The 114,687-nt window shown below is 57.0% G+C and carries 104 protein-coding genes, 3 tRNA genes, 1 pseudogene and 1 riboswitch; of the genes and pseudogenes, 61 read left to right on the forward strand and 47 right to left on the reverse strand.

Annotated elements, in window-relative coordinates; genetic code table 11:
• Nucleotides 1–176: 176 nt before the first annotated feature.
• On the forward strand, nt 177–2,336 hold the full coding sequence (aas, locus tag ACLGE8_RS16335; RefSeq protein WP_410999937.1) for a bifunctional acyl-ACP--phospholipid O-acyltransferase/long-chain-fatty-acid--ACP ligase: 2,160 nt from the start codon (nt 177–179) through the stop codon (nt 2,334–2,336).
• Entirely contained in the window at nt 2,329–3,522 is a 1,194-nt protein-coding gene (gene lplT / locus ACLGE8_RS16340; RefSeq protein ID WP_410999938.1) for a lysophospholipid transporter LplT, read from the forward strand. Before aas ends, lplT begins: the two co-directional genes overlap by 8 nt.
• Nucleotides 3,523–3,689: 167 nt before the next feature.
• Here lplT and ACLGE8_RS16345 read toward each other — a convergent pair whose 3' ends face one another.
• The 5 genes from ACLGE8_RS16345 to ACLGE8_RS16365 form a co-directional block, all read right to left on the reverse strand.
• Complete coding sequence (locus tag ACLGE8_RS16345) at nt 3,690–4,730, reverse strand: NADP(H)-dependent aldo-keto reductase (RefSeq protein ID WP_185667946.1); 1,041 nt, start codon at nt 4,728–4,730, stop codon at nt 3,690–3,692.
• Between the two features lie 126 nt (nt 4,731–4,856).
• On the reverse strand, nt 4,857–5,075 hold the full coding sequence (locus tag ACLGE8_RS16350) for a YgdI/YgdR family lipoprotein (RefSeq protein ID WP_035893968.1): 219 nt from the start codon (nt 5,073–5,075) through the stop codon (nt 4,857–4,859).
• A gap of 123 nt (nt 5,076–5,198) precedes the next feature.
• Nucleotides 5,199–5,912: a TerC family protein gene (locus ACLGE8_RS16355; protein ID WP_410999939.1), complete on the reverse strand. Its 714-nt coding sequence runs from the start codon at nt 5,910–5,912 to the stop codon at nt 5,199–5,201.
• Between the two features lie 192 nt (nt 5,913–6,104).
• On the reverse strand, nt 6,105–6,800 hold the full coding sequence (gene mutH, locus ACLGE8_RS16360) for a DNA mismatch repair endonuclease MutH (RefSeq protein ID WP_410999940.1): 696 nt from the start codon (nt 6,798–6,800) through the stop codon (nt 6,105–6,107).
• 95 nt (nt 6,801–6,895) lie between these two features.
• Complete coding sequence (locus ACLGE8_RS16365; RefSeq protein WP_411000038.1) at nt 6,896–7,042, reverse strand: hypothetical protein; 147 nt, start codon at nt 7,040–7,042, stop codon at nt 6,896–6,898.
• Nucleotides 7,043–7,483: 441 nt separating this feature from the next.
• On the opposite strand from ACLGE8_RS16365, the gene rppH reads away from it, so the two are divergent.
• The 12 genes from rppH to recD all read left to right on the forward strand — a co-directional run bounded on the left by rppH (nt 7,484) and on the right by recD (nt 25,943).
• Complete coding sequence (gene rppH / locus ACLGE8_RS16370; protein WP_035893962.1) at nt 7,484–8,014, forward strand: RNA pyrophosphohydrolase; 531 nt, start codon at nt 7,484–7,486, stop codon at nt 8,012–8,014.
• Nucleotides 8,015–8,026: 12 nt separating this feature from the next.
• Nucleotides 8,027–10,273, forward strand: a complete 2,247-nt coding sequence (ptsP, locus tag ACLGE8_RS16375; RefSeq protein ID WP_410999941.1) for a phosphoenolpyruvate--protein phosphotransferase — start codon at nt 8,027–8,029, stop codon at nt 10,271–10,273.
• Between the two features lie 278 nt (nt 10,274–10,551).
• Nucleotides 10,552–11,424, forward strand: a complete 873-nt coding sequence (lgt, locus tag ACLGE8_RS16380) for a prolipoprotein diacylglyceryl transferase (RefSeq protein WP_185667950.1) — start codon at nt 10,552–10,554, stop codon at nt 11,422–11,424.
• 6 nt (nt 11,425–11,430) lie between these two features.
• Nucleotides 11,431–12,225 carry a thymidylate synthase gene (thyA, locus tag ACLGE8_RS16385; RefSeq protein WP_123650647.1) on the forward strand — a complete coding sequence of 265 codons (795 nt, stop codon included), beginning with the start codon at nt 11,431–11,433 and terminating at the stop codon, nt 12,223–12,225.
• Between the two features lie 205 nt (nt 12,226–12,430).
• Nucleotides 12,431–12,895 carry a prepilin peptidase-dependent protein gene (locus ACLGE8_RS16390; protein ID WP_410999942.1) on the forward strand — a complete coding sequence of 155 codons (465 nt, stop codon included), beginning with the start codon at nt 12,431–12,433 and terminating at the stop codon, nt 12,893–12,895.
• Nucleotides 12,889–13,443: a prepilin peptidase-dependent protein gene (locus ACLGE8_RS16395; RefSeq protein WP_410999943.1), complete on the forward strand. Its 555-nt coding sequence runs from the start codon at nt 12,889–12,891 to the stop codon at nt 13,441–13,443. Before ACLGE8_RS16390 ends, ACLGE8_RS16395 begins: the two co-directional genes overlap by 7 nt.
• Nucleotides 13,440–13,844, forward strand: coding sequence for a DUF2509 family protein (locus ACLGE8_RS16400; RefSeq protein WP_410999944.1), 405 nt, complete (start codon nt 13,440–13,442; stop codon nt 13,842–13,844). The genes ACLGE8_RS16395 and ACLGE8_RS16400 overlap by 4 nt, the downstream gene beginning before the upstream one ends.
• Nucleotides 13,829–14,149, forward strand: a complete 321-nt coding sequence (locus ACLGE8_RS16405; RefSeq protein ID WP_410999945.1) for a prepilin-type N-terminal cleavage/methylation domain-containing protein — start codon at nt 13,829–13,831, stop codon at nt 14,147–14,149. The genes ACLGE8_RS16400 and ACLGE8_RS16405 overlap by 16 nt, the downstream gene beginning before the upstream one ends.
• A gap of 12 nt (nt 14,150–14,161) precedes the next feature.
• Complete coding sequence (recC, locus tag ACLGE8_RS16410; RefSeq protein WP_410999946.1) at nt 14,162–17,533, forward strand: exodeoxyribonuclease V subunit gamma; 3,372 nt, start codon at nt 14,162–14,164, stop codon at nt 17,531–17,533.
• A gap of 153 nt (nt 17,534–17,686) precedes the next feature.
• Complete coding sequence (gene ptrA / locus ACLGE8_RS16415) at nt 17,687–20,572, forward strand: pitrilysin (RefSeq protein WP_410999947.1); 2,886 nt, start codon at nt 17,687–17,689, stop codon at nt 20,570–20,572.
• Nucleotides 20,569–24,108, forward strand: coding sequence for an exodeoxyribonuclease V subunit beta (gene recB, locus ACLGE8_RS16420; RefSeq protein ID WP_410999948.1), 3,540 nt, complete (start codon nt 20,569–20,571; stop codon nt 24,106–24,108). Before ptrA ends, recB begins: the two co-directional genes overlap by 4 nt.
• The gene (gene recD / locus ACLGE8_RS16425; RefSeq protein WP_410999949.1) at nt 24,105–25,943 is read left to right on the forward strand and encodes an exodeoxyribonuclease V subunit alpha; all 1,839 of its coding nucleotides are present in this window, start codon (nt 24,105–24,107) and stop codon (nt 25,941–25,943) included. The genes recB and recD overlap by 4 nt, the downstream gene beginning before the upstream one ends.
• A 184-nt stretch (nt 25,944–26,127) precedes the next feature.
• On the opposite strand, the gene argA is transcribed toward recD, so the two are convergent.
• Nucleotides 26,128–27,459 carry an amino-acid N-acetyltransferase gene (gene argA, locus ACLGE8_RS16430; protein ID WP_410999950.1) on the reverse strand — a complete coding sequence of 444 codons (1,332 nt, stop codon included), beginning with the start codon at nt 27,457–27,459 and terminating at the stop codon, nt 26,128–26,130.
• A 229-nt stretch (nt 27,460–27,688) separates the two neighbouring features.
• On the opposite strand from argA, the gene amiC reads away from it, so the two are divergent.
• Both amiC and cobD read left to right on the forward strand, forming a co-directional pair.
• Complete coding sequence (gene amiC, locus ACLGE8_RS16435) at nt 27,689–28,939, forward strand: N-acetylmuramoyl-L-alanine amidase AmiC (protein WP_410999951.1); 1,251 nt, start codon at nt 27,689–27,691, stop codon at nt 28,937–28,939.
• 17 nt (nt 28,940–28,956) lie between these two features.
• Nucleotides 28,957–30,036: a threonine-phosphate decarboxylase CobD gene (gene cobD / locus ACLGE8_RS16440; RefSeq protein ID WP_410999952.1), complete on the forward strand. Its 1,080-nt coding sequence runs from the start codon at nt 28,957–28,959 to the stop codon at nt 30,034–30,036.
• A 15-nt stretch (nt 30,037–30,051) separates the two neighbouring features.
• Here cobD and ACLGE8_RS16445 read toward each other — a convergent pair whose 3' ends face one another.
• The 21 genes from ACLGE8_RS16445 to pduA form a co-directional block, all read right to left on the reverse strand.
• Nucleotides 30,052–30,918 (reverse strand): L-threonine kinase, encoded by an 867-nt coding sequence (locus ACLGE8_RS16445; protein WP_410999953.1) that lies wholly within the window; start codon nt 30,916–30,918, stop codon nt 30,052–30,054.
• Nucleotides 30,919–31,010: 92 nt separating this feature from the next.
• Nucleotides 31,011–32,225, reverse strand: a complete 1,215-nt coding sequence (locus ACLGE8_RS16450; protein ID WP_410999954.1) for an acetate/propionate family kinase — start codon at nt 32,223–32,225, stop codon at nt 31,011–31,013.
• A complete protein-coding gene (pduV, locus tag ACLGE8_RS16455) occupies nt 32,210–32,662 on the reverse strand; it encodes a propanediol utilization protein PduV (RefSeq protein WP_410999955.1) in 453 nt (150 codons plus the stop codon). The genes ACLGE8_RS16450 and pduV overlap by 16 nt, the downstream gene beginning before the upstream one ends.
• Before the next feature lie 4 nt (nt 32,663–32,666).
• A complete protein-coding gene (gene pduU / locus ACLGE8_RS16460) occupies nt 32,667–33,017 on the reverse strand; it encodes a propanediol utilization microcompartment protein PduU (RefSeq protein WP_000441103.1) in 351 nt (116 codons plus the stop codon).
• The gene (gene pduT, locus ACLGE8_RS16465) at nt 33,017–33,571 is read right to left on the reverse strand and encodes a propanediol utilization microcompartment protein PduT (RefSeq protein ID WP_410999956.1); all 555 of its coding nucleotides are present in this window, start codon (nt 33,569–33,571) and stop codon (nt 33,017–33,019) included. The genes pduU and pduT overlap by 1 nt, the downstream gene beginning before the upstream one ends.
• Before the next feature lie 2 nt (nt 33,572–33,573).
• A complete protein-coding gene (pduS, locus tag ACLGE8_RS16470; RefSeq protein ID WP_410999957.1) occupies nt 33,574–34,929 on the reverse strand; it encodes a cobalamin reductase PduS in 1,356 nt (451 codons plus the stop codon).
• Nucleotides 34,926–36,038 (reverse strand): 1-propanol dehydrogenase PduQ, encoded by a 1,113-nt coding sequence (pduQ, locus tag ACLGE8_RS16475; protein WP_410999958.1) that lies wholly within the window; start codon nt 36,036–36,038, stop codon nt 34,926–34,928. Before pduQ ends, pduS begins: the two co-directional genes overlap by 4 nt.
• An 11-nt stretch (nt 36,039–36,049) precedes the next feature.
• On the reverse strand, nt 36,050–37,444 hold the full coding sequence (pduP, locus tag ACLGE8_RS16480; protein ID WP_410999959.1) for a CoA-acylating propionaldehyde dehydrogenase PduP: 1,395 nt from the start codon (nt 37,442–37,444) through the stop codon (nt 36,050–36,052).
• On the reverse strand, nt 37,441–38,451 hold the full coding sequence (gene pduO / locus ACLGE8_RS16485; RefSeq protein ID WP_410999960.1) for a two-domain cob(I)yrinic acid a,c-diamide adenosyltransferase PduO: 1,011 nt from the start codon (nt 38,449–38,451) through the stop codon (nt 37,441–37,443). Before pduO ends, pduP begins: the two co-directional genes overlap by 4 nt.
• Before the next feature lie 9 nt (nt 38,452–38,460).
• On the reverse strand, nt 38,461–38,736 hold the full coding sequence (pduN, locus tag ACLGE8_RS16490; RefSeq protein ID WP_000549825.1) for a propanediol utilization microcompartment protein PduN: 276 nt from the start codon (nt 38,734–38,736) through the stop codon (nt 38,461–38,463).
• Between the two features lie 3 nt (nt 38,737–38,739).
• On the reverse strand, nt 38,740–39,231 hold the full coding sequence (gene pduM, locus ACLGE8_RS16495; protein WP_410999961.1) for a microcompartment protein PduM: 492 nt from the start codon (nt 39,229–39,231) through the stop codon (nt 38,740–38,742).
• Nucleotides 39,228–39,860: a phosphate propanoyltransferase gene (locus ACLGE8_RS16500; protein WP_410999962.1), complete on the reverse strand. Its 633-nt coding sequence runs from the start codon at nt 39,858–39,860 to the stop codon at nt 39,228–39,230. The genes pduM and ACLGE8_RS16500 overlap by 4 nt, the downstream gene beginning before the upstream one ends.
• A complete protein-coding gene (locus ACLGE8_RS16505) occupies nt 39,853–40,338 on the reverse strand; it encodes a BMC domain-containing protein (protein WP_410999963.1) in 486 nt (161 codons plus the stop codon). The genes ACLGE8_RS16500 and ACLGE8_RS16505 overlap by 8 nt, the downstream gene beginning before the upstream one ends.
• Nucleotides 40,339–40,341: 3 nt before the next feature.
• Nucleotides 40,342–40,617 (reverse strand): propanediol utilization microcompartment protein PduJ, encoded by a 276-nt coding sequence (pduJ, locus tag ACLGE8_RS16510; protein ID WP_001057755.1) that lies wholly within the window; start codon nt 40,615–40,617, stop codon nt 40,342–40,344.
• Nucleotides 40,618–40,635: 18 nt separating this feature from the next.
• A complete protein-coding gene (gene pduH, locus ACLGE8_RS16515) occupies nt 40,636–40,986 on the reverse strand; it encodes a propanediol dehydratase reactivase beta subunit PduH (RefSeq protein ID WP_410999964.1) in 351 nt (116 codons plus the stop codon).
• Complete coding sequence (pduG, locus tag ACLGE8_RS16520) at nt 40,976–42,808, reverse strand: propanediol dehydratase reactivase alpha subunit PduG (protein ID WP_410999965.1); 1,833 nt, start codon at nt 42,806–42,808, stop codon at nt 40,976–40,978. The genes pduH and pduG overlap by 11 nt, the downstream gene beginning before the upstream one ends.
• A 9-nt stretch (nt 42,809–42,817) precedes the next feature.
• On the reverse strand, nt 42,818–43,339 hold the full coding sequence (gene pduE, locus ACLGE8_RS16525) for a propanediol dehydratase small subunit PduE (RefSeq protein ID WP_410999966.1): 522 nt from the start codon (nt 43,337–43,339) through the stop codon (nt 42,818–42,820).
• A gap of 14 nt (nt 43,340–43,353) precedes the next feature.
• Complete coding sequence (gene pduD / locus ACLGE8_RS16530) at nt 43,354–44,028, reverse strand: propanediol dehydratase medium subunit PduD (RefSeq protein ID WP_410999967.1); 675 nt, start codon at nt 44,026–44,028, stop codon at nt 43,354–43,356.
• Between the two features lie 10 nt (nt 44,029–44,038).
• Nucleotides 44,039–45,703 (reverse strand): propanediol dehydratase large subunit PduC, encoded by a 1,665-nt coding sequence (gene pduC, locus ACLGE8_RS16535; RefSeq protein WP_410999969.1) that lies wholly within the window; start codon nt 45,701–45,703, stop codon nt 44,039–44,041.
• A gap of 18 nt (nt 45,704–45,721) precedes the next feature.
• Nucleotides 45,722–46,534: a propanediol utilization microcompartment protein PduB gene (gene pduB / locus ACLGE8_RS16540; protein WP_410999970.1), complete on the reverse strand. Its 813-nt coding sequence runs from the start codon at nt 46,532–46,534 to the stop codon at nt 45,722–45,724.
• Entirely contained in the window at nt 46,531–46,815 is a 285-nt protein-coding gene (gene pduA / locus ACLGE8_RS16545) for a propanediol utilization microcompartment protein PduA (protein WP_410999971.1), read from the reverse strand. Before pduA ends, pduB begins: the two co-directional genes overlap by 4 nt.
• A 524-nt stretch (nt 46,816–47,339) precedes the next feature.
• Between pduA and pduF the strand changes: the two genes are divergently transcribed.
• From pduF to cobT, 21 genes are all read left to right on the forward strand, one after another.
• Nucleotides 47,340–48,140, forward strand: coding sequence for a propanediol diffusion facilitator PduF (gene pduF, locus ACLGE8_RS16550; protein WP_410999972.1), 801 nt, complete (start codon nt 47,340–47,342; stop codon nt 48,138–48,140).
• Nucleotides 48,141–48,329: 189 nt separating this feature from the next.
• Entirely contained in the window at nt 48,330–49,241 is a 912-nt protein-coding gene (gene pocR / locus ACLGE8_RS16555) for a transcriptional regulator PocR (protein ID WP_410999973.1), read from the forward strand.
• Nucleotides 49,242–49,500: 259 nt separating this feature from the next.
• A riboswitch (cobalamin riboswitch) is annotated at nt 49,501–49,669 on the forward strand.
• A 95-nt stretch (nt 49,670–49,764) separates the two neighbouring features.
• Nucleotides 49,765–51,144, forward strand: coding sequence for a cobyrinate a,c-diamide synthase (locus tag ACLGE8_RS16560; RefSeq protein WP_410999974.1), 1,380 nt, complete (start codon nt 49,765–49,767; stop codon nt 51,142–51,144).
• On the forward strand, nt 51,141–52,100 hold the full coding sequence (gene cbiB / locus ACLGE8_RS16565; protein ID WP_410999975.1) for an adenosylcobinamide-phosphate synthase CbiB: 960 nt from the start codon (nt 51,141–51,143) through the stop codon (nt 52,098–52,100). Before ACLGE8_RS16560 ends, cbiB begins: the two co-directional genes overlap by 4 nt.
• Nucleotides 52,101–52,110: 10 nt before the next feature.
• Nucleotides 52,111–52,743 carry a cobalt-precorrin-8 methylmutase gene (locus ACLGE8_RS16570; RefSeq protein ID WP_410999976.1) on the forward strand — a complete coding sequence of 211 codons (633 nt, stop codon included), beginning with the start codon at nt 52,111–52,113 and terminating at the stop codon, nt 52,741–52,743.
• Nucleotides 52,740–53,879, forward strand: coding sequence for a cobalt-precorrin-5B (C(1))-methyltransferase CbiD (gene cbiD / locus ACLGE8_RS16575; protein WP_410999977.1), 1,140 nt, complete (start codon nt 52,740–52,742; stop codon nt 53,877–53,879). Before ACLGE8_RS16570 ends, cbiD begins: the two co-directional genes overlap by 4 nt.
• The gene (locus ACLGE8_RS16580; RefSeq protein ID WP_410999978.1) at nt 53,873–54,478 is read left to right on the forward strand and encodes a cobalt-precorrin-7 (C(5))-methyltransferase; all 606 of its coding nucleotides are present in this window, start codon (nt 53,873–53,875) and stop codon (nt 54,476–54,478) included. Before cbiD ends, ACLGE8_RS16580 begins: the two co-directional genes overlap by 7 nt.
• Nucleotides 54,468–55,037 carry a decarboxylating cobalt-precorrin-6B (C(15))-methyltransferase gene (locus ACLGE8_RS16585; protein WP_410999979.1) on the forward strand — a complete coding sequence of 190 codons (570 nt, stop codon included), beginning with the start codon at nt 54,468–54,470 and terminating at the stop codon, nt 55,035–55,037. The genes ACLGE8_RS16580 and ACLGE8_RS16585 overlap by 11 nt, the downstream gene beginning before the upstream one ends.
• Nucleotides 55,030–55,803, forward strand: a complete 774-nt coding sequence (locus ACLGE8_RS16590) for a cobalt-precorrin-4 methyltransferase (protein WP_410999980.1) — start codon at nt 55,030–55,032, stop codon at nt 55,801–55,803. The genes ACLGE8_RS16585 and ACLGE8_RS16590 overlap by 8 nt, the downstream gene beginning before the upstream one ends.
• Entirely contained in the window at nt 55,784–56,839 is a 1,056-nt protein-coding gene (gene cbiG, locus ACLGE8_RS16595; RefSeq protein WP_410999981.1) for a cobalt-precorrin 5A hydrolase, read from the forward strand. Before ACLGE8_RS16590 ends, cbiG begins: the two co-directional genes overlap by 20 nt.
• Nucleotides 56,839–57,564: a precorrin-3B C(17)-methyltransferase gene (locus tag ACLGE8_RS16600; protein ID WP_410999983.1), complete on the forward strand. Its 726-nt coding sequence runs from the start codon at nt 56,839–56,841 to the stop codon at nt 57,562–57,564. The genes cbiG and ACLGE8_RS16600 overlap by 1 nt, the downstream gene beginning before the upstream one ends.
• The gene (locus ACLGE8_RS16605) at nt 57,561–58,361 is read left to right on the forward strand and encodes a cobalt-precorrin-6A reductase (protein WP_410999984.1); all 801 of its coding nucleotides are present in this window, start codon (nt 57,561–57,563) and stop codon (nt 58,359–58,361) included. The genes ACLGE8_RS16600 and ACLGE8_RS16605 overlap by 4 nt, the downstream gene beginning before the upstream one ends.
• Nucleotides 58,358–59,137: a sirohydrochlorin cobaltochelatase gene (gene cbiK, locus ACLGE8_RS16610; RefSeq protein WP_395596152.1), complete on the forward strand. Its 780-nt coding sequence runs from the start codon at nt 58,358–58,360 to the stop codon at nt 59,135–59,137. Before ACLGE8_RS16605 ends, cbiK begins: the two co-directional genes overlap by 4 nt.
• Nucleotides 59,134–59,847, forward strand: a complete 714-nt coding sequence (locus ACLGE8_RS16615) for a cobalt-factor II C(20)-methyltransferase (protein WP_410999985.1) — start codon at nt 59,134–59,136, stop codon at nt 59,845–59,847. Before cbiK ends, ACLGE8_RS16615 begins: the two co-directional genes overlap by 4 nt.
• A complete protein-coding gene (cbiM, locus tag ACLGE8_RS16620; RefSeq protein WP_410999986.1) occupies nt 59,844–60,587 on the forward strand; it encodes a cobalt ECF transporter S component CbiM in 744 nt (247 codons plus the stop codon). Before ACLGE8_RS16615 ends, cbiM begins: the two co-directional genes overlap by 4 nt.
• Nucleotides 60,584–60,865 (forward strand): energy-coupling factor ABC transporter substrate-binding protein, encoded by a 282-nt coding sequence (locus tag ACLGE8_RS16625; protein ID WP_410999987.1) that lies wholly within the window; start codon nt 60,584–60,586, stop codon nt 60,863–60,865. Before cbiM ends, ACLGE8_RS16625 begins: the two co-directional genes overlap by 4 nt.
• Nucleotides 60,852–61,529: an energy-coupling factor ABC transporter transmembrane protein gene (locus ACLGE8_RS16630; protein ID WP_411000039.1), complete on the forward strand. Its 678-nt coding sequence runs from the start codon at nt 60,852–60,854 to the stop codon at nt 61,527–61,529. The genes ACLGE8_RS16625 and ACLGE8_RS16630 overlap by 14 nt, the downstream gene beginning before the upstream one ends.
• A gap of 8 nt (nt 61,530–61,537) precedes the next feature.
• Nucleotides 61,538–62,353 carry an energy-coupling factor ABC transporter ATP-binding protein gene (locus ACLGE8_RS16635; protein WP_410999988.1) on the forward strand — a complete coding sequence of 272 codons (816 nt, stop codon included), beginning with the start codon at nt 61,538–61,540 and terminating at the stop codon, nt 62,351–62,353.
• Nucleotides 62,350–63,873 (forward strand): cobyric acid synthase, encoded by a 1,524-nt coding sequence (locus ACLGE8_RS16640; RefSeq protein WP_410999989.1) that lies wholly within the window; start codon nt 62,350–62,352, stop codon nt 63,871–63,873. Before ACLGE8_RS16635 ends, ACLGE8_RS16640 begins: the two co-directional genes overlap by 4 nt.
• Nucleotides 63,867–64,412, forward strand: a complete 546-nt coding sequence (cobU, locus tag ACLGE8_RS16645; RefSeq protein WP_410999990.1) for a bifunctional adenosylcobinamide kinase/adenosylcobinamide-phosphate guanylyltransferase — start codon at nt 63,867–63,869, stop codon at nt 64,410–64,412. The genes ACLGE8_RS16640 and cobU overlap by 7 nt, the downstream gene beginning before the upstream one ends.
• A gap of 73 nt (nt 64,413–64,485) precedes the next feature.
• The gene (cobT, locus tag ACLGE8_RS16650) at nt 64,486–65,541 is read left to right on the forward strand and encodes a nicotinate-nucleotide--dimethylbenzimidazole phosphoribosyltransferase (RefSeq protein ID WP_410999991.1); all 1,056 of its coding nucleotides are present in this window, start codon (nt 64,486–64,488) and stop codon (nt 65,539–65,541) included.
• Between the two features lie 97 nt (nt 65,542–65,638).
• Here the strand turns inward: cobT and ACLGE8_RS16655 are convergent.
• From ACLGE8_RS16655 to ACLGE8_RS16665, 3 genes are all read right to left on the reverse strand, one after another.
• Nucleotides 65,639–65,715, reverse strand: a tRNA-Met gene (locus ACLGE8_RS16655).
• Nucleotides 65,716–65,759: 44 nt separating this feature from the next.
• A tRNA-Met gene (locus ACLGE8_RS16660) sits at nt 65,760–65,836 on the reverse strand.
• Nucleotides 65,837–65,884: 48 nt separating this feature from the next.
• Nucleotides 65,885–65,961: transfer RNA gene (locus ACLGE8_RS16665), tRNA-Met, on the reverse strand.
• A 207-nt stretch (nt 65,962–66,168) separates the two neighbouring features.
• On the opposite strand from ACLGE8_RS16665, the gene mltA reads away from it, so the two are divergent.
• The gene (mltA, locus tag ACLGE8_RS16670) at nt 66,169–67,266 is read left to right on the forward strand and encodes a murein transglycosylase A (protein WP_333496634.1); all 1,098 of its coding nucleotides are present in this window, start codon (nt 66,169–66,171) and stop codon (nt 67,264–67,266) included.
• 82 nt (nt 67,267–67,348) lie between these two features.
• Complete coding sequence (tcdA, locus tag ACLGE8_RS16675; protein ID WP_123650619.1) at nt 67,349–68,161, forward strand: tRNA cyclic N6-threonylcarbamoyladenosine(37) synthase TcdA; 813 nt, start codon at nt 67,349–67,351, stop codon at nt 68,159–68,161.
• Here the strand turns inward: tcdA and csdE are convergent.
• Together csdE and csdA are read right to left on the reverse strand one after the other, a co-directional pair.
• Nucleotides 68,146–68,595, reverse strand: a complete 450-nt coding sequence (csdE, locus tag ACLGE8_RS16680) for a cysteine desulfurase sulfur acceptor subunit CsdE (RefSeq protein WP_410999992.1) — start codon at nt 68,593–68,595, stop codon at nt 68,146–68,148. The two genes, tcdA and csdE, sit on opposite strands and share 16 nt — an antisense overlap.
• Nucleotides 68,595–69,800 carry a cysteine desulfurase CsdA gene (csdA, locus tag ACLGE8_RS16685; RefSeq protein WP_410999993.1) on the reverse strand — a complete coding sequence of 402 codons (1,206 nt, stop codon included), beginning with the start codon at nt 69,798–69,800 and terminating at the stop codon, nt 68,595–68,597. Before csdA ends, csdE begins: the two co-directional genes overlap by 1 nt.
• Before the next feature lie 198 nt (nt 69,801–69,998).
• On the opposite strand from csdA, the gene ACLGE8_RS16690 reads away from it, so the two are divergent.
• The 4 genes from ACLGE8_RS16690 (at nt 69,999) to rlmM (ending at nt 73,005) form a co-directional block, all read left to right on the forward strand.
• Complete coding sequence (locus tag ACLGE8_RS16690; RefSeq protein WP_395596162.1) at nt 69,999–70,226, forward strand: YgdI/YgdR family lipoprotein; 228 nt, start codon at nt 69,999–70,001, stop codon at nt 70,224–70,226.
• A gap of 353 nt (nt 70,227–70,579) precedes the next feature.
• Entirely contained in the window at nt 70,580–71,497 is a 918-nt protein-coding gene (gcvA, locus tag ACLGE8_RS16695; RefSeq protein ID WP_185667985.1) for a glycine cleavage system transcriptional regulator GcvA, read from the forward strand.
• Between the two features lie 19 nt (nt 71,498–71,516).
• Nucleotides 71,517–71,912 carry a DUF423 domain-containing protein gene (locus ACLGE8_RS16700; RefSeq protein WP_123650616.1) on the forward strand — a complete coding sequence of 132 codons (396 nt, stop codon included), beginning with the start codon at nt 71,517–71,519 and terminating at the stop codon, nt 71,910–71,912.
• Entirely contained in the window at nt 71,905–73,005 is a 1,101-nt protein-coding gene (gene rlmM, locus ACLGE8_RS16705) for a 23S rRNA (cytidine(2498)-2'-O)-methyltransferase RlmM (protein ID WP_333496639.1), read from the forward strand. Before ACLGE8_RS16700 ends, rlmM begins: the two co-directional genes overlap by 8 nt.
• Before the next feature lie 109 nt (nt 73,006–73,114).
• On the opposite strand, the gene fucR is transcribed toward rlmM, so the two are convergent.
• From fucR to fucP, 5 genes are all read right to left on the reverse strand, one after another.
• Nucleotides 73,115–73,834 (reverse strand): L-fucose operon activator, encoded by a 720-nt coding sequence (gene fucR / locus ACLGE8_RS16710; protein WP_410999994.1) that lies wholly within the window; start codon nt 73,832–73,834, stop codon nt 73,115–73,117.
• 57 nt (nt 73,835–73,891) lie between these two features.
• A complete protein-coding gene (gene fucU / locus ACLGE8_RS16715) occupies nt 73,892–74,314 on the reverse strand; it encodes an L-fucose mutarotase (RefSeq protein WP_410999995.1) in 423 nt (140 codons plus the stop codon).
• Between the two features lies 1 nt (nt 74,315).
• The gene (gene fucK / locus ACLGE8_RS16720; RefSeq protein ID WP_410999996.1) at nt 74,316–75,734 is read right to left on the reverse strand and encodes an L-fuculokinase; all 1,419 of its coding nucleotides are present in this window, start codon (nt 75,732–75,734) and stop codon (nt 74,316–74,318) included.
• Between the two features lie 100 nt (nt 75,735–75,834).
• Nucleotides 75,835–77,610: an L-fucose isomerase gene (gene fucI, locus ACLGE8_RS16725; protein WP_410999997.1), complete on the reverse strand. Its 1,776-nt coding sequence runs from the start codon at nt 77,608–77,610 to the stop codon at nt 75,835–75,837.
• A gap of 32 nt (nt 77,611–77,642) precedes the next feature.
• Complete coding sequence (fucP, locus tag ACLGE8_RS16730; RefSeq protein ID WP_410999998.1) at nt 77,643–78,953, reverse strand: L-fucose:H+ symporter permease; 1,311 nt, start codon at nt 78,951–78,953, stop codon at nt 77,643–77,645.
• Nucleotides 78,954–79,502: 549 nt separating this feature from the next.
• On the opposite strand from fucP, the gene fucA reads away from it, so the two are divergent.
• The 3 genes and pseudogenes from fucA to ACLGE8_RS16745 form a co-directional block, all read left to right on the forward strand.
• On the forward strand, nt 79,503–80,150 hold the full coding sequence (gene fucA, locus ACLGE8_RS16735; RefSeq protein WP_410999999.1) for an L-fuculose-phosphate aldolase: 648 nt from the start codon (nt 79,503–79,505) through the stop codon (nt 80,148–80,150).
• A gap of 27 nt (nt 80,151–80,177) precedes the next feature.
• Complete coding sequence (gene fucO, locus ACLGE8_RS16740) at nt 80,178–81,326, forward strand: lactaldehyde reductase (RefSeq protein WP_411000000.1); 1,149 nt, start codon at nt 80,178–80,180, stop codon at nt 81,324–81,326.
• Nucleotides 81,326–81,409 (forward strand): annotated as a pseudogene (locus ACLGE8_RS16745) (hypothetical protein); the annotation flags it as partial. The gene fucO and the pseudogene ACLGE8_RS16745, both read left to right, overlap by 1 nt.
• 7 nt (nt 81,410–81,416) lie before the next feature.
• On the opposite strand, the gene xni reads toward ACLGE8_RS16745, so the two are convergent.
• The 5 genes from xni to queF form a co-directional block, all read right to left on the reverse strand.
• Nucleotides 81,417–82,172, reverse strand: coding sequence for a flap endonuclease Xni (gene xni, locus ACLGE8_RS16750; protein ID WP_411000001.1), 756 nt, complete (start codon nt 82,170–82,172; stop codon nt 81,417–81,419).
• 122 nt (nt 82,173–82,294) lie between these two features.
• Nucleotides 82,295–83,662 (reverse strand): L-serine ammonia-lyase, encoded by a 1,368-nt coding sequence (locus ACLGE8_RS16755; RefSeq protein ID WP_220439944.1) that lies wholly within the window; start codon nt 83,660–83,662, stop codon nt 82,295–82,297.
• Nucleotides 83,663–83,714: 52 nt separating this feature from the next.
• Nucleotides 83,715–85,004 (reverse strand): HAAAP family serine/threonine permease, encoded by a 1,290-nt coding sequence (locus ACLGE8_RS16760; protein ID WP_185667989.1) that lies wholly within the window; start codon nt 85,002–85,004, stop codon nt 83,715–83,717.
• A gap of 501 nt (nt 85,005–85,505) precedes the next feature.
• A complete protein-coding gene (ppnN, locus tag ACLGE8_RS16765) occupies nt 85,506–86,870 on the reverse strand; it encodes a nucleotide 5'-monophosphate nucleosidase PpnN (protein ID WP_411000002.1) in 1,365 nt (454 codons plus the stop codon).
• A 115-nt stretch (nt 86,871–86,985) separates the two neighbouring features.
• A complete protein-coding gene (gene queF / locus ACLGE8_RS16770; RefSeq protein WP_411000003.1) occupies nt 86,986–87,831 on the reverse strand; it encodes an NADPH-dependent 7-cyano-7-deazaguanine reductase QueF in 846 nt (281 codons plus the stop codon).
• A 69-nt stretch (nt 87,832–87,900) separates the two neighbouring features.
• On the opposite strand from queF, the gene syd reads away from it, so the two are divergent.
• The 6 genes from syd to ACLGE8_RS16800 all read left to right on the forward strand — a co-directional run bounded on the left by syd (nt 87,901) and on the right by ACLGE8_RS16800 (nt 93,413).
• Nucleotides 87,901–88,446, forward strand: a complete 546-nt coding sequence (gene syd / locus ACLGE8_RS16775; protein ID WP_411000004.1) for a SecY-interacting protein — start codon at nt 87,901–87,903, stop codon at nt 88,444–88,446.
• Nucleotides 88,447–89,079: 633 nt separating this feature from the next.
• Nucleotides 89,080–89,409, forward strand: a complete 330-nt coding sequence (locus ACLGE8_RS16780; protein WP_411000005.1) for a YqcC family protein — start codon at nt 89,080–89,082, stop codon at nt 89,407–89,409.
• Entirely contained in the window at nt 89,409–90,191 is a 783-nt protein-coding gene (truC, locus tag ACLGE8_RS16785; protein ID WP_411000006.1) for a tRNA pseudouridine(65) synthase TruC, read from the forward strand. Before ACLGE8_RS16780 ends, truC begins: the two co-directional genes overlap by 1 nt.
• A 15-nt stretch (nt 90,192–90,206) precedes the next feature.
• Nucleotides 90,207–90,650 (forward strand): flavodoxin, encoded by a 444-nt coding sequence (locus ACLGE8_RS16790; RefSeq protein WP_411000007.1) that lies wholly within the window; start codon nt 90,207–90,209, stop codon nt 90,648–90,650.
• 220 nt (nt 90,651–90,870) lie between these two features.
• The gene (gudD, locus tag ACLGE8_RS16795; RefSeq protein ID WP_411000008.1) at nt 90,871–92,211 is read left to right on the forward strand and encodes a glucarate dehydratase; all 1,341 of its coding nucleotides are present in this window, start codon (nt 90,871–90,873) and stop codon (nt 92,209–92,211) included.
• A gap of 62 nt (nt 92,212–92,273) precedes the next feature.
• On the forward strand, nt 92,274–93,413 hold the full coding sequence (locus ACLGE8_RS16800) for a glycerate kinase (RefSeq protein ID WP_411000009.1): 1,140 nt from the start codon (nt 92,274–92,276) through the stop codon (nt 93,411–93,413).
• 119 nt (nt 93,414–93,532) lie between these two features.
• On the opposite strand, the gene barA is transcribed toward ACLGE8_RS16800, so the two are convergent.
• Entirely contained in the window at nt 93,533–96,286 is a 2,754-nt protein-coding gene (barA, locus tag ACLGE8_RS16805; protein ID WP_411000010.1) for a two-component sensor histidine kinase BarA, read from the reverse strand.
• 56 nt (nt 96,287–96,342) lie between these two features.
• On the opposite strand from barA, the gene rlmD reads away from it, so the two are divergent.
• The 5 genes from rlmD to eno all read left to right on the forward strand — a co-directional run bounded on the left by rlmD (nt 96,343) and on the right by eno (nt 104,069).
• Nucleotides 96,343–97,641, forward strand: a complete 1,299-nt coding sequence (gene rlmD, locus ACLGE8_RS16810; protein ID WP_411000011.1) for a 23S rRNA (uracil(1939)-C(5))-methyltransferase RlmD — start codon at nt 96,343–96,345, stop codon at nt 97,639–97,641.
• A gap of 50 nt (nt 97,642–97,691) precedes the next feature.
• Nucleotides 97,692–99,929, forward strand: a complete 2,238-nt coding sequence (relA, locus tag ACLGE8_RS16815; RefSeq protein WP_395596175.1) for a GTP diphosphokinase — start codon at nt 97,692–97,694, stop codon at nt 99,927–99,929.
• A 112-nt stretch (nt 99,930–100,041) separates the two neighbouring features.
• On the forward strand, nt 100,042–100,833 hold the full coding sequence (mazG, locus tag ACLGE8_RS16820; protein WP_411000012.1) for a nucleoside triphosphate pyrophosphohydrolase: 792 nt from the start codon (nt 100,042–100,044) through the stop codon (nt 100,831–100,833).
• A gap of 223 nt (nt 100,834–101,056) precedes the next feature.
• Nucleotides 101,057–102,691, forward strand: a complete 1,635-nt coding sequence (gene pyrG / locus ACLGE8_RS16825; RefSeq protein WP_035892851.1) for a glutamine hydrolyzing CTP synthase — start codon at nt 101,057–101,059, stop codon at nt 102,689–102,691.
• Between the two features lie 79 nt (nt 102,692–102,770).
• The gene (eno, locus tag ACLGE8_RS16830) at nt 102,771–104,069 is read left to right on the forward strand and encodes a phosphopyruvate hydratase (RefSeq protein ID WP_035892853.1); all 1,299 of its coding nucleotides are present in this window, start codon (nt 102,771–102,773) and stop codon (nt 104,067–104,069) included.
• Nucleotides 104,070–104,119: 50 nt separating this feature from the next.
• Here the strand turns inward: eno and ACLGE8_RS16835 are convergent, their stop codons facing one another.
• Nucleotides 104,120–105,229 (reverse strand): SDR family oxidoreductase, encoded by a 1,110-nt coding sequence (locus ACLGE8_RS16835; RefSeq protein WP_411000013.1) that lies wholly within the window; start codon nt 105,227–105,229, stop codon nt 104,120–104,122.
• A gap of 330 nt (nt 105,230–105,559) precedes the next feature.
• Complete coding sequence (locus ACLGE8_RS16840; protein ID WP_411000014.1) at nt 105,560–106,897, reverse strand: gluconate:H+ symporter; 1,338 nt, start codon at nt 106,895–106,897, stop codon at nt 105,560–105,562.
• Nucleotides 106,898–107,189: 292 nt separating this feature from the next.
• On the opposite strand from ACLGE8_RS16840, the gene queE reads away from it, so the two are divergent.
• Entirely contained in the window at nt 107,190–107,861 is a 672-nt protein-coding gene (queE, locus tag ACLGE8_RS16845) for a 7-carboxy-7-deazaguanine synthase QueE (protein WP_035892896.1), read from the forward strand.
• Between the two features lie 170 nt (nt 107,862–108,031).
• Here queE and agp read toward each other — a convergent pair whose 3' ends face one another.
• Together agp and queD are read right to left on the reverse strand one after the other, a co-directional pair.
• Nucleotides 108,032–109,273 carry a bifunctional glucose-1-phosphatase/inositol phosphatase gene (gene agp, locus ACLGE8_RS16850; protein ID WP_411000015.1) on the reverse strand — a complete coding sequence of 414 codons (1,242 nt, stop codon included), beginning with the start codon at nt 109,271–109,273 and terminating at the stop codon, nt 108,032–108,034.
• Between the two features lie 166 nt (nt 109,274–109,439).
• Nucleotides 109,440–109,805, reverse strand: a complete 366-nt coding sequence (queD, locus tag ACLGE8_RS16855; protein ID WP_163446301.1) for a 6-carboxytetrahydropterin synthase QueD — start codon at nt 109,803–109,805, stop codon at nt 109,440–109,442.
• Between the two features lie 305 nt (nt 109,806–110,110).
• On the opposite strand from queD, the gene cysJ reads away from it, so the two are divergent.
• The 3 genes from cysJ (at nt 110,111) to cysH (ending at nt 114,482) form a co-directional block, all read left to right on the forward strand.
• Nucleotides 110,111–111,913: an NADPH-dependent assimilatory sulfite reductase flavoprotein subunit gene (cysJ, locus tag ACLGE8_RS16860; RefSeq protein WP_411000016.1), complete on the forward strand. Its 1,803-nt coding sequence runs from the start codon at nt 110,111–110,113 to the stop codon at nt 111,911–111,913.
• The gene (gene cysI / locus ACLGE8_RS16865) at nt 111,913–113,625 is read left to right on the forward strand and encodes an assimilatory sulfite reductase (NADPH) hemoprotein subunit (protein ID WP_411000017.1); all 1,713 of its coding nucleotides are present in this window, start codon (nt 111,913–111,915) and stop codon (nt 113,623–113,625) included. The genes cysJ and cysI overlap by 1 nt, the downstream gene beginning before the upstream one ends.
• 122 nt (nt 113,626–113,747) lie before the next feature.
• Nucleotides 113,748–114,482 (forward strand): phosphoadenosine phosphosulfate reductase, encoded by a 735-nt coding sequence (cysH, locus tag ACLGE8_RS16870; protein WP_411000018.1) that lies wholly within the window; start codon nt 113,748–113,750, stop codon nt 114,480–114,482.
• Nucleotides 114,483–114,687 lie beyond the last annotated feature (205 nt).

Genomic DNA, 114,687 nt, shown 5'->3' on the forward strand with positions numbered 1-114,687 from the left:
ATGTCAGATCGTATGCGCCTGTTAGGGCGCGGCTGGTAAGAGAGCCTTATAGGCGCATCAGAAAAACCTCCGGCTATGCCGGAGGATATTTATTTTGCCTGTTTCCTTCCCGGACTGCTTTTCCTCAGTTTTCTCGTGTAACCTTCATGAACAAAACTATGGCAAAAGGAGTTGGTATGCTTCTCTGTTTTTTCCGACAGCTATTTAAGGTGCTTTTTCGGGTCAGGATGACGGGAAACACCGACGCGCTGAACCAGCCGAAGGTGCTGATTACCCCGAACCACGTCTCGTTCCTCGATGGCATATTATTGGCGCTGTTTCTCCCCGTTCGTCCGGTTTTTGCCGTCTATACCTCAATTTCGCAAAAATGGTTTATGCGTTGGCTGACGCCAATCATTGATTTCGTCCCGTTAGATCCGACCAAGCCAATGTCCATCAAGCACCTGGTGCGCCTGATTGAACAGGGTCGCCCGGTGGTGATATTCCCGGAAGGGCGTATTTCGGTATCCGGCTCGTTGATGAAGATTTACGACGGCGCGGCCTTTGTGGCGGCCAAGTCCGGGGCGACGATTATTCCGCTGCGCATTGAAGGCGCGGAGTTGACCTACTTCAGCCGCCTGAAAGGGCTGGTAAAGCAGCGCCTGTTCCCGCGCATTTCGCTGCATCTGCTGCCGCCAACCACGCTGCCGATGCCGGAAGCGCCACGCGCGCGCGACCGTCGCAAAATTGCCGGAGAAATGCTGCATCAGATTATGATGGAAGCGCGCATGGCGGTTCGCCCGCGTGAAACCCTGTATGAATCGTTACTGACCGCCATGCACCGCTATGGCGAGAAAAAACCGTGTGTGGAAGACATCAACTTCCAGCCGGATAGCTATCGCAAGCTGCTGACCAAAACGCTGTTTGTGGCGCGTATTCTGGAAAAATACAGCAAAAAAGGTGAAAAGATTGGCCTGATGCTGCCGAACGCGGGCATCAGCGCGGCGGTGATTTTTGGCGCTATTGCCCGTGGGCGTATCCCGGCAATGATGAACTACACTGCCGGTGTAAAAGGGTTGACCAGCGCCATTACTGCCGCACAGATCGGCACCATCTTTACCTCTCGAACCTTCCTTGATAAAGGCAAACTCTGGCATCTGACCGAGCAGCTCACCCAGGTGCGCTGGGTGTTCCTCGAAGATTTAAAAGGCGATGTGACCACGACGGACAAGCTGTGGATCTTCTCCCGCGTGCTGATGCCCCGCCTGGCGCAGGTTGCGCAGAAGCCGGAAGACCCGGCGATTATCCTCTTTACCTCCGGCTCGGAAGGCCATCCGAAAGGGGTGGTGCATAGCCATAAAAGTATCCTGGCGAACGTGGAGCAGATTAAAACCATCGCTGACTTCACCGCCAACGATCGCTTTATGTCGGCGCTGCCGCTGTTCCACTCCTTCGGCCTGACGGTGGGGCTATTCACACCGCTGTTGACCGGCGCAGAAGTGTTCCTTTACCCAAGCCCGCTGCACTATCGCGTGGTGCCGGAGTTGGTCTATGACCGCAACTGTACCGTGCTGTTTGGAACTTCCACTTTCTTAGCCAACTACGCGCGCTTCGCCAACCCGTACGATTTCTATCGTCTACGCTATGTCGTGGCGGGGGCGGAAAAGCTGCAACAAAGCACCAAAGAGCTGTGGCAGGACAAATTTGGCCTGCGCATTCTCGAAGGTTACGGTGTGACCGAATGCGCGCCGGTGGTCTCCATCAACGTACCGATGGCGGCGAAGCCGGGTACGGTGGGGCGCATTCTGCCGGGCATGGACGCACGGTTGCTGGAAGTGCCGGGCATTGAACAGGGCGGCCGCCTGCAGCTGAAGGGGCCGAATATCATGGCGGGCTATCTGCGCGTTGAGAATCCGGGCGTGCTTGAAGTGCCTACGGCTGAGAATCAGCACGGCGAGCTGGAAAACGGCTGGTATGACACCGGTGATATCGTGGCCTTTGATGCGCAGGGCTTTGTGCAAATTCAGGGCCGCGCGAAGCGTTTTGCCAAAATTGCCGGCGAAATGGTCTCGCTGGAAATCGTTGAGCAGTTAGCGCTGGGCGTGTCGCCTGAAAAAATGCATGCCACCGCGGTGAAAACCGACGCCAGCAAAGGCGAGGCGCTGGTGCTGTTTACCACCGATAATGAACTCACCCGCGACAAGCTGCTGCAGTATGCGCGGGCCCATGGCGTACCGGAGCTGGCGGTGCCGCGAGATATTCGCTGGCTGAAACAGCTGCCGCTGCTTGGCAGCGGTAAACCGGATTTCGTCACCCTTAAGAGCATGGTCGCAGAGACGGAACATCCGAATGAGTGAGTCAGTACACACTAACAATTCCCTGCTGTCGAAAGGTATGATGGCGGTGATTGTGGCCCAGTTCTTTTCGGCGTTCGGCGATAACGCGCTGCTGTTTGCCGTGCTGGCGTTGATGAAGCAGCAGTTTTACCCGGAGTGGAGCCAGCCGGTGCTGCAGATGGTGTTTGTGGGCGCTTACATCATCTTCGCCCCGTTTGTCGGCCAGGTGGCGGACAGCTTCGGCAAAGGTCGGGTGATGATGTTTGCCAACGGCCTGAAGTTGGTCGGTGCGGCGACAATTTGCGCGGGCCTGAACCCGTTTATCGGCTATACGCTGGTGGGCATTGGCGCGGCCTCATACTCCCCGGCGAAGTACGGCATTCTCGGTGAAATCACTACCGGCGATAAGCTGGTGAAAGCCAACGGTTTAATGGAGGCCTCGACCATCGCCGCCATTCTGATTGGCTCCGTCGCCGGTGGCGTAGTGGCCGACTGGAGCGTGGTAGGGGCGCTGGTACTTTGCGCGGTGGTGTACGGCATCGCGGTGGCGGCCAACTTCTTTATTCCGAAACTGCCTGCGGCGCGTCCGGGCCAGTCCTGGCGTTTTCGTCCAATGACCCACAGCTTCTTTAACGCCTGCAACGTGCTGTGGCACAACGGCGAAACGCGTTTTTCTCTGCTTGGCACCAGCATGTTCTGGGGCGCAGGGGTGACGCTGCGTTTTCTGCTGGTGCTGTGGGTGCCGGTGGCATTGGGAATTACCGATAACGCGACGCCAACCTATCTGAATGCGATGGTTGCTGTCGGGATTGTGGTGGGTGCGGGCGCGGCGGCAAAGCTGGTGACGCTTGAAACCGTGGCACGCTGTATGCCGGCCGGGGTGTTGATTGGCGTGGTTGTCGCCATTTTTGCCTTCCAGCATGCGCTGCTGCCGGCGTACGTACTGCTGTTTATCATCGGTATCTGCGGCGGTTTCTTTGTGGTGCCGCTCAATGCGCTACTGCAGGATCGCGGCAAACACACCGTGGGTTCGGGCAATGCGATAGCGGTACAAAACCTCGGTGAAAACAGCGCCATGCTGATTATGCTGGGGCTCTATTCGCTGGCGGTGGCGGTGAATATTCCGGTGGTCGGCGTGGGGATTGGTTTTGGCGTGTTGTTTGCGCTGGCGATTCTCGCGCTGTGGCTATGGGGTAAGCGCCGTTGATGTAACCCCGGCGGCGCTTCGCTTGGCCGGGCTACATTTGTTCCGGTAGCCGGGCGAGCGCAAGCGACCCCGGGACTGCTCATTGTGGGCCGGATAAGCGTAGCGCCATCCGGCACGATGCGGCACCTTGCCGGATGGCGGCGTAACCGCCTTATCCGGCCTACATCTTAAGGTGCCGGGTAGGTATAAACCTGATGCACCGCTTCAATCTCCGCCAACACTTCCGCGCTTAGCTCCAGATGCAGGCTTTCAACGTTAGTTTTCAGCTGCTCCATCGTCGTCGCGCCTAACAGCGTGCTGGCAACGAACGGCTGACGGCGAACGAACGCTAGCGCCATTTGTGCCGGGTCGAGGTTATGACGTTTGGCGATATCAACGTATGCCGCCACTGCCTTCTGCGTCTGCTCACCGCTGTAGCGGGTGAAGCGGCTGAACAACGTATTACGTGCGCCCGCAGGCTTCGCACCGTTCAGGTACTTACCGGTGAGCGTCCCGAAGGCCAGGCAGGAGTAGGCCAGCAGCTCAACGCCTTCAAACTGGCTCACTTCCGCCAGCGCCACTTCGTAGCTGCGGTTCACCAGGCTGTACGGGTTCTGGATGGTGACGATGCGCGGCAGATCGTGTTTATCCGCCAGATGCAGGTAGCGCATTACGCCAAACGCCGTTTCGTTGGATACGCCGATATAGCGAATCTTCCCGGCGCGCTGATATTCGGTAAGCGCTTCCAGCGTCTCCAGCAGCGACACGACCGGCGCGGAGTCGGCCCAGGTGTAACCCAGCTTACCGAAGCAGTTGGTCGGGCGCTGCGGCCAGTGCACCTGGTAGAGATCGAGATAATCGGTCTGCAGGCGCGTCAGCGAGTTGTGCAGCGCATCGCGAATGTTTTTGCGGTCCAGCGCCTGATTAGGGCGGATGCCGCTATCGTTGTTGCGCGAAGGGCCGCTCACCTTCGAGGCGATCACTAACTTTTCGCGGTTGCCATGTTTCGCCAGCCAGTTACCGACATAGGTCTCGGTCAGCCCTTGGGTTTCCGGGCGCGGAGGAACGGGGTACATCTCGGCGACATCGATAAGATTGATGCCCTGACTAACGGCATAATCAAGCTGTGCGTGGGCGTCGGCTTCGCTATTTTGTTCACCAAACGTCATAGTGCCAAGCCCGAGGGTGCTTATCTCAAGCGAGCTGTGGGGGATACGGTGGTACTGCATAAGCCGGCTTCCTTTTATCAACAGCGTCAGGAGAGAGTCCTGACAAAGGAATATAAAAATGGCAGAGGGGGAGAAAAAGGGAAAGCAGAAAATGAAAAAAGGCCAGCAGGCGGCTGACCTCTCTGATTATCGTTTGATAATTTGCGACACGTCGTCGCGGTTGATCTGCATTTTATTACCTTGCTGATCTTCATAGCTGATAAGCCCGGTGTCGTCATCGACTTCCGGTTTACCGTCAGTCAGGATCATCCGACCATCTTTGGTAGCCATCACGTAATCGCTGCTACAGCCGGAAACTGCAAAAGCTAAACCTACTGCGGAAATCAACACTGCCCATTTTGTCATCGTTATCCCCTTCATCGCCGCACTCTTAATAGTCTAGTAATAACCGACTCAAGGGACAGCATAAAGCAGGAAAATCTTAAAAAAACCGGACGCAGCCCTCAATTGAGGGCTGTTGATGAACGATTAAAGGGGATTTTTCTTGCTTCGCAGCAGATTGAGGCTCTCGACCGCCATAGAGAAGAACATCGCAAAGTAGATGTAGCCTTTTGGCACATGCACATCGAAGCTCTCGAGGATCAGCGTAAAGCCAACCAGAATCAGGAACGACAGCGCCAGCATCTTCACCGACGGATGGCGCTCGACGAACTCGCCAATCGAGCGCGCGGCAAACATCATCACGCACACGGCAATCACCACGGCGGCCATCATAATGAACAGATGGTCAGAGAGGCCCACGGCGGTGATGACAGAGTCGAGGCTGAAGATGATATCCAGCATCATAATCTGCACGATGGCGCCAAAAAACGAATGGACGTTCGTTTTCATGCTCTCTTCATCGCCTTCGATCGACTCGTGGATCTCCATACTGGCTTTCCAGATAAGGAACAGCCCGCCAACCAGTAAAATCAGATCGCGAATGGAAATGGCCTGGCCGAACAGCGTAAACAGCGGCTGGGTCAGCTTCACCACCCAGGCAATGGAGGCCAACAGCGCCAGACGCATCACCATCGCCCCCATCAACCCCAGACGGCGAGCATGCGCCCGCTGTGCGGTAGGGAGCTTAGCCACAACCAGAGAGAGGAAAATAATATTGTCGATGCCCAGGACGATTTCCAGAATCGTCAGCGTGCCGAGCGCAAGCCAGGCATTGGGATCGGTGATCCATGCAAATAACATTAGATAAGTCCTGCCAAATAGAACAAAAGCGTTAATCGATGTACGTTGATGTGCTTCCCCGCAACTGCCGCTGGCACCGGCTCATCCTATGAAACGAAAGCTATCGCTCAGAGAAGAAGTAAAGGCGTACCAGCGAGCATGCTGCGTGCAGCAGGGAGGAGTATAAGCCCGCAGCGCGGCAGGACAAAAAAATTAATCAGTGCGTAACATAAAGTGGCGTGCCAGCAGGGCGGCGGTGAAGTTCTTTTTGAGATAAAAACCGCGCGGCAGCGTCATTATCGGCTCTCCGTGCGCGCCTATCGCTTCGGTCAGCGCTTTACTGTTGGCGGCCTTCGGCCTGAGCTGGAGCACCTCGCCGTGACGAGCGGTAATGCGTTCTACCTGGCCGAGCACGATCAGATCCATCAACTCTTCCCAGTCCATCTGCAGCTGATGCTCTTCCTCGGCGCTTGGCGTCCATAGCAGCGGCGCGCCTACCCGACGTTCGGCCAGCGGAATAGCGCGATCGCCTTCGACCGGGATCCACAGCACGCGTTTTAGTTTATGGCGCACGTGGCTGTTCTCCCAGGTCACGCCTGAGTTGCCGGTCAGCGGCGCGACGCAGACGAAGGTGGTCTCCAGCGGACGGCCCTGCGTATCGATCGGAATGGTTTTCAGCTCCACCCCCAACGCGGCAAAATCCTGCTCGGGCTTGCTGCCGGCGCTTGCTCCCAGCCAGATCTCCAGCAGCACGCCAATCCAGCCTTTATCGCGCTTTAAATCTTTCGGCGCCACGATACCGGCCATCGCCGCCAGCTCTCCCAACGAATAACCCGCCAGACGCTGCGCCTGAGCAAGCAGCTCAGCCTGGGTTTTAGGCGATTCGGGAAGCGGTGCGAGGGTGGACATGATGAGACGCCTTTTGGTGAAAAAATGAACGACAGTTTTACCGGGTGTGGATAGAGTTTAACTTTTTCTGAGTAAATATACCAAGGTGATGATTATCATCGTTTTTTTACGTATAAATTAGGCAAAAAAATCAGGCGAAAAAAGGTTTTCCAAATCTGGTCACTGACAATGAACAGGATCTTACACCATGTTATCCACAGAAAAGTGGGATAACTGGGGAAAAGCCTGACTACTGTTTCAATTTACAGCCTTGACGTGCGACGAAAATCGAATTTTCGCACAAAAGATGCCTAAGATGTTTGCACAATCTGTGGATAAAACCAACGTTGTTCGATCTTTCATCAATCGAAGGATCGCCTATGTGATGATCGTCACGTTATGCGCTAATGCATCAGGATTAACTATAATAACATAATGAAAAATATCATTTTACTGAACGATAGTTGCATGCGATTATTCAGAGTACTCTGGGTTTTCCCTGGGTAATTCCTTACTTCTTCACAACTCTATCCACAGAAAAAGTGAATAAAATCGCTGACCAGCGCGGTTCTCTGTTTATAACTCTGATGATTACTGTGAGTTATTCAAATGTTATTCGTTGGTAGAGGCGTAATAGAGTGGTTTACCGTTTCCAGCGAGTGTGAAACAATCATTCACATTGAAGCTTATTTTGAGGTAGTCCGGTGATTGATGACGATGGCTACCGCCCGAACGTTGGTATTGTAATTTGCAATCGTCAGGGTCAGGTAATGTGGGCCCGACGCTATGGTCAGCACTCCTGGCAATTTCCCCAAGGGGGCATAAACCCTGGTGAGACAGCAGAACAGGCGATGTATCGGGAACTGTTCGAAGAAGTTGGATTAAGCCGTAAAGATGTGCGGATCCTCGCTTCGACCCGAAACTGGTTGCGTTACAAGTTGCCAAAACGTTTGGTGCGTTGGGACACTAAGCCGGTGTGTATCGGCCAGAAACAAAAGTGGTTTCTCTTGCAGTTGATCGGCAATGACGCGGATATCAATATGCAGACCAGCAGCACGCCGGAGTTCGACGGCTGGCGCTGGGTGAGTTACTGGTATCCGGTGCGTCAGGTCGTCTCGTTTAAACGCGACGTCTACCGCCGGGTAATGAAAGAGTTCGCCAGTGTAGTGATGGCGCTTGCGGAGAGCGCGCCAAAGCCGCAAAGCGCGCCTGCTTATCGACGTAAAAGAGGTTAAGCCACGCATATTATGCTCACTCGCTTGCGCGAAATTGTTGAGAAGGTCGCGAGTGCGCCTCGCCTGAACGAGGCGCTGGATATTCTGGTTACCGATGTCTGCCAGGCGATGGAGACGGAGGTATGCTCGGTCTATCTCGCCGACAACGATCGACGCTGCTTTTACCTGATGGCGACCCGCGGGCTGAAGAAGCCACGCGGTCGTACCATCACGCTCGCCTTTGATGAAGGCATCGTTGGCCTGGTTGGCCGACTGGCTGAACCCATAAACCTTGCCGACGCGCAAAAACACCCCAGCTACAAATACATCCCCTCAGTAAAAGAAGAGCGCTTCCGTGCCTTTCTTGGCGTGCCGATTATTCAGCGCCGCCAACTGCTGGGCGTGCTGGTGGTGCAGCAGCGCGAACTGCGTCAGTTCGACGAAAGCGAAGAGTCATTCCTGGTGACGCTCGCCACTCAGATGGCGGCGATCCTCTCCCAATCTCAGCTGACGGCGCTGTTTGGTCAGTACCGCCAGACGCGTATCCGTGCGCTGCCCGCCTCGCCGGGCGTGGCGATTGCCGAAGGCTGGATGGACGCCACCCTGCCATTGATGGAGCAGGTTTATGAAGCGTCATCGCTGGATACCGCGCTTGAGCGCGAGCGTTTAACCGCCGCGTTGGAAGAGGCGGCGAACGAGTTTCGTCGCTACAGCAAACGCTATGCCGCCGGGGCGCAAAAAGAGACGGCGGCGATTTTCGACCTCTATTCACACCTGCTCTCTGACGCCAGCCTGCGCCGCGAACTGTTCGCGGAAGTCGATAAAGGCTCGGTCGCCGAATGGGCGGTGAAAAAAATTATCGAGAAGTTCGCCGAACAGTTTGCCGCCCTGAGCGACGGCTATCTGAAAGAGCGAGCGGGCGATCTGCGTACGCTCGGGCAGCGTCTGCTGTTCCACCTTGATGACACCACGCAGGGCGCGAACGGCTGGCCCGCGCGGTTTGTGCTGGTGGCTGACGAACTCTCTGCCGCGACGCTTGCGGAAGTGCCGCAGGATCGTTTAGCGGGCGTGGTCGTTCGTGACGGTGCCGCCAACTCCCATGCGGCGATCATGGTGCGTGCGTTGGGCATTCCGACGGTGATGGGGGCAGACATTCAGCCTGCGATCCTTCATGGACGCACGCTGGTGGTGGATGGCTATCGCGGTGAACTGCTGGTCGATCCTGAACCGATCCTGGTGCAGGAATACCAGCGTCTTATCAGCGAAGAGAACGAACTTAGCCGCCTGGCGGAAGGGGACGTTGAACGCCCGGCAGAGCTGAAAAGCGGCGAGCGTGTGAAGGTGATGCTCAACGCTGGCCTCAGCCCTGAACATGAGCAGAAGCTGGGGCGTCGCATCGATGGCATTGGCCTCTATCGCACCGAAATTCCGTTTATGCTGCAAAGCGGCTTCCCGTCAGAAGAGGAACAGGTGGCGCAGTATCAGGGCATGCTGCAGATGTTCAACGACAAACCGGTGACGCTGCGTACGCTTGACGTTGGCGCGGATAAACAGCTGCCGTATATGCCGATCAGCGAAGAGAACCCATGCCTTGGCTGGCGCGGGATCCGCATCACGCTCGATCAGCCAGAGATCTTCCTGATCCAGGTGCGTGCGATGCTGCGCGCCAATGCGGCAACCGGCAATCTCAGCATTCTGCTGCCGATGATCACCAACCTTGAAGAGGTGGATGAAGCACGTCGCCTGATTGACCGCGCCGGTCGCGAAGTGGAAGAGATGATCGGCTATGCGATCCCAAAACCACGTATCGGGATCATGCTGGAAGTGCCGTCGATGATCTTTATGCTGCCGAATCTGGCAAATCGCGTCGATTTCATCTCGGTGGGCACCAACGACCTGACCCAGTACGTGCTCGCGGTTGACCGCAACAACACGCGCGTTGCCAGCATGTATGACAGCCTGCATCCCGGCATGATTCGGGTGCTGTCGATGATTGTCCAGGAAGCGGAGCGCTACGGCATTGATTTACGCCTGTGCGGCGAAATGGCGGGGGACCCAATGTGCGTCACTATTTTGGTGGGCCTCGGCTTCCGTCATCTGTCGATGAACGGCCGCTCGGTGGCGCGCGTGAAGTATCTGCTGCGCAATATCGATCTCGAAGATGCCGAAACCCTGGCACGTCGCAGCCTGGATGCGCAGATGGCGACTGAAGTGCGCCATCAGGTGGCAGCCTTTATGGAACGTCGTGGCCTGGGTGGCCTGATTCGCGGCGGCCTGTAGGCGCTGATAAGCGCAGCGCCATCAGGCAGTCCGGCGCACATTGCCGGATGGCGCTACTGTATGACCGGATACATTCTGCACCACCTCGTAGCCCGGCCGAGCGCAGCGACGCCGGGATCTCACAATGCTCCCCGTTTATACATATCTTTTACATCTTCTCCGCATCATCTCTCATCTCCCCTGTGCTATCATTCGCACCTTTGGAGCGCCTGAAGCTTCCGGCGCGCATCTCTACCGCTGTCCACTTCCGGCGGAATAACAAGCATTTGTGGTGACAGATGAATAGTGGTTATCTGCGTTTCCCGGACTTTGATCCGGTAATTTTCTCCATCGGACCGGTCTCCCTGCATTGGTACGGCATGATGTACCTTGTGGGCTTTATCTTTGCCATGTGGCTGGCGACGCGTCGTGCGAACCGCCCAAACAGCGGCTGGACCAAAAACGAAGTTGAAAACCTGCTGTATGCGGGCTTCCTCGGGGTATTCCTCGGCGGGCGCATCGGCTACGTGATGTTCTACAACTTCGACTCCTTCCTGCAGGACCCGCTCTATCTGTTCCGCGTCTGGGACGGTGGGATGTCCTTCCACGGCGGCCTGATTGGCGTGATCGTGGTGATGATTATCTTCGCCAAACGCACCAAGCGTACCTTCTTCCAGGTGTCTGACTTCATTGCGCCGCTGATTCCGTTTGGTCTGGGCTGCGGTCGTCTGGGGAACTTTATCAACGGCGAACTGTGGGGCCGCGTCGACCCGAGCTTCCACTACACCATGCTATTCCCGGGCTCCCGTGCGGAAGACCTGGCACTGCTGCCGTCTCACCCGGAATGGCAAACGCTGTTTGATACCTACGGCTCGCTGCCGCGCCATGCGTCCCAGCTGTATGAACTGGCGCTGGAAGGCGTGGTGCTGTTCCTGATCCTGAACTTCTTTATCCGTAAACCGCGCCCGGCGGGCTCGGTCTCCGGGCTGTTCCTGATTGGCTACGGTCTGTTCCGCATCATCTCTGAATTCTTCCGCCAGCCGGACGCGCAGTTCACCGGCGAGTGGGTGCAGTACATCAGCATGGGGCAGATTCTTTCGATTCCGATGGTGCTTGCGGGTATCATTATGATGGTCTGGGCGTTTCGCCGTCCGCAGCAACAGATCTCCTGAGGAAGCATGAAACAGTATCTTGAACTGATGCAGAAGGTGCTCGATGAGGGCACCCAGAAAAACGACCGTACCGGCACCGGCACCGTCTCCATTTTCGGCCACCAGATGCGCTTTAACCTGCAAGAAGGTTTCCCGCTGGTGACGACCAAGCGCTGCCATCTGCGCTCCATCATCCACGAACTGCTGTGGTTCCTGCAGGGCGACACCAACGTTGCCTACCTGCACGAAAACAACGTCAGCATCTGGGATGAATGGGCCGATGAGAACGGCAACCTGGGGCCGGTCTACGGCAAACAGTGGCGCGCCTGGCCAACGCCGGACGGCCGCCATATCGACCAGATCACCACCGTGATGAACCAGCTGAAAAACGATCCGGATTCACGCCGTATCATCGTTTCCGCGTGGAACGTCGGTGAACTGGACAAGATGGCGCTGGCGCCGTGCCATGCGTTTTTCCAGTTCTACGTGGCTGACGGCAAGCTATCTTGTCAGCTCTATCAGCGCTCCTGCGACGTGTTCCTCGGCCTGCCGTTCAACATCGCCAGCTATGCGCTGCTGGTGCATATGATGGCGCAGCAGTGCGACCTGGAAGTGGGGGACTTTGTCTGGACCGGCGGGGATACCCACCTGTACAGCAACCACATGGAACAGACCGCTCTGCAGCTGACCCGCGAACCGCGTGCGCTGCCGAAGCTGGTGATTAAACGTAAGCCGGAGTCTATTTTCGACTACCGCTTTGATGACTTTGAAATCGAAGGTTACGACCCGCACCCGGGTATCAAAGCACCGGTGGCGATTTAATCTCACGGTCATAAAAAACGGCACTTAGGTGCCGTTTTTTTATGCGTGGTTGACGGTATTTCTGGCGCCGTAAGCCCCCGTTTTGCGAAGCACTTTCCTCGTTTCCGCCCGCGTTGCTGTAAACCACTATTTTCCCCTGAAGACGACTCGTAAAAGCCAAATCCCTGACTCGTGCTCCCTTAACGCGCGCGCCATACTGCCCGTCATGAACAGAGAAAGAGAACGGGGCTATACCCTGATTGAAACCCTGGTGGCGTTGACGCTGGTGCTTATCCTCAGCGCAACCGGCCTGTACGGCTGGCACCGTTGGCAGCAGTCGCAGCGGCTGTGGCAAACCGCCAGCGAACTGCGCGGCTACCTGATGGCGATGCGCAGCGATGCCAACTGGCATAACCGCGATCGTATCTTCCGGTTACATCGGCACGAAAGCAGCTGGTGCGTGGTGGCCGATGAAGCCGTCCTGGCAGGCTGCCCAACGGGCAACCCCGCTATATTTCACCCAATGTGGGCAGGGGTGGATGTCAGCCATATCACGCCTAATCTGGCTTTTTTTGGCCTGCGTAATACCGCATGGGCGGGCAACGTGACGCTGGTTAGCGACGCGGGGCGCTGGACGGTGGTTATCTCAAACGGAGGACGAGTGCGGTTATGCGAAGGGGGGGCATGTTAATGCGCGGGTTTTCGCTACTGGAGGTACTGATTGCGATGGCGATTAGCAGCGTGTTACTGCTGGGCGCTTCTCGCTTCCAGCCCGCGCTGCAGCGGGGAATTTTCCTGCAAATGCGTCAGCAAACGCTGGAGGACGATCTCTGGCAGAGCGTTTATACGGTCGCAAAGCATCTTCAACGTGCGGGCTACTGCGGTGGCGATAGCTGCCAGGGCGAAGCGCTGACGATTGCGGAGGAAGGACAGTGCGTTATTGCCCGCTGGGATGGCAACAGCAACGGTATCTGGGAAACATCGCCGACCGAAAGTGCTGACAGCATTGGCTTTCGCCTGAAGTCCGGCGTGCTGGAGACGCTGCGCGGGGCGAAAGCCTGTAGCGGCAGCGGCTGGGATAAAATGACCGACCCGGCGACGGCGACCGTCACGGCTTTTCGGGTGTCGCGCCAGGCCATCAGCGGGTTTGCGCCGGAGTTGTTGATTAGCTTATCGGCCACGGCGACGAGCGGCGCGGCCGCCAGCGCGCAGTATGGGGTGACGGGGTATAACCTGTGAATCGCCAGCGTGGGGTTTCATCGCTAGCGATGGTGTTGATGCTGCTGGTTACCGGCAGCCTGATGCTGCAAGGGCTGAATCAGGCGCTGCGGCAGCAAACTGCGAACGTCAGTACAGAAAGTCGGGCGCTTCAGCACACCGCGGAGGTTCATACGGCGTTGCAGTGGGGGAAAGTCCAGAACTGGGCGGCAGAGGCCGGGGCGCAATGTCTGGTGCATGGCGGTATAACGCGGGTTTGTCTACGGCTCTTCGATGACGGCACGTTGCTTCTGGTGGCCAAAAATGAGGCGCTCATGCTCTGGCAGTCGGGACGCTGGGCGGCGGGAAGTCTCCGTTTTTCCGCACATGGCTGGAGCGATTTTTGCCCGTTAAAGGAGGTGGCGCGATGCCAGATACCCTGAAAATGCGAGGTTTTAGCCTGCCGGAAGTGGTGCTGGCAATGTGCCTGATGGTGAGCGTAGTGACGGCGCTGGGCGGCTATTATCGTGTATTGGCAACCAGCAGCCTTGAGCTTAATCAGTACCGCCAGATGTGGCGCTACGCCTGGGGGCAAACGCAGCAGCAGGCACTGGCGCTGCCTGTTGGCTGGGAGAGCCAGCGGGGACAGACATCGTCACAACGTTGTGTCAGCATCAATGCTACTATTACCACCCCCATGGGTAAGCAGGGGCGCATGTCCCGCCTGCATTGCCCGGTCAGTCAGTAGTCAGGAGCGAATATGTTAAGGGTCTACCACTCCAATCGTCTGGACGTGCTGGAAGCATTGATGGAGTTCATCGTTGAGCAGGACCGCCTGGCGGACCCTTTTGAGCCTGAAATGATCCTCGTGCAAAGTACCGGTATGGCGCAGTGGCTGCAAATGACGCTGTCCCAGCGCTTTGGCATTGCCGCGAATATCGACTTCCCGCTGCCCGCGAGCTTTATCTGGGACATGTTCACCCGCGTGCTGCCCGAAATCCCCGGCGAGAGCGCCTTCAACAAACAGAGCATGAGCTGGAAGCTGATGACCCTGCTGCCGGGCATGCTTGATGATGAAGCCTTTACGCCGCTGCGCCACTATCTGACTGACGACGCCGACAAGCGCAAGCTGTTCCAGCTGGCCTCCCGCGTCGCTGACCTCTATGACCAGTATCTGGTCTACCGCCCTCAATGGCTGACGGAGTGGGAAGCCGGAAGGTTAGTCGACGGCGTGGGCGAGGCGCAGGTGTGGCAAGCGCCGCTGTGGAAGGCGCTGGTGGAGCATACCGCCGCTCTGGGCCAACCGCTGTGGCATCGTGCCAACCTCTATCAGCGTTTTATCGACACCCTGGAAAAGAGCAGCGAGCCGCCCGCAGGCCTGCCGGCACGCGTCTTTATCTGCGGGATCTCCGCGCTGCCGCCGGTTTACCTACACGCGCTACAGGCGCTGGGCAAACACGTTGATATCTACGTGCTGTTCACCAACCCGTGCCGCTACTACTGGGGCGATATTAAAGACCCGGCATTCCTGGCGCGATTAATGGCGCGCCAGCGTCGACATTATCGTGAACAACGTGAGCTGCCGCTGTTCCAGGATGCTAGCCACGCGCCGGGGCTGTTTAACGACGACGGCGAGCAGGACGTTGGCAACCCGATGCTGGCCTCCTGGGGCAAGCTGGGGCGCGACTATATCTACCTGCTGGCGGGGCTTGAGCGCTATCAGGAGCTGGATGCATTTGTCGATATCGAACCCGACAACCTGCTGCACAACCTTCAGTACGACGTGCTGGAGCTGAAAAACTCCGCCATTGCCGGGCGCACTGCCGAAGAGTTTGCCCACAGCGGCAATAAGCGACCGCTGGCGCGAGACGACCGCAGCCTGACCGTCCACGTTTGCCATAGCCCGCAGCGCGAAGTTGAAGTGCTGCACGACCGCCTGCTGGCGATGCTGGAGGCCGACCCGACGCTGACGCCCCGCGACATCATCGTCATGGTGGCGGATATCGATAGCTACAGCCCGTTTATTCAGGCCGTGTTCGGCAGCGCCACCGGCGAACGCTATCTGCCGTACGCCATTTCGGACCGCCGCGCCCGTCAGGCTCACCCGGCGATGCAGGCGTTTATTACTCTGCTGTCGCTGCCCGACAGCCGCTTTACCAGCGAAGACGTGCTGGCACTGCTTGATGTGCCGGTACTGGCGGCGCGTTTCAACATTGATGAGGCGGGCCTGCTTCATCTGCGTCAGTGGGTGAACGAATCCGGCGTACGCTGGGGGATGGACGACGATAACGTCCGCGAAATGGACCTGCCAGCCACCGGGCAGCATACCTGGCGTTTTGGTCTCACGCGTATGCTGCTGGGCTACGCGATGGAGAGCGAGCAGGGCGAGTGGCAGGAGGTGCTGCCGTATGATGAGTCCAGCGGCCTGATTGCCGAACTGGTGGGGCACCTGGCTTCACTGCTGATGCAGCTTAACCGCTGGCGGCAGGTGCTCACGCAGGCGCGTTCGCTGGAGGAATGGCTGCCAGTGTGCCGTGAAATGCTGAACGACTTCTTCCTGCCGGATCAGGACACCGAAGCCGCTCTGGCGCTGATTGAGCAGCAGTGGCAGGCGATAATCGCCCAGGGCGTGCAGTCACAGTACGCCGGTGAGGTGCCTCTGACGCTGCTGCGTGACGAGCTGGCGCAGCGTCTCGATCAGGAACGCATCAGCCAGCGCTTCCTGGCGGGCCCAATCAATATTTGTACCCTTATGCCAATGCGCTCCATTCCGTTCAAAGTGGTTTGCCTGCTGGGGATGAACGACGGAATTTACCCACGCGCATTGGCCCCACTCGGCTTTGACCTGATGAGCCAGAAACCGGTACGCGGTGACCGAAGCCGTCGTGACGATGACCGCTATCTGTTCCTTGAAGCCATGATGTCAGCTGAAAAAGCGCTCTATATCAGCTATATCGGCCGCTCCATTCAGGATAATAGCGAACGCTACCCGTCAGTGCTGGTGCAGGAACTGATGGACTATATCGGCCAGAGCCATTGCCTGGAGGGCGACGAAGCGCTTAACTGCGACGAAAGCGAGCAGCGAGTGAAGCGCCACGTGATGCATCTGCACCCGCGTATGCCGTTTGATGCCGACAACTACAAAGCCGGCGAGCAGCAAAGCTATGCTGAGGAGTGGCTGGCGGCGGCAAGCCAGCAGGGCGAAGCGCATTCCGACTTTATCCAGCCGCTGGAACCACTCTCATTGACCACGCTGCCGCTCGAACAGCTTCAGCGCTTCTGGGCGCACCCGGTGCGCGCCTTTTTCCAGATGCGTCTGCAGGTCAATTTCCGTAATGAAGAGAGCGATATTCCCGATACCGAACCGTTCACCCTCGAAGGGCTGACGCGCTATCAGCTCAACCAGCAGTTGTTGAACTCTCTGATAGAGCAACAGGATGCCGGCCTGATGTACCGCCGCTATCGTGCCGCCGGTGAACTGCCCTACGGCCCTTTTGGCGAGATAGCCTGGGAGGCTCAGCATCAGGAGATGAGCGCGCTGGCGAGCCGGGTGATTGAGTATCGCCGCAGCGGGCAGAGCATGGAAATTGACCTCGACTGTGACGGGCTGAATATCACCGGTTGGCTGCCGCAGGTTCAGGAAAACGGCCTGTTGCGTTGGCGGCCTTCTCTGCTTAGCGTTTCACAGGGAATGCAACTTTGGCTGGAACACCTTGTCTACTGTGCTAGCGGCGGAACGGGTGAAAGCCGTCTGCTGCTGCGCAAAGACGGGGAGTGGTGCTTCCCGCCGCTGGCGGCTGAGGAGGCCAAAGTCTATCTGTCACAGTTGGTCGCTGGTTATCGTGAGGGGATGTGTCAGCCGTTGCTGTTCCTGCCGGAGAGCGGCGGTGCATGGATAAAAGCCTGTTACGATGCCGAAAATGATGCCATCTTAGAAGACGAAGAGTCGCTGCAGAAAGCGCGCAGCAAGTTTTTACAGGCTTACGAAGGCAACATGGTGGTGAGCGGCGAAGGGGCCGACGTCTGGTATCAGCGTTTATGGCGCACCCTGGAACCTGCGCAATATGAAGCGATTATCGCGCAGACGACCCCGTATCTGCTGCCCGTATTCCGTTTCAACCAGTCATCGTGATTGTATAAAAATTGCGCAAGCTAATTGGTTCATTTACTATGCGCACAAGTCACGGACTGATGAGTGGCAGCAGACGAAGCGGTAAGCTGAGGCTGAAACTGCCCACAAGAGCATGCTGATTTTTGAAGTATCTGTTAATGGTGAGGTCCGTGAATGCCCCGCAGTATCTGGTTGAGTATTGTTGTTTTCGTCACCGCCTTTTGGGCGACCGTTGGTCAGGCAGAAACCGGATGGCAACCGATTCAGGAAACCATCCGCAAAAGCGAAAAAGACACCCGTCAATATCAAGCGATTACGCTCGACAACAAGATGGTCGTGCTGCTGGTTTCCGATCCGCAGGCGGTGAAATCGCTGTCGGCGCTGGTGGTGCCCGTTGGCTCGCTGGAAGATCCTGACTCGCATCCGGGCCTTGCACACTTCCTCGAACACATGACGCTGATGGGCTCGAAAAACTACCCGCAGCCGGACAACCTCGCTGAATTCTTAAAAATGCACGGCGGCAGCCACAATGCCAGCACCGCGCCGTATCGCACCGCCTTCTATCTGGAAGTGGAAAATGATGCGCTGCAGGGGGCGGTAGACCGCCTGGCGGACGCTATTGCTGCGCCGCTGCTGGAAAAGAAATATGCCGACCGCGAGCGTAACGCCGTCAACGCTGAACTGACCATGGCGCGCACCCGCGACGGTATGCGCATGGCGCAGGTCAGCGCCGAAACCATCAACCCGGCTCACCCCGGCGCACGATTCTCTGGTGGTAACCTCGAGACGCTGAGCGACAAACCCGATAGCCCGGTGTATGAAGCGCTGCTGGCATTTCGCAACAAGTACTACTCCGCGAACCTGATGAAGGCGGTGATTTACAGCAACAAACCGCTGCCTGAACTGGCGCAGATTGCCGCGCAAACCTACGGCCGCGTGCCGAACAAATCTATCGAACGCCCGGAAATCACCGTCCCGGTGGTCACCGATGCGCAGAAAGGTATCATCATTCACTACGTGCCAGCGCTGCCGCGTAAAGTGCTACGCGTGGAATTCCGCATCGATAACAACTCTGCGCAGTTCCGCAGCAAAACCGACGAACTGATCACCTATCTTATCGGCAACCGTACGCCGGGCACTTTGTCTGACTGGCTGCAAAAGCAGGGGCTTGTTGAGGGCATTCGTGCAGACTCCGATCCGGTGGTGAATGGTAACAGCGGCGTGCTGGCGATTTCCGCCACCTTAACTGATAAAGGGCTGGCACACCGTGATGAAGTGGTCGCCGCTATCTTTAGCTATCTTGATACGCTGCGCCAGAAAGGCATCGACAAAAGTGATTTTGACGAGCTGGCACACGTGCTGAACCTCGACTTCCGCTACCCGTCCATCACCCGTGATATGGGCTACGTTGAATGGCTCGCCGACACCATGATCCGCGTGCCGGTCGCGCATACTCTGGACGCGGTGAACATTGCTGACCAGTACGACCCGCAGGCGGTAAAAGACCGTCTGGCGATGATGACGCCGCAAAACGCGCGCATCTGGTATATCAGCCCGAATGAACCGCACAACAAGACCGCCTACTTTGTTGATGCACCATATCAGGTGGATAAAATCAGCGCTGACACCTTCGCCAAATGGCAGAAGGCCGCCAGCGGCATTACGCTGAATCTGCCGCAGCTTAACCCGTATATTCCCGACGACTTCACGCTGATTAAAAGCGAGAAAAAGTACACTCATCCGGAGCTGATTGTTGATGAGCAAAATCTGCGTCTGGTTTATATGCCGAGCCGCTATTTTGCCAGCGAGCCGAAGGCCGACATCACGCTGATTCTGCGTAACCCGAAAGCGATGGACAGCGCCCGTAGCCAGGTGATGTTTGCGCTGAATGACTACCTGGCCGGTATTGCGCTTGACCAGCTGAGCAACCAGGCTGCCGTTGGCGGGATCAGTTTCTCAACCGGTGCTAACAACGGCTTGATGCTCAACGCCAACGGTTACACCCAGCGTCTGCCGCAGTTGTTTGATGCCCTGCTGCAGGGTTATTTCAGCTACACGCCAACCGAAGAGCAGCTGGAACAGGCCAAATCCTGGTACCTGCAGATGATGGACTCTGCCGATAAAGGCAAAGCCTACGAACAGGCGATTATGCCGGTGCAGATGGTGTCGCAGGTGCCTTATTTCCAGCGCGAAGACCGTAAGGCGCTGCTGCCATCGATTACGCTCAAAGAGGTGATGGACTACCGCGATAGGCTGAAAGCCGGGGCGCGTCCAGAATTTATGGTGATAGGCAACCTGAGCGTCGACCAGTCCAAAACCCTCGCGCGCAGCATTCAGACCCAGCTTGGCGCTAACGGCAGCGAATGGTGCCGCAACAAAGACGTACTGGTCGATAAACAGCAAAACGTTATCTTCGAGAAAGCCGGTGCCAGCACCGACTCGGCGCTGGCTGCGGTGTTTGTGCCGCCAAACGTCGATGAGTTCTCAAGCTCGGCGGCGAGCGCCATGCTGGCGCAAATCGTCCAGCCGTGGTTCTACACCCAACTGCGCACCGAAGAACAGTTAGGCTACGCCGTCTTTGCCTTCTCGATGAACGTCGGCCGCCAGTGGGGGATGGGTTTCCTGCTGCAAAGTAACGATAAGCAGCCGTCATTCCTGTGGGATCGCTTTAAAGCCTTCTTCCCGACTGCCGAACAGAAACTGCGCGCGATGAAGCCAGAAGAGTTTGCCCAAATCCAGCAGTCGGTGGTGGCAGACATGCTGCAGGCGCCGCAAACGCTGAGTGACGAAGCCTCCCAACTGAGCAAAGATTTCGATCGCGGTAATATGGCCTTTGATTCACGTGCTAAAGTAGTGGCCCAGATTAAGCTGTTAACGCCGCAAAAACTGGCCGACTTCTTCCACCAGACGGTGGTTGCCCCGCAGGGCATGACGGTGCTGTCGCAGGTCTCCGGTAGCCAGAATGGTAAAACCGACTACGCGCACCCTGAAGGCTGGAAAGTGTGGCAGAGCATTACTGAGTTGCAGCAAACCTTACCCTTACGACGAGAAGACGAATGACCGAAACCGCCGAGTCCCTTGATCCCCTGCGCTTACCCCTTATCGGCGAGCGCCTGATTGAAGCCTCAGCGGGCACCGGAAAAACCTTCACCATCGCCGCACTCTACCTGCGGCTTTTGCTGGGGCTGGGCGGCGAAGCCGCCTTTCCTCGGCCTGTTAACGTCGAAGAGCTGCTGGTGGTGACCTTCACCGAGGCCGCCACCGAAGAGCTGCGCGGGCGCATTCGTAGCAACATTCACGAACTGCGCGTCGCCTGCCTGCGTAACGCCACCGACAACCCGCTCTATGCCAGCCTGCTGGCGGAAATTGACGACCTCCAGCAGGCGGCTAACGTGCTGCTGCTGGCGGAGCGTCAGATGGACGATGCCGCCGTCTTTACCATTCACGGTTTCTGTCAGCGCATGCTGAGCCTTAACGCCTTTGAATCCGGCATGCTGTTTGAACAGCAACTGATTGAAGATGAATCTCAGCTGCGCTACCAGGCCTGCGCCGATTTTTGGCGACGCCACTGCTACCCGCTCGAACGCGAGATTGCACAGGTGATCGTTGAATCGTGGAAAGGGCCGCAGGACTTGCTCAAATCTATCGACCGCTACCTGCAGGGCGAAGCACCGGAGCTTAAAGTACCGCTCGGCGAGGCCGAAACGCTGGCGTCGCGTCACCAGCAGATCCTCACGCAGATTAACGAGATTAAACAACGTTGGCTGGAAAGCGTGGGCGAACTGGACTTGCTGCTGGAAAGTTCTGGGATCGACAGACGCAAATTCAACCGCGGCAATCAGGGTAAGTGGATCGAAAAGATAAGCCACTGGGCCCAGGAAGAGACTAAAAACTATCAGTTGCCTGATGCACTGGAGAAATTCAGCCAGCCATTTTTGGCCGACCGTACCAAAGCGGGCGGTGAAGTGCCTACCCATCCGCTGTTCAGCGCGATTGAACACCTGCTGGCCTCACCGCTGACGCTTAACGATCTGGTGATCGCCCAGGCGATGAAAGAGATCCGTGAAGCGGTCGCCCGCGAGAAACGTCGACGCGGCGAGCTGGGCTTTGACGATATGTTAAGCCGCCTTGATGAAGCGCTGGAGAGCGACAGCGGTGATGCGCTGGCCGCCGCTATTCGCCAGCGATTCCCGGTGGCGATGATCGATGAGTTCCAGGACACCGACCCACAGCAGTACCGCATCTTCCGCCGAATCTGGCGACAGCAGCCGGACACCGCGCTATTGCTTATCGGCGACCCGAAGCAGGCGATTTACGCCTTTCGCGGCGCGGATATCTTTACCTATATGCGCGCGCGCAGCGACGTGGCCGCCCATTACACCCTCGACACCAACTGGCGTTCCGCGCCGGGCATGGTGGAGAGCGTCAACCGCCTGTTTGGGCTGGTTGATAACCCCTTTATGTTCCGCGATATCCCGTTCCTGCCGGTAAAGTCTGCGCCTAAAAACGCCTCGCTGCGCTTTGAGGTTGACGGTGAAAACCAGCCAGCGATGAACCTGTGGCTGATGCCCGGCGAAGGCATCAGCGCGGGGGATTATCAGAACTTTATGGCTCAGCAGTGCGCGGCGCAAATTCGCGACTGGCTGACCGGCGGCCAGCAGGGGAGCGCGCTGCTGTGGCGAGGTGATAACGCTCGCCCGGTGCAGGCGTCGGATATCACCGTGCTGGTGCGTAACCGCCAGGAAGCGTCGCTTATCCGCGATGCCCTGAACGCGCTGGCGATCCCGTCGGTCTATCTCTCCAACCGCGACAGCGTGTTTGAAACCCCGGAAGCACAGGAGCTGCTGTGGGTGCTGCAGGCGGTGTTGACGCCTGAGCGCGAAAATACGCTGCGCAGCGCGCTGGCAACGGCGATGTTTGGCCTGAACGCGCAGGATATCGAACGGCTGAATCAGGACGAAAACGCCTGGGATGCGCTGGTGGAAGAGTTTAGCGACTACCGCCTTATCTGGCAGCGGCGCGGCGTGATGCCGATGATCCGCGCCCTGATGAGCGCGCGGTCAATGGCTGAAAACCTGCTGGCGACCCACGGCGGCGAGCGGCGCTTAACCGACATTTTGCACCTGAGCGAACTGCTTCAGGAAGCAGCTACCCAGCTTGAAAGCGAGCATGCGCTGGTGCGCTGGCTCAACCAGCAGGTTGCCGAGCCGGACACTAACGCTTCTAGTCAGCAGATGCGTCTGGAGAGCGATAAACACCTGGTACAGATAGTCACTATCCACAAGTCAAAAGGGCTGGAGTACCCGCTGGTCTGGCTGCCGTTTATCGCCCGTTTCCGCAAAGAGAAACAGGCGTTTTACCACGACCGTGAATCCTTCAAAGCGGTGCTGGATCTTAACGAAAGCGACGAGAGCCTGGAGCTGGCGGAGGCCGAACGCCTTGCAGAAGACTTGCGTCTGCTGTACGTCGCTTTAACGCGCGCCATCTGGCATTGCAGTCTGGGCATCGCCCCGCTGACGGCCCGGCGCAGCGATAAGCCGACCGAGACCGAATTACATCAAAGCGCGCCGGGAAGGCTGCTGCAAAAGGGCGAAGTGCTGGATGCTTCCGGCCTGCACGCCTGCCTGCAAGCGTTGTGCAACGAACATATCTCCCTGACGCTGGCGACGGCACCCAACGATACTCGCTGGCAGGCGATCCAACCCGAGATGCCGGAACTGGCGGCCCGTCAGGTATTACGGCGGGTGGTCGATGACTGGCGCGTTACCAGCTACTCCGGCTTGCAGCAGCGCGGTCACAGCGTGGCGCAGGATCTGCTGCCGCGTATCGACATTGATGCTTCCGGGGTTGCTGAAGAGCAAAGCGAACTGGCAATGACGCCGCACCATTTCCCGCGCGGCGCATCGCCGGGGACCTTCCTGCACAGCCTGTTCGAAGACCTCGATTTCACCCAGCCGGTGTCGCCGGAGTGGATGCGCGAAAAGCTACAAAATAATGGCTTTGATGAAGCGTGGGAGCCGGTACTGACCCGCTGGATAACCCAGGTGCTGGCCGCGCCGCTGGCGGATATCGGCATTGCGCTGAATCAGCTTAGCGACCGGCAAAAACAGGTGGAGATGGAGTTTTATCTACCGATTACCCAGACGCTGGACGCGCGGGCGCTGGACGCCGTGACCCGCCGCTATGACCCGCTGTCGGCAGGCTGCCCGGAGCTGGACTTCCGCCAGGTGCGCGGCATGCTCAAGGGCTTTATCGACCTTGTGTTCCGCCACGATGGCCGCTACTACCTGCTGGACTACAAGTCCAACTGGCTCGGGGAAAACGGCGAAGCCTATACCCAGGACGCGATGGCGAAGGCGATGCAGTCTCACCGCTATGACTTGCAGTACCAGCTCTACAGCCTGGCGCTGCACCGCTATTTGCGCCACCGCATGGCCGACTATGACTATGAGCGTCATTTCGGCGGCGTGATTTATCTGTTCCTGCGCGGCGTGGACGGCGAGGCGGGGCAGCAGGGAATATTTGCCACCCGGCCCGACCCGGCGCTGATAACGGCAATGGACGCGCTGTTTGCCGGAGAGGAGAGCAACGTATGACGCTCGAACAACGTTTACTGGAAGCCGCCGAGCAAAAGCTGCTACGCCCGCTCGACGTGCAGTTTGCGCTGATGGTGGCAAAAGAGGAGCACCCGGCAGTGATGATCGCCGCCGCGATGCTCAGCCGCGACGCCGGGGAAGGGCACGTCTGTTTGCCGCTCTCCCATCTCAGCCCCTCTATGCAGCCAAAAGGCCGCGCCCGCGAGCTCTGGCAGCAGCTGTTTGCCGAAGCGAACGTACCGCAGGAGTGGGAAAACCTATTACTGCGTTCTGACGCCGTCAGCGGTGGGGAACGTCCATCACCGCTGATCCTGAGCCGTGGCAGGCTTTATCTCAACCGCATGTGGCGCAACGAACTCACCGTGGCGAGCTTCTTTAGCGAAACCAACGCACCGTTTGCCGTCGATGAAACCCAGCTTGCCGCAACGCTCAACGCGCTGTTCCCGGTAAGCGATACGATCGACTGGCAGAAAGTGGCCGCCGCCGTGGCGCTGACTCGCCGTATTTCGGTGATCTCCGGCGGCCCCGGTACCGGAAAAACCACCACCGTTGCTAAATTGCTGGCGGCGCTGGTACAGATGGCGGGAACGGAGAAATGCCGTATTCGCCTCGCCGCGCCAACCGGTAAAGCGGCGGCACGCCTGACGGAATCACTGGGCGCGGCGCTGCGAAAACTCGATTTAAGCGACGCGCAAAAAGCGATGCTGCCAACCGATGCCAGCACGCTGCACCGTCTGTTGGGCGCGCAGCCCGGCAGCCAGAAGATGCGCTATCACGCGGGCAACCCGCTGCATCTGGACGTGCTGGTGGTGGATGAAGCCTCAATGATTGACCTGCCGATGATGGCGCGGCTGATTGACGCGCTGCCGCCGCACGGGCGGGTTATCTTCCTTGGCGACCGCGATCAGCTGGCATCGGTGGAGGCCGGAGCGGTACTCGGCGATATCTGTAGCTGGGTGAACGCCGGCTATACCGTAGAGCGCGCCGCGCAGCTTAGCCGCCTGGTCGGGGCCACGGTTCCCGCCGGTGATGGTCAGACAGCAGGGGCGTTACGTGACAGCCTTTGCCTGCTGCGAACCAGCTATCGCTTTGGCAGCGACTCCGGTATCGGTCAGCTTGCCAGCGCGGTGAACCGGGGCGATAAGAAAGAGATCGACGCCGTGTTTTCCCGCGGCTTTAGCGATATTGAACTGAAACCGCAGCACTCGACGGACGACTATGCCGCGATGCTCGAGGATGCGCGAGCGGGCTACGGCCATTATCTTCAGCTGTTACGTGATCGGGCCGACCCTGAGGTCGTGCTGACAGCGTTTGGCGAATACCAGTTGTTGTGCGCATTACGTGAAGGGCCATGGGGCGTGAGCGGGCTTAACCAACAGTTTGAACAGCTGCTGACGCGTCACCGGCAGATAGTGCCGCAGCGTCACTCCCGCTGGTATGAAGGCCGTCCGGTGATGATTGCGCGTAACGACAGCGCGCTGGGGCTGTTTAACGGCGATATTGGCGTGGCGCTGGATCGCGGTGATGGCATGCGCGTCTGGTTCCCGATGCCGGACGGTACCGTTAAATCGGTGCAGCCAAGCCGTCTGCCGGAGCACGATACCGCCTGGGCGATGACGGTGCATAAATCGCAGGGTTCCGAGTTCACCCACGCCGCACTGGTGCTGCCGACGCAGATTATCCCGGTGGTGAGCCGTGAGCTGGTGTATACGGCGATAACCCGCGCGAAAGCTCGGTTGTCGATGTACGCCGATAAAAACCTGCTTATCCAGGCCATCGCCACGCGCACCGAACGGCGCAGCGGGTTGTCGGCGATTTTTGCAGAGATGGAATAGGGTCTAAAATTTGCTCGAACTGCCCCCTCTCCCTTTTTAAGGGAGAGAGCTGGGGTGAGGGTTTAACGCCGAGCCCACAATCCCCTCACCCTAACCCTCTCCCCAGAGGGGCGAGGGGGCCGATCGGCGCGAAGTTAGGCTTTTGTAGGCCTGATAAGCGTAGCGCCATCAGGCATTTTCTCGCTTACACCAAATCCGTCATCAACACCTTCGACCGGCGTTGATAGTTATACAGCAGCTTCTTACTCTCCGGCAGCAGCTCCACGTCCACCGGCTTAAAGCCGCGTTCCTGGAACCAGTGAATACTGCGCGTCGTCAGCACGAACAGGTGGTTAAGCCCCATCTGCTTCGCCTGGGTGGCAATCCGCTGCAGCAATACTTCACCGCGTGAAGAGCTGCGGTAATCCGGATGCACCGCTACGCAGGCCATCTCGCCAATTTTCTCTTCCGGGAAAGGATAGAGTGCAGCGCAGGCAATGGTGGTGTTATCACGCTGAATAATCGTGAATTTATCGATCTCCATCTCCAGCTGTTCGCGGGAGCGGCGCACCAGAATGCCCTGCTGCTCGAGCGGCGCAATCAGGTCCAGAATCCCGCCGATATCGTTGATGGTGGCCCGGCGAATTTGCTCGGAGCTCTCCATTACAATTTGCGTACCGATACCGTCACGGGAGAACAGCTCCTGCAACAGCGTGCCGTCTTCCTGATAGCTAATCAGGTGGCTGCGGCGCACGCCGCTGCGGCAGGCTTTGACCGCGCCGCGCAGGAAACGGGCGGTGCCGGAAAGGTAGTCGCCCTCTTTCTCCAGCTCTTCAATACGCGCCTGAGCTTCGTTCGGGAACAGCTCAGAGATAATTTCGCCCGCTTCGTTAAACACCCCCTGAGAGGAGCAGAAGCCGATCATCTTCTCGGCCTTGAGTTTAATCGCCAGTTGGGTGGCAATCTCTTCCGACGTCAGGTTAAAGCTCTCGCCGGTGACTGAAACGGCCACCGGCCCCATCAGCACGATAGCGCCGCTGTCGAGCTGGCGATGAATTGCCTCTTCATCGATACGACGAATACGTCCGCTGTGGCAGTAGTCGATGCCGTCGTCGACGCCCAGCGGCTGAGCGATGATAAAGTTACCGCTGACCACGTTGATGTGCGCGCCCTGCAGCGGAGTGTTGTTCAGGCTCATCGACAGGCGAGCGGTAATATCCAGCTGCAGCAGACCTGCGGCCTGTTTCACCAGCTCAAGGGTTTTCGCATCCGTGACGCGAATATGTTTGTGATAGGTTGGCTCATGGTGATGCTCGGCCAGATTCGCGTCGATTTGCGGGCGCGCGCCATAGACCAGCACCAGACGAATGCCTAAACTGTGCAGCAGGCCAATATCGTTGACGATGCTGGAAAAGTTTTCATGCTCAATGGCTTCGCCGCCAAGCATGATGACAAACGTCTTCCCCCGGTGGGCGTTAATATAGGGGACGGTATGACGAAACCCCTCTACCAGTTCGGTTCTACGTTCCTTCACCACGGCACAACCCTCAATGCATGATTATTCGTAATTATTGTATTTTTATTCTGTTTTCGTCGGAAACGCAAGCCGGAATTTGCTTAAACATTGGAAAATCCTCGGCCAAATTTCGCTGATTCAACGAATGTTTACCCTTTTATAGATGACAGTTTATGCGGCTTTAGTTACAGTTTCCGGTCAATCGTATTATGCGAATTCTTTGTTTCTCTTTATTTGCCTGGGATGGAGCATGTCGGGAAGTCAGTCTTTGAGCCGTCGTCGCCTGCTACAAGGTGCCGGTGCCATGTGGTTGTTAAGCGTGAGTCAGGTCGGGTTAGCTGCCGTCAGTCAGGTGGTGGCGGTGCGCATATGGCCTGCATCCAGCTACACGCGCGTGACGGTGGAGTCCAACCGTGAGCTCAAGTATCGACAGTTTGCGTTGAGTAACCCTGACCGTCTGGTGGTCGACCTTGAAGGGGTAAACCTGAACTCGGTGCTGAAAGGCATGGGGGCGCAGATCCGCAGCGACGATCCGTTTATTAAATCCGCGCGCGTGGGGCAGTTTGATCCACAGACGGTGCGCATGGTGTTTGAGTTGAAGCAGGATGTGAAGCCGCAGCTGTTCGCGCTTGCGCCAGTGGCGAACTTTAAAGAACGCCTGGTAATGGATCTCTACCCAGCCAGCAGCACAGAACAGCAGGATCCGCTGCTGGCGCTGCTGGAGGACTACAACAAGGGCGACCTCGAAAAGCAGGTGCCGCCATCGCAAAGCGGCCCGCAGCCGGGCAAAGCCGGGCGCGACCGTCCGATTGTTATCATGCTTGACCCCGGCCACGGCGGGGAAGACTCCGGCGCGGTGGGGAAATATAAAACGCGAGAGAAGGACGTGGTGCTGCAAATTGCCCGTCGCCTGCGTGCGCTGATTGAAAAAGAAGGCAATATGAAAGCCTATATGACGCGCAACGAAGATATCTTTATTCCGTTGAAGGTGCGGGTGGCGAAAGCGCAGAAGCAGCGCGCCGACCTGTTCGTCTCCATTCACGCGGATGCGTTCACCAGCCGCCAGCCGAGCGGCTCATCGGTGTTTGCCCTGTCGACCAAAGGGGCCACCAGTACCGCGGCAAAATACCTTGCCCAAACCCAGAACGCCTCGGATTTAATCGGTGGCGTCAGCAAAAGCGGCGACCGCTACGTCGACCACACCATGTTCGATATGGTGCAGTCACTCACTATCGCCGACAGCCTGAAGTTTGGTAAAGCGGTGCTTAAAAAGCTGGGGCAGGTGAACGACCTGCATAAAAATCAGGTCGAGCAGGCGGGCTTCGCGGTACTAAAAGCGCCGGACATTCCATCGATTCTGGTGGAAACCGCGTTTATCAGTAACGTCGAAGAAGAGCGCAAATTGAAAACGGCAAAATTCCAGCAGGAAGTGGCAGAGTCGATTCTGGCAGGGATAAAAGCCTACTTCGCCGACGGCGCGACGCTGGCAAGGCGAGGGTAACGCAACAGGAAAGGTAAATGGCTCTACTGAAGAGCGCGCACGGCGGCAATATCCGCGAGGCCGCTGCGCTATTGGGTATCTCCGCGCAGCAGCTATTGGATTTTAGCGCCAATATTAACCCGCGGGGGATGCCGGAAAGCGTCAAACGCGCCATCATCGATAATATGGACTGCGCCGAACGCTATCCCGATGTTGAATACCAGCAGCTGCACCTTGCGCTGGCGGAACACCACCGGATCCCTGCCTCATGGGTCCTCGCCGGAAACGGTGAAACCGAAGCGATCTTTACGCTCGTTCAGGGCCTGAAGCCGCGCCAGGCGATGATCGTCACTCCCGGCTTTGCCGAGTATCGCCGGGCGCTGCAGTCAGTTGACTGCGAGGTTCGGGAGTTTCTGCTGCGTGAAGAGGATGGCTGGCAGCTCACCGGGGCCATTCTCGACGCTCTGACGCCGGATCTGGACTGCTTATTCCTCTGTACGCCGAACAACCCCACCGGCCTGCTACCCGACCGCCGCCTGTTGGAATTAATTGCCGAGCGCTGCAAGCTGCTGGAGATTTCTCTGGTTCTTGATGAAGCATTTATCGATTTTATTCCCGACGAGACGGGGTTTATTCCGCTGCTCAGTGAGAACCCTCACGTGTGGGTGCTGCGTTCGCTGACCAAGTTTTATGCCATTCCCGGCCTGCGCCTGGGGTATTTGGTGAACGGCGATGAGTGGGCGGTGGCGCGAATGCGCGAGCGCCAGATGCCGTGGTCGATAAACGCTTTTGCCGCGCTGGCGGGGGAGATCGTTCTGCAGGATAGCGCTTATCAGCAGAAAACCTGGCGGTGGCTGGAGGAAGAGGGGCAGCGCTTTTACCATCAACTGCGCCATATTCCCGGCCTGACGGTCTATCCCGGTCAGGCAAATTATCTGTTTCTGCGCTGCGATGTGCCGGGCCTTGAGCTGCAATACGCTATGCTGCAACAGCATATCCTGATCCGCAGCTGCGCCAACTATCCGGGGCTTGACGAACGCTACTTCCGCGTCGCCATTCGCAGCGAGCAGGAAAATACGCAGCTGTTAACGGCGTTCAGGCGGGTATTTACCGGGTAGACGCTCTGGGCGGCGCTAGCGCAGTTCTACGCCGCCCTGCACCATGCGCAGCAGGTGCTGCTCGGGCCAATATTCGGTAAGCCGCTTCTCTTCCAACCGCCGCTGCAAATAGTCAACATCATGACGCTGACGGTCGAGCATCAGGCCGACCACGCTGCCGCTGTGCGCCACGTTAATGCCGTATAAATCACACTCTTCTACCAGCGCCAGCAGCGTATCAAACCCCGGTTTGGGCAGCAGATGCTGGCTGGCGATAGCGCTGAGCGTCGCCGCTTCTCCCATCCGTCGCGGGTTATTCGTCTCACAGGCCTGCTGGATTTTCTCCCATGCCTGCTGCAGAGAGGCGGAATGGGCATGCAGCTTTTCAAGCCGGGGAAGGCGGTGGTAATCGGTGGTCAGCAGCGTGGCGGGGCTTTCGAGCAGCAGCAGGTCGAGCTGAGGCTGAGTATGGCAGGCTATTTGCGTGGCGGCGGTGTTGTGATCGAACAGCGTAAGCTGGCGAAAAAGGGTGCTGTCGGTGGGTTCCAGTGAAACGCAAAGCCGGGCGAGGGTGGCTTCATCCAGCGTCTGACCAAGATGATGCGCGGTTGCTACCGCCGTTGCGGCGATATCCGCCGTGCTGCTGGCCATGCCTTTGGCGACCGGAATGGTAGAGCAAATATCGATGCGAATCTCTTTGCTCAGCTCTGCCGGGTAGCGCCAGTGGCTCAGCAATTGGTCGACCATCGCGCGCGAAAGCGGGCGCTCATCGGTGCGAGGTGAACCGTAGTCCACCTCGACGGTGCTGTACCAGTCAACGGGGCATGAGACCAGCTTCTCGCTGCCGAGGATCCAGCCCTGGATGAGTTCCCCACAGGAGGCGGGGCATTGCGCAACAGCCACGTTTATTACCCTTTGCTCAGATTGCCAGGGCGCATAGTGTCATGCCGATCCCGCTATTTCCATGATTCACCGCAATTTGCCGGGCGGCGAACTTAGGCTGAAACGGTCAACGCCTGCACTTCAGGCAGCGCGAGACGCATAACGTCGCGGGCAATCATCAGCTCTTCGTTGGTATTAATAACCGCCACTTTGACCACCGCGTTCTCGCTCTGAATAAAGGTGGCGTTGTGCTGGTTTTTCTCTTCATCCACCGACAGCCCGAGAAAATTCAGGTTGTGGCAAATGGTGCTCCTGGCGCGGGCCGAGTTTTCGCCGATGCCGCCGGTAAAGACCAGCGCATCAAGGCCGCCCATCTGCATGATATAGCTGCCGATGGTGGCGCGAATGCGCTCGGCAAACAGGGTGAGCGCCAGAGCTGCGCGCTGATTACCGCCGTCAGCAGCCTGTTCGACATCGCGATAATCGTGCGAGACGCCGGAAACCCCAAGCAGGCCGGATTCATTATTCAGCAGCTGGTTGAGCTGCTCCGGGGTTTTACCTTCATGCAGCGCCAGCCACGGCAGAATCGACGGGTCGATATCGCCGCTGCGGGTACCCATCATCACGCCGGACTGCGGGGTAAAGCCCATCGAGGTATTCACCGAGCGCCCGCCTTTGATAGCGCAAACGCTGCTGCCGTTGCCGAGATGGCAGCACACTACGCGCAGGGCGCTCAGCGGCACGCCCAGCTTTTCCGCCAGCGTCGCGCTGACGTACTTGTGGCTGGTGCCGTGGAAGCCGTAGCGGCGAATGCCCAGCTCGCTGTAGTAGCGCCACGGCAGCGGATAGATAAACGCGCGCTCGTCCAGCGTCTGGTGGAAAGCGGTATCAAACACCGCCACCGACGGCGCATCGGGCAGCAGCTGACGGAACACTTTGATCCCTAAAGCATTCACCGGGTTATGCAGCGGGGCCAGTTCAGCCAGACGCTCGATTTCCGCTAAGGTTTCATCGGTGACCGGTGTCGAATCTTTAAAGCGCTCTCCGCCGTGCGCCACGCGGTGGCCGACGCCGTCGATATCCTGCAAACTGTTAATAATGCGATAGCCAAGGAGTTTTTCCAGCAGCAGAGTGACGGCCTCACGATGATCGGCGATCGGCACCAACTCCTGCCATTTCTGCGCCGGGGTTTTGAGGGTCACCTGGGCGTTCGCCATACCGATACGTTCAATCAGCCCCTGGCAGAGCGTCTCGCCCTGCGGCATTTCCAGCAGCTGGAATTTTAACGATGAGCTACCGGCGTTAATGGCCATTATTTTGTAAGACATAAAGATTCCTTCACATTCAAAAAGGCCAGCACGGCGTCGAGTCCCGAGTTATTCAACGCGCTGGTAATAAAAATCTGCTGTGCGCCAGCCTGCGTAAGCCATTCCGCGACCAGCGCAATACGCTGCGAATCGGCGAGATCGGCCTTGGTAACCAGGCCAATCGTCGGTCGGTTCATTGGGGCGGTAAAGCCTGGGGAAAAGGGCGACCATTGGGCGTCGGCATTGAGCACCAGCGCAATAACGTCGGCCTCGCAGGCGCTGGTCAGCAGGGCGCTATACAGGCAGCGGTTCTCCAGATATTCACCCGGTGTATCTATAGCCATCGGCGACCATTCAATGGCCTGGGTTTTCTTATAATGGAGCGCTTCGCCGCGCAGGCTTTGGGTCAGCGAGGTTTTTCCGCACTGGCTGGGGCCGATAAACATCAAACGCTTCATGACGTTACGTCCGGGTGATTGAACAGGTGGTGAATTGCATCATCTCGCCCAGCGTGCGCGTCACCTGCTTGAGGGCATATTCCACGGCGGAAACGTCGCCGGTCAGCACTACCGCGCCGGTAAAGCGGTCAAGAAAACCAATCTCCACCGCGCCGGATTTAGTGGCGATATCGCAGGCGATAATCGACGCCTCGCTGGGCGTAATGGTGAGGATGCCAATGGCGGAGACCGCGTCCTGCAGGCCCAGCTTCTTAAATAAATCCTTCCCGGGGTTGGCAATCAGGTGCGCGAGGGTGACCTGTTTCCCGGGAACATATTCCTGAATCATACGATCCGTTGTCGGTTGTCTTTCCATTATCCCTCCACCATCTGTCGCCACATGGCCTCATGCGGGCGCGGGATCACCGAACGGTAAACCAGCAGCCCTTTTTCGCCCGCGCTTTCGCTGGCAACCGTGACGGCGTTGTTGACGTCAGAAACGTCGCCCGCCACCACCATGTAGCATTTACCGCCGATGCCGAAGGCCATATGCACCCGCACCAGGGTGACGTTTGAGGCTTTCACCGCCCGGTCTGCGGCGCTGATGCAGGCCGCCACGCTCCAGGTTTCGACGATGCCTACCGCCTGACGCTTATCGACGCTGTTCAGGCCGCTGATGGCCGGGAGAATGCTGGGGTGAATATTCGCTAGCACCAGGCTGTCGACGAGCATCTCGCCCGCCAGCGACGTGCCGGTTTCAATGGCCTGCTGGAGCGCGCCGATATCGCCGCCCAGCATCAGTAAAAATTTCCCTGGGCAGATGGTCTTGCTGACCAGTAAATCGACATTGGCGCTTTTCAGCATGGCATCGCCGAGTTCCATCCCTTTGGCAATGCTGGTGAGTTCTAAAATTCCTATAGCCTGAGACATGGTTAACCTCTTACAACGGTGATGGCCTGCTCGCTGATGGCTGCAACAATGCCGTCAATGCTGGCGTGAATAGGGGCGCCGAGTGCGCCCGATGGCACATCGGCAACGCATTGCCCGCGCGTCACGCGCTCGCCGACGGCGACGTTTGGCACCGCGCCCGCGCCGATATGCTGGCGCAGCTGCAAAGTCACTTCTTCTACTGACGGTTCGTCTTCAACCAACGGAGCTTCCTGATACCAGGGGCTGAGCCCCAGTTTGGCGATCAGCCGCTTTACCGGCACCAGGCGATATCTCGCCATTTCGTCGGCAGGGTACAGCGGCCCTTCATAGCGCTGGTTTTGCGCCCGCAGCGCGCGTTTCAGCATGCGGTTGATGCGCATCGGCGAGATCCCGACCGGGCAAGCCACGCTTTCGCAGACGTTGCATTCCGAGCAGGTGAGGGCGCTAAGCAGCAGCTGCGGCGTGGCGGCCTGATGAAAGTTCACCGCCCGCACCAGCAGGTGTGGAGAGAGCTCGTGGCCGATCAGGTGCCGCGGGCAGAGATCGGTACACAGTCGGCACTGTTCGCAGACGGTGCGCGCCACGGAAAGCACCGTGCGCTCATCCTGCATTCTGCGCTGGATAAGCGGGTGGCTTTTCGGTAGCACCAGCAGGCCGCCGGTGGTTTTGGTCACCGGGTTATCAAGAGAGGTAATCAGGCCGCCCATCATCGGGCCGCCGTTAATAAAACCGGGGTCGTCGACCGTTGCGCCGCCCGCCAGCGCCAGCACTTCGCGCAGCGATATGCCGATAGGAACGGTGATGGTGAGCGACTTAGCGACCGCGCCGTTAACGGCCAGCGTACGGCGGGTGACTGGAAACTGCTGTTCGACTGCCCGGGCAATATTCAGCACCGTTTGTACGTTATTAACAACCACGCCGACGCTGGCAGGCAGCGCTGCGGGCGCGACCCGGCGGCCGGTTGCCAGCCAGATAGTCAGTACTTCATCGCCGGCAGGATAAACATCCGGCAGGATATGCAGGCGGATACCGGCTGGCAGCAGCGGGGTGAGCGCGTCGATAGCCCGGCGGTATTTTTCTTTCAGGGCAATCACCCCTTCGCGCGCGCCGGTTGCCGTCATCGCGTACTGCACGCCGCGCACCAGACGTGCGGCCTGCTGCCACATCAGCTGCTGATCAACCTTGAGCATCGGTTCGCACTCGGCGGCGTTCACCAGAAAAATCTCTACCTGCGCCTGTAGTTTGACGTGGGCAGGAAACCCTGCGCCCCCCGCGCCGACGACGCCCGCTGCGCGAACGCGCTCGCGGATTTCATCAGCGCTGTAGGGCATTTCAGTGGCGTTGGCGGCGGCACTCATCGCAGTTCCTCCAGCAGTTCACGAATCTCCTCGGCGCTGGCCGGGCGCGGGTTAGTGCGCAGCGTGACGTCCGCCAGCGCGGCCTGTACCATCGCCGGAATGCGCGAGGAAAAGTGGGATCGCTCCTCTTTTAGCGCAGCCGCCAGTGAAGGAAGCGCACAGCGCTGCTTGAGGCGTTCGATCTGCTGAATCAGGGCATTGATCGCCGAGACGTCATTGGCCTCTGCCGGGCAAAAACCGCAGGCTTTAGCCAGCCGCGCATAGCGTTTGGCGGCGCGGGGAACCGTGGCGTTAAAGCGGATAACCGTGGTTAACAGCAGCGCGTTGGCCAGCCCGTGCGGCAGATGAAACTGCCCGCCGAGCTGATGCGCGATAGCGTGGTTAAGCCCCAGCCCGGCCTGGCTGAAGGCCATGCCCGCGAGGGTTGAGGCGTTATGCATTTTTCCTCGCGTCGCCACGCAGTCGCCTTTTTCCACCGCCGTGGGCAGATACTGAAACACCAGCTTGGCGGCTTTTTCCGCCAGCGCGTCGGTAAAGTCGCTGGCGCGCGGTGAGACCCACGCTTCCAGCGCGTGGGTCAGCACGTCCATGCCGGTGTTGGCGGTAATCTGTGGCGGTACGCTGACCACCAGTTCCGGGTCAAGGATCGCCATATCCGGATACAGCGCATTGTTGAACAGCGGATACTTAATACCTTTATCCGGGTCGCTAATTACGCAGGCGCTGGTCACTTCTGACCCGGTGCCGCTGGTGGTTGGGATTGCCACGCAGGTTTCGATATTGATGCCACTTTGCTGGCTAAACCAGACGATCGCTTTCGCTGCATCCATTGCCGAGCCGCCGCCAAAACCAATCACCACCTGTGGCTGCAGAGCCTGCATTTGCGCAATGCCCTGCACCACGGTGTGGATGGTGGGGTCCGGCGTTATCTCGCTAAAGACGCTGATGCGGTTATCTGCGGGCAACGCGTTACGCAGAGTATCCAGCAGCGGCGAGCGCGCCAGAAAGCCATCGCAGATTATCCAGATGTGCTTATTGGTAAAGCGCTTGAGCACCGCCAGACTGCCCTGACCGCTGTACAACCGCGTTTGTAGTGAGAAAGTATTCATCGCGACCTCGGTTAGCGGATAGAAAAGCCGTTGGTCAGCACGCAGCGCCGGGAGCGGGCAAAAGTACGTGCTGACGTGGTCCCCTCACCGGTTGGCGTAGCGATAGTGAAGGTGGTAAAGCCTTCGCCGCCGACGCCGATCCCGGCATAAGAGGGGCCATTTTTGACGAATATCGAGGTTTGCAGGGTGCGGGCCGCGAGGTTCAGGCGCGACACGTTCTGCGAGTGCATAATGGCGGTGTGATGCAGCCCCTCTTCAACCTTCAGCGCCAGCGCCAGCGCGCTGTCGAAATCGCTGACTTTCACCACCGGCAGCATCGGCATCAGCTGTTCGCTGGTGACCCACGGATCGTCGGCGTTAACCAGCGCAATCAGCAGACGCGGCGCTTTCGCCGGAACGGCAATCCCGGCGGCTTCCAGCATGGCCGATGGGCTCTTACCGACCAGCTTTTTATTCGCCTGGCCTTCGGGCAGGCAGGCGGCGCGGAGTTTGTCGGTATCGGCAGGGCTTAGCAGTAGCGCCCCAAAGGTTTGCATTTGCTGCACCAGACGCTCGGCGACGCTCTCCACTACGATCAGGCTCTTCTCGGCAATGCAGGGCAGGTTGTAATCGAATGACGCGCCGTTAATGATATCTTCCGCCGCTTTCACCAGGTCTGCCGTTTCGTCAACGATGCAGGGCGGGTTGCCCGCGCCTGCGCCAATCACCTTCTTACCGCTCTTCATGCCCATGGCCACAATGCCTGGGCCGCCGGTAATGGCCAGCACCGCGATTCGCGGGTGGGCCATCATCTGCTGGGTTGCTTCGAAAGTCGGTTCAGCCACGGTCACCACCAGGTTGCGGATGCCGCAGCAGCGGAAGGCGATCTCTTCAATCAGGCTAATCAGCTTCAGAGAGACCTTTTTCGCGCCCGGATGCGGGCTAAAGTAGACGCTATTGCCCGCCGCCAGCATGCTGATGCTGTTATTGATGATGGTTTCCGTCGGGTTGGTGCTTGGCGCGACCGACCCGATAACGCCAAACGGCGAGTATTCAAAGAGCACCATGCCGCCGTCGCCGGTCAGCGCGGTGGTGGTCAGGTCTTCCACGCCCGGCGTGTTGTCCAGCGCGGCCTTGTTTTTGAGGAATTTATCTTCTTTGTTGCCCATTCCCGTTTCATTGGCGCTCTCTTCCGCCAGGGCCGCCAGCAGCGGCGTCAGCTCCTGGCGCATCGCGCTGATGATGGCACTGCGGGTTTTTAGCGGGCACTGCTGATAACGTAAGAACGCCTGGTGCGCGGCGTCGATGGCTTCGCTCACGGACTGGAAAATCCCTTTGCCCTGAGGCTGCCCCGACGTTTGCGCTGGCGTGGTTAATTGTTCAGTAAGAATGGTGCGGATCAGGGTTTCGAGTTCAGAAGTATTCATTGATGCATTCCCACGTTAATGGCCGCGATGGCGGTCTGTGCGATATCCATGTCCTGTTCAACGCTGCCGCCGCTGATGCCAAGACCTCCAATTAATAAGCCGTCGCGCCACAGGGCGTAACCGCCGCCAAAGGTGACCACTTTTCCCTGTAAATGTGTTTCCAGACCGTAAAGCGCCGCGCCAGGCTGAACGACAGCGCTCAGCTCATGGGTCGCCGTTTTCATGGCGACGGCGGTCCAGGCCTTTTTCGGCGCCAGTTCGCTGCTGACCAGCAGAGCGTCCGGCATCCGCCAGGTCACGGTTTCCGTGCCGTGCGCGTCAACGATGCTGACGACGACCGGAACCTGAAGCTGCTGTGCGCGTTCAACGGCGGCGCGGGTGAGCTGGTGCAGCTCATGGAATGAGAGGGTCACAGGCGTTGTCTCCTTACCGCGGGTTAGCTGACTGGCGGCCAGATAGCGCCTGCTAATCTCGCGGATAATGTCGCTCTGGTGCGCATCGCTATCTTCCGCGCGGGCCAGGGCGTACAGACAGTCCGATAAGCGGTTGATATAGCGCATCAATACCTGGCGGACGTTGACTTCGGTCGCCAGCTCAACCAGACGGCGTTCGGCGCGGCGCGCCAGCGTGCGGGCAAAATGCAGGCGGCTCGCGGCTTCGCAGCGCCCGGGTAAAATAAAGCTGTGCAGCGGCTCGACGCGGGCCATTGCCCGATCGATAGCGGCTTCCAGAGCGGAAATCTCTTCGCTGCTGATGTAGCGCTGTTTGGGCGACGGCTGTTCGCTGTCGCTCGCCAGTTCTGCGCTAAACCAGAATATTTGCTGCTGGATGGCTTCAAGTAAGGCGCGGTGGTTTTCATCCGCGGCGGCGCAGGCGCACAGGCTCAGCACGGCGTTTAGCTCATCCAGCGTGCCGTAGGCTTCAACCCGCGGGTGCGTTTTGCTCACCCGCTGGCCGGTAAACAGCGATGTGGTGCCAGCGTCACCCGTTCGGGTATAAATCGCCATATTTGCCCCTTAACGCGAAAGCGTATCGACAATGCCGACAACGGCGAGGTCGATGGCCTCGTTTGGCCCGGAAAAAACGTGTCTGGCGCTGGAGCCGCCGCTGAGCAGAACCAGTTCGCCGACGCCCGCGCCGACGGAATCCACGGCCACTTCATCGCCGGAGGTGGGCGAAGCAGGGAGTTCGCCATCGGCGCTGACCCGACGCACCAGCAGCAGCTTTTTCCCAATCAGAGAAGGTGATTTTTGCGTGGAGACAACCGCGCCCGTGACTCGTGCCAGATGCATGATTTACTCCTGCTTAATAAGTTGAATATTCCGCGCATTGGCGGCGTCACGCGCCAGGGCGGTGACGATGCATTTGCGGTGGACAACCACGCGCCCCCGGCCCAGCGGCGCGACATCGCGATAGCTCAGCACCGAACCGGCATGCAGTACCAGCGGCAGCCCGTGCTCATCGGTGAATATCAGCGGCAGACGCGCCAGTTTTTTTACCGGTATAACCGGCAGCAGCTGGCCGTGCAGGCTGAGCTGGACGCGGATGCCAAACGCCAGCGCGTCGTGAATTTTCCGGGCTGCGGCATCGTCAGTTTCCGCATCCGTAAGCTGAATCAGCAGCGGCAGGTCGACGAGCAGGATGCGCAGCGACGCGTGCTGACAGAACAGACCCGAACCGTCGGCATCGCGAAGCTGCGCAACGCTCAGCGTCGCCGTGCTGTGGGCGCGACGCTGCAGCCGGGAGACAATCTCCTCAACAATGCGCTGCAGAATTTCACCGTTCATCGCGGACCAACCAGACGGGCACAGGCCTGCGGGCTATCGGCGCCGGCAGCGTTGGCTTCATCGGTATCAATATGCATTTCGAGGCGCATATCCGGTGAAACGCGAATCGCCACGTTGTTGAAAATCAGCCCGCGCTCGTCGCCTTCAATGGCAACAGAGACCTTATCGCCGTGAGAAACCCGCAGGATCAGCGCATCGAGCGGCGACATATGAATATGCCGCTGCGCGACGATAACCCCGGAAGGTAATTCCAGTTCGCCAAAGGGGCTGACCAGGCGGATGCCCGGCGTCCCCTTCAGGCTGCCGGACATTCTCAACGGTGCCGCAATCCCCAGCGTTCTGGCATCGGTACGCGAGATTTCCACCTGGCTTACCGAGCGCAGCGGGCCGAGCAGGCGCACATTTTTGAGCTGCCCTTTCGGCCCCACCAGGGTGACGGTTTGCTCCGCGGCGTATTGTCCCGGCTGCAGCAGCGCTTTTTTCTCGCTGATGGGATTGTCGGGAAACAGCCGTTCATAATCCTGCGCGGACAGGTGGATATGACGGTTTGAGACGCCCAGCGGAATAGGCCGCTGGCGCATCTCATCAAGAACTTTACTGACCGTTGATTGCAGGCGTTCTTTATCCATTACGCTTCACCTCGCCGGGATGAATGCAAAGCGTACGAGGTTCGCCCTTCTGGCGCGGACATTTTGGATCCAGACACAGGTTGCAACTGACCAGTACCGATTCCTGCGGGACCTCTTCTGCTGGCGCTTCAGAAACGACATCAGCCATTTCTGACTCTTCAGGTTCAGGTGCGATGACGACGGGTGGGGGAGTTTCGGCAAGCAGGATCCCTTCTCCGGGCCGGGCGATAACCTTGTGGGCCACCAGGCCATTCCGCTGTTCGGCAAAATGCGCGCCGGTGGTGATAGCCGCCTGTACGGAGGCCACATCACCGGTAATTTTAATTACCATCCAGCCTGAACCATTGGTCTTTTCGAGGGCGAGCAGCGTGATAGAAGCGGATTTCGCCATGATATCGGCACAGGTAATTGCCAGTGCCAGACCACAAACTTCAAGTAATCCCAGTGATTGCTTCACGCGGTGCTCCTTGTTCGCCATCGGTTAGGCAGATTTTGGTAAAATGGCCTCAACATCGCTGTGCGGACGCGGGATAACGTGGCAGGATTTCACTTCACCCACGACGCTTGCCGCAGCGCTGCCTGCATCGACGGCTGCTTTAACCGCGCCGACATCGCCGCGAACCATGACGGTCACCAGGCCAGAACCAATTTTTTCGTAGCCCACCAGCTGAACGTTGGCGGATTTAACCATTGCATCGGCGGCTTCAATGGCGCCGACCAGCCCTTTTGTTTCAACCAGTCCCAGTGCGTTATTCATACTGTCGTTCTCCTGTGATTAAGCGTGGAGATCCCGAAAAGGGATCCCTTTGACCAGCCGCGCCGCGTTATTACCGGTGTTGCGTTGGGCTTGACTGTCCTGATGATGCAGCAGCGTAAAAAGCGGCGCCGATGCGGGTAAATTCTTGTAATGCACGACCAGCGTGTGCCGGTCGCAGGCAATGCCGACCAGCAGCGGCGAGCAGCGCGCCGCCTGCCAGGCGCTGTCTACAACATCGCCAACCGGGCGATGCTGAAGCAGAAAAGGGATGCCTTCCTCTTCGATACCCAGCAGCACTTCCTGCCAGAGGCTGGCGCAGTCGTCGATAACGGTAATGACGATAGCCGGGGCGCTGTGATTACTTTCCATAAGCAAACTCCTTGTGCCAGGAGAGGATCAGGCCGGTGGCGACTGCGTTTCTTGGGCCTTCGCTGCCGCGAATGTTTCCTCGCCCGGCAACCAGGCGGTAGTGCGCCAGCGCATCGGTGACCAGCTGCGGCACTTCGAAATCCAGCGACGAGCCGCCGACCAGCACCACGAACGGAATATCGCGAATGTTGCCGGTTGGGCTGACCTGACGCAGCGCGCGCAGGGCGTTGGTGACAAACACACGCTCTTTGGCGCTGCGGCGAATGGCGCGGACTTTTTCCAGCGCTAAGTCGCCGGGAAGCGGCACCAGTTCGTCCGGTTTCACCACGCAAACGCGGGCGAACACCGCGGGAGGCAGCGGCGTCGGGAAGAACTGGACGCTGCCGTCTTCGTGGCGCAGATGGAACAGGCTTTCGACCTTAGCCAGCGGGTATTTCTTGATCTCTTCCGCCAGATAGCGGTCTTCCAGCCCCAGCTCGCGGGCAATAATCATCGTCACCATGTCGCCTGCGCCGGCGAGGTGGGTGGCGATGATTTCGCCTTTTGGGTTGATGATGGAGGCATCGGTGGAGCCCGCGCCGAGGTCAAGGATCGCCAGCGGTCGGGTGGTGCCCGGCGTGGTCAGCGCGCCCAGAATGGCGGCTTCAGCCTCAGCGCCGCCGATCTGCACGTCGATATTGAGTTTCTGTTCGATTTCGCGGGCAATCATCGCCATCTGCAGGCGGTCTGATTTCACCATTGAGGCGATGCCGACGGCCTGCTCCAGCGAGAACTCGCCGGCCAGACCGCCGGTGACGCTTACCGGAACCGAGGTGTCAACGGCCAGCAGATCCTGAATGAAAATCTCGCTGCTCGGCTTGTTGGTCAGTTCGGCCATGGTCTGTCGCACGTGCTCCAGCATGCCGCCGATATTGGTCCCGGCCTCGCCGGTGACGTTGTCGAGCTTGCCGCAGCCGTCCACCGCTTTCATGATGGCTTCGGCTCCGGCGGCGATATCTACGCGCACGGTTCGGCCCTGCGCCAACAGCTCCAGGTTACCGGCGGGTATCGCGCGGGCTTTGACGTCGCCGGATGGCGTTTTAACCACCACGGCGGAACGGTTACCAATCAGCGCGCGCGCCATCGGGACGATGTTTTTCGTCTCGTCGGCGTTGAGGTTGAATACGGTGGCGATGCCGTAAGGGTTAGAGAGGGTTTCGATAACCTTTCCCGGCACGGCGACTTCAATCGCCGCCAGCATCCCCAGCGGAATGCGGTCGATGTACAGCACTTCGTCAACGATCGGCAGCGATTTCTCCAGCCGGTTGCTGACCAGCACGCCATCGTCGCGCTGCAAAATGACGCCGGTAATCTGATACCCGGCACGCATGGAGGCGTTGATAACGTTGGCGATGTCGGCAAAATCAAATGCCGATGACACCACCAGAATATAGGACGAGTCCGCCGGGCGGGTTAACAGCTCCTCCGGCGTAATCGTGATACCCACGCCGAGGCCTACTCCGCCCGGCGTTTTTGGGTTATGGCCGATCATGGTCGATTCAGTGATGATGGTTTCAGTAATGGTTTCCATCGCCACATCGCCAATCACCGGCGTGGCTTCGTTAATGCGGATAAGCGAAATATCGCTGACATTGATCCCCGCGCCCTTTGCGACGTGGGCGAGCGCTTCCTGAATACCGAACACGTTACGCAACGTGCCTTTGATCCCGGTGGTTTCCGCCAGCGCGCTGTGCGTAATCGTCAGCGCTCCGGCCTCATCTTGCCGCGCCAGCGCGACTTCCGTTGATGAGTTGCCAATATCAATGCCAGCTATATATCGCATACGAAATCCTTAATCGTCGCCTTTGAGTTTTTTACGCTCAACGTACAGCCCTGCCGCTTCACGAACGAACGCTGCGCAAATCTTTGCCTGATAACGGTTTTCGAGATCGTCGGCGATAGCGATCAGCTCTTCTTTCGTTGAACGATACGGACGAAGGGCGTTGTAGATTTCAAGAATGCGATCGTCCGGGACGGCGGTCAGTTCGGCGGCGCGTTCGAAGTTCATCGCCAGCCGGTCGCGGCCCGCATCTTTGGCGATAGATGCCTGTAAACGCAGGGTTTCCGGGGTAATACGCATATCCTGAGCGGTGACGTTATTGCTCAGCACGTTTTCCAGCGTAAAGTCGTCCAGCGTTTTGTTGGTGGCGGTTTTCACCCATTCCGGGTGCTTGTTCGCCAGCGGGTAGTCGCTGACCTTTGCGCTGCGGGACGTGCCGCCTGCCGCAGGAGCCGCCGCTGGCGCTTCGCCCTGCAGGTTGTTCATGCGGCTCAGTACGTCGCGGACCATCGATTCAATTGCGTCGGTATTCATGGAGTTATCCTTTATCAAAGCGCCACGCGCAGTTCCTGCGGGTTTTTGCCCGTCACAACGTACTTGGTCTCTTTAATGTGCAAAATGGCCGACTTTGCCTGGTATTTCGGGCGCGCCATCTGGTCATTGAGCGTAGGGACCGGCTGCGGCGATTCGCGTTTCGCATAGCGGGCGGCGTTTTTGCCAATCTGACGGTAGGTTTCCAGCGTCAGCAGCGGCGCCTGCGGGAACAGCTCGAGGTTAGAGAGCGGCGGTAGCCCCTGCTGGTGGATAACCGTCGTGCCTTTCGACTGGATGCCGATGGAGATGCCGGAGCCGCTCAGGCGGTTGCCTTCAACGGCGACGAACGCCACGTCGGAGGATTTAAAGCAGCGAATCACGCGCGCCTTAACGCCTTCTTCTTCAATACCAGCAATAACTTCGCGCAGAATGCTCTTATGCGGTAAGCCAACGATATTGACGGTCTGTGCCAGGCCAAATGCCGGGCCGACGGCGATAATCACTTCGTCCTGCTGAGTGCCCTGGCGCGCTTCGCCGACTTCCGTCAGGAAGCCGTCGCCAGCGGGCGCAGCGGTCTGTGGTGCTGTGGATACCGCTGGCGCATTAAACGAGACGGGTTTATCGCTGCCCTTCATATCGCGGAGCACGTCTTCAATTATCTGGCGCAGCAATTTTTCATTAATTTCCATTTCTCACCCCTTAATCAATCTCGTTGGGATCAAGAGCGCCTGGGATGTTTTTAATCTCTTCCCAGCGTTCTCCCTGCAGGCGATAACCCGTTGCCGGACCGGCATAGTCATTGACGTCATTAACCGCAGAGAGCACTTGTCCGTCGCCGACGATGATGGCGGAGGTGTGCAGATAGTCGCCGGTCAGCTTGGCTTTCTGGATGTTGAGCATGTCCTGGGCCACGTCGGTAAACCCGCCCTGCGCCAGCGCTTTCACCACTTCCAGACCGTTGCGGTTTTTATTGATGATTTCCTGGGCGAACTTGATGTCTTCGACGATGTTGCGCTCCGGCATATCTTTCGAACCGTGGGCGTAGGTCGCGGCTTCAACTTCTTCATCGGTAATCGGCGGCAGCCCCATCCCGGCAAATACGGCCTGCAGCGCGCGGGCGGCTTTGTTACGGATGGCGATAACGTCCTCTTCGCGAACCGGGCGCAGACCGCCGTCCACCTTCAGGTCGCGCTGGATAACGTTGTAGTCGTCAAAGTCTTCCGCATCTTCGTTGGAGCCAGCGAACATGTTGTCGTAGTTCGGCACCGCGGAATAACCGGAGGAGATAAAGTCGGTACCCGGCAGGAACTGCATCAGCAGGCGCGCGGTACGACGCATATCGGAGTGGGTGAAGGTCTGGTCGTTACTGGAGGCGCATTCCAGATCCAGCGACGAGCAGATCAGGTTTTCCGCCAGCACCGCGCGAATACCTGACGGCACGGCGGACGGTACGCCAATGCAGCTTACGGAGCCGTTTTGCAGACCCTGCACGCCAGCCGCTTTGGTGATGTAGATGCAGCGCGCTTCCAGATACAGCATGGATTTGCCTTCGGCGTAGCCCATCTGCACTTCGGAGCCGGAGCCGGAGGTGAAGCGCATTTTCAGGCCACGAGAGGCGTAGGACGAGGCCAGGAAGCCCTTCGACCATGGGGTATCGTCGCCGTCGGTGAAGACCGGTTCGGTACCATAAACGGAAATGGTTTCGGCGTAGCAGGTGTGGCCCAGCATGCCGAGCTTCAGCTCGGTGGCTTCTTCCAGCGAGCACTGCGTCAGTACGCCCGGACGACCTACCTGAGAGCCGACCAGCAGCGCGATGGCGTTGAACGGCGCATAGCGCGCTACCGCAACGGTGGTTTCCTGTTCGTCAAAGCCGCGCCATGCACCTTCGGCGGCGTCGGCGGCAATTTGCACCGGGTTATCTTTAACGTTGGTGACGTGCGCCTGCTGAGACGGGGTGCGGCGTGCGCGCATTTTCTGCATCGACATCATCATTTCGACGACGTTCATATGCGAAACCACTTCGACAATTTTCGCCGGCGTCATCGCGGTGGTCAGCGGGACAATGTCGCTGCGCTTGACGTTCGGATCGCACAGCATGTTGGCAAGCTTAACCGAATCCATCGCCATCACTTCTTCCGCGCGGTTCAGGTTGATGCCGTAGCGAGCGATAAAGTGGTCGATCAGGTCGAATTCGCTAACCGGTTTCCCGTCCAGCTCGGTCACCGCGCCGTTAACGATTTTAATCGACGGTTTCGGATCGTTCGGGCTTTCCATCGCGATAAAGCCTTCTTCGATCCACTCCTTAACGAAGCCGTCCTGATTCACAGGGCGTTTCGCCAGTGCTTCAAATCTTTTCGATCTCATGAATCAGCCTCGTGGGTATCAGATGTAGGACGGGCGATCGTTTTTCGGTTCAGCGCCGAGGGTCGCAAGGACGGTTTTGCCGATTTCGCGAGCCGAAGTCACTGCCTGACGGACGGCGCCAGAGTCGCCGGAAATCACCAGAATGGCTTCGTTACTGAAGCTGGTGCCGTGCGCCGGGGAGCTGTATGCCACGACGTCAACGTTGGCTGATTTCAGCGCGGTATCTGCCATCAGTACGCCGACGGAAGCCGGTGCGCCGACGATAACGCCGCAGGCGCGGCCAATCGGTGCGCCGAACGCTTTTTCCAGCGCGTAGCTGGCGCGAGCGGTGTACTGCAGTTCGATATGCCCGGCCTCGTTGGCGTAAACATCGCCGAAGGTACGGTCCAGCTCTTTCAGCGCGACTTCGATACCGCGCTTGACGTCCGAAACGTCATTGCCGCCTAAAATAATCAGCGAGCCGTGGCCCGCGCCGCCTTTGGTATCGCGCGGCAGCTCAATGCTGACCACTTCGGTGTTGGTGGCTTTCACCGCTTCGTCTGCTGCCATAATGTGCGGGCCTGCGCCGGTGCGGGCGCCGAGAATGCCGATGGAGCGATAGCGTTTCTCAAGCTTCATTGCATCCAGCAGGGCGGTATCGACGTTGGCGATAACCAGGCCAAGGGTGTCGCCAATGGCGGTCCCGACAAATTCCGTTAAACTGCAGCTTTTTTCTGCCATAGCCGTCTCTCGTATTGGGTGGTTTTCAGTAGGGATGGCCTGCTGTTCTGGCGCTGCCACACGGGCAATCACCTGCGCCATGATCTGTTCAACCAGCTCATTGCTGCTCATTGGCTAATTCCCTTCGGTAAGATTTTTTCTACATCGGAGTGAGGGCGTGGAATGACGTGTACGGCTTTCACTTCACCCACGTTGCGTGCGGCCGCGGCGCCTGCATCGGTAGCCGCTTTTACCGCGCCAACATCGCCGCGCACGATGACGGTGACCAGCCCGGAGCCAATCTTTTCATAGCCCACTAACATCACATTGGCCGATTTAACCATTGCATCAGCGGCCTCTATGGCTGCGGTTAAGCCTTTGGTTTCTACCATTCCTAGTGCTTCTTGTTGCATAAAGACCTCGCATGGAGTGTTCCGATAGTTGGGACTATAAGAAGATGCGAGGAAAAAGAATGGCTGACTTGGTTTTGATGGTGAAAAAATAGTGGTTTATTAATAGTACAAAGTTGTCATCTTTAAATTTAATGATTTGATTTTTATGGTTATTTTTATTTTGTGTGATATGAATATTTTGTTTTTAACATTACATATTTACAAATTTGCTCATGACGATATTAATTTTATCTGCTATGCGAAATTGATTGGTTTGTGATGTTTATTGGAAAACGGTGAGTTGGTTTTAGCAATATTTTGCCATGTCAGCGAAGCGAGATAATTGCAAAATCTGCGCGTGAGTCGTGCCATCATTGCTTAATTAATGGCAATAATTTGTTATCGATGCCCGAATTTTCCGGGAGCGTGGTCAGCAGGTTGCCAACAATTTGCCCAAGGGAGTTCATATAGTGATGACCGTTGTACTCCACTGCCAGCAGGATGTTGGCTGGTCAGGACACGAACTCTGCTAAGAAGGTGTCACAATGAACGATTCGTTAAAAGCGCAATGTACCGCCGAGTTTCTGGGCACCGGGCTGTTTTTGTTTTTCGGTATTGGTTGCCTGAGCGCGTTAAAAGTCGCGGGAGCAAGCCTTGGGCTGTGGGAAATTTGCATTATCTGGGGGCTGGGGATCTCGCTTGCCGTGTATCTGACTTCGGGGATATCTGGCGGGCATCTCAACCCGGCGGTGACCGTCGCGTTATGGCTATTTGCCTGTTTTCCCGGTCGAAAAGTGTTCCCTTATATTGTCTCACAGGTCGCAGGCGCCTTTGGCGGCGCGGTGCTGGCCTACGTGCTTTACAGCACGATGTTTACCGAGTTTGAAGCTACGCACCATATCGTGCGCGGCAGCGTAGAGAGCCTGCAGCTGGCGAGTATTTTCAGCACCTATCCGGCGGCATCGCTGAGCATTTGGCATGCGGCGCTGGTGGAAGTGGTGATTACCTCCATGCTGATGGGCATGATTATGGCGCTGACCGACGACGGTAACGGCGTGCCAAAAGGGCCGCTGGCGCCGCTGCTGATTGGCCTTCTGGTGGCGGTTATTGGCGCATCAACCGGGCCGCTGACCGGCTTTGCGATGAATCCGGCGCGTGATTTTGGGCCGAAGCTGTTTACATGGATGGCGGGCTGGGGGGATATCGCGATGACCGGTGGTAGGGATATTCCGTATTTTATCGTGCCGATTGTCGCACCGTTAATCGGGGCCTGCCTGGGGGCGGCTATCTATCGTTATCTGATTGGTAATAACTTACCGTGCAATACCTGCAAATTAGAGGATTAATGTATTTGCTGAAATAGCTGAAAATTTTCATGAACCGGTATCACGAACTGGCCAAAAACGTCTCCCACGGATGGGAGACTTTTGCTATCGTATTATTCTTTTATCGTGTTTGGTAAATGATGATGAAAGGAAGTGAATATTAAAAAAATGTTTTTGTTTATAACAAAAAATTAACTGAGAGGTTTTATCATGATTTCTGCGAGTACACTGAACTCAGAACTCATCAATAAAATCGCACAGGATTTTGCGCAGGCCACCAGTCTGGCGGTTGTGGTTGTCAATATTCATGGTGATGAAATATCTGAACTGTTTAATTTCACGTCTTTCTGTCAGTTGATGCGTCAGCATCCCCAGCACAGCACCCGCTGCCGGATGAGCGACCGCTGCGGCGGTCTGGAAGCCTCAAAAACCGATCAGCTCTGTATCTACCGCTGTCATGCCGGGTTAACCGATTTCTCCATCCCTCTGGTCATTGCCGGGCACCTCGTGGGTTTCGTGCTGTGCGGGCAGGTGCGCTTAAGCAACGATGTTGGACTGGTCGACATTCTCAACGTCGACGACCGCTGGCAGGCCGATCCTGAACTGGTAAAGGCGTTCCGCGACGTGCCGGAAATGGATTACTCCAGAGTGATTGCTTCTGCTGATTTACTGAGGCTTATCGTTGAAAACTGCCTTAAGAAACAGCTTAACTTTGTGGTAATTAAAGACAACCCGCAGCAGCCAGAGCCTGCGCGCGCCAGCCGGGTTGCCAGCCCTCACGACGGTAAAATGAAGAAAGCCCTGCGCTATATCGATGCCCATTTATCCGACGAGCTTCGCCTGGAAGATGTCGCCGCCCACATTTATCTCAGCCCCTACTATTTCAGCAAGTTGTTCAAAAAATATCAGGGAATCGGCTTTAACGCCTGGGTAAACCATCAGCGGATGGTGAGCGCCAAAGAGTTGCTTTGTCACAGCGACTGGAGTATCGCCAGCATTGCGCGGAATTTAGGCTTCTCGCAAACCAGCTATTTTTGCAAAGTTTTTCGTCAGACCTATCAGGTCACTCCGCAAGCTTATCGCCAGCAAATTAATGCCGGATCACAAACTGAGTCATTTTAAATAACAATATTTTGTTATTGCCGATTTTTGATATCCCCCCGTATCTGGCTCATTATAAAATGAAAAAATATCATTCAGAGCAATAAATTGTCATAGCGCAACAAAATAATAATGAGAGAGCGATAAGCTGCACCAGTTTTTATTTATTTGATGGGATAGAGTGACATCTGAAATTGCTCTGAAATTAGAAGTCAGAGACAACGGGAGCCATCCAGTTCCCGTTTGATGTTCCGGAAATAATGCGAGCGAGGATTCATCCCGCTCAAGAAAACCGCCAGGTGCCAGGGAAGGGGGTGTGAATCCCCCGCAGCCCCCGCTGCTGTGATGCTGACGACCCCATATTTGACCACTGATCCGAATAGCGGATTGGGAAGGATGGGAGAGGACGACGCTAAGCCAGAAGACCTGCCTGTCGGTTATTACCAACAACTTCGGTGGGAAGTGGGTTGCTTAGAAGCGTACAGTCGAAAGACTGGGTATGCTCGCAGCCCTACAACCCGGCACAGGATCACAGGATCGGGGTATGGCAGCCAGGCAGCACGCATTTATTCTCGCAGGTACCGGCAGCGGTTGTGGCAAAACTACCGTTACGCTTGGTCTGCTCAGCCTGTTAAAGCAGCGCGGCATGCGGGTTCAGCCCTGCAAAGTCGGCCCGGATTACCTCGATACCGGCTGGCATACCGCCATCAGCGGCGTCGTTTCCCGCAACCTCGACGGCTTTATGCTCCCCGAACCGGTGCTCAACGCGCTGTTTTGTGAACAGATGCAGCGGGCGGATATCGCGGTGATTGAAGGCGTGATGGGGCTTTATGACGGCTTCGGTACCGACCCGAATTATTGCAGCACCGCCGCGATGGCCAAACAGCTTGGCTGCCCGGTTATCCTGCTGGTGGATGGCAAAGCGGTTTCCACCTCCATCGCCGCCACGGTGATGGGATTCCAGCATTTCGACCCCAGCCTCAACATCGCCGGCGTTATCGTCAATCGCGTCAACAGTGAATCCCATTATCAACTACTCAAAAGCGCCATTGAACGCTACTGCGGGCTGCCGGTTCTCGGCTACGTGCCGCGAGTGGAAGGCGTTGCCCTGCCCGAACGGCATCTGGGGCTGGTGACCGCCCGCGAGTCGCTGGTGAACCAGCAGCCGTGGCGCGATTTTGCCAACACGCTGGCGCAAACCCTGGATATTGAACAGCTTCTCGCGCTCAGCCAGCTCACCGCCTTACCCTACGGGGAGTGGCCCTCGCTGCCGTCGCCTGACGAAGGGGCCGGTCTGACGCTGGCGCTAGCCGACGACGAAGCCTTCAATTTTTACTACCCGGATAACCTCACCCTGCTTGAACGCTGTGGGGTGAATATTGTGCGCTTCAGCCCGCTGCACGATAGCGTGCTGCCACCATGTCAGATGGTCTGGCTCGGCGGCGGCTATCCTGAAATTCACGCCGCTGCGCTGGCGGCCAATACGCCGATGCTGGCGCAGCTGCAGGAAGCGCACCGGCGCGGCGTGGCGATTTACGCCGAATGCGGCGGTCTGATGTATCTCGGTAGCACCCTGGAAGATGCCAATGGCGATATTCACGCCATGGTTAATCTCATTCCCGGCCACAGCAAAATGGGCAAACGGCTGACCCGCTTTGGTTACTGCGAGGCGCAGGCTATGCGGCAAACGCTGCTGGCGGCTCCCGGCGAAACCCTGCGCGGCCATGAGTTCCACTACTCTGATTTCACCCCGGAGACCCCGGCGGTGCTGGCCTGCCGCAAGGTGCGCGACGGCATTACGCTCCAGCAGTGGAGCGGCGGCTGGCAGGTGGGCAACACCTTCGCCAGCTACCTGCACCTGCATTTTGCCCAGCGTCCGACAATGCTCAGCCACTGGCTGGCGGCGGCAAGGAGCGCCCTATGACGCTGCTGGCCTGGGGCGTTGCCTGGCTCCTCGATTTTATTATCGGCGACCCGCAGAGCTGGCCACATCCGGTGCGCTGGATTGGCAATCTGATCGCCGCCGTGCAGCGCGGCGTGCGCCGATTTTGCCACGGTGATGTCGCTTTACGCGTCGGCGGCGGGGTGATGTGGATCGTCGTGGTTGGGTTGACGTGGGGCGTCTCCTGGGGCGTGCTGATGTTAGCGCAGAGCATTCATCCGTGGCTTGGTTGGGCGGTTGAGGTGTGGATGATTTTCACCGTGCTGGCAGGGCGCTGCCTGGCGCAGTCGGCGCGGGACGTTGAGCGTCCACTGCGCGCGGGCGATTTGGCGGAAAGCCGTATCAAGCTGTCGTGGATTGTCGGGCGCGACACGTCGCAGCTCGAGCCGCAGCAGATTAACCGCGCGGTGGTCGAGACGGTGGCGGAAAACACCGTCGACGGCATTATCGCGCCGCTCTTCTTCCTGCTGCTGGGCGGCGCGCCGCTGGCGATGGCCTACAAAGCGGTTAATACCCTGGATTCGATGGTCGGCTACAAGCATGAAAAATACCGCGCCATCGGCATGGTCAGCGCCCGCCTTGATGATGTAGCCAACTTTATCCCCGCCCGCCTGAGTTGGCTGCTTATCAGCCTCGCCGCTTTCTTCTGCCGCGAAGCGGGCGGCCGCGCGCTGCGCATTGGCTGGCGCGACCGTTACAACCACAGCAGCCCTAACTGTGGCTGGTCGGAGGCTACCGTCGCCGGAGCGCTCGGTATCCGGCTTGGCGGCCCAAACGATTATTTTGGCCAGCGCGTGGAGAAGCCGTGGATCGGCGATGCGGCGCGCGATATTTCCGTAGACGATATTTCCCGAACGATTCGACTGATGTGGGTATCTTCGACCCTGGCGCTGGTGCTGTTTATGGCAGCACGGTACTGGCTGGTCGGCGTAGCCTGAGGACAAATAAATGCATTATATCCAGCAACCGCAGGCCATTGAGGCGAAAAGCTTCGACATTATTGGCGACATTATTGCCGAGACGCGCCCCGACTATCGCTTTGCCAGCCCGTTGCACGAAGCCATTATCAAGCGGGTTATCCACACTACCGCCGATTTTGACTGGCTGGATATCCTGTGGTTTTCGCCCGACGCCCTTGAGCGTCTCAGCGCCGCGCTCAGCCAGCCCGGCATTCTGTATACCGACACCACCATGGCGCTCTCGGGAATTAATAAAACCCTGCTGGCGAAATTCGGCGGCGAGTGCCGCTGCTATATCAGCGATCCGCGCGTGGTCGCGGAGGCCAAAGCGCAGGGAATGACCCGCTCAATGGCGGCGGTGGATATCGCGGTGGCCGAAGAGGGCGAGAAGGTCTTTGTTTTCGGCAATGCGCCTACCGCGCTGTTTCGCCTGCTGGAACATGATGTCGCGGTGAACGGCGTGATTGGTGTGCCGGTTGGCTTCGTCGGCGCGGCGGAGTCGAAAGACGCCATGACGCACAGCGGCCTGCCGGGTATCGCCGCGCTGGGACGTAAAGGCGGCAGCAACGTCGCTGCCGCTATCGTCAACGCCATCCTGTACCACCTGCAGGGGGCGCGATGAGCGAGCAATCCTTTGATGACCCGGTGTGGCACAACGGCAAGGCGTTGCGTAAAGGCTACACCACTGGCTCCAGCGCCACGGCGGCGGCGAAAGTCGCCGCGCTGATGGTGATGCGCCAGCACCTCATCCATCAGGTGTCGATTGTCACTCCCTCGGGTGTGACGTTGAATCTGAACGTCGAATCCCCACACGTCGAAGGTCAGCAGGGTATCGCCGCCATTCGCAAAGACGGCGGTGATGATATCGATGCCACCCACGGCATGCTGATTTTTGCCCGCGTGACCCTCAACGACAGCGGCGAGATAACCCTGCGCGGCGGCGAGGGCGTTGGCACTGTCACCCGTAAAGGCATCGGGCTACCTATCGGCAGCGCGGCGATTAACCGTACCCCACGTCATACCATCGAAACCGCCGTCCGTGAGGCTATCGGCCCATCGCGCGGGGCCGACGTCGAAATTTTCGCCCCGGAAGGCGAAGAGCGGGCGCAGAAAACCTACAACTCGCGGCTCGGTATTTTAGGCGGCATCTCAATTATCGGCACTACCGGCATCGTCACGCCGATGTCGGAGGAGAGCTGGAAGCGTTCGCTGTCGCTTGAGCTGGAGATTAAGCGCGCGGCGGGGCTGGAGCGGGTGGTGCTGGTGCCGGGCAACCACGGTGAGCGCTTCGTGCGCGAGCAGATGGGGATTGATTCTCAGGTGGTGGTCACCATGAGCAACTTCGTCGGCTACATGATTGAAGAAACCGTGCGCCTTGGGTTCCGCCAGATTGTGCTGATCGGCCATCCCGGCAAGCTGATTAAAATCGCCGCCGGTATCTTCCACACCCACAGCCATATTGCCGACGCGCGGATGGAAACGCTGGTGGCGCACCTGGCGTTGCTCGGCGCACCGCTGGTGCTTCTGCGGCTGGTCAGCGAATGCGATACCACCGAAGCGGCGATGGAGCATATCGAGGCTTACGGTTTTCAGCATATCTACGACCACCTTGCCGAGCGCATCTGCCAGCGGGTAATGCAGATGCTGCGCTTTACCAAAACGCCGCCCACCTGTGACGCCATCATGTTCTCTTTTGATAACAAGGTTCTTGGCAGCAATCGCCCGGTCGAAGATATCGCACGGGAGGTAGCATGTTAACGGTTGTCGGCATGGGGCCGTCGGGCCTGCATCTGATGACACCTGCGGCGCGAGAGGCGGTGGCGGCGGCAGAGGCGCTGGTGGGTGGTAAACGGCATTTGCAGCAGTTCCCTGATTTTCACGGTGAGCAGTTTGCGCTGGGCGCCAACATTGCCGAACTGCTGGAGTGGCTTGGCGAGCGTGAAGCGCAGCAAGTGGTGGTACTGGCTTCCGGCGACCCGCTGTTTTACGGCATTGGTACACGGTTGGTTGCCCATTTTGGCATCGAACGCGTGCGCATTATTCCCGGCATCAGCGCGGTGCAGTACCTCTGCGCGAAGGTGGGCGTCGATATGAACGATATCTGGCTAACCAGCAGCCATGGGCGGGACGTCTGTTTTGATGAACTGGCGCGTCAGCGCAAGGTGGCGATGGTGACCGACGGGCGCTGCGGGCCGCGTGAAATCGCCGCTCAGCTGGCGACGCGAGGTAAAGGGTATCGCTGGATGGTGATTGGCGAAAATCTGGCGATGGATAACGAGCGGATCCACTGGCTACCGGTCAGTGAGGTCGATGGCGAATATGAGATGAACGCGGTGGTGATCCTCGATGAAAGATGAGCTTTTTCTGCGCGGCGAGAAAGTGCCGATGACCAAAGAGGCGGTTCGCGCGCTGGCGCTAGCCAAACTTGAACTGCACCGGGCAAGCCACCTGATTGATATCGGTGCTGGTACCGGCAGCGTGTCGATTGAAGCCGCGCTGCAATACCCCTCGCTGCGGGTGACGGCGGTTGAGCGTAACCCCGCAGCCCTGCAACTGCTTGACGAAAATCGCCAGCATTTCGCCTGCGGCAATATTGAGATCCTGCCTGGCGAAGCACCAATGGTGATAACCGAACAAGCCGACGCCATTTTTATGGGCGGCAGCGGTGGCCATCTTGGGGAACTGATTGACTGGTCCTGGCAGCAGCTCTATCCCGGCGGTCGTCTGGTGATGACCTTTATCCTGCAGGAGAACCTGAACGCCGCTCTTGATCACCTGCAACAGCGGGGGATCAAACAGGCCGATTGTCTGCAACTGAACGTTTCGTCGCTGACCTCGCTTGGCAGCGGCCACTATTTCAAACCGAATAATCCCGTTTTTGTTATCGCCTGTCAGAAGGAAGAAAACCATGGCTGAGACATTTGACCCCCGTAGCGTGTGGTTCGTTGGCGCAGGGCCGGGCGACCGTGAGCTGATTACCCTCAAGGGTTACCGATTGCTACAGCAGGCCCAGGTGGTTATTTACGCCGGTTCGCTGATTAACACCGAGCTACTGGCGTATTGCCCCGCAGATGCCGAGTGCCACGACAGCGCCGAACTGCATCTGGAGCAAATTCTCGACCTGATGGAAGCGGGCGTGAAAGCCGGGAAAACCGTGGTGCGTTTACAGACCGGCGACGTCTCGCTGTACGGCTCGGTGCGCGAACAGGGCGAAGAGCTGACCAAACGCGGCATCGACTGGCAGGTGGTGCCGGGCGTCAGCGCATTTTTGGGGGCGGCGGCGGAGCTGGGCGTCGAGTACACCGTGCCGGAAGTCTCTCAGAGCCTGATTATTACCCGCCTCGAAGGGCGCACGCCGGTACCGGAACGGGAGCAGCTTGAATCGTTTGCCAGCCACCAGACCTCGATGGCGATTTATCTCTCGGTACAGCGCATTCACCGGGTGGCGGAGCGCCTGATTGAAGGCGGCTATCCGGCCACCACGCCAGTGGCGGTTATCTATAAAGCGACCTGGCCGGAAAGCCAGACCGTGCGCGGCACGCTGGCCGATATCGGCGACAAGGTCCGCGATGCGGGGATCCGTAAAACGGCGCTCATTCTGGTTGGGAATTTCCTTGGGGATGAGTATCACTACTCAAAACTCTACGCGGCGGACTTCAGTCATGAATACCGTAAAGCCTGAATCTATTGCGCTTTTCTGCCTGACTCCCGGCGGCGTAACGCTGGCTAAACGGCTGGCGGCCATGCTGCCGTTAACCTGTTTTACCAACGAGAAGCTGCTGGAGGAGGGCTTTTTACCCTTTGAAAACGGCTTCGCCAACGCCGCGCGTGAGGCCTTCAGCAGCTATTCGGCGCTGATTTTCATCGGTGCGACCGGTATCGCGGTACGCGTACTGGCTCCGTTGGTTAACGACAAGTTTAACGACCCGGCGGTGGTGGTGATTGATGAACGCGGGCAGCACGTTATCAGCCTGCTCTCCGGCCACGCGGGCGGCGCGAATGCGTTGAGCCGCTATCTGGCGGGCATGCTGGGCGCCGATCCGGTGATCACGACCGCTACCGACGTGAATGATATGGCGGCTCTGGATACGCTGGCATTTCAGCTTAATGCGCGAATGACCGACTTCCGCGCGGCGGTGAAAATCGTCAACCAGATGCTGGTGAGCCAGCAGCGCGTCGGCCTGTGGTGGGACGAAGAGCTGGATGAGGACGTCAGCCACTGCGACCGGCGTGGGTTTATCACCGTAACCGATCTGCATCAGCTTCCTGAACTGGATGCGCTGGTCTGCATCACCCTGCGTAACGACCTGCCGGCGATCGCCGTACCACACTGGAAGCTGGTGCCGCAGCGAGTAGTCGCGGGAATTGGCTGCCGTCGCGATACGCCGTTCCCGCTGTTAGCGGCGCTGCTGACGCGCCAGCTTGAGGCGCAGCGGCTTGATCCGCTAGCCCTGAAAGTTATCGGCAGCGTCACGCTGAAGAAAAACGAGCAGGGGTTGATTCAGCTGGCTTCCTGCTGCCGCGTGCCGTTTGAAACCTTTACCGCTGATGCGCTGCGCGAGCATGAGCATCACTTTCCTGCTTCATCGTTCGTCAGAAAAACCGTCGGCGTCGGGAGCGTATCGGGTCCGGCGGCCTGGCTGCTGAGCCATGGGCAACTGTTGGGCGAAACCCTGCGCGAGCAGGGCGTCACTATTACTTTGGGAGTTTCACACTGATGTTAAGCGTAATCGGAATTGGCCCTGGCTCGCAGTCAATGATGACCATGGAAGCCGTTGAGGCGCTGCAGGCGGCGGAAATCGTCGTTGGCTATAAAACCTATACCCACCTGGTGAAAGCCTTTACCGGCGATAAGCAGGTGATCAAAACCGGGATGTGTAAAGAGATTGAGCGCTGCCAGGCGGCGATTGAGCTGGCGCAGGCCGGGCACAACGTGGCGCTGATTAGCAGCGGCGATGCCGGTATTTACGGAATGGCCGGGCTGGTGCTGGAGCTGGTGAGCAAGCAGAAGCTGGACGTGGAAGTGCGCCTGATCCCGGGCATGACCGCCAGCATCGCTGCGGCCTCGCTGCTGGGCGCGCCGCTGATGCACGACTTCTGCCATATCAGCCTCAGCGACCTGCTCACCCCGTGGCCAGTCATTGAAAAACGTATTATCGCCGCAGGGGAAGCTGACTTCGTTATCTGCTTCTACAACCCGCGCAGCCGCGGCCGTGAAGGGCATCTGGCTCGCGCCTTTGAACTGCTCTCCGCCGTCAAAAGCGCCGATACGCCGGTGGGCGTGGTGAAGTCCGCCGGGCGTAAAAAGCAGGAAAAATGGCTGACTACCCTCGGCACGATGGATTTTGAACCAGTGGATATGACCAGCCTGGTTATCGTTGGTAACAAAACCACCTATGTGCAGGACGGCCTGATGATCACCCCGCGGGGCTACGTGCTGTGAGTTTTGGTGACGTACTGGTGGTGGGCGGTACCAGCGATGCGCGCGCGCTGTGCCTGCTGCTGGATGCCGCGCAGGTGCATTACACCGTGTCGGTGGCAACGCCAACCGGTGAAGCGCTGGCGGGCGATATTCAGGGGCAGGTGCGCTGTGGCCGCCTGACGCGAGAAGAAATGGTGGCCTGGCTGCGCGAGCAAGGCACGCGCTGGGTGATTGATGCTTCGCACCCCTATGCCGAAGCGGTGAGCCGCAACGTGCTGGATGCGTGTACAGAGGCGGGCGTACTGCTGAGCCGCTACCAGCGCCCGGATCAACAGGGCGAACTGACGCACCCGCTGCTGCACAATGTCACCAGCATTGATCAAGCCTGTGAACGGATTAAACCGTTGGGCCAGCGCGTGCTGTTGACCACCGGCAGCAAAGATCTGGCGCTGTGGCGCGCCGGGCTGGCGGAAAAAACGCTGCTGGCCCGTGTGCTGCCGGTGCCAAACGTGGTGCAGCAATGCGCTGACCTTGGCTTTGGCGTGGGTGAGATTTTTGCCATCTGCGCGCCGTTCAGCGCGGAATTTAACGCCGCGTTTTACCGCCACTGCCGCGCCGACGTGGTGGTGACTAAAGCCTCCGGCACGGAGGGCGGCTATCTGGAAAAGGTTCAGCCCTGCCTCGATGCCGGGCTTCCCTGCATCGTCATTACCCGCCCGGCGCCGCTGGTGGCCGGAGACGAATTACTGGAAAGTCAGTCCGCTTTTGCCGAGCGCTTAGCCCGCTGGCTGGCCGATGACAAAAGGAATCAAGCATGAAAAAAGCCCTATTGGTGGTGAGCTTCGGCACCAGCTACCACGACACCTGCGAGAAGAATATTGTCGCCTGCGAACGCGAACTGGCGGCCAGCTGCCCCGACCGTGATCTGTTCCGCGCTTTTACCTCGGGGATGATCATCCGCAAGCTGAAAGCGCGCGACGGCATTGAAACCGATACCCCGCTTGAGGCACTGCAAAAGCTGGCGGATCTCGGATATGAAGACGTCGCGGTACAGTCACTGCACATTATCAACGGCGACGAGTACGAAAAAATTGCCCGCGAAGTACAGAGCCTGCGCCCGCTGTTCAAGCGTCTGACTCTCGGCACGCCGCTGTTGAGCGGCCACGACGACTACGTGCGCCTGATGGATGCGCTGACCCAACAGATGCCCGCGCTGAACGCCAACGAGAAAGTGGTGTTTATGGGCCACGGTGCCAGCCACCACGCCTTTGCCGCCTACGCCTGCCTCGACCATATGATGACCGCCCAGCGCTTCCCGGCGCGCGTCGGCGCGGTGGAGAGCTACCCGGAAGTGGAGGTGCTGATTGAGAGCATGAGCAAAGAGGGCGTCAGCGCCGTACACCTGATGCCGCTGATGCTGGTAGCTGGCGACCACGCTATTAACGACATGGCCTCTGACGAAGAGGACTCATGGAAAACGCTGTTTAACGCGGCGGGTATTCCGGCAACCCCGTGGCTGTGCGGGCTGGGCGAAAACCCGGTGGTGCGCGCCATGTTCGTTGAACATCTGCAACAGTCTCTGGAGGCAGCATGAGCGGCAAACTGTATGCCCTGAGCACCGGGCCGGGCGCGTCTGACCTGATTACCGTGCGCGCGGCGCGCATTCTCGGCTCGTTGGATATTCTCTACGCTCCGGCGGGGCGCAAAGGCGGCGACAGCCTGGCGCTCTCTATCGTGCGCGAATACCTCGGTGAGCAGACCGAAGTGCGCTGCTGTCACTTCCCGATGAGCGCCGATAGCGCCGAAAAAGAGGCGGTGTGGGATGACGTTTCGGCGGCGCTGGTGCGCGAAGTCGAAGCCGGGAAAAACGTCGGTTTTATTACCCTTGGCGATGCGATGCTGTTCAGCACCTGGGTCTTTTTACTTCAGCGTATCGGCAGCCGCGAATGGCTGGAGATTGTGCCCGGCGTCACCTCGTTTGCCGCCATTGCCGCCCGCAGCAAAACGCCGCTGGCGATGGAGCAACAGTCGCTGGCGGTGGTCGCCTGCACCGCGCCGGAAGACGAGATTGAACGCGCGCTGGCACAGCACGACAGCCTGGTATTGATGAAAGTTTACGGCCGCTTCCCGCGTATTAAAGCGCTGCTGGCAAAAGCGGGGCTGCTGGATAACGCGCTGCTGATGGCCGAAGCGACGCTGCCCGGCGAGCAGTGCTGGCGGCATCTGGGCGAGGTCGCTGACGACCTGCCATTACCCTATTTCTCGACCATTCTGGTCAATAAACAGTGGGGGCAAAAGCAATGAAACTGGAACAACAGCTGAAGCGATTGTCGTTCAGCGGATTAGCGGCGGCGATACTGCTGCTGATTGTGCCGCAAGAGGCGTTTGCGATGCACATCATGGAAGGATTCCTGCCGCCGATGTGGGCGCTGGCCTGGTGGCTGCTTTTTCTGCCGTGCCTGTGGTACGGGCTGGTGCGTCTGCGCCGTATCGTGCAGGAGGACAGCAACCAGAAGGTGCTGCTGGCGCTGTGTGGAGCGTTTATCTTCGTGCTCTCGGCGCTGAAGATCCCGTCGGTCACCGGTAGCTGCTCGCACCCAACTGGCGTCGGGTTGGCGGTTATCCTGTTTGGGCCGGGCGTGGTGGCCATTCTCGGCGCAATCGTGCTGCTGTTCCAGGCGCTGCTGTTGGCCCATGGCGGCCTGACGACGCTCGGCGCTAACGGTATGTCGATGGCGGTAATTGGGCCAATCGTCGGTTATCTGGTGTGGCAAATGGCCTGTAAGGCCGGGTTCCGCCGCGATGTGTCGGTGTTCCTGTGTGCGATGCTGGCGGATCTGGCAACTTACTTTGTCACCTCTATTCAACTGGGCGTCGCCTTCCCAGACCCGCAGGCGGGCTTTATCGGGTCGAGCATGAAATTTATGGGCATCTTCTGCCTGACGCAGATCCCTATCGCCATTGCTGAAGGGCTGCTGACGGTGATGATTTATGACCAGCTGTGTAAACGCCAGCTGATTGCAACCGAAGGAGCGCTAAGATGAAAAAGACACTGATCCTGCTGGCGATGGTGATTGCGCTGGTTATTCTGCCGTTCTTTATCAACCACGGCGGCGAATACGGCGGCTCTGACGATCAGGCTGAAGGCGTGATAACCGAGGTTGATCCCGGCTATAAGCCGTGGTTCCAGCCGCTGTACGAACCGGCGAGCGGAGAAATTGAGAGCCTGCTGTTTACTCTGCAGGGCTCTTTGGGGGCGGCGGTGATTTTCTATATTCTTGGCTACTATAAGGGCCGCCAGCGCCATGATGACCGGGCTTGATAAGCTGAGCTATCAGAGCCGCTGGTTTCACGTGCAGCCGGAGCGTAAGTTTCTGCTCTGGCTGCTGATGATGGTACTGGCCTTTAGCCTGCCGCCGCTCGGGCAGGCGCTGCTGATGGTGCTGACGGCGGGCTTTACCTGCTGGCTGCTGCGCATCTCGCTGTGGCGCTGGCTTCGCTGGATGGCGCTACCGCTGGGTTTTTTGCTGGTGGGGGTGGTGACGATTGTCTTTAGCGTCAGCCGCGACCCGCATGCGCTGCTGGTCAGCATGCCGCTGGGTTCGTTCTCGCTCGGCATTACCGCCGCCGGGCTTGCCACTGCCAACGAAACTTTCTGGCGCAGCCTGGCAGCGCTGTCGGCGACCTTCTGGCTGGTGTTGAATCTGCCGTTCCCGCAGCTTATCGTGCTGCTCAAGCGTGGCCGGGTGCCGCGTCTGTTGATCGAGCAGATCCTACTGACCTGGCGCTTTATCTTTATCCTGCTGGATGAGGCGATGGCGATTCATCGAGCGCAGACGCTGCGTTTTGGCTATCGTAACGTGCGCCTGGGCTATCGCTCGCTGGCGATGCTGGTCAGCCTGCTGTTTACGCGTGTTTTAATCCGCTACCAGCAGATGAGCACCGTACTGGATATCAAACTGTATCAGGGTGATTTTCACCTCTAAGGAACGTCATGCTGGCTACCACTGACCTCTGGTTTCGCTACCAGGAGGAGCCGACGCTTAAAGGGCTGACGCTGGATTTTTCTCGCCATGCCGTGACTGGCCTGGTCGGCGCGAACGGCTGCGGAAAATCCACGCTGTTTATGAACCTGAGCGGCCTGCTGCGCCCGCAAAAAGGGGCGGTGTTGTGGCAAGGAAAGCCGCTGGATTACAGCAAGCGTGGCCTGCTGGCGCTGCGTCAGCAGGTGGCGACCGTTTTCCAGGACCCGGACCAGCAGATTTTCTATACCGATATCGACAGCGATATCGCCTTTAGCCTGCGTAACCTCGGCGTCGCGGAAGATGAAATCGCCCGTCGTGTGGACGATGCGCTAACCCTCGTTGATGCCCAGACCTTTCGTCACCAGCCGATTCAGTGCCTGAGCCACGGGCAGAAAAAGCGCGTGGCGATTGCCGGCGCGCTGGTCATGCAGGCTCGCTATCTACTGCTTGATGAGCCCACGGCGGGCCTCGATCCCTCTGGGCGTACGCAGATGATCGACATCATCAAGCGCATTGTCGATCAAGGTAACCACGTGGTGATCTCCAGCCACGATATCGATCTTATTTATGAAGTCAGCGATACGGTTTACGTTTTGCGCCGCGGCGAAGTGCTGGCGCACGGTGAACCCGGCGAGGTGTTTTCACGCAGCGAACTGATGACCGAGGCCGGGCTCACCCAGCCGTGGCTGGTGAAACTGCATGCGCAGCTGGGACTGCCGCTGTGCAAAACCGAAGATGAATTTTTTACGCGGATGCGAAGCAACGCGATAAAGGAGGCGCAATGACGCTGGCTATTATGTTACAGGGCACCGCTTCTGACGTCGGCAAAAGCGTGCTGGTGGCGGGCCTGTGCCGTATTTTTTATCAGGATGGGCAGCGTACCGCGCCGTTTAAATCGCAGAATATGGCGCTCAACTCCGGTATTACGCCGGACGGCAAAGAGATGGGCCGGGCGCAGATTTTCCAGGCCGAAGCGGCGGGAATTACGCCGGATGTGCGTATGAACCCGGTGCTGCTGAAGCCGACCAGCGACCGCAAAGCCCAGGTGGTGCTGATGGGCAAGGTGGCGACCGATATGGACGCGGTGAGCTATCACGAATATAAGCCGCGCCTGCGCGAGCAGATCCTCTCGGTCTATAACAGCCTGGTCGCCGAACATGATGTGCTGGTGCTGGAAGGGGCGGGCAGCCCGGCGGAGATCAACCTGCGCGACCGCGACATCGTCAATATGGGCATGGCCGAGATGGCGCAGTGCCCGGTGATCCTCGTGGCGGATATCGACCGCGGCGGCGTCTTCGCCTCCATTTACGGTACCCTCGCGCTGCTGCATGACCACGAGCGCGCACGGGTCAAAGGGGTGATTATTAACAAATTTCGCGGCGACGTGGCGCTGCTGTACTCCGGTATTGAACAGATAGAAGCGCTGACCAACGTCCCGGTGCTTGGCGTGATGCCGTGGCTGGATGTCGATCTTGAAGATGAGGACGGCGTGGCGCTGCAAAGGGGTAAATACCTGCGTACCGACAGGCGCGATATTGAGATTGCCGTGGTTCAGGTGCCGCATATTTCCAACTTTACCGATTTTAACGCCCTGGCGGCGCAGCCGGACGTTCGCGTGCGCTATGTTCGCCAGCCGCAGGAGCTGGTGGGGGTTGATTTGGTTATCCTGCCGGGCAGCAAAAATACGCTCGGCGATCTGCTCTGGCTGCGCGAAAGCGGGATGGCGCACGCGGTGTTGCAGGCCCAGCAGCAGGGCGTGCCGGTGCTGGGTATTTGCGGCGGCTACCAGATGCTCGGCGACACCATTATTGATGAGGTGGAATCGGGGCTTGGCACGCAGCCGGGGCTAGGGTTGCTCAATACCGTGACCCACTTCGCGCAGCATAAAACCACCACTCAGGTCACGGCGACGATGGCTCCGATGCTACCGGCGTGGCTGGCGGCAACGGCAGGGCTTGCTGTACGCGGCTATGAAATCCATATGGGCGAAACCGAGCTGCACGATGGTTGCCGTTCGCTGATGCAATTACATAAAAACGGGCTGAGCGTGGCGGACGGCGCGGTGAGCGATGATGGTCTGGCGTTTGGCACCTACCTGCACGGCCTTTTTGATAGCGATGAATTTACCCGCGCGCTGGTTAACGGCCTGCGTCAGCGTAAAGGGTTGGCGGCGCTGGATAGCGATTTCGAGTATGCGCAGTATAAATCTCGCCAGTTCGATCTGCTGGCCGACGCGATGCGCCAGCATATTGATATCGACAAAATCTACGCCATCATGTGCCAACATCAGGAGCCCGTATGCTGACTTTAGTCACCGGCGGAGCGCGCAGCGGCAAAAGTCGCCACGCCGAAGCGCTGATCGCACAGTCGCCGAAGGTGCTGTACATCGCCACCTCCCAGATCTTTGATGACGAAATGGCGGCGCGGATCCAGCACCACCGCGACGGCAGACCTGCGCACTGGCGTACGGCCGAGCGCTGGCAGCAGCTTGATGAGCTGATAACCCCGGATATCAACCCCGAAGAGGCGATTTTGCTGGAATGCATCACCACCATGGTGACCAACCTGCTGTTTGCGCTGGGGGGCGACAGCTCACCGGACGACTGGGATTACGCGGCGATGGAGCGGGCGATTGACGACGAAATTGCTGTGCTGATTGCCGCCTGCCAGCGCTGTCCGGCTCACGTGGTGCTGGTGACCAACGAGGTGGGGATGGGGATCGTGCCGGAAAACCGTCTGGCCCGCCATTTCCGCGATATCGCCGGGCGCGTCAACCAGCGCCTTGCGGAGGCGGCGGACGAGGTCTGGTTGGTGGTGTCGGGCATCGGCGTGAAAATCAAATAAACAGGCGCTCCATATCGGGCGTTATTCTTCCTGCTGGTTCAGTCGTGAGCCAGCCAACATAACGAGAACCTCTATGCAAAGCTTAACCTCTCTACTGGGCGCGATCCCTGCGCCTGATGAAAGCGCGATGGCGCGCGCCCGGCTTCATATCGACGGCCTGCTGAAGCCGCCGGGAAGCCTTGGGCGTCTTGAGGACCTTGCCGTACAGCTGGCGGGAATGCCCGGCCTTGAAGGCGTCCCGCAGGTGAAAAAGAAGGCGCTGCTGGTGATGTGCGCCGACCACGGCGTATGGGATGAAGGGGTCGCTATCTCGCCTAAAGCGGTGACGGCGATTCAGGCGGCGAATATGACCCGGGGTAACACCGGCGTTTGCGTACTGGCGGCGCAGGCGGGGGCGAAAGTGCATGTGATTGACGTCGGGATTGATGCCGAACTGATTCCAGGCGTCATCAATATGCGCGTGGCGCGCGGCTGCGGCAATATCGCCGTTGGCCCGGCAATGAGCCGTAGCCAGGCGGAAGAGCTGCTGCTGGAGGTGATTCGCTATACCCGAGGGCTGGCGGAAGAGGGCGTTACGCTGTTTGGCGTTGGCGAACTGGGGATGGCGAATACAACGCCGGCGGCGGCGATTGTCAGCGTTCTGACCGGTAGCGATGCGCAGGAGGTAGTGGGGATCGGCGCCAATCTGCCGTTGGACAAAATGGGCAATAAAGTGGACGTGGTGCGTCGGGCAATCGCCGTCAACCAGCCCGATCCGCATGATGGTCTGGACGTGCTGGCGAAGGTAGGCGGTTTTGATTTATTGGGCATGGCGGGCGTGATGCTGGGCGCGGCTTCCTGCGGTTTGCCGGTACTGCTCGATGGTTTCCTTTCCTATGCGGCGGCGCTGGCGGCGTGCCGAATAGCACCGGAAGTGAAATCCTACCTGATCCCGTCGCACTGTTCGGCGGAGAAGGGCGCACGTACAGCGCTGATGCACCTGGAACTGGAGCCGTATCTTAATATGAATATGCGTCTGGGCGAAGGCAGCGGCGCGGCGCTGGCGATACCGATTGTTGAAGCAGCCTGTGCGATGTACCACGAGATGGGCATGCTGGCAGCAAGCAATATTGTTTTGCCAAATAGCTGAGAAGGAATGGGGGCGGCGTTGAGCCGTTCCCGGACTCATGGAAAAGATTTTGCGGAGTACAGAAACAAAAAAACACCCTTGAGGGTGTTTATGATGTTGGTTGCGGGGGCCGGATTTGAACCGACGACCTTCGGGTTATGAGCCCGACGAGCTACCAGGCTGCTCCACCCCGCGTCCGTCTTTACTCTTCATCGAGTAAACTTGCATCAGATTTTAATTGGTTGCGGGGGCCGGATTTGAACCGACGACCTTCGGGTTATGAGCCCGACGAGCTACCAGGCTGCTCCACCCCGCGTCCGTCATTACTCTTCCATCGAGTAACGTTACTGCTTCTGATTTTAATTGGTTGCGGGGGCCAGATTTGAACTGACGACCTTCGGGTTATGAGCCCGACGAGCTACCAGGCTGCTCCACCCCGCGTCCGTGGATGCGCACTATACTCTGCTGAGCATTTGTTGCAACCATTTTTGTGGCAAATCACTCATTTTTTTATAACTTGTACGCATACGCCGCAGTTTGCGCTTTTTTTGTGCGAATTGGTTACCGCCCGACGCGTTCGCATTTCAATACCCCTGGGGGTTTGTTATCTTCATCGGGCACTTTCGATTATGCGGAACACAAAATACCATGAAAGGACGTTGGGCCAAATATGTGGCAACGGGCGCACTGCTGGCAATGCTAGCCGCCTGTTCGTCAAAACCGACCGATCGCGGTCAACAGTATAAAGATGGGAAACTCACCCAGCCTTTCTCACTCGTGAATCAACCTGATGCCGTCGGCGCGCCAATCAACGCGGGCGACTTTGCGCAGCAGCTCAATGAGATTCGTAACGCCTCTCCGCGCCTGTACGGCAACCAGAGCAACCTTTATAGCGCCGTGCAGCAGTGGCTGCTGGCAGGTGGCGATACTCGCACCATGCGCCAGTACGGCATTGATGCCTGGCAGATGGAAGGGACCGACAACTACGGCAACGTGCAGTTTACCGGTTACTACACGCCGGTTGTCCAGGCACGCCATACGCGGCAGGGCGAATTCCAGTACCCGATTTACCGCATGCCGCCTAAACGCGGCAAACTGCCGTCCCGCGCCAGCATCTATGCCGGTGGGCTGAGCGATACCTACGTGCTGGCCTACAGCAACTCGTTGATGGATAACTTCATCATGGACGTCCAGGGCAGCGGCTATATTGATTTCGGTGATGGTTCACCGCTGAACTTCTTTAGCTACGGCGGCAAAAACGGCTGGGCCTATAAAAGCATTGGCAAAGTGCTGATCGACCGCGGCGAAGTGAAGCGCGAAGATATGTCGATGCAGGCGATCCGCCACTGGGGCGAAACCCACAGCGAAGCGGAAGTCCGCGAGCTGCTGGAGCAGAACCCGTCATTCGTCTTCTTTAAACCGCAGTCGTTTGCCCCGGTGAAAGGCGCTAGCGCCGTGCCGCTGATTGGCCGCGCCTCCGTGGCGTCTGACCGCAGCATCATTCCACCGGGCACTACGTTGCTTGCCGAAGTGCCGCAGTTGGACAATAACGGTAAGTTTAACGGTCAGTATGAGCTACGCCTGATGGTGGCGCTGGATGTCGGCGGCGCGATCAAAGGCCAGCACTTCGACATTTACCAGGGCATCGGCCCGGATGCCGGGCACCGCGCGGGCTGGTATAATCACTACGGCCGCGTATGGGTGCTGAAAACAGCGTCCAACGGCGGGAATGTGTTTAGCGGTTAAGTCCGTGATTTCCCCGGCGTCTTGTAGCCCGGCCGAGCAGCGCGAGGCCGGGAACGCTCGATATCAATGAATTTGAGGTTTTATGTCTGTGGTTATCAGTGACGCCTGGCGCCAGCGTTTTGGCGGCACGGCACGTTTGTACGGTGAAAAAGCGCTGCAGGTTTTTGCTGATGCGCACGTGTGCGTGGTCGGTATCGGCGGTGTAGGTAGTTGGGCGGCGGAAGCGCTGGCGCGTACCGGCATTGGTGCGATCACGCTTATCGATATGGATGACGTCTGCGTCACTAACACCAACCGCCAGATTCACGCTCTTGGCGGTAACGTTGGGCTGGCGAAAGCGGAAGTGATGGCCGAGCGTATCCGGCTGATTAACCCCGAGTGCCGCGTCACCGTGGTGGACGATTTCGTCACGCCGGATAACGTCGCTGAGTATATGGGCGCGGGTTACAGCTACGTGGTGGATGCAATCGACAGTATTCGCCCGAAAGCGGCGCTGATTGCCTACTGTCGTCGTTATAAGGTACCGCTGATTACCACCGGCGGCGCGGGCGGGCAGATTGACCCAACGCAGATTCAGGTGAGTGACCTCGCGAAAACCATTCAGGACCCGCTGGCGGCGAAGCTTCGCGAGCGGCTAAAAAGCGATTTTGGCGTGGTGAAGAACAGTAAAGGTAAGCTCGGCGTAGACTGCGTGTTCTCAACGGAAGCGCTGGTGTATCCGCAGGCGGACGGTTCAGTCTGTGCCATGAAAAGCACGGCGGAAGGGCCGAAACGTATGGATTGCGCTGCCGGGTTTGGCGCGGCGACCATGGTCACCGCCACCTTTGGCTTTGTGGCGGTGTCCCACGCGTTGAAGAAAATGCTCGCGAAGGCGGAGCGTCAGGCCAGCGCCTGACGCGCGGCTTCCATCATCGCCTCACTCAGGGCCGTCAGGCCCTGAGTGCGTGAGGCGCTCAATTGACCGCGCAGCCCCAGTTCATCGAACAGGTTGAGCGGATCGTCTGCCAGAATCTCTGCCGGCTGTCTGCCTTCTGCCGCCGTCAACAGCACCGCCAGCAGGCCGCGTACAATCCTTCCTTCGCTGTCGCCAAAGAAGTGTAGCGCACCGTTTGCCGCCTGGGTGTAGCCCAGCCAGACGCGGTTTTCACAGCCGGGGATCTCGCGCGCCTGCGCCTTGAGACTCTCCGGCAGTGCCGGAAGCTGTTTTCCCAGCAAAATCAGCTGGCGGTATTTTTCTTCCCACTGCGAAAGCGCCGCAAACTGTTTTCGTAACGTCTCAGGCGTTACGGTCGTGCCGAACGGATGTTCGGTATGTGAAGACGTTGTCATTAATCCACCAGAAGGTCGAGCGCACGGTCGACGGCGCTGACCAGCGCCTGTACATCGTCCTGCGTATTATAAGGCGCAAACGAGGCGCGCAGCGTGCCGCTCACGCCCATCGCCGCCAGCAGTGGCTGAGCGCAATGCTGACCGGCGCGCAGCGCAATGCCGTATTCCGCCAGCAGCGTCACCATGTCGCTGTGATGAACGCCAGTAAAATCAAAGGCCAGCAGGCTGGAGTCCTGACAGCGGAAGGAGCGAAAGCCCGGTCGCTTTGCCAGCTCTTCTTCAGCAAGCGTTGCCAGACCACGGCTCCAGGACTCGGCCTGTACCATATCAATCTCGGATAACCACTCCAGCGCTGCACTCAGGCCAATCACCCCGGCAACATTTGGCGTACCCGCTTCCAGGCGATAGGGCACCGGCTGGGTGGTGAAGCCATCGAAGGTCACTTCGCTAATCATCTTGCCGCCGCCAAGCCATGGGGTCATGGCGTCGAGTAGTTCAGTTTTGCCGTACAGCGCGCCGATGCCGGTTGGGCCATAAAGTTTGTGACCGGAGAAGGCATAGAAGTCGATATCCAGCGCCTGCACGTCCGCCGGGAAGTGGACGGCCCCCTGTGCGCCATCGACCATTACTACCATCTTCGCCTGATGGGCGAGGGTAATCGCGCGGGCCAGATCCGGGCAGCCGCCGGTGACGTTGGACATCTGCCCCAGTGCCAGAATGCGGCTGCGGGGCGTTATCAGCGCGGCCAGTTGCTCAACGTCCGGCACGTGGTCAGCGCGAAGCGGCAGCTGGATGATGTTCGCGCCGGTCTGCTGGGCAACCATGAGCCACGGCACCAGGTTAGCATGGTGCTCGGCGACGCTGACGATGATTTCATCGCCCGGCTGCAGGCGTGGGCGCGCGTAGCATTGGGCCACCATATTGATAGCCTCGGTGGTGCCGCGCGTCCAGACGATATCTTTACCGCCTGGCGCATTGAGCCAGCGGGCGACCTGATCCCGGGCGGCTTCATAGCGCGCAGTTAGCCGCTGCGCTTCAGCAAACTGGCTGCGATGGACGTTACCCGCGCTTAGCGAGTAGAAATGCGTTGTTGCCTCGATAACCGCCTGCGGCTTTAACGCGGTAGCGGCGCTATCAAGGTACACCCCGGCATCGTGCAGGGCAGGAAACTGGGCGCGAAACTGCGCGGGAGAGAAGGCGTTCATGGGATTCCTCATATCAGTAGGCCGATCGTCGCGCAAAAAAGGCGTGGATACAAGGTTTGTGCTAACTGACAGAAAATTCTGTTTTTTCTGGCGCAATCTGACCAGTGTCTTATGCTAAATGATGTTGGGCAAATGTTAATGCCTATTACGGAATATAAGTTTATTAGTATAAATCGCTTAAAGGAGAAGAAGATGAAAATGAAAAAGACTGCCGCCATTATCTCTGCTTGTATGTTCACTTTCGCGTTGAGCGCCTGCGCTGGACCTAACTACGTTATCCACACCAATGATGGCCGGAGCATCGTTTCTGAGGGTAAACCGCAGACGGATAACGATACCGGATTGATTTCGTATAAAGATGCAAATGGTGTGAAACAGCAGATTAACCACAGCGAAGTGAAAGAGATGGTTGCGCTGGAGAAATAAAGCCGCGATCGTCCAGGCAAAAAAAAGCACCGCAATAAGGCGGTGCTACATTAATCACTATGGACAGACAGGGTAAATGTACAGGAAGTGAAAAAGGGTAGCCTTGCTACCGTGATCTGAATTGCAGACCAATTGCAAACACAACAACACAACATCACAACCGTAAGCCAAAAGCCCTTCAGAACACGCATTCCAAAAAAAGCTTCTCGTTCCGGCTCAGGAAGTGCCGCCATGATAGGTATTTGCTGGTAGAAGCTCAACGGACAAATTATAATGTCTCAGATAAAAAAAACTAATAGGTTAACCATTGTTTCCTATTTGTTAAAATCAATTAACAATTGAGTTCTGGGACCATGTCAAAGCGTTTGCCACCTCTTAATGCATTACGTGTATTTGATGCAGCCGCACGTCATTTAAGCTTCACCCGCGCAGCCGATGAGCTTTTTGTGACACAGGCCGCAGTAAGCCACCAAATCAAGTCTCTTGAGGATTTTCTGGGCCTGAAACTGTTCCGGCGGCGCAACCGATCTCTGCTTCTGACCGAAGAAGGGCAGAGCTATTTTCAGGATATCAAAGAGATCTTTTCGCAATTAACAGAGGCAACGCGTAAACTACAGGCACGAAGCGCGAAAGGGGCGTTAACCGTCAGTTTATTGCCCAGTTTTGCGATTCAGTGGCTGGTGCCGCGTCTCTCAAGCTTTAACTCAGCTTATCCGGGAATTGATGTCAGAATCCAGGCCGTAGACCGCCAGGAAGATAAGCTTGCGGACGACGTCGACGTGGCGATTTTTTATGGCCGCGGCAACTGGCCGGGGCTACGCGTGGAAAAACTGTACGCCGAGTATCTGCTCCCCGTCTGTTCCCCGCTGCTGCTGACCGGTGAGAAAGCGTTAAAAACGCCCGCCGATCTTGCAAAGCACACGCTGCTGCACGATGCTTCCCGCCGCGACTGGCAAACGTATACGCGCCAGCTGGGGCTCACCCATATCAACGTACAACAGGGACCGATCTTCAGCCATAGCGCCATGGTGCTTCAGGCTGCCATCCACGGACAGGGGGTTGCGCTCGCGAACAACGTGATGGCGCAGTCTGAAATTGAGGCAGGCCGTCTGGTCTGCCCGTTTAATGATGTTCTGGTCAGTAAGAATGCGTTTTATCTGGTTTGTCATGACAGTCAGGCTGAACTGGGTAAAATAGCGGCCTTTCGACAGTGGATACTCGCGAAAGCGGCCCATGAACAAGAAACGTTCCGTTTCCGTTACGAACAATAAATGAATTTAGGGTAATACCATGACCAGCCGTTTTATGCTGATTTTTGCCGCTATCAGCGGCTTTATCTTTGTCGCACTGGGCGCGTTTGGCGCGCACGTGCTGAGTAAATCGTTGGGCGTTGTGGAAATGGGCTGGATCCAGACCGGCCTGGAGTATCAGGCGTTCCACACCCTGGCGATTTTCGGACTGGCGGTGGCGATGCAGCGCCGCATTAGTATCTGGTTCTACTGGAGCAGCGTGTTTCTGGCGCTGGGTACCGTGATGTTCAGCGGTAGCCTGTACTGCCTCGCGCTCTCCCATTTACGCCTGTGGGCGTATGTTACCCCGGTGGGCGGCGTCAGCTTCCTCGCCGGTTGGGTTTTGATGTTGATTGGTGCGATTCGACTTAAGCGTAAGGGTGTTGTTCATGAATAAGGTTGTGCTGTATTGCCGCCCTGGGTTTGAGAAAGAGTGTGCTGCGGAAATTACCGATAAAGCCGGTCGTCGCGAAGTGTTTGGCTTTGCGCGTGTTAAAGATAACTCCGGCTATGTGATTTTCGAATGCTATCAGGAAGGGGATGCCGACAAGCTGGCGCGCGAGCTGCCGTTTAGCTCGCTGGTGTTTGCCCGCCAGATGATTGTGGTTGGCGAACTGCTGAAAGATTTACCGGCAGAAGACCGCGTGACGCCGGTTGTCGGTATGTTGCAGGGCGTAGTGGAGAAAGGTGGCGATCTGCGCGTTGAGGTGGCGGATACCAACGAAAGCAAAGAGCTGATGAAGTTCTGCCGTAAGTTCACCGTGCCGCTGCGCGCCGCGCTGCGCGAAGCCAACGTGCTGGCGCCGTACGAAACGACCAAACGCCCGGTGGTGCACGTGTTCTTTATCGCGCCGGGCTGCTGCTATACCGGGTACTCCTATAGCAACAACAACTCGCCGTTCTACATGGGTATTCCGCGCCTGAAGTTCCCGGCCGATGCCCCAAGCCGCTCAACCCTGAAGCTGGAAGAGGCGTTTCACGTCTTTATCCCGGCCGACGAGTGGGACGAGCGTCTGGCGAACGGCATGTACGCGGTCGATCTGGGCGCGTGCCCTGGCGGCTGGACCTATCAGCTGGTGAAGCGCAACATGTGGGTCTCTTCCGTGGATAACGGCCCAATGGCGCAGAGCCTGATGGACACTGGTCAGGTAACCTGGCTGCGTGAAGATGGCTTCCGCTACCGCCCAACCCGCAGCAACATCTCGTGGATGGTATGCGATATGGTTGAGAAGCCAGCAAAAGTGGCATCGCTGATGGCCGATTGGCTGGTTAACGGCTGGTGCCGTGAGACCATCTTTAACCTTAAGCTGCCGATGAAAAAGCGTTATGAAGAGCTGTCGCAGAACCTGGCGCACATCCAGGCAAGGCTTGATGAGAACGGGATTAACGCCCAGATCCAGGCCCGTCAGCTGTACCATGACCGCGAAGAGGTGACCGTTCACGTTCGCCGCCTGTGGGCCGCCGTGGGTGGTCGTCGCGACGAGCGTTAACCATTGTAGCCCGGTCGAGCGCAGCGACGCCGGGTTAGCTCCGGGCCTGTCCCGGGGCGGCGTAAACGCCTTGCCCGGGCTACGTTATCTATTCAAAACACCCACATGGTTACCAGCTTCCCGCACCATCGGTATCCGAGACAATATGCGTTACATCATCCAGATGCCCAATTCGGGCCTCCCCCGAACGATTAAACTTACTCTTATCAATCAGCAATAAAGACTGCGCTGCGCGCTTAAGCAGCACTGACTTGAAGTCGGCGTTGAGGGTATTTGAGTCCCATAACGCGCCGCTGCTGTCGATCCCTTCGCAGGAAAAAATAAACAGATCGATCTCGAGAGGCTTGAGCTGAGAAATGAGCGAGGGGTTAACGTAGCAGCCATATTTGCGCTCAAGCTGACCGCCGGAGCTGATGAGCTGGATATGCTCTCGCTTGCCGAGCTCCTGGCAGATAGGGTGGCTGTTGGTAAACACGTGGAGGTTGATATCCGGTAGCTGGCGAGCCAGATACCAGCAGGTGGAGCTGGCATCAAGCGCAATCACCATGCCTTCTTCTATCCAGGCTAGCGCGCCGCGGGCAATATCCGCTTTGTGCACGTAGTGGCTCTTGAGTCGGATATGAAACGGATCGCCGCTATCCTGATTTTCACGATGAATGTATTTCGCACGGCCATGATTGCGTAGCACTTTGCCCTGCGCCTGAAGATCGCTAAGGTCGCGGCGCACGGTTTCTTTACTGACGTTTAGCTCAAGAGATAATGCTTCGGTCGTCAGGCTGTTATGGCGGATTAGCAGGTCTACTATCGCTTGCTGGCGTGCCGCTTTCATTTTTCTCACCCCATCATTTGATAAACGCCCGCATCAGGCGGGCGTCCCGGCACGAGGTTACGGGGTTACCCCTTTTTTTAAAAGAATATTCCCGTACTTAGCGCACTCACCTGTGATAACGATCGCAAAGGCTTTTTGCGCCCGTTCATAAAACGCGAAGCGGTCAATGCGGCAGATTTCCGGGCAGGGGGATTGTGGGGAAAGCGCGTCGCGGTAGCGTGCTTCAACGTTCGGGTCGAGGCTATCGCCGTCTACGGCGGCCATCATCACCAACGGCGGCGCGTAGCTGTCGAGTTCAAATAGCGGGGTGATCGCCGCCAAAAGATCGCTGACTTTCAGGCCATCGGCACGGATCACCTGAGGACCCATACTGTGCGCCGGGAAGTGGGCATCGGAAAAGATAATCTCGTCACCGTGCCCCATTTCCGCCATCACCTTCAATAATTCAGGAGATATTAACGGTGAAATTGTCTTTAGCATCTCAAGCGCCCTCGATAAGTTCTGGTTCGGTTTGCGGATAGAAATAACGGTATTGGTAGTTCACCTGCGCTCTGGCCTCTTCCGGGCTGGTAAACTCGCCGACGCCGTACCAGCCAAACATAGCGGCGCCGGCAACGGTTGTTTCTGCGTCATCCAGCACCTTGATGGGAATATCGAGCACGTTGGCTTTAATCTGGTTCCACAGCGTGTTGCGGCTTCCGCCGCCCACCAGCAGGAGTTCCGTGGCGTTGAAATGGCCGATGTTTTCCAGCGTCTGAAGGTTACGCGCCAGCTGCTGCGTTAAGCCTTCCAGCGCCGAACGATAGAAATGCCCGCGGGTGGAGTTGAGCGTGACGCCTTGCCAACCAGCCTGCTGACCGGCCAGCAGATCGCACTGCATGGTGACGCCCTCCGCACCTTCAGGAACGATCCGCGCCTCTTCGATAAGCGTTTGCCACGGCGTCTCTTCCGTCCACAGCAGTTTACGGACCCACTCAAGCACGCCGGAAGCCAGCCACTGCATCCCGGGGTTGTACAAGCCCGGACGGCTGTCCAGCTCACAGGTTGAGCCCGCGTGGTGGCTGAGTAACGGCGTATTCACCTGCGCGCTACGAACCATCAGGATCTCCCAGGTTCCGGATGAGAGCACCGGTTCATCCTGCTCGGCACCGGCACCAAACAGCGCAAACTGAGTGTCGTGGCCTGCGGAGATAACCGGGATATCGGCGGGAAGGCCAAGCAGGTTGGCGGCATCAGATTGCAGCGTGCCAATGTGCTCGCCGGCCTCCACCAACCGCGGGAACAGGCGACGCGGCAGGCCGGTAGCCTGGAGTATTTCGGCACTGAAATCTCGCTGGTGGATATCCAACATCTGGCTGGTGCCTGCCATAGTGATATCGGTGGTGAACGCGCCGGTCAGACGATGGTTTATCAGCGAGGAAATAAACAGCCAGGCGTGTGCCTGCTCGAGCAACTGCGGATGGTTCTCTTTTATCCAGACCATTTTATATAACGTGTTGAACGCAAACGCGCCGACGCCAGAGATGGCCTGCAACCGCTGTGCGGGAATTAAGCGGCTGATGTTTTCCATGATGGCGGCGGTACGCGGGCATTTCCAGCTGATAACCGGGTAGAGCAGCTTGCCGTGTTCATCAACCAGCGCACCGTCCACGCCGAAAGTGGTCACCGTAATCCCCCGTATCTGGCAGGATGACAGCTCTGCTTTCAGCTTTTGGCAACAATCCGCAAAGCGCTGCAGAATGGCTTCCAGGGACCACTGGTGCCAGGCGCTATTTTCGACGGCGATGTCGCTGGCGTTCGCGGTGGCGGCGCGGGCGACAATTTTTCCCTGCCGGTTAACGGCAATCGCCCGGACGTTGGTCGCGCCGCAGTCGAGAACCAGGATAACGTCTTGTTTCATATATAACTCCATAAACGTCGCCGGATGGCGCTACGCTTATCCGGCCTACGGTTCACGCACCCGTAGGCCCGGTAAGCTTGCGCCACCGGGCAAAGCCGCATTAACGTTTATACAGCGGGCCATAGTTCTGGCAGGCGCGATAATCCTGACCTTCAATATCCATACCGTGTGCAGACCAGGAGGAAGGGCGATAAATCTTCGACTCTTCAACGTTATGCATGCAAACCGGAATACGCAGCATGGCGGCGAGGGTGATAAAGTCAGCACCAACGTGGCCGATGGTCAGGACCCCATGGTTAGCGCCCCAGTTCGCCATGACGGAATAGACGTCGGCGAAAGGGCCTTTACCGGTAAGACGCGGGGCAAACCAGGTGGTAGGCCAGGTGGAGTTGGTCCGGGCATCAAGCTGGTCATGCATCTCTTTTGGCAACTCGACGCTCCAGCCCTCGGCAATTTGCAGTACCGGACCAATGCCCTTGATGATGTTCACGCGGGTCATGGTAAACGGCACGCCGCCCTCGGTGAGGAAGCGGGAAGAGAAGCCGCCCCCACGGAAATATTCATGAATCGCCGGGCACCATTCGGTGGCGGCCAGGCAATCGTCTGCCTCCTGCTGGCTGATTTCCCAGTGTGGTTTCATCGTTGGCTTGCCGTTGGCATCGCGCTGTTTACAGGAACCATCCAGCGCCGCGGAGCCGGAGTTAATCAAGTGGATGATACCGTGCTCGGCGAGGCCGGTGAGCGGTTTGCCGGTGACGCGTTCAACCGCTTCCGGCGACCAGTAGGTACGGACGTCGGCGAACACCTGGGCGGTGCCGGTTAGCTGATGGCCCATCAGCATGGCTACGCCGTTCAGGCTGTCGTTTTCGGTGGCGACGACAAAGGGCTCGCGCACCCCGTTCCAGTCAAAGGAGCTGTTCAGCAGCGCTTCGGCGGTATCGCCGTTAGGGTATTGATCGGTCCAGTGGCGCTGCCCCTGGAAGCCAGCGGCAATGGCGTTGTAGCCGAGCGACTCTTCAACCAGACCTTTGGCCGCCAGCGTTTTGTTGCCCTGCATCATGTCGCGGATGCACATCGCCATCAGCAGGCTCTCTTTGAGCACCGCGCGGCTTTGCTCTTCATTGCGCTTATACTGCTGTGCGTTCTGATCTTCACCATAGCGGAAGTTTTTATCCGCCCAGGCCAGCGCCATTTCCAGCTCGACTTCATCGTAAATTTTCTGGTCAATCCGGCGGCGCAGCTCGGTCATGTCAACTGCCTGAACCTTCATGCCCAGCCAGGATTCAAAGAAGTTATGGTCGACGATGGAACCGGCAATCCCCATTGATACGCCGCCAACGGAGAGATAGCTTTTGCCTTTCATGGTGGCAACCGCCAGGCCTGCGCGGGCAAAGCGCAGCAGTTTTTCTTCGACATCCGCAGGAATCGAGGTGTCGTCAGCATCCTGCACGTCGTGGCCGTAGATTGAGAAGGCCGGAATACCTTTCTGGCTGTGTGCTGCCAGCGCGGCGGCAAGGTAGACGGCACCTGGGCGTTCGGTACCGTTAAAGCCCCAGATAGCTTTCGGGCGCATCGGGTCCATATCGATAGTTTCGCTGCCGTAGCACCAGCACGGCGTAACGGTGATGGTGACGCCGACGTTCTGACTGCTGAATTTCTCTTCGCAGGCGGCGGATTCCGCCATCCCCGCGATGCAGGTGTCGGCAATCACGCATTCAATCTGTGCGCCGCAGGCGTGGCGGAGTTTTTCACTCAGCAGCGCAGCGGTGGCTTTCGCCATGTTCATGGTTTGCTCTTCCAGTGATTCTCTTACCCCCATGCGACGACCATCAATCACCGGGCGGATACCAATTTTCGGTAAGCTGATTTTTTTCATTACAGACTCCTCACGTTATTCGGAAAAAGGGGTTAGTGCGTTGCCGTTTGAGAACGGAAACGGGCAAAGATAAAGATGACGGCGAAGCAGATGGCGGGCACCAGCTCTGCGGTGGGGATATTGCCTGCGGCGTCGCTGACGAAGCCCATGACCGGCGTGACGATGCCGCCGCCGATGATGGTCATAACGATAAATGACGAGCCGTATTTGGTGTCCTGGCCTAAATTTTTGATACCCAGAGAGAAGATGGTTGGGTACTGAATTGACATGAATGCGCTACACAGCGTCAGCGCCAGCAGGCCGATATGGCCCCCGGTGAAGGCGGAGATCAGGCACAGCACCATGGCGAGCAGGGCATAGGCCGCCAGCACTTTATGCGGGGCGAAGCGGCTGATAAGCCAGGTGCCGGAGAAGCGGCCGATAAAGAAACAGACCATCGTGCCGGTCAGGTAGTTGGCGGCGAAGCCGGGCGTCATGCCGGGGATCTCTTCGATAGCGTAGCGGATCAGATAGCTCCAGCAGGCGGTTTGTGCACCGACATAGCAGAATTGCGCCAGCACCGCCCAGCGCCAGTGACGAATGCGCACCAGACGGGAGAGTGAAGCGGAGAATGAACTTTGGCTGCTGTCACTGTGATCGTCACTCTGTAATGCCGGGAATTTGGTCAGCATGATCAGCAGCGCCACGATTAAGACAATGGCGACAATAATCATGTAAGGCGTCTGCACCGATAGCACCAGGCTGTGTTTATAGGTGCTCAGCTGTTCAGGCGACATTTTATCGAGCACATCCTGAGATTGATGTGGCACGTTAGACAGAATAAGACTTTGCCCAAAGACAACCGCAATAATGGCCCCAAAAGAGTTAAATGTTTGCGCGAGATTAAGACGGAAGTGCCCGCCGCTCTCTGGCCCTAATACGGTAACGAAAGGGTTTGCCGCCGTCTCAAGGCAACCTAGCCCTGCGGCGATAATAAATAGGCCAATCAGAAATAATGTGTAATTCATTACTTCGGCAGCGGGCCAGAATAAAGCAGCGCCGATCGCATATAAGAATAATCCGGTTATAATGCCTGCTTTGTAACTTAATTTTTTCATCAGTATCCCGGCAGGGATAGGAATGACAAAGTAACCGAAATAGAAAGCGGATTGAATCAGCCCGGCCTGGAAGTTAGTGAGTGTAAATGCTTGCTGGAACTGTGGTAATAAAATGTCATTAAGATTATTAGCGACAGCCCAAAGAAAAAATAGTGAGCAAAGTAATGCGAAAGGAATGATGTAACGGCGGCTTTGTCCTGCATCCACCGCGCGAAAGCTCTGTGTTTGTATTGTCGTGTTGCCCATAACATCCTCGTTGATTCAGAAGCGTCAGAGTGTGGTCATTGCTGCTTTCAGACCCTAAATAGAAGAGTTCGCTACGCTTTCCTGTATTAATCTGGCTGGCGTTCAGGAATGAACTCATGAATGCATTTTCGAGTAAATGAAGGTGTTTAATATGATGGCGGTCACACTTAGCCATTAGAGGATTTTTTTATGTGATTGCTGTCACTTTAATTTATAAATAACGATGCCCGTTTGAGGTGAAAGTAAATTAAAACCCACAGCGATGATGACCGATTTAATTTATTGTTGCGGAAACGGTCATTTGTTAAGAGCAAAATGAAAGAAATGCCCGTTTCAATAAATATTGCTCATAGCGGTCATTTTTTAGGATGGCAATAACCCTGTGTAGATAGTTATCCGTATCGATTAGTTGACCATGGTCACAAATTAAAGTTGTCTGAATTCCTTTATAACTCTCCGGTATGAATATGGTGAACAAATACAAGCTTAATTCAACAGAATAACAACGCGGTTCTGTTGGCGTGTTTGAATCATCGAGAGAGGTAAAGAATGGAACGAAATATGTTGGCGCGGCAGATCATTGATACGTGTCTGGAAATGACCCGTCTGGGGCTGAATCAGGGCACCGCAGGTAACGTTAGCGTGCGCTATCAAGGTGGGATGTTGATTACGCCGACCGGGATCCCTTATGAGAAGTTGACCGAATCGCACATTGTTTATATTGATGCCGATGGCCAGCATGAAGAGGGGAAATTGCCCTCCAGCGAATGGCGTTTTCATATGGCGGCTTACCAGACACGCCCTGATGCACATGCGGTTGTCCATAACCATGCTGTCCACTGTACGGCCGTTGCAATACTCAACCGTCCTATCCCGGCTATTCATTACATGATTGCCGCAGCAGGGGGCAACTCTATTCCTTGTGCGCCCTATGCGACGTTCGGGACGCGCGAGCTATCCGAATTTGTGGCGGTCGCCCTTAAAAACCGTAAGGCGACGCTGTTGCAGCATCACGGGCTGATTGCCTGTGAAGAGAATCTGGAGAAAGCCCTGTGGCTGGCGCACGAGGTGGAGGTCCTGGCGCAGCTCTATCTCAGTACGCTGGCCATCGTCGACCCGGTTCCGGTGCTTGATGATGATGCGATAGCCATTGTGCTGGAAAAATTTAAAACCTACGGATTACGCATCGAAGAGTGATCGTGCAAAGCGAGAAGGAGACGGGCGATGGCGAACAGAATGATTTTGAACGAAACGGCGTGGTTTGGCCGGGGAGCAGTGGCTGCGCTAACGGATGAAGTGGTACGTCGTGGCTACCACAAAGCGTTGATTGTGACGGATAAGGTGTTAGTACAGTGCGGCGTGGTGGCGAAGGTGACCAGCAAAATGGACGCCGCAGGGCTCGCGTGGGAGATGTACGATGGCGTGATCCCGAATCCGACAATCCAGGTCGTGAAAGCGGGGTTGAAGGTGTTTGAGCAAAGTGGGGCCGACTATCTGGTCGCCATTGGCGGCGGCTCACCTCAGGACACCTGTAAAGCTATTGGCATTATCAGCAATAACCCGGAGTTTGCGGATGTGCGTAGCCTGGAAGGGCTATCGCCAACGCGCAGGCCAAGCGTTCCGGTGATGGCCATTCCAACGACGGCAGGCACGGCGGCGGAAGTGACCATTAACTATGTCATCACTGATGAAGAGAAGCGACGTAAGTTTGTCTGCGTCGACCCGCATGATATTCCGCAGGCGGCGTTTATTGATGCCGATATGATGGACGGCATGCCACCCGCGCTGAAAGCGGCGACCGGCGTTGACGCGCTGACGCATGCGATTGAAGGCTACATTACGCGCGGCGCATGGGCGTTGACGGATGCGCTGCACATTAAAGCGATTGAAATTATCGCGGGCGCATTGCGTGGTTCAGTGATGGGCGAACGTGAGGCCGGTGAAGCCATGGCGCTAGGGCAGTATGTCGCAGGGATGGGGTTTTCCAACGTGGGCCTGGGGCTGGTTCATGGAATGGCGCACCCGCTGGGGGCGTTTTATAACACGCCCCATGGCGTAGCGAATGCCATCCTGCTGCCGCATATTATGCGCTATAACGCCGAGCACACCGGCGAGAAGTTCCGTGATATTGCGCGCGCAATGGGTGAGAAAGTGGAAGCGCTGAGCCTGGAGCACGCGCGGGAGGCCGCTGTTGATGCGGTATTTGCGCTGAATCGTGATGTTGGTATTCCGCTGCATTTACGCGACGTCGGTGTGCGTAAAGAAGATATCCCGGCGCTGGCCCAGGCAGCCTTTGATGATGTATGCACGGGGGGGAACCCTCGTGAAGCGAGTGTGGCCGATATCGTCGAATTATATCAGATAGCGTGGTGATGTTGCCGGATGGCGCTGTGCTTATCCGGCCTACCCGTCTACAAACCCGTAGGCCGGATAAGGCGTTTACGCCGCCATCCGGCAACCAGGCTACCGTACCAACCGCAGCTGCTGTAAATTCCCATCAATATGCAAATCGGTCTTCAGTCGTGCGATATCGCGGCATAAAAATGCCATCTCCCGGTGCTCAACCAACTTCTTGCGCCATTTCTCCGGCACCTCATCCAGATGCTCATACAGCGCCTCCAGCGTCGGGAACTGTGTCAATAGCTGCGTGGCGCTCTTCGGGCCAATACCCGCCACACCCGGCACCTTCGAGCTGCTGATACCTGCCAGGCCCCAGTAGTCCGGCAGCTGATGTGGCTGGACGCCAAATTCGTTTTCGATAAACGGCACGTCGAGCCAGCGCTTCTGGAAATAGTCGCGAATGCGCAGATTTGGCGAGAGCAACTGGCAGTAGCCTTTATCGGTGGAGACGATGGTGGCCTGATGTCCCGCGCCAGCCACTTTCACCGCCAGCGTTGCCGCTAAATCGTCGGCTTCGTTCCCGCTGGATACCCAGCAGCGAACGCCGCGCAGTTCGAAAGCGTCACGCAGCGCGGGCATCTCGGCGTGGAGAGCGTCCGGCATCGGCGGGCGGCCCGCCTTGTAGTCAGGAAGACGCTGGTGTCGCCAGCCGCTGTTACGCGCCTCATCGTCAAACACCGCCACCGCGTGAGTCGGCTGGCTGTGGGCAATCAGCAGATCCAGCGCGTGCTGGCAGGTTTCCACACAGGGGGAACCCTGAACGGCATGAATACGGCGTATCAGGTTGAGTGCATCAACAATCAGCAAATGGACGGCCACAGGTGTTCTCCCTAACGATTCGAGCGGTAAGGGTAACATTCAGGGCACAGCGAGGCTATTGGCGGGGGATAAAACGGGAAGAGGCCTCGCAAAACTGCGCGAGGCCTCTGGGGGGGATGACGTTAGTCGCAGGCCACTACTTTCATTGCCAGGCCACCGCGAGAAGTTTCGCGATACTTGGCGTTCATGTCTTTACCGGTTTCGTACATGGTCTCGATAACCTTATCGAGGCAGACACGCGGCTCGCTGGTACGGCGCAGCGCCATACGCGCGGCGTTCACCGCTTTCACCGAAGCAATGGCGTTACGCTCGATGCACGGTACCTGAACCTGGCCGGCGACCGGGTCGCAGGTCAGACCGAGGTTATGCTCCATGCCGATTTCCGCGGCGATGCATACCTGCGCAGGGCTTGCGCCTAGCAGTTCTGCCAGACCGGCAGCCGCCATTGAGCAGGCCACGCCCACTTCACCCTGGCAGCCCACTTCAGCGCCGGAGATAGAGGCGTTCATCTTGTACAGTGAGCCAATCGCGCTTGCGACCAGCATGTAGCGCGCCAGCGAGTTAGCGTTTACTTCGCGGATGAACTTGTCGTAGTACGCCAGCACCGCAGGAACAATCCCGCAGGCGCCGTTGGTTGGCGCCGTCACTACGCGGCCGCCGGCGGCGTTTTCTTCGTTAACGGCCAGCGCGAACATGTTGATCCAGTCCACTACCGCCATTGGGTCGCTGCTGATTTTATCCTGGCTCACCAGCATGCGGCGCAGCGCTGCAGCGCGGCGCGGAACGCGTAGTTTACCCGGCAGGACGCCTTCAGTGGTGGTGCCGTGTTCAATACCGCCTTTCATCACGGCCCAGACGTCAGCGAAATGCTTTTCCAGCTCTTCTTTGCTGTGCAGCGCGAGTTCGTTTTTCATCATCAGGCCAGAGAGTGACAGCCCGGTTTCGTTGCAGTGACGCTGCAGATCGGCGGCATTTTTGTACGGGTAAGGTACGGCCACCGGCGCTTCAGTCTGCTGACCGAAGTGCTCTTCATCGACGATAAAGCCACCGCCGATGGAATAATAGGTTTTGCTGTAAACGGCGTTATCGCCCGCCAGTGCGGTGATACGCATGCCGTTTTCATGCAGGGAGAGGTTGTCGGCATGGAAGTTCATGCACTGGTCAACGGGGAACTCCACTTCGTGCTGACCGTTAGCAAGCATCAGGCGACCGTGGGTGTTCACATCCTGGATAAACGCCGGGATAGACTCGATATCGACCGTATCAGGCAGATTTCCTGCCAGACCCATAATGATGGCGATATCGGTATGGTGACCTTTACCGGTCAGAGAGAGTGAGCCGTAAACATCGACGACTACGCGAGTAATATCATTGAGGATCCCACGCGCAATCAAGTCGTCCGTGAACTGTTTGCCTGCTTTCATTGGCCCAACGGTGTGTGAGCTGGAAGGACCAATGCCGATTTTGAAGATATCGAATACGCTAATCATGAGGCGTCCCTATGGTATTGAAGTGCGCCGCCCTGGGGGCGGCGCAGGGTGATTAACTAAACAGAGAGTAGGAGATAGCGGAGATAGCGATGAGACCCATCAGGACAACGAAGACGTTGCTGATGTGACCGCTGTATTTACGCATTGCCGGTACTTTCTGGATAGCATACATCGGCATCAGGAACAGAATCATCGCGATGATTGGGCCGCCCAGGGTTTCGATCATGCCCAGGATGCTTGGGTTCATGGTTGCCACGATCCAGGTGGTAATCAGCATGAACAGCGCAGTGATTTTGTTCAGTTTGTTGATTTCGATGGTTTTGCCTTTGCTACGCAGAGACTTAATAACCATACCGTTAAAGCCTTCACGGGCGCCCAGGTAGTGGCCCAGGAAGGATTTGGTGATAGCGATAATCGCGATAATCGGTGCCATCCAGGCGATAACCGGCGCGTTAAAGTGGTTCGCCAGGTAAGACAGGATGGAGATGTTCTGCTCTTTTGCCGCCGCCAGGTCCGCTGGGGACAGGCTCAGTACGCAGCTGAAGACGAAGAACATAACGGTCAGCACCATCATTACGTGTGCACGAGCCAGAATGGAGGAGCATTTTTTCTCTGCGCCCTGGCCGTATTCTTCACGCTTCGCGACCGCGAAGGAGGAGATGATTGGTGAGTGGTTGAAGGAGAACACCATAACCGGGATTGCCAGCCACAGGGTCATCCACAGGCCGTTGCCGGTAGAGGCTGCGCTGCTGAAGGACAGTGTTTCCAGCGCCGCACCGCTCCACTGTGGGATCAAGTACAGAGCCAGTACCATCAGGGCTGCTACGAACGGGAACACCAGGATGCTCATCGCTTTAACAATCATCTGCTCACCGAAGCGAACGATGGTCATCATGCCGACGATCAGAATCAGCGACAGCAGCGCGCGCGGTGGCGGCGTGATGTGCAACTGGTGAGCCAGGAAGCTCTCAACGGTGTTGGTGATTGCCACGCTGTAAACCAGCAGGATTGGGTAGATAGCGAAGAAGTAGAGCAGGGTAATCAGTTTACCTGCGCCGATACCGAAGTGCTCTTCAACCACTTCTGTGATGTCTTCACCCGGGTTTTTACCGGACAGCACGAAGCGGGTCAGGCCGCGGTGTGCGAAGAAGGTCATCGGGAAAGCAAGGATAGCCATGATGATCAGCGGGATCATGCCACCAACGCCGGCGTTGATTGGCAGGAACAATACGCCTGCACCGATTGCAGTGCCGTAAAGACCCAGCATCCACATTGTATCTGTTTTGCGCCATCCGCTAGCAGATTCTGCTGTGACGATAGTGCTGGTTTGAGTGTTTTCCATCTGTATCTCCTGGAGGAAGGAAAATGCTAATTTTTTAGTCAAATAAAATAAAAAGAACGATAAAACCAATATTAAATTTTATAAGTATCGGCTTTTTTGTGATTTTTACCCGATACCGTTTTAGACGAGCGCAAATGTACATTTAACTGGTAAATGTATCAGTGATCATGATCGCAAATGTAATAATCCACTTTTAGTGTGGGCTATTGCAGGCGTTTTTACTGTAAATGCAATATATGCAGAAATTAATGGTCGCGAAGGCTACCATTCGCAGTATGTGTGGTAAATGGTAGAGGGGGTAAATACGATGTTTTTGCTGATAAAAATGGTGAAAATGGCGTTTTTTAGCGCTTAATCATAACTATTGCTAATAATATATGGTCGGATAACGTACGCAAACGATTGGCTATGAATGAATAGATGCAGTTAAGCGAGCGGTTTTGGGGGAAATTCCGGCGGAAAAGACCGCCGGAAGAGTAGTGAATTACGCTGAGGTCAGACTCAGGCGCAGATTTCGTAGCAGGGAATATAGGCGGAGCCGGGCAGTTTCATACGGTGCTGGGCCACGAAGCCCTGCAGCAGCTCGTCCATGCGGCGCATCATCTCTTTATCACCGTGGATCTTGTACGGCCCAAACTCTTCGATAGCGCGAATACCGACTTCCTTCACGTTACCCGCCACGATGCCAGAGAAGGCGCGGCGCAGGTCGGCGGCCAGAACTTCAACCGGCTGATCGGGATAGAGCTTCAGGCTCGCCATATTTTCGTGCGATGGCTCGAACGGCATTTGCAGGTCCGGCGCAATGCGAATCGACCAGTTAAAACTGTAGGCATCACCGGTATCGCGACGGTTCTCTTTCACCAGCGGCATTGCTTTCTTCATCTGGCGCGCCACTTCTACTTCATCATCAATGATGATTTTGTAATGACGGCGTGCGCCTTCGCCCAGCGTATGCACGACAAAATCGTCCAGCACGCGGAAGTAGTCGGCGCTCTCTTTCGGGCCGGTAAGAATAAGCGGCAGTACCTGGTCTTTGTTCGCCGGGTTCATCAGAATGCCCAGCAGATACAGCAGCTCTTCCGCCGTACCGACGCCACCCGGGAAGATAATGATGCCGTGGGCGATACGGACAAACGCTTCCAGACGTTTTTCGATATCCGGCATGATGATCAGTTCGTTCACCAGCGGGTTAGGCGGCTCAGCAGCAATAATCGATGGTTCGGTCATGCCGATAAAGCGGCCTTCTTTATAGCGCTGCTGCGCGTGACCCACCGCCGCGCCTTTCATCGGTGCTTCCATCGCGCCTGGGCCGCAGCCGGTGCAGATGTTTAGCTCGCGCAGACCAAGCTGGTTACCGACGCGGCGAGCGTACAGGTATTCGTTTTCATTAATAGAGTGGCCGCCCCAGCACACCACCATGTTCGGTGCTTCCCCGACGTGCAGCGCGCGGGCGTTACGCAGAATAGAGAAGACCAGGTTGGTAATGTGGGTTGAGCTTTCCAGATCGAGATTCGGAAAGCGGACGGTGTTATGGATTTGCCCGTAAACAAACAGAATATCGCGCAGCACGGCAAACAGGTTGGCCTGCAGCGAGCGGATGATCCGCCCATCAACGAAGGCATCTTCCGGGGGATTAATCAGTTCAAGCTTCACGCCGCGCTCGCGGCGCAGCACGTTGATGTCGAAGCTTTCAAAACGGGACAGCAGCTCTTTGCTGTTATCGGTCAGGCTGCCTGAGTTCAGTACGGCCAGGGAACAGTTGCGGAACAATTGATACAGGTCGCTGCTGGCCGTGCGTTTAAGCATGTCAACTTCCAGCTGCGACAACATATCCATTGAGCCAAGCGGGCTAATATGTGTAATCAAGTGAACTCCTTACGGGACGAAAATCGTCTTCCTTGCTGATTACAATAGCCTCGCTGGCCCGTTTACTACAACCTCAGCGCGGAACAAAGCGCGCAAAATTGAGATTTTGTTAAGCTTACTGACGTACCAGACGGCCGATGGCCGGAACAAATTCGCCGTTTGAGCGCCATGGGTTGATATCCAGACCGCCGCGACGGGTGTAGCGGGCGTAAACGCTCAGGCTCTCCGGCGCGCAGAAGCGCAGAATGTCATTGAAGATACGTTCGACGCACTGCTCGTGGAATTCGTTGTGATGACGGAAGGAAACCAGATAGCGCAGCAACTTCTCGCGGTCGATTTGCGGGCCGCGGTATTGGATCTGCACAGAGCCCCAGTCTGGCTGATGGGTAATCAGGCAGTTGGACTTCAGCAGATGGCTGACCAGCGTCTCCTGCACCACTTTTTGCCCGGCGGCACCGTCGAGATAGTCGGCGTTGAATTCGTAGCTCTCAATCTCGATATCCTGATTATCGATGCAGCTGCCGTGGAAATGGGCAATAGGCTGGCCTTCCAGCTCATCGATGCGATACAGCGCGACGGTCACCACGCCCTGTGCGCAGGCGCTCAGATCGCGCTCCAGCGTCTGCTGTACCGCTTCCCAGCTATCAAAGCGCGTCTGGTTGAAGCTGTTGAGGTACAGTTTGAAGCTTTTGGACTCCACCAGATTGACCGTCGCGTGGCTCAATTCGACGTGGCCAACGGCCACCTGTGGCAGCCCTTTGGCATTCAGCCAGGAGAGTTCATACAGCGTCCAGATATCCGCGCCGTGGAACGGCAGGGTATCAGCGTGCAGCCCCAGCGGGTCGCGGTTTAAGCTGCGCGGTACGCCCTGAAGCAGAGAGGCGTCATAGGTATCGCGATAATCTGTGGTTTTACCCAGGGTCAGGCCAGACAGCGCCTGGTGGTTCTCATAAGAAGACATGTTTCACCGTTACAAAGCAGGTACACTATTGTTTCTAGTGTATCTTAGCTAACCAGAAGAGAGAAATTCGTGGACCAGCAGACCGCAGACGCATTGCACGCTTTCACCCAACGCTATTGCGATGCCTGGCAGCGTGAGCACAACAGCCTGCCGCGCAGTGAGGAACTTTATGGCATTCCGTCCCCGTGCCAGGTCTCAACGACCGATGATGAGGTACTCTGGCAGCCTCAGCCGTTTGACGGCGAGCAGAATGTAAATGGCGTTGAACGCGCAATGGATATTGTGGTACAACAACCCATTCACACCTATTATACCACTCAGTATGCGGGTGATATGCACGCGATGTTCATGGGCGAAACCCTGACGCTGCTGCAGGTGTGGAGTCCCGACGATTTCCGTCGCGTGCAGGAAAACCTGATTGGTCACCTGGTCACGCAAAAGCGCCTGAAGCTTTCACCGACGCTTTTTATCGCCACGCTGGACAGCGAGCTGGACGTGATTTCCGTGTGCAACGTGACCGGTGAAGTGGTCAAAGAGACGCTCGGAACCCGTAATCGTCTGCCGCTTGCCTCCTCTCTTGCGAGTTTCCTGACTCAACTTGAGCCTCTCCTGTAAGACAGTTTGCCCATCACCTTGTGAGAGATCTCTTACACGCCTTGTGAGAGATCGCCAGAATATAAGTAAGACACTTATCCCATTTGCTTAGTTATTTTGTTGTATATCAATGAGATAAATTAATTTTGTGCGCTTAATCTCTCATATAAGCCTTAAGTGTTTGCCTGAGAGGCACTTGTAAGACGGGGCGGAATAGCGGATTCTATCTACGTCGACAGGGAGTCGCACAATGAAGTGAACATCAGGAGGATGACGCTTCATAGGACACACCGGGAAGGTGATTCAAGGAAAGGCTTCAGGATGAAGCAAGAGGATAACGCAGGTACGCGTTAAAGGACACCTCCAGGACGGAGAATGAGAGCCAGACAGGATATCTGGTGGATCAGGAAGATCAGGATACACTCAAGGATTGGGTGAAATCACATCGGGGTGGTGTGATGCAGGATGCAACCGTTTATGGATGAACATGGTCAGGAGACCACAGGAAAAGTTGTCACGGACGAGCAGGGAGCACCAAAAGTAGCTGGATTGCTGCGAAACGAACCGGGAGCACTGTTTTTACAGTGCTCCCTTTTTTTGTTTCCCGCCAACTAGTGATATCCTGCGCCCGATTTTGTTTCCTCTGAGGTTCCCATGACACGCCACGACAACTTACGCGACCAACTACTGCTTATTGAAACCCTGCTGCGTCAGCATGAACACTGGCAGGAGACGGCACCGCATGAGAGCGCATTTGCCAGCGACCAGCCGTTCTGTATGGATACGCTGGAGCCGTTAGAGTGGCTGCAATGGGTGCTGATTCCTCGCATGCACCAACTTCTCGACGGCGGCATGCCGCTGCCAACCGGTTTTGCTATCGCTCCCTATTATGAAATGGCGCTGGATGCTGCCCATCCGCTGCGCGCGATCATTCTGCCGCCGCTGGAGCAGCTGGACGCCTTCTTCGTGAGCGATGCGCACTGATGCTGGAAATCATTTACCAGGATGAGTGGCTGGTGGCGGTGAATAAGCCCTCCGGCTGGCTGGTTCACCGTAGCTGGCTCGACCGTGATGAAAAAGTGGTGGTGATGCAAACGGTGCGTGACCAGATTGGTCAGCACGTCTTCACCGCCCATCGCCTTGACCGCCCAACCTCAGGCGTACTGTTGATGGGGCTCTCCAGCGAAGCTGGCCGCCTGCTGTCGCAGCAGTTCGAACAGCACCAGATGCAGAAACGCTATCATGCCATCGTGCGCGGCTGGCTGACGGACGATGCGGTGCTCGATTACCCGCTGGTGGAAGAACTCGATAAAATCGCCGATAAGTTTGCTCGTGAAAATAAAGACCCGCAGCCGGCGGTAACCCACTATCGCGGTCTGGCGACGGTGGAAATGCCGGTCGCTACCGGGCGCTACCCGACCACCCGCTACGGGCTGGTGGAGCTGGAGCCGAAAACGGGTCGCAAGCATCAGTTGCGTCGCCATCTGGCGCATCTTCGTCACCCGATTCTTGGCGACAGCAAGCACGGCGACCTGCGTCAGAACCGCAGCGCCGCAGAGCATTTTGGCTGTCATCGCCTGATGCTGCACGCCAGCCAGCTCTCGTTAACCCACCCGTTTACCGGCGAGCCGCTGATCATTCGCGCCGGGCTGGATGATATCTGGATGCAGGCGCTATCACATTTCGGCTGGCGCGGGCTTCTCCCCGAGAATGAAAGGGTTGAGTTTGTTGCCGACTCCGGTCAGGATGAAGCTATCGAGAAGTAAACAGGGAGTTAAATCATGGCTGAAGTAGGGATTTTTGTCGGCACCATGTACGGCAATTCGCTGTTGGTGGCCGAGGAAGCGGAAACCATTCTGAGCGGTCTTGGCCATCAGGCTAAGGTGTTTGAAGACCCGATGGTCGCCGATTGGGAAAGCTATACCGGGAAGTACGTGCTGGTGGTGACCTCCACCACCGGGCAGGGCGATTTACCTGATAGCATCGTGCCGCTGTTTAACGATCTGCAGGATATGTATCAGCCTCACCTGCGCTACGGCATTATTGCGCTGGGAGATAGCACCTACGCTAATTTCTGCGGCGGCGGTAAGCGGTTCGACGACCTGTTGCAGGAACAGGGTGCACAGCGCATCGGCGAGATGCTGATGATCGATGCGTCTGAAGACCCGGAGCCGGAGAGCATCTCCAATCCGTGGGTAGAGCAGTGGGCAACGCTGCTGAAATAAACGCTCTTCTTAAGGCACCGGTACGATACTGTCGTACCGGCTGCTATTTGTACATTAGCCATATCATCTCATAATATCCCCTAATAAAATTGTGCATATGCACGATGAGCTACCGCTCGCCGCTTCCTATACTGCGTTAAGTCATCCCATCTTATGGATAGCGAGATATTCAATGCTATGCGCCGTTCTCGTTATCGCTATTGTTAACAAGGATTGAACCATGTCGATTCACACTTCCACGCCCGTAGTAACGTCTATGCAGGTCATCCCGGTTGCCGGACACGACAGCATGCTAATGAACCTGAGCGGGGCGCATGCACCGTTCTTTACTCGCAATATCGTGGTTATCAAAGATAACGCGGGTCATACGGGCGTAGGGGAGATCCCCGGCGGTGAGAAGATCCGCCTGACTCTTGAAGATGCGATTCCACTGGTGGTGGGGAAAACGTTGGGCGAGTACAAAAACGTACTGAACGCCGTGCGCAGTACCTTCGCCGACCGCGATGCTACCGGTCGTGGCCTGCAAACCTTTGACCTGCGTACCACTATTCACGTGGTGACCGGTATCGAAGCGGCGATGCTGGATCTATTAGGCCAATATTTGGACGTGAACGTGGCATCGCTGCTGGGGGAAGGCCAGCAGCGTAGTGAAGTTGAAATGTTGGGCTACCTGTTCTTTATCGGAAACCGCCATGTAACTCCGCTGCCGTATCAAAGCCAGCCGGACGAGAAATGTGACTGGTATCGGCTACGTCATGACGAAGCGATGACTCCGGATGCGGTGGTGCGTCTGGCAGAAGCGGCATATGAAAAGTATGGCTTCAACGATTTTAAGTTGAAAGGCGGCGTGCTGGCAGGTGAAGAGGAAGCGGAGTCTATCGTGGCGCTGGCAAAACGTTTCCCGCAGGCGCGTGTGACGCTTGACCCGAACGGGGCATGGTCGCTGGACGAAGCGATTAAGATTGGCAAATTCCTTAAGGGAACGCTCGCCTACGCCGAGGATCCGTGCGGGGCGGAGCAGGGCTTCTCCGGGCGCGAAGTGATGGCCGAATTCCGTCGTGCTACCGGACTGCCGACGGCGACCAACATGATTGCCACCGACTGGCGCCAGATGGGCCATACGCTGGCGTTGCAATCGGTGGATATTCCACTGGCGGACCCGCACTTCTGGACCATGCAGGGCTCGGTACGCGTGGCGCAGCTGTGCCATGAGTTCGGTCTGACCTGGGGCTCGCACTCCAATAACCACTTTGATATTTCGCTGGCGATGTTCACCCACGTGGCGGCTGCCGCACCGGGAAAAATTACGGCGATTGACACCCACTGGATCTGGCAGGAAGGTAATCAGCGCCTGACCAAAGAACCGTTTGAAATCAAAGGCGGTATGGTGCAGGTGCCGAACAAACCGGGTCTGGGCGTTGAGTTGGATATGGACCAGGTGATGCAGGCCAACGAGCTGTACAAAAAGCACGGCCTCGGCGCGCGCGATGATGCAATGGGAATGCAGTATCTGATCCCAAACTGGACGTTTGATAACAAACGTCCGTGTATGGTGCGCTAAGCTTACCGCCAACTCTGCTGGAGTACGCAGAACCCAACCGCAAACTCGCATAAGGACAGCCAATGAAGATTGTGATTGCCCCTGACTCCTACAAAGAAAGCCTGAGCGCGCTCGATGTTGCCTGTGCGATAGAGGATGGCTTTCGTGATGTGTTCCCCGATGCTGAATACTTCAAGCTACCCGTTGCCGATGGTGGCGAGGGGACGGTAGAAGCCATGGTGGCGGCAACGCAGGGGCGAGTGCTGGAGGTTGAAGTGACCGGCCCGTTGGGTTCTCCTGTGTCAGGCTTCTTAGGTATTTCCGGCGATGAGCAATGTGCGTTTATTGAAATGGCAGCGGCAAGCGGCCTGGAAAGCGTGCCTGTCGCAAAGCGTAATCCACTAAAAACCACCTCCTGGGGTACGGGAGAATTGATTCGGCACGCGCTGGATAGCGGCGTACGCCGTATTATTATCGGTCTTGGTGGTAGCGCGACCAATGATGGCGGCGCGGGCATGGTGCAGGCGCTGGGGGCAACGTTGTTAACGGTGGAAGGAAAGCCGATTCAGCCCGGTGGCGCAGGGTTGGCGGCGCTGGCACGTATTGATATCAGCGGGCTGGATAGCCGGCTGTCGCGCTGCCAGATTGATGTCGCCTGCGATGTCACCAACCCGTTAACCGGCGAAGAGGGGGCCTCAGCGGTGTTTGGGCCGCAAAAGGGGGCAACGCCGGAAATGGTTGCGGATCTTGATCGGGCGTTGACGCACTATGCAGCGTGTATTCAGCGGGATTTAGGCCACGACGTGCTGACGCTTGAGGGCGGCGGCGCGGCGGGGGGAATGGGGGCGGCGTTGTATGCTTTCTGCGGCGCAACGCTGCGACCGGGCATTGAGATTGTTACCGACGCGCTGCACCTTGATGCGCTGGTGGCGGATGCCAGTCTGGTGATTACCGGGGAAGGGCGTATGGATAGCCAGACCATTCACGGCAAAGTGCCGGTGGGCGTGGCTAAGGTGGCTAAACGCTACCAGGTTCCGGTGATTGGCATTGCCGGCAGCCTGACGCCGGACGTTGGCGTGGTACACCAGCACGGGATTGATGCGGTGTTCAGCGTGATGTATCGCATTTGCACGCTGGAGGAGGCGCTGTCGGAAGCGGGTGAGAACGTGCGAAAGGCGGCGCGGAATATTGCGGCCGCCATTAAATTAGGGCAAGAACTGTAGGCCGGATAAGGCATTTATGCCGCCATCCGGCAATGTGCGCCAATGCCTGATGGCGGTGTTGCCATATCAGGCCTACGAGACGGTAGCCCGGCCAAGCGAAGCGCCGCCGGGAACAGCACCTATCCCAACATCTTCCGGGTTTCCCGGGTCACATTATCCATCTCATCTAACAGCTCCAGCAGTTCCGGTTCCAGCTCTTCCGCCGCCGTGCCGCTGCGCAGCTGGCTCTCAATCAGATGACACAAATGCTTGAGACGCGGAACGCCGCTGTAGCCGCAGCTACCGTGCAGTTTATGAATGGTATCGACCAGATTTTCCGGCTGCTCGCCAACCAGCTGTTCTTCCACTTTGTTACGCACTTCCGGCAAGAAGGCTATCAGCATCTGCAACATCTCGCGCGCCAGGTCAGGCTTATAGGCGGCCTGACGCAGTGCCAACTGCCAGTCCAGCGTCGCGTTGAGGTCGACCGGTGGTTCAATCGGGTCGGCGTGAATCGGGCGAGGCACCACATTCACCCCAGGCTTATAGCGCAGCAGTAAATCGTGCAGCCGGTTCTCTTCAATCGGCTTCGCCAGATAGTCGTTCATACCGGCGGTCAACAGCTTCTCACGCTGCCCGGCAAGGGCGTGAGCGGTGACGGCAATCACCGGCGTTTGCTGCTGGTGCGGAAGCTGGCGTATCAGCTCGCAGGCGCGAATGCCGTCGATGTCCGGCATCTGAATATCCATCAGAATCAGATCGAACTTCATCTGCTTGGCGCACTCAACGGCCTGGTGCCCGCTTTCGCACAGCTCTACGTGCTGCACCTGATCGTCTAACAGCGCGCCAATCAGCTTCAGGTTGGCCGGGTTATCGTCCACTGCCATGACCGTCATCGGCAGGCGATGTTCGGTATGTGGAACGGCAATCTGAGAAGAGGTGCTGAGGCTAAACTCCAGCAACACCGGCATTAATCGGGTAATGGTCAGCGGCTTCAACAGACAGGCTGATGCCCCGTCTTTTTTCAGCGCTTCTGCGTCGACCTGCGCGTGGCACGGCAGTGCCAGCACCAGATGGTCGGTCATCTTCAGCGCCATGCTCAGCTTGTCGCGGTGAATACTCAGGTCGCGAACGGAGACCGGCACGGCAACCAGCAGAATGTCGTAAAACTCAGCCGGGAGCGCGGCAATGCTGACGGCGTAGACCACCTCCAGCGGCGTAGAAGCGAGCATATCCAGCGTGGCCTGCGCCGCGGCGGCGTTAGCCTCCACGTAGGCAATGCGCTTGCCCTTCAAGCTGCTGGTATCCGGGCCATCGGCAATCACGTTCGGGTTCAGATCGAGGTTGATGTTAAACCAGAAAGTGGAACCACGATTTGGCTGGCTGTGGAAGGAGATATCACCGCCCATCTCGCGCACCAGTTTCTGGGTGATAACCAGCCCCAGCCCGGTGCCACCGTGGCGGCGGGAGATGCTGGCATCCGCCTGACGGAAGGCCTGGAACAGACGAGATTGATCGCGCTCTGGAATACCAATCCCGGTATCGCGGATCTGCACTTCAATCTGCACCTTGTTATTGCTGACGGCACGCTGCTCAACCAGCACGTCGATATTACCGTTTTCGGTAAACTTGATGGCGTTCCCCACCAGGTTAGTGATCACCTGCTGCAGGCGCAGCGGGTCGCCGATAACGTTATCCGGCACGTCGTTCTTAATATTGAGCGTCAGCTCAAGCCCTTTATCGTGGGCTGAGTGCGCCAGCAGGGTGACCACTTCATCAAGAGCGTTACGCAGCGGGAAGGGAATGCTTTCCAGCAGCAGCTTACCGGCTTCCAGCTTCGAAAAGTCGAGCACATCGTTGATGATGGCCAGCAGGTTGTTGGCAGAACGCTCGATGGTGTTGAGGTGGTCGCGCTGGGTTGGGTTCAGCTCGGTTTTGAGCGTCAGGCGGGTAAAGCCGATAACCCCGTTAAGCGGCGTACGTAGCTCGTGCGACATGTTGGCAAGGAACTCGGACTTGATACGCGCGGCTTCCTGCGCGCGCTTTTTCGCCAGATCCAGCTCCACGTTCTGGATCTCCATCTGCTCCAGCGTTTCCCGCAGATCCGAGGTAGCCTGGTCGACGTTATGCTGCATCTCCTCATGATAGGCAGCGAGCGACATGGCCATCGAGTTGATGCCGTTTTTCAGCATATCCAGCTCGCCGAGCATAAAGCCTTCAACGCGGCTATCGAGCTGCCCTCGGCGGATGCGGTCAACGGTATTCACCATGTTGCGAATTGGCCCCGTAACGTCCTGCATCAGCCGCCAGCCGAAGATCAGCGCAATGCCGATACAGAACAGCATCATCACGCTGGAGATGAAAATCTCTTTGTACTGCTGGAGCCTCACCGATTTAAGATCCAGCTCCAGCGCGACGTAGCCCAACATGTTGATCGGCGTTTTGGCATCCGACTGCGGCGACTCGTCCGGCGAGTAGTGCTCGGAGATAATCGGCGTGCGCAGAATCATGATATCGCCAAGCCGCGTGACGCTTAGCCTTCGGGGAAATGCCGTGCCGCGCGGCAGTTGCAGTTCACTTGGGTCCAGTTGATAGTTAGAGGTGACGAACAGTTTGTTATGCTCATCGTAAACGGAAATGGCGCGCACAATATCGGAATGACGGCGATGCAATACGCTGATCAATTGGCCGATCGACTCGCGATTTTGCAAATTCATACCATATTCACTGGAGACGGCGAGCGGTTCAATAATGCTGGCACCGGCGTCTTCCAGCTGACGCTGCAGGTCGTTATAGCGGTGTACGACGAAGAAGATACTGAGCAATAAACCGATGAGTACGGTTGGCGCCAGGATCAAAATCATCATTCTTGCACGCAGGCTGTAGTTGGTCATGGAGGTCCGTTGTGGGAGAATCAGGGCAATATTTTTGATTGAGAACAATCTCTACGATGGCGCAATTCTACTCTGCAAAACGGCGCGTGACGACGCGCCAGATCATAACCGTGACAGTCAGCAGTCTTGATCCCTTCGGGCAAGGTGTCGCGCGCCACAAAGGTAAAGCATTATTTATCAATGGGTTATTGCCAGATGAAAGCGCGGAAGTGACCCTGACGGAAGATAAAAAACAGTACGCGCGCGGGCAGGTAAAACGCCGTCTGACCACCAGTTCTGAACGTGAAACGCCGCGCTGCCCGCATTTTGGCGTCTGCGGCGGTTGCCAGCAGCAGCATGCTGCCGTTGCACTACAACAGCGCAGCAAGCGCGAGGCGCTGAACCGGTTAATGAAGCACGACGTCGATGAAGTTATCTCAGGCGAACCCTGGGGATATCGCCGTCGGGCGCGGCTGAGCGTGAATTATCAGCCTAAAACCCAAACATTGCAGATGGGTTTTCGCAAAGCGAATTCGAACGATATTGTCGACGTGGTGCAGTGCCCCGTTTTGGTGCCCAATCTTGAGGCGCTGCTGCCCGCCGTGCGGGAATGTCTGGCGAGCCTGAAGGGAAAACGTCAGCTTGGGCACGTTGAACTAGTTAGTGCCGACAACGGTCCACTAATGGTACTGCGCCATACGGCGGCACTCTCTGATGAAGATAAAGAAAAACTGGAACGCTTTTCGCATTCTTCCGGCATTGCGCTTTATCTGGCGCCGGAAAGCGAGATACTTGAACGCGTGACCGGCGAAGAACCCTGGTATTCGTCAGACGGGCTACGCTTAACCTTCAGCCCGCGCGATTTTATTCAGGTAAACGACGGCGTGAATCAGCAGATGGTTGCAACGGCGTTGTCGTGGCTCGATGTACAGTCAACCGACCGTGTACTGGATCTGTTCTGCGGAATGGGGAACTTTACCCTGCCGCTGGCCACCCGCGCACAAAGCGTCGTCGGCGTTGAAGGTGTCCCGGCGCTGGTGGCGAAAGGGCGGGAAAACGCCGCGCTGAACCACCTGGAGAATGTCACCTTCTTCCACGAAAATCTGGAAGAAGATGTCACGCTTCAGGCGTGGGCGAAACATGGTTTTGACAAGGTTTTACTCGATCCTGCCCGTGCTGGCGCACCGGGCGTGATGCAGCATGTTATAAAATTAGCGCCAACGCGGGTGGTGTACGTTTCCTGTAACCCGGCGACGCTGGCGCGCGATAGCGAGGCGTTGCTGAATGCGGGGTACCAAATTCAGCGTATGGCAATGCTTGATATGTTCCCGCACACTGGGCACCAGGAATCTATGGTGCTGTTTGAGCGTAGGTAATAACGGTGGCTTGTCGACTTCGACAGGCCGGTCCCTGAAAGGAGAGGACAATGGTTGCGGTAAGAAGTGCACATCTCAATAAAGCTGGTGAATTTGACCCACAGAAATGGATCGCAAGTCTGGGAATTTCCAGCCAGCAGTCGTGTGAACGCTTAGCCGAGACCTGGGATTATTGTCGCCGCCAAACCGTGGGACATGATGACGCCGAACTGATGCTGTGGCGAGGCGTAGAGATGGTCGAAATCCTCTCCACGCTGAGTATGGATAACGACACGCTGAGAGCCGCGCTGCTGTTTCCATTAGTCGACGCTAACGTTGTCAGTGAAGAAGTGCTGAGCGAAAGTGCCGGTCAATCCGTCGTGACCCTGATTCACGGCGTGCGCGACATGGCGGCAATTCGCCAACTGAAAGCCACCCATACCGATGCGGTCTCATCTGAGCAGGTGGATAACGTCCGCCGCATGCTGCTGGCGATGGTGGATGATTTCCGCTGTGTGGTTATCAAGCTTGCCGAGCGTATTGCCCACCTGCGCGAAGTGAAGGATGCGCCGGAAGATGAACGCGTGCTGGCGGCTAAAGAATGTACCAACATCTATGCGCCACTGGCTAACCGCTTAGGCATCGGTCAGCTCAAATGGGAGCTGGAAGATTACTGCTTCCGCTATCTGCACCCGGCTGAATACAAGCGCATCGCGAAGCTGCTGCACGAGCGTCGTATTGACCGTGAGCACTACATTTCCGATTTTGTCGGCCACCTGCGCAGCGAAATGAAGACCGAAGGCGTGAAGGCTGAAGTGTACGGCCGCCCGAAACACATCTACAGCATCTGGCGCAAAATGCAGAAAAAACACCTCGCCTTTGACGAGCTGTTTGACGTGCGCGCGGTGCGTATCGTCGCGGAGCGTTTACAGGACTGCTACGCCGCGCTGGGGATAGTGCACACTCACTATCGCCACCTACCAGATGAGTTCGACGACTACGTTGCAAACCCGAAACCGAACGGCTACCAGTCCATCCATACGGTGGTATTAGGCCCAGGCGGTAAAACGGTTGAAATCCAGATTCGTACCAAGCAGATGCACGAAGACGCTGAGCTGGGCGTTGCCGCGCACTGGAAATACAAAGAGGGTCCTGGCGCGGCGAGCGGCCCACGTTCCGGCCACGAAGACCGTATCGCCTGGCTGCGTAAGCTGATTGCGTGGCAGGAAGAGATGGCCGACTCCGGTGAAATGCTCGACGAAGTGCGCAGCCAGGTCTTCGACGACCGTGTGTATGTGTTTACGCCAAAAGGCGACGTGGTGGACCTCCCGGCAGGCTCTACGCCGCTGGACTTCGCCTACCACATTCACAGCGACGTCGGCCACCGCTGCATCGGCGCCAAGATTGGCGGGCGTATCGTGCCGTTCACCTATCAACTGCAGATGGGTGACCAGATTGAAATCATCACCCAGAAACAGCCGAACCCGAGCCGTGACTGGTTGAACCCGAATCTTGGTTATGTGACGACCAGCCGCGGACGTTCGAAAATCCACGCCTGGTTCCGTAAACAGGATAAAGACAAGAACGTGCTGGCCGGGCGGCAGATCCTCGACGACGAGCTGGAGCATCTGGGCATCAGCCTCAAGGAAGCCGAGAAGCACCTGCTGCCGCGCTACAACTTTAACGATGTGGAAGAGCTGCTGGCGGCCATCGGCGGCGGAGATATTCGCCTCAACCAGATGGTGAATTTCCTGCAGGCGCAGTTCAATAAGCCGAGCGCCGCCGAGCAGGATGCCGCCGCACTGAAACAGCTTCAGCAGAAGACGTATACGCCGCAGAACCGCAGCAAAGATAACGGCCGCGTAGTGGTAGAAGGTGTCGGCAATCTGATGCATCACATTGCACGCTGCTGCCAGCCTATTCCTGGCGACGAGATTGTTGGCTTTATCACCCAGGGGCGCGGGATTTCCGTGCACCGGGCGGACTGCGAACAGCTGGCGGAGCTGCAGTCGCACGCGCCGGAACGTATCGTTGACGCCGTATGGGGCGAAAGCTACTCGGCAGGCTACTCGCTGGTGGTGCGCGTTCAGGCCAACGATCGCAGCGGCCTGCTGCGCGATATCACCACCATTCTCGCCAACGAGAAGGTGAACGTGCTGGGCGTGGCCAGCCGTAGCGACACCAAGCAGCAGATGGCGACTATCGACATGACCATCGAAATCTACAACCTGCAGGTGCTGGGCCGCGTGCTTGGCAAACTGAACCAGGTGCCGGATGTGATCGACGCTCGTCGACTGCACGGCGGTTAATTCGCTTGTAGGCCGGATAAGGCGAAGGTGCCATCCGGCAATTTCACAACGCCGGATGGCGGCATAAACGCCTTATCCGGCCTACCCATTTTTAAATTTCCAGGATCTCCACATGACTCAAATCGACCGACTGCTCGGCATCATGCAGCGCCTGCGCGACCCGGAAAACGGCTGCCCGTGGGATAAAGAGCAGACGTTCAGCTCCATCGCGCCCTACACGCTGGAAGAAACCTACGAAGTGCTCGACGCGATTGCGCGCGAAGACTTTGACGACCTGCGCGGTGAGTTGGGCGACCTGTTGTTCCAGGTGGTGTTTTACGCGCAGATGGCCCAGGAAGAGGGGCGTTTCGATTTCAACGATATTTGCGCCGCTATCAGCGACAAGCTGGAGCGCCGCCACCCGCACATTTTCGGCGACGCCAGCGCGGAAAACAGCCAGGAAGTGTTGACCCGCTGGGAGAAAATCAAAACCGCTGAACGGGCTGAAAAAGCGCAGCACTCTGCGCTGGACGATATCCCACGCGCCTTCCCGGCGCTGATGCGGGCGCACAAAATCCAGAAACGCTGCTCGGCGGTGGGTTTTGACTGGACCACGCTTGGCCCGGTGCTCGATAAAGTTTACGAAGAGATCGACGAAGTGATGGACGAAGCCAGGCAGGCGGTGGTCGACGAAGCTAAACTGGAAGAGGAGGTGGGCGACCTGCTGTTTGCCACCGTTAACCTGTCTCGCCATTTAGGGGTAAAAGCCGAGACCGCATTGCAGAAGGCGAACGAAAAATTTGAGCGCCGTTTCCGCGAAGTTGAGCGGATTGTCGCCGCGCGTGGCCTGGAAATGACCGGCGTGGATCTGGATGTGATGGAAGAAGTTTGGCAGCAGGTAAAACGGCAGGAATCTGATCTCTAAAGAATTTTTGTGGGAAAGGGCGAAAAGTGCGAAATCTTAAATGACAAGCGCTTGATTTGCGTCAAAAACTTTTACCCCAAAGGGGCTATTTTCTCACTCCCCATGTTTGTTTCTGCGGCGATTGAGGAGCGAGAATGAAAGTTTGTGGCGCTCGCCATGTTCGGGTATACTACTTTCCCGTCTTGGTTATTCCATCGTTTCACCCTAACTTCTCAGGTCCAGCATGACAACGAACTATATTTTTGTGACCGGCGGGGTCGTATCCTCTCTGGGTAAAGGCATTGCCGCAGCATCCCTGGCAGCCATTCTTGAAGCCCGTGGCCTCAACGTGACCATGATGAAACTGGATCCGTATATTAACGTCGATCCTGGCACCATGAGCCCGATCCAACACGGGGAAGTGTTCGTTACCGAAGACGGCGCTGAAACCGACCTGGACCTGGGTCACTATGAGCGCTTCATTCGCACCAAAATGACTCGCCGCAACAACTTCACTACCGGCCGTATCTACTCAGATGTCCTGCGCAAAGAGCGCCGTGGCGACTATCTGGGCGCAACCGTGCAGGTTATCCCACACATCACTAACGCTATTAAAGAACGCGTCCTCGCCGGTGGCGAAGGTCATGATGTGGTGCTGGTTGAAATCGGCGGTACCGTCGGTGATATCGAATCCCTGCCATTCCTGGAAGCAATTCGCCAGCTGGCCGTGGATATCGGTCGTGAAAACGCGCTGTTCATGCACCTGACTCTGGTGCCATATATGGCAGCCGCCGGCGAAGTCAAAACCAAACCGACTCAGCACTCCGTGAAAGAGCTGCTGTCCATCGGTATTCAGCCAGATATTCTGATCTGTCGTTCCGATCGCGCGGTTCCGGCCAACGAACGTGCAAAAATTGCATTGTTCTGTAACGTGCCAGAAAAAGCCGTTATTTCAATGAAAGACGTCGATTCCATTTATAAAATTCCAGGCCTGTTGAAATCTCAGGGGCTGGATGATTATATTTGTAAACGATTCAGCTTGAACTGTCCGGAAGCAAACCTGGCCGAATGGGAACAGGTTATCTTCGAAGAAGCGAACCCGGCAGGCGAAGTCACGATTGGTATGGTCGGCAAGTACATTGAACTGCCAGATGCCTATAAATCGGTGATTGAAGCGCTGAAACACGGTGGCCTGAAAAACCGCGTAACCGTCAACATCAAGCTGATTGATTCGCAGGATGTGGAAACGCGCGGCGTCGAAATTCTGAAAGATTTGGATGCTATCCTGATCCCTGGCGGCTTCGGCTACCGTGGTGTTGAAGGTAAAATCGCTACCGCACGCTATGCGCGTGAAAACAAAATTCCTTATCTGGGCATCTGCCTGGGTATGCAGGTTGCGCTGATCGAATTCGCGCGTAACGTTGCAGGCATGGAAAACGCCAACTCTACGGAATTTGTGCCAGACTGTAAGTACCCGGTTGTGGCGCTCATTACCGAATGGCGTGATGAAGATGGCAATGTCGAAGTTCGTACTGAAAAGAGCGATCTCGGCGGCACAATGCGCCTTGGCGCACAGCAGTGCCAGCTTAGCGATGACAGCCTGGTCCGCCAGATGTACGGCGAGCCAACTATCGTTGAGCGTCACCGTCACCGCTATGAAGTCAACAACATGTTGTTGAAACCGATTGAAGCTGCAGGTCTGCGCGTTGCGGGCCGTTCCGGGGATGATCAGTTGGTCGAGATCATCGAAGTTCCGAATCACCCGTGGTTCGTTGCTTGTCAGTTCCATCCGGAGTTTACTTCCACGCCGCGTGATGGGCACCCGCTGTTTGCTGGCTTCGTGAAAGCCGCGAGCGAGTACCAGAAGCGTCAGAAGTAAGAAAAGTTAGAACGGCAACGCCCCACGAGGGGCGTTGTTTGTCTGGAGTTTTAGTTTAACTTGTACTGAGGAAAACCTAATGTCCAAAATCGTTAAAATCATCGGTCGTGAAATCATCGACTCCCGTGGTAACCCGACTGTTGAAGCAGAAGTTCACCTGGAAGGTGGTTTCGTTGGTATGGCAGCAGCTCCGTCAGGTGCTTCTACTGGTTCCCGCGAAGCGCTGGAACTGCGCGATGGCGACAAATCTCGCTTCATGGGTAAAGGCGTACTGAAAGCAGTTGGCGCTGTAAACGGCCCAATCGCTCAGGCTCTGCTGGGTAAAGATGCTAAAGATCAGGCTGGCATCGACAAGATCATGATCGATCTGGACGGTACTGAGAACAAATCCAACTTCGGCGCGAACGCAATCCTGGCCGTATCTCTGGCGAACGCCAAAGCAGCAGCTGCTGCTAAAGGTCTGCCACTGTACGCTCACATCGCTGAACTGAACGGCACCCCAGGCAAATACTCCATGCCAGTTCCGATGATGAACATCATCAACGGCGGCGAGCACGCTGACAACAACGTCGACATTCAGGAATTCATGATTCAGCCAGTTGGCGCGAAATCCCTGAAAGAAGCCGTACGTATGGGTTCCGAAGTGTTCCATAACCTGGCTAAAGTTCTGAAAGCTAAAGGTATGAACACTGCAGTTGGTGACGAAGGCGGCTACGCTCCTAACCTGGGTTCCAACGCTGAAGCTCTGGCTGTTATCGCTGAAGCGGTTAAAGCAGCTGGCTACGAGCTGGGCAAAGACATCACCCTGGCGATGGACTGTGCAGCTTCTGAATTCTACAAAGACGGTAAATACGTTCTGGCTGGCGAAGGCAACAAAGCATTCACCTCCGAAGAATTCACTCACTTCCTGGAAGAACTGACCAAACAGTACCCAATCGTCTCCATCGAAGATGGTCTGGACGAATCTGACTGGGCTGGTTTCGCATACCAGACCAAAGTACTGGGCGACAAAATCCAGCTGGTTGGTGACGATCTGTTCGTAACCAACACCAAGATCCTGAAAGAAGGCATCGAAAAAGGCATCGTTAACTCCATCCTGATCAAATTCAACCAGATCGGTTCCCTGACCGAAACTCTGGCTGCGATCAAAATGGCGAAAGACGCTGGCTACACTGCTGTCATCTCTCACCGTTCTGGCGAAACTGAAGACGCTACCATCGCTGACCTGGCTGTTGGTACCGCTGCAGGCCAGATCAAAACTGGTTCTATGAGCCGTTCTGACCGCGTTGCTAAGTACAACCAGCTGATTCGTATCGAAGAAGCTCTGGGTGAACAGGCTCCGTACAACGGTCGTAAAGAGATCAAAGGTCAGGCATAAGCCCGACTTTTTCTGATATAAAAATGCCAGCCCTCGGGCTGGCATTTTTTTTACTTAAAATCGACCGCCATCTGCTGCGGGATGGTCAGCCCACGGGTGGTCTGTACGCAACGGTCAATATAGTCAGTAAAGCGCGGCGGCTTTGGCATCCCCATACTCAGCAGTTTGTCGTTACTAAAGCGCACGTTCAGCGTGGCGAAGGCCCCGTACAGGCGCATTGCCTTCAACATCAGCCGTTCGTTGCACGGGCCGAAAATGGTTTTCAGCTCGCGGCGCATTTTGACCAGCGTTTCGTAGCTTACCTGGGCGTACTTATCGCCGACCGGCGCTTGCTCCAGGGCGGAAGCCATCGCGTTGTCGATATCGGCAAAGCGGACGCTGTTCTCTTCACCGGCCGAAATATGCACTACTTCTCCCTGAGCGACCGTTGCTGTCAGCAGCATTAGCAGCGCGCTGGCGCAGTAGTCCACCGGAATCACGTCGATGCGGTCTTCCATAGAGCACATGAATTTTTGCAACATCAACCCCATGCTAAAAACCCAGAAAATGCTGCTGGAAGGTTGGCAGCCGTGATGAGTGTGGCCCACGACGATAGAAGGGCGGGCAATGACCAGCGGCAGCGTCGGGAGTTGCTGCTGCATCAACTGTTCGATGGTGGATTTGGAGTGCGTATACTCCACCAGATGCTCTGCGCGCTCACGGAATTCTGCGCTTTCAGCGACCAGAGAATCCGGCTCTGGCGAGCAGGACATTGCCGTACCGACGTGCAGGAAGCGCTGTAAACCTTCTACCTGAGCCATGCGGTGCGCAAACTGCAATGTGCCTTCGACGTTCACCTTCCAGATAAGCGGATTACTGCCAAAAGAAGCCACGGCGGCGCAGTTCAGCACGTGAGTCACGCTATCCAGGCGCGCATCAGCGAGGAAACCCTCCGGTGAAGCGAGATCGCCGAGCAGGATATTCTGTGAGGTAATCTGCGCGAGCTTCTTCTCCTCAATATTGAATTTACGTAAGTTCTCCTTAACCCTGGTGACAGCGGCTTCATCGTTATTCGCGCGAACTAAAAGCAGTAAATTAACGCCGCTGTGGCTATTGAGGATTGCTTCTAGTGCTGCCCCGCCCAGAAAACCGGTAACGCCCGTGATTAATAATGTATTCATTAATACTGTCTCGTCATGTTTGGTTTGCGGATTCTAGGATCGGAAAAGTAAACGGCGATTAAATAAATAATGGGGAAGTAAAGGACGGTCTTAAGCTTATTTTAAGCTTACGAGCTGGTGCGGATTAGATTGGACAATTTGATATTTAAAAAGATTCAATAAATTTCAAAATTGCACTTATCTATCTGTTTTTAATGGGTTTTATGATGCTAGTGGTTTATTTCTTAACTGTAAAATATAACATTTTTTGTTACATCATAAATGGGTTGTTGAAAAAGTATAAATAACCCATAGCGGGCTAAGCTATGGGTTATTTACTAGATAAAAAATTTAGATAATCAAATCGAGTAATAATACAATTAACAGACCGACAACGGAGTTAGTTAATTCTAAAAGACCCCAGGTTTTAAAGGTGTCTTTAATCGACAGTCCAAAATACTCTTTGAATAACCAGAAGGCGGCATCGTTGACGTGGGTCAGCGTGTTGCTTCCTGAAGCGGTCGCCAACACCATTAGCGCCGGGTCAACATTAAAAGTAGTAATCATTGGCCCGACAATGCCCGCTGCGGTAATGGCCGAGACGGTGCCCGCGCCGGTTGCCAGACGCAGCAGCACGGTGATAAACCACGCCATAATCAACGGTGAGACCGAAGAGGTGCGCATCATATCGGCGATGTAATCACCCACGCCGGTATCCATGATGATTTGCTTGAACGCGCCGCCAGCGCCGATGATAAAGACGACCAGCGCCACTTTTTCTATAGCCGTCGAATAGGAACTCATCACCTCGGTCATCGATTTACCGCGTGCGGTGCCAAAGGCGTAGAGTGCAACCAGAACCGCTATCAACATGCTGACCTGTGCGCTGCCGATAAAATTCAGGAACGAGGTAATTCCGGTGTTGGCCGGAATAAACAGCTTAATGATGGTGACGCCGGTAATGATAATCGCCGGGATCAGTGGAACCAGCAGGCTGGTCGTAAACGACGGCATTTCGTCATCGCGGAAAACTTTTTGTGATTCCAGCAACTGCGGGATAGGGCGTTCAAGGTTGCCCAGCAGCTTTGGCAGCAGAATACCGGAGCAAATCACCGTTGGAATTGCGACGATAATCCCATAGATATAGACCATCCCCATATCGGCGTGGAACGCGGCGACCAACGCCGTTGGCCCCGGCTGTGGCGGGAACAGGCTGTGCGCGGTGGTGGCTGCCGCGACCATGGTGATGCCGAGCTTCAGGAACGGGATTTTTGCTTCGCGTGCGATACTGATAACCAGCGGAGCCAGGATCAGGAAGGCGACTTCATAGAACATGGCCAGGCCGAAGATAAGCCCGATAACCATAATGGCCCACTGGACTTTCTTCGGTCCAAAACTATTGAGCAGCGTCGAAGAGACGCGCTGTGCGGCACCGGAGTCCACCATCAGCTTACCGAGGATCGCCCCGAACAGAATGATCAGCGCCAGATGCCCCAGAGTGCTCCCCACGCCAGCCTCGATCGACTTGCCGATCGCTTCCAGCGGTAGACCTTCGCAGATACCGACAAAAATAGCCGCCAGCAGCAGAGCCAACATGCCATTGATCTTAAATTTCATATTGAGAATAAGTAGCAGCACAACGCCCAGGGCGACCCAGATCACCGGCAAGGCTTCAGCAAACGCGTTCATCCATTTTCCTTGTCAAAATTTATAATTGGTATGATATGTAGCCAGCGCAGGATAGTACCTATACAAATGTGTCATACCAATTTGATTGACATAGCAACATGCTAAACGGTGAACCGAGACAAAATATCGGTGTAATCAAATTGTTAATTTCATAAAAATAGGCTGACTCATCACAGAAAATAGTGCGGCAGCCTTCAGATAAGATGCCCTGAGACGGTTGCGCAAGAAGTGCGAGGGATAGTTGGCGCGAAGTATGCAATAATAACGGTTTACCACTACTGAAGAGTTGATGATGCAGTACCCGATTAATGAGATGTTCCAGACCCTGCAGGGTGAAGGTTATTTTACTGGCGTCCCCGCCATTTTTATTCGTTTACAGGGATGCCCGGTAGGCTGTGCCTGGTGTGATACTAAGCATACCTGGGAAAAGCTTAGCGATCGGGAAGTTTCGCTGTTCAGTATCCTGGCAAAAACCAAAGAGAGCGACAAATGGGGGGCGGCGAGCAGCGAGGACCTGCTGGCGATTATTGGCCGCCAGGGGTGGACCGCGCGCCACGTGGTGATCACCGGTGGTGAACCCTGCATCCATGATTTAACGCCACTCACGGCGCTGCTCGAGCAAAACGGCTACAGCTGCCAGATTGAAACCAGCGGTACCCATGAAGTGCGCTGCACGCCGGGTACCTGGGTGACCGTGTCGCCGAAGGTGAACATGCGCGGTGGCTATGACGTGCTGTCGCAGGCGCTGGAACGTGCCGATGAAATCAAGCATCCGGTAGGGCGCGTGCGCGATATCGAAGCGCTGGATGAACTGCTGGAAACGCTGAGCGATGACAAACCGCGCATCATTGCGCTGCAGCCAATCAGCCAGAAAGATGATGCCACCCGCCTGTGCATTGAAACCTGCATTGCGCGTAACTGGCGCCTATCGATGCAGACGCACAAATATCTGAATATTGCCTGATAAGACTCGCAGCCAGCGTAGGCCTGATAAGCGCAGCGCCATCAGGCAAACCTGGTGTACGCCGCCGGATGCGGCGTTGCCTTATCCGGCCTACAACCGATGATGATATTCGTCGCGCCGATTCCGGGGAATTCCCGGCGTCGCTTCGCTCGGCCGGGCTACGTTAAGCGTTATTTCGCTGCGTCGTTCATTACCTTCGAGAAGGTATCCATCGGGCAGAAACCGTTGGCATCCACCGGACACCCTTTCAGCGACAGCGTGACGCGCTGTGGCGGTGTCTTCAGCGTCAGCACATCGGCGTTACGCAGCTGATCCGCGCTCTGATAGACATACTCAATTTTCATCAACTCTCGATTCGCTTTCGTATCATGCCAGCGCTGGAACACAATTTTCCCGCCGATCGGCGTGCGCTCGTACTGCCCTGGCAGCGTGTAGGCGTCAAAATCAAGCGCCGTCAGCAGCGACGCAATATTTGAGTCGTGCCCAACCAGCACGGTGATTTTTGGCGTTTTTGCCGCCTCGGTCACCAGCGCATTATCAATATATTTCACCAGCGGTTTAGCTACGTTGCGCGCCACTTCCGGTGAGGTGAACAGGCTGTCCTGGTAGCTGTTTTTCAGCTGTGAAAGCAGACGCCACTGCTGGTCAGTTTTGATTTCACCCCAGGCCACCTGGTCCAGCGGGAACCCTTCATAATATTGCAGCGTAAATGCATCGACCAGCGAGTTACCAATCGCCAGCGGCCCCTTAACGCCTGGCTCTTTCTGGTCGTTGGCGCTAAAGCTGTCTTTCGCTTCGGTCAGCGAGCACTGCTGCTTCTCTTTGCAGGATGGCGAATCCTGATAGCGGGCAATCTGTGACAGCAGCTTGTAGCTCTCGTCGAGCTGTTTAGCCTGGCGCGCTTTCTCCATCGCCTGAACCGCTTGCTCGCGGAATTGGGCAGAGTCGTCGGTGATCACCGGGTTGAACGTGGGGTCCATAGTGCCCATTTTTTGCTGGTGGTGAACCACGACGTCGCAGCCAGGAAAGGCGCCGTTAATAAAGAACTGTGCGGTAGCGACGGTGCGCTGCAGGCTGTTGGCGTAAGCGTATACCGTGTCTGGCGCCGGGCATTCACCGCTGGTGACCATGCCCTGCTGCGCCAGCCACTCACGCATATAGTGGCCCATATAGACTTCGAGCACGCCGCCTTTGGTGGTCAGTTGGCCGCCAGGGACGTCCCACTCAGGCCAGGCGTTCGGCGTTGACTGTTCGAGCACGCTACCGTTAGTGGCTAATGGTGCACGTAGGTTATGGCGGCTCATCATCAGCACCTGCTGAAGCTGATAGCCTTCGGGTGGGGTCTGCGCCTGACTCAGTCCTGAGAACAATAACAGTGCCGGCATCGCTGCGGCGAGAAGCGTTTTCTTCATCCCTTATTCCTCACAATGTATTAACCAACCCAATGAGTGTGACAGAACTTCGTCATTTTTCCTGGGCGGAGGCCGCATTCTGAAAGATCAGGGAAATTAATGTGATAGGGGTAGCAGAAGAGGAAAACGGGGGAGACGTGAATCGACTCCCCGCTTGCAGGCGTACTTACTCGCCGCGATAAACGCAGCCCGCCGTGCAGGTTTCTTTAACCATGACTGCGCTAAGCAGTGGAACGACCGGTTTTACCTGTTCCCAGATCCAGCGGGACAGCACTTCGCTGGTTGGGTTTTCGAGGCCCGGAATATCGTTCAGGTAGTAGTGATCCAGACGATCGTAGGTTGGCTTGAATGCCGCTTTCAGTTCGGCAAAATCCATGATCCAACCGGTATGAGGATCGACTTCACCGGTGATCTCAAGACGCACCATAAACGAGTGGCCGTGCAGGCGACCGCATTTGTGTCCTTCTGGCACGTGCGGCAGATGGTGGGCGGCTTCGAAGGTGAAATCTTTAAACAGTGTGGTGGACATCATGAACTCTCAGTCTTGCGGAAAAAAACGCCGCATAGTACCCGAATGCACATTTTTCTGCATTAACTAAAACGGCCAAATAGGCGACGAGTACAAGTATTAATCTCTTTTATGATTATTATCTAATTATATCAATAAGTTATTCAACCTGTTTTATTGCTATTAACTACCAGTAAAACAGGTTAGTCCATTTGGTTATTTGATATTTCTATCACTTCTTTAATTGTTATTATCGACGTCGTTAACCTTACATTCAGTTCTGTTTTTCCTGATTAGAAATCAGCTTTGCTACTGGAACATAACGACGCATGACAACACAGTCCCCCCCTTCAGCGTTGCTCCCGCTAAACCCGGAGCAGATGGCACGCCTTCAGGCGGCCACGACCGATTTATCACCAACCCAGCTTGCCTGGGTTTCCGGCTATTTTTGGGGCGTGCTTAATCAGCAGCCTGGCGCGGGCGCAGTGGCTGCCGCACCGGTCGCCGCTGAAGTCCCGAGTATTACGCTTATCTCTGCGTCGCAGACGGGCAACGCCCGCCGCGTGGCGGAAGCGCTGCGTGACGACCTGCTGGCCGCCAAACTGAACGTGAACCTGGTCAACGCCGGGGATTATAAATTCAAACAAATCGCGTCAGAAAAGCTGTTGGTTGTTGTAGCGTCTACACAGGGTGAAGGGGAAGCGCCGGAAGAAGCCGTGGCGCTGCATAAGTTCCTGTTCTCGAAGAAAGCGCCGAAGCTCACCGATACCGCCTTTGCGGTCCTGGGGCTGGGCGACACTTCCTATGAATTCTTCTGCCAGGCTGGTAAAGATTTTGACAGCAAGCTGGCTGAGCTTGGCGGTGAACGCCTGCTCGACCGCGTGGATGCCGACGTGGAATACCAGGCTGCCGCCGCCGAATGGCGTGCACGTCTGGTTGAGGTGCTGAAAGCGCGTGCGCCTGCTGCGCCATCCGTTCAGGCGGCGGCGAGCGGTGCGGTGAATGATATTCACTCCAGCCCGTACACCAAAGAAGCGCCATTAACGGCAACGCTTGCGGTGAACCAGAAAATCACCGGCCGCGATTCAGAAAAAGACGTTCGCCATATCGAAATCGATCTCGGCGACTCCGGCCTGCGCTACCAGCCGGGCGACGCGCTGGGCGTCTGGTATCAGAACGACCCAGAGCTGGTCAAAGAACTGGTTGAACTGCTGTGGCTGAAGGGCGATGAGCCGGTCACGGTTGACGGTAAAACGCTGCCGCTGGCCGACGCGCTGCAGTGGCACTTCGAGTTGACGGTCAATACCGCCAATATCGTGGAAAACTACGCCACGCTGACCCGCAGCGAATCTCTGCTGCCGCTGGTGGGCGATAAAGCGCAACTGCAGCAGTACGCGGCGACCACGCCGATTGTCGACATGGTGCGCTTCTCTCCTGCTCAACTGGATGCCGAGGCGCTGATTGGCCTGCTGCGTCCGTTAACACCGCGCCTCTACTCCATTGCCTCTTCGCAAGCGGAAGTCGAGAGCGAAGTGCATGTGACGCTGGGCGTTGTGCGCTACGAGATTGAAGGCCGCGCGCGTGCCGGTGGTGCCTCCAGCTTCCTCGCCGACCGCGTGGAAGAAGAGGGCGAAGTCCGCGTATTCATCGAACATAACGATAACTTCCGCCTGCCGGCTAACCCGCAGACGCCGGTCATTATGATTGGCCCAGGCACCGGTATCGCTCCGTTCCGCGCCTTTATGCAGCAGCGCGCGGCCGATGGCGCTGAAGGCAAGAACTGGCTGTTCTTCGGTAACCCGCACTTCACCGAGGATTTCCTCTATCAGGTGGAATGGCAGCGTTACGTGAAAGAAGGCGTGCTGAGCCGTATCGATATGGCCTGGTCACGTGACCAAAAAGAAAAAATCTACGTACAAGACAAACTGCGCGAACAGGGCGCGGAACTGTGGCGCTGGATCAATGACGGTGCCCACATTTATGTCTGCGGCGACGCCAATCGCATGGCGAAAGACGTTGAGCAGGCATTGCTGGAAGTGATTGCTGAATTTGGTGCAATGGACATCGAATCGGCGGATGAATTTTTAAGTGAGCTGCGCGTTGAGCGCCGTTATCAGCGAGATGTCTACTAATGAGCGAAAAATACCCAGGGCCTTTAGTGGTCGAAGGCAAACTGACTGACGCCGAGCGCATGAAGCGTGAAAGTAATTTCCTGCGCGGCACCATCGCGGAAGATCTGAATGACGGTCTGACCGGCGGCTTCCATGGCGATAACTTCCTGCTGATCCGCTTCCACGGCATGTACCAGCAGGATGACCGTGACATTCGCGCCGAACGCGCCGAGCAGAAGCTGGAGCCGCGTCATGCGATGCTGCTGCGCTGCCGTCTGCCGGGCGGGGTGATCACCACAACGCAGTGGAAGGCCATCGATAAATTCGCCGCTGATAACACCATTTACGGCAGCATCCGTTTGACTAACCGTCAGACCTTCCAGTTCCACGGCATTCTGAAGAAGAACGTGAAGCCGGTTCACCAGATGCTGCACTCCGTCGGGCTCGATGCGCTGGCGACCGCCAACGACATGAACCGTAACGTGCTGTGCACCTCTAACCCGTATGAGTCAGAGCTGCACGCCGAAGCCTACGAGTGGGCGAAGAAAATTTCTGAGCATCTGCTGCCGCGCACCCGCGCCTATGCTGAGATCTGGCTCGATCAGGAAAAAGTGGCGACGACGGACGAAGAGCCGATCCTCGGTTCAACCTACCTGCCGCGTAAGTTTAAAACCACCGTGGTGATCCCGCCGCAGAACGATATCGATCTGCACGCCAACGACATGAACTTCGTGGCAATTGCCGAAAACGGCAAGCTGGTGGGCTTCAACCTGCTGGTCGGTGGCGGTCTGTCCATCGAGCACGGCAACAAGAAAACCTACGCTCGTACGGCAAGCGAATTCGGCTATCTGCCGCTTGAGCACACGCTGGCAGTAGCGGAAGCGGTGGTGACGACTCAGCGTGACTGGGGTAACCGTACCGACCGTAAAAATGCCAAAACCAAATACACCCTTGAGCGCGTCGGTATCGACGCCTTTAAGGAAGAGGTTGAGCGTCGCGCGGGGATCAAATTTGAGCCGATCCGTCCTTACGAGTTCACCGGACGTGGCGATCGCATTGGTTGGGTGAAAGGGATCGACGATAACTGGCACCTGACGCTGTTTATCGAAAACGGCCGTATCCTCGATTATCCGGGGCGTCCGCTGAAAACCGGGCTGCTGGAGATCGCGAAGATCCATAAAGGCGATTTCCGTATCACCGCCAACCAGAACCTAATCATCGCCGGCGTGCCGGAAAGTCAGAAGGCGAAGGTAGAGAAGCTGGCGCGCGATCATGGGCTGATGAATGCGGTGAAGCCGCAGCGTGAAAACTCCATGGCCTGCGTGTCGTTCCCGACCTGTCCGCTGGCGATGGCGGAAGCCGAACGTTTCCTGCCGTCGTTCACTGACAAAGTGGAAGATATTCTGGAAAAACACGGTATTCCTGAAGAACACATCGTGATGCGCGTGACCGGCTGCCCGAACGGCTGTGGCCGTGCGATGCTGGCCGAACTGGGGCTGGTGGGTAAAGCGCCGGGTCGCTACAACGTGCATCTGGGCGGTAACCGCATGGGGACGCGCATTCCGCGTATGTATCGCGAAAACATTACGGAAACGGAAATTCTCGCTTCCGTAGACGAACTGGTTGGGCGCTGGGCGAAAGAGCGCGAAGCGGGTGAAGGCTTCGGCGACTTTACGGTGCGTGCGGGCATCATTCGCCCGGTGCTCGATCCAGCGCGTGATTTCTGGGAATAACACCGTTTCCCCCCCCCCACCCTAACCCTCTCCCCATAAGGGAGAGGGGAACCGTTCAGTTTTCTCCCTCGCCCCTTTGGGGAGAGGGCCGGGGTGAGGGGAAACCCACAAACGAGGTTGCTATGTCCGTACTGTCTTTAAGCGCGCTTAACGAATTGCCAAAAGTGGATCGTGTGCTGGCGCTAGCAGAAACCAACGCCCAACTGGAAAAACTGAGCGCCGAGGAGCGCGTGGCATGGGCGCTGGAAAACCTGCCCGGTGAATATGTCCTCTCCTCAAGCTTTGGTATTCAGGCGGCGGTAAGCCTGCATCTGGTGAACCAGATTCGCCCGGATATCCCGGTGATCCTCACCGATACCGGCTATCTGTTCCCGGAAACCTACCAGTTTATCGATGAGTTAACGGACAAACTCAAACTCAACCTGCAGGTCTACCGAGCGAAAGAGAGCGCGGCCTGGCAGGAAGCGCGCTACGGTAAGCTGTGGGAGCAGGGCGTTGAAGGCATTGAGAAATACAATGACATCAACAAAGTTGAGCCGATGAACCGGGCGCTTACCGACCTTAACGCGCAAACCTGGTTTGCCGGTCTGCGCCGCGAGCAGTCAGGCAGTCGTGCTACGCTGCCGGTGCTGGCGATTCAGCGTGGGGTCTTTAAAGTGCTGCCAATCATCGACTGGGACAACCGTACGGTTTACCAGTACCTGCAAAAACATGGCCTGAAGTACCATCCGCTGTGGGATCAGGGCTATCTGTCAGTGGGCGATACGCACACCACTCGCAAATGGGAACCGGGCATGGCGGAAGAAGAGACGCGCTTCTTTGGGCTTAAGCGTGAGTGCGGGCTGCACGAAGGATAAGTTTTCGGCGTCGCATGGATAACCAATCGTCAGTAAAGCCATTCACTGGAATTGCTGACGATTAAATAATATTATTTATATATAGTTTTATTATTCCTCTCTCCTTTTTTTAAATATATTTAAATTATATTTTTGTCTATTCATTACTATTATTGATGCTCAATAGCTGAATTGTTCATTTATAATATAATGATGCTAAAAACAG

Source organism: Kluyvera sp. 142486, assembly GCF_046569695.1.
In the GTDB taxonomy this organism is placed as follows: Bacteria; Pseudomonadota; Gammaproteobacteria; order Enterobacterales; family Enterobacteriaceae; genus Kluyvera.

Excerpts from the sequence above, each read along its gene's own strand:
- fucA (WP_410999999.1), top strand. The coding sequence starts at position 79,503 with ATGGAACGAAATATGTTGGCGCGGCAGATCATTGATACGTGTCTGGAA.
- ptsP (WP_410999941.1), top strand. The coding sequence starts at position 8,027 with ATGCTCACTCGCTTGCGCGAAATTGTTGAGAAGGTCGCGAGTGCGCCT.
- ACLGE8_RS16450 (WP_410999954.1), bottom strand. The coding sequence starts at position 32,225 with ATGTCTTACAAAATAATGGCCATTAACGCCGGTAGCTCATCGTTAAAA.
- pduG (WP_410999965.1), bottom strand. The coding sequence starts at position 42,808 with ATGCGATATATAGCTGGCATTGATATTGGCAACTCATCAACGGAAGTC.
- pyrG (WP_035892851.1), top strand. The coding sequence starts at position 101,057 with ATGACAACGAACTATATTTTTGTGACCGGCGGGGTCGTATCCTCTCTG.
- ACLGE8_RS16590 (WP_410999980.1), top strand. The coding sequence starts at position 55,030 with ATGGCTGAGACATTTGACCCCCGTAGCGTGTGGTTCGTTGGCGCAGGG.
- pduD (WP_410999967.1), bottom strand. The coding sequence starts at position 44,028 with ATGGAAATTAATGAAAAATTGCTGCGCCAGATAATTGAAGACGTGCTC.
- barA (WP_411000010.1), bottom strand. The coding sequence starts at position 96,286 with ATGACCAACTACAGCCTGCGTGCAAGAATGATGATTTTGATCCTGGCG.
- queD (WP_163446301.1), bottom strand. The coding sequence starts at position 109,805 with ATGATGTCCACCACACTGTTTAAAGATTTCACCTTCGAAGCCGCCCAC.
- truC (WP_411000006.1), top strand. The coding sequence starts at position 89,409 with ATGCTGGAAATCATTTACCAGGATGAGTGGCTGGTGGCGGTGAATAAG.
- recC (WP_410999946.1), top strand. The coding sequence starts at position 14,162 with ATGTTAAGGGTCTACCACTCCAATCGTCTGGACGTGCTGGAAGCATTG.
- csdE (WP_410999992.1), bottom strand. The coding sequence starts at position 68,595 with ATGACAACGTCTTCACATACCGAACATCCGTTCGGCACGACCGTAACG.
- ACLGE8_RS16640 (WP_410999989.1), top strand. The coding sequence starts at position 62,350 with ATGACGCTGGCTATTATGTTACAGGGCACCGCTTCTGACGTCGGCAAA.
- ACLGE8_RS16500 (WP_410999962.1), bottom strand. The coding sequence starts at position 39,860 with ATGGATAAAGAACGCCTGCAATCAACGGTCAGTAAAGTTCTTGATGAG.
- pduO (WP_410999960.1), bottom strand. The coding sequence starts at position 38,451 with ATGGCGATTTATACCCGAACGGGTGACGCTGGCACCACATCGCTGTTT.
- cobU (WP_410999990.1), top strand. The coding sequence starts at position 63,867 with ATGCTGACTTTAGTCACCGGCGGAGCGCGCAGCGGCAAAAGTCGCCAC.
- fucR (WP_410999994.1), bottom strand. The coding sequence starts at position 73,834 with ATGAAAGCGGCACGCCAGCAAGCGATAGTAGACCTGCTAATCCGCCAT.
- rlmM (WP_333496639.1), top strand. The coding sequence starts at position 71,905 with ATGAATAAGGTTGTGCTGTATTGCCGCCCTGGGTTTGAGAAAGAGTGT.
- ACLGE8_RS16700 (WP_123650616.1), top strand. The coding sequence starts at position 71,517 with ATGACCAGCCGTTTTATGCTGATTTTTGCCGCTATCAGCGGCTTTATC.
- pduU (WP_000441103.1), bottom strand. The coding sequence starts at position 33,017 with ATGGAAAGACAACCGACAACGGATCGTATGATTCAGGAATATGTTCCC.
- fucP (WP_410999998.1), bottom strand. The coding sequence starts at position 78,953 with ATGGGCAACACGACAATACAAACACAGAGCTTTCGCGCGGTGGATGCA.
- mutH (WP_410999940.1), bottom strand. The coding sequence starts at position 6,800 with ATGTCCACCCTCGCACCGCTTCCCGAATCGCCTAAAACCCAGGCTGAG.
- mazG (WP_411000012.1), top strand. The coding sequence starts at position 100,042 with ATGACTCAAATCGACCGACTGCTCGGCATCATGCAGCGCCTGCGCGAC.
- fucO (WP_411000000.1), top strand. The coding sequence starts at position 80,178 with ATGGCGAACAGAATGATTTTGAACGAAACGGCGTGGTTTGGCCGGGGA.
- pduQ (WP_410999958.1), bottom strand. The coding sequence starts at position 36,038 with ATGAATACTTTCTCACTACAAACGCGGTTGTACAGCGGTCAGGGCAGT.
- ACLGE8_RS16505 (WP_410999963.1), bottom strand. The coding sequence starts at position 40,338 with ATGGCGAACAAGGAGCACCGCGTGAAGCAATCACTGGGATTACTTGAA.
- relA (WP_395596175.1), top strand. The coding sequence starts at position 97,692 with ATGGTTGCGGTAAGAAGTGCACATCTCAATAAAGCTGGTGAATTTGAC.
- cobD (WP_410999952.1), top strand. The coding sequence starts at position 28,957 with ATGGCTCTACTGAAGAGCGCGCACGGCGGCAATATCCGCGAGGCCGCT.
- lplT (WP_410999938.1), top strand. The coding sequence starts at position 2,329 with ATGAGTGAGTCAGTACACACTAACAATTCCCTGCTGTCGAAAGGTATG.
- pduP (WP_410999959.1), bottom strand. The coding sequence starts at position 37,444 with ATGAATACTTCTGAACTCGAAACCCTGATCCGCACCATTCTTACTGAA.
- pduV (WP_410999955.1), bottom strand. The coding sequence starts at position 32,662 with ATGAAGCGTTTGATGTTTATCGGCCCCAGCCAGTGCGGAAAAACCTCG.
- agp (WP_411000015.1), bottom strand. The coding sequence starts at position 109,273 with ATGAAGAAAACGCTTCTCGCCGCAGCGATGCCGGCACTGTTATTGTTC.
- fucU (WP_410999995.1), bottom strand. The coding sequence starts at position 74,314 with ATGCTAAAGACAATTTCACCGTTAATATCTCCTGAATTATTGAAGGTG.
- ACLGE8_RS16790 (WP_411000007.1), top strand. The coding sequence starts at position 90,207 with ATGGCTGAAGTAGGGATTTTTGTCGGCACCATGTACGGCAATTCGCTG.
- aas (WP_410999937.1), top strand. The coding sequence starts at position 177 with ATGCTTCTCTGTTTTTTCCGACAGCTATTTAAGGTGCTTTTTCGGGTC.
- ACLGE8_RS16800 (WP_411000009.1), top strand. The coding sequence starts at position 92,274 with ATGAAGATTGTGATTGCCCCTGACTCCTACAAAGAAAGCCTGAGCGCG.
- ACLGE8_RS16600 (WP_410999983.1), top strand. The coding sequence starts at position 56,839 with ATGTTAAGCGTAATCGGAATTGGCCCTGGCTCGCAGTCAATGATGACC.
- pduM (WP_410999961.1), bottom strand. The coding sequence starts at position 39,231 with ATGAACGGTGAAATTCTGCAGCGCATTGTTGAGGAGATTGTCTCCCGG.
- cobT (WP_410999991.1), top strand. The coding sequence starts at position 64,486 with ATGCAAAGCTTAACCTCTCTACTGGGCGCGATCCCTGCGCCTGATGAA.
- ACLGE8_RS16560 (WP_410999974.1), top strand. The coding sequence starts at position 49,765 with ATGGCAGCCAGGCAGCACGCATTTATTCTCGCAGGTACCGGCAGCGGT.
- queE (WP_035892896.1), top strand. The coding sequence starts at position 107,190 with ATGCAGTACCCGATTAATGAGATGTTCCAGACCCTGCAGGGTGAAGGT.
- csdA (WP_410999993.1), bottom strand. The coding sequence starts at position 69,800 with ATGAACGCCTTCTCTCCCGCGCAGTTTCGCGCCCAGTTTCCTGCCCTG.
- ACLGE8_RS16585 (WP_410999979.1), top strand. The coding sequence starts at position 54,468 with ATGAAAGATGAGCTTTTTCTGCGCGGCGAGAAAGTGCCGATGACCAAA.
- cbiD (WP_410999977.1), top strand. The coding sequence starts at position 52,740 with ATGAGCGAGCAATCCTTTGATGACCCGGTGTGGCACAACGGCAAGGCG.
- ACLGE8_RS16615 (WP_410999985.1), top strand. The coding sequence starts at position 59,134 with ATGAGCGGCAAACTGTATGCCCTGAGCACCGGGCCGGGCGCGTCTGAC.
- gcvA (WP_185667985.1), top strand. The coding sequence starts at position 70,580 with ATGTCAAAGCGTTTGCCACCTCTTAATGCATTACGTGTATTTGATGCA.
- pduB (WP_410999970.1), bottom strand. The coding sequence starts at position 46,534 with ATGAGCAGCAATGAGCTGGTTGAACAGATCATGGCGCAGGTGATTGCC.
- cysI (WP_411000017.1), top strand. The coding sequence starts at position 111,913 with ATGAGCGAAAAATACCCAGGGCCTTTAGTGGTCGAAGGCAAACTGACT.
- cbiK (WP_395596152.1), top strand. The coding sequence starts at position 58,358 with ATGAAAAAAGCCCTATTGGTGGTGAGCTTCGGCACCAGCTACCACGAC.
- queF (WP_411000003.1), bottom strand. The coding sequence starts at position 87,831 with ATGTCTTCTTATGAGAACCACCAGGCGCTGTCTGGCCTGACCCTGGGT.
- recD (WP_410999949.1), top strand. The coding sequence starts at position 24,105 with ATGACGCTCGAACAACGTTTACTGGAAGCCGCCGAGCAAAAGCTGCTA.
- ACLGE8_RS16690 (WP_395596162.1), top strand. The coding sequence starts at position 69,999 with ATGAAAAAGACTGCCGCCATTATCTCTGCTTGTATGTTCACTTTCGCG.
- ACLGE8_RS16355 (WP_410999939.1), bottom strand. The coding sequence starts at position 5,912 with ATGTTATTTGCATGGATCACCGATCCCAATGCCTGGCTTGCGCTCGGC.
- pduT (WP_410999956.1), bottom strand. The coding sequence starts at position 33,571 with ATGTCTCAGGCTATAGGAATTTTAGAACTCACCAGCATTGCCAAAGGG.
- mltA (WP_333496634.1), top strand. The coding sequence starts at position 66,169 with ATGAAAGGACGTTGGGCCAAATATGTGGCAACGGGCGCACTGCTGGCA.
- ACLGE8_RS16840 (WP_411000014.1), bottom strand. The coding sequence starts at position 106,897 with ATGAACGCGTTTGCTGAAGCCTTGCCGGTGATCTGGGTCGCCCTGGGC.
- pduN (WP_000549825.1), bottom strand. The coding sequence starts at position 38,736 with ATGCATCTGGCACGAGTCACGGGCGCGGTTGTCTCCACGCAAAAATCA.
- ACLGE8_RS16760 (WP_185667989.1), bottom strand. The coding sequence starts at position 85,004 with ATGGAAAACACTCAAACCAGCACTATCGTCACAGCAGAATCTGCTAGC.
- ACLGE8_RS16350 (WP_035893968.1), bottom strand. The coding sequence starts at position 5,075 with ATGACAAAATGGGCAGTGTTGATTTCCGCAGTAGGTTTAGCTTTTGCA.
- pocR (WP_410999973.1), top strand. The coding sequence starts at position 48,330 with ATGATTTCTGCGAGTACACTGAACTCAGAACTCATCAATAAAATCGCA.
- ACLGE8_RS16625 (WP_410999987.1), top strand. The coding sequence starts at position 60,584 with ATGAAAAAGACACTGATCCTGCTGGCGATGGTGATTGCGCTGGTTATT.
- ptrA (WP_410999947.1), top strand. The coding sequence starts at position 17,687 with ATGCCCCGCAGTATCTGGTTGAGTATTGTTGTTTTCGTCACCGCCTTT.
- ACLGE8_RS16395 (WP_410999943.1), top strand. The coding sequence starts at position 12,889 with ATGTTAATGCGCGGGTTTTCGCTACTGGAGGTACTGATTGCGATGGCG.
- cysH (WP_411000018.1), top strand. The coding sequence starts at position 113,748 with ATGTCCGTACTGTCTTTAAGCGCGCTTAACGAATTGCCAAAAGTGGAT.
- ACLGE8_RS16580 (WP_410999978.1), top strand. The coding sequence starts at position 53,873 with ATGTTAACGGTTGTCGGCATGGGGCCGTCGGGCCTGCATCTGATGACA.
- thyA (WP_123650647.1), top strand. The coding sequence starts at position 11,431 with ATGAAACAGTATCTTGAACTGATGCAGAAGGTGCTCGATGAGGGCACC.
- rlmD (WP_411000011.1), top strand. The coding sequence starts at position 96,343 with ATGGCGCAATTCTACTCTGCAAAACGGCGCGTGACGACGCGCCAGATC.
- recB (WP_410999948.1), top strand. The coding sequence starts at position 20,569 with ATGACCGAAACCGCCGAGTCCCTTGATCCCCTGCGCTTACCCCTTATC.
- pduS (WP_410999957.1), bottom strand. The coding sequence starts at position 34,929 with ATGAGTGCCGCCGCCAACGCCACTGAAATGCCCTACAGCGCTGATGAA.
- fucI (WP_410999997.1), bottom strand. The coding sequence starts at position 77,610 with ATGAAAAAAATCAGCTTACCGAAAATTGGTATCCGCCCGGTGATTGAT.
- ACLGE8_RS16755 (WP_220439944.1), bottom strand. The coding sequence starts at position 83,662 with ATGATTAGCGTATTCGATATCTTCAAAATCGGCATTGGTCCTTCCAGC.
- pduH (WP_410999964.1), bottom strand. The coding sequence starts at position 40,986 with ATGGAAAGTAATCACAGCGCCCCGGCTATCGTCATTACCGTTATCGAC.
- tcdA (WP_123650619.1), top strand. The coding sequence starts at position 67,349 with ATGTCTGTGGTTATCAGTGACGCCTGGCGCCAGCGTTTTGGCGGCACG.
- gudD (WP_411000008.1), top strand. The coding sequence starts at position 90,871 with ATGTCGATTCACACTTCCACGCCCGTAGTAACGTCTATGCAGGTCATC.
- ACLGE8_RS16570 (WP_410999976.1), top strand. The coding sequence starts at position 52,111 with ATGCATTATATCCAGCAACCGCAGGCCATTGAGGCGAAAAGCTTCGAC.
- ACLGE8_RS16630 (WP_411000039.1), top strand. The coding sequence starts at position 60,852 with ATGACCGGGCTTGATAAGCTGAGCTATCAGAGCCGCTGGTTTCACGTG.
- pduC (WP_410999969.1), bottom strand. The coding sequence starts at position 45,703 with ATGAGATCGAAAAGATTTGAAGCACTGGCGAAACGCCCTGTGAATCAG.
- ACLGE8_RS16345 (WP_185667946.1), bottom strand. The coding sequence starts at position 4,730 with ATGCAGTACCACCGTATCCCCCACAGCTCGCTTGAGATAAGCACCCTC.
- ACLGE8_RS16835 (WP_411000013.1), bottom strand. The coding sequence starts at position 105,229 with ATGAATACATTATTAATCACGGGCGTTACCGGTTTTCTGGGCGGGGCA.
- pduE (WP_410999966.1), bottom strand. The coding sequence starts at position 43,339 with ATGAATACCGACGCAATTGAATCGATGGTCCGCGACGTACTGAGCCGC.
- ACLGE8_RS16780 (WP_411000005.1), top strand. The coding sequence starts at position 89,080 with ATGACACGCCACGACAACTTACGCGACCAACTACTGCTTATTGAAACC.
- cbiG (WP_410999981.1), top strand. The coding sequence starts at position 55,784 with ATGAATACCGTAAAGCCTGAATCTATTGCGCTTTTCTGCCTGACTCCC.
- fucK (WP_410999996.1), bottom strand. The coding sequence starts at position 75,734 with ATGAAACAAGACGTTATCCTGGTTCTCGACTGCGGCGCGACCAACGTC.
- pduA (WP_410999971.1), bottom strand. The coding sequence starts at position 46,815 with ATGCAACAAGAAGCACTAGGAATGGTAGAAACCAAAGGCTTAACCGCA.
- pduF (WP_410999972.1), top strand. The coding sequence starts at position 47,340 with ATGAACGATTCGTTAAAAGCGCAATGTACCGCCGAGTTTCTGGGCACC.
- eno (WP_035892853.1), top strand. The coding sequence starts at position 102,771 with ATGTCCAAAATCGTTAAAATCATCGGTCGTGAAATCATCGACTCCCGT.
- ACLGE8_RS16635 (WP_410999988.1), top strand. The coding sequence starts at position 61,538 with ATGCTGGCTACCACTGACCTCTGGTTTCGCTACCAGGAGGAGCCGACG.
- ACLGE8_RS16390 (WP_410999942.1), top strand. The coding sequence starts at position 12,431 with ATGAACAGAGAAAGAGAACGGGGCTATACCCTGATTGAAACCCTGGTG.
- cysJ (WP_411000016.1), top strand. The coding sequence starts at position 110,111 with ATGACAACACAGTCCCCCCCTTCAGCGTTGCTCCCGCTAAACCCGGAG.
- cbiM (WP_410999986.1), top strand. The coding sequence starts at position 59,844 with ATGAAACTGGAACAACAGCTGAAGCGATTGTCGTTCAGCGGATTAGCG.
- ACLGE8_RS16405 (WP_410999945.1), top strand. The coding sequence starts at position 13,829 with ATGCCAGATACCCTGAAAATGCGAGGTTTTAGCCTGCCGGAAGTGGTG.
- lgt (WP_185667950.1), top strand. The coding sequence starts at position 10,552 with ATGAATAGTGGTTATCTGCGTTTCCCGGACTTTGATCCGGTAATTTTC.
- cbiB (WP_410999975.1), top strand. The coding sequence starts at position 51,141 with ATGACGCTGCTGGCCTGGGGCGTTGCCTGGCTCCTCGATTTTATTATC.
- amiC (WP_410999951.1), top strand. The coding sequence starts at position 27,689 with ATGTCGGGAAGTCAGTCTTTGAGCCGTCGTCGCCTGCTACAAGGTGCC.
- pduJ (WP_001057755.1), bottom strand. The coding sequence starts at position 40,617 with ATGAATAACGCACTGGGACTGGTTGAAACAAAAGGGCTGGTCGGCGCC.